Origin of the sequence: Rathayibacter sp. AY1F4 (assembly GCF_002931775.1) — a bacterium.
Taxonomy (GTDB): Bacteria; Actinomycetota; Actinomycetes; order Actinomycetales; family Microbacteriaceae; genus Rathayibacter.
The window spans coordinates 1-112,165 of the sequence record NZ_PSVE01000005.1 but is presented as its reverse complement, the minus strand read 5'-3'; the positions used below and the strand labels follow the sequence as shown (position 1 = coordinate 112,165).

Genomic DNA, 112,165 nt, shown 5'->3' with positions numbered 1-112,165 from the left:
ACGTGCAGCTCGCCGCCCTGCCACGCCCCGATGCGGCAGTCGATGAGGGGATGCCGCTCCCCCGCCACGGCCAGCGCGCCGCGGTCGGGCCCCTGGTCGGGCCAGGTCGGGTCGACGGGGTGAGCGGAGGTCGCATCGAGGACGACCGCCCAGCGGCCGTCCTCCAGCCGGCCCACGTGCTGCACGCGCCCGGAGGAGCGCACGGCGCCGCCGGGATAGGCGATGCGGGTGTCGGAGTCGATGCTCATCGGGCGGCGCCGGACCGGATCAGCGGCGACGTCGACGGCGACGGGTCGTCGGGGCGGGGGCGGGCTCGGGCTCGACGTCGTCGGAGTCCTCGTCGTCGGAGTCGTCGTCCGGGTCGTCGTCGGAGTCGTCCGAGTCCTCGTCGTCCGGGTCGTCGTCGTCGGAATCGTCGTCCGAGTCGTCGTCGTCCGAGTCGTCGTCGTCGTCCGAGTCGCCCTCGTCCTCGTCCTCGTCGGAGTCGTCGTCCGACTCGTCGTCGAGGTCGTCTTCCTCGGCGTCCTCGAGCTCGTCGTCGTCCGCGTCCTCGACCTCCTCGCCGAGCGCGTCCTGCGCGGTCTGGTAGTCGGCCAGACGCACGGACCACGGCACCCAGTCCGGAGCGAGGACCGCGCCCTCCCCCGGCAGCAGCTCGACCTCCAGGACGTTCACGTCCTCGTTCTCGTCGATCCGGGAGAGCGTCGCCGTCCACAGCCAACCCGGGTACCCGCGCATGAGGTTCGCGAACTGCAGCGACACGACGTGCTCGCCCTGCGCCAGAGTCGTGACCAGCTCGCCGATCGTCCCCTCGGGGGCGATCTCGGCGAGCGCGGCGCGAGCGACATCGAGAGACCCCGCGAGCACGGCGTCCGCCTCGTAGACGGGCTCGGGATCCTCGTCCGCGGCGGCCTCGTCCGCCTCCCCCGGGGAGGCGTAGTCGTCGGCCTCGGATCGGTCGTCGGCGACGGGGCCGGAATCCTCAGCAGAAGTCGCATCCTCAGCAGGAGCCCCGTCCTCAGCAGGAGCCGCATCCTCAGCAGGAGCCGCATCCTCAGCAGGAGCCGCATCCTCAGCAGGAGCCGCATCCTCAGCAGGAGCCGCATCCTCAGCAGGAGCCGAGTCGTCAGCAGGAGCCATGTCCTGAGCAGGAGCCGAGTCCTCAGGTGTTCCCGCATCGTCAGCAGTTCCCGCATCAGCAGGAGTCGGCACTGCAGCAGAAGCCGTGTCCGCGCCGGGAGCCCCCGCCTCAGCGGCGACATCGTCGTCCCGAGGAGTCTCCTCCGCAGAGGCGGAGTCCTCGCCAGGAGCCCCGGGTACAGGGAGGGCGGCGTCGCTCTCACCCTCGCCGGAGGGAGCCTCGTCGACAGGAGCCGCCTCGTCAGCCGCGATCTCCTCGTCGGCTCCGCTCGCGTCCTCGGCGGAGGAGTCCTCCTCGGCGGGAGTCGTGTCCGTCTCGGCGCCGGGGTCGCCCTCTCCCGTGGACTGCTCCACGGAAGCGTTTTCCGCGGTCGGAGCGCCGACGGTCTCCTCGACCGGGCCCTGCTCGTCGGTCGTGCCGTCGGCGTCAGGCATCCAGCTCGTCCGCAACCCGGCGCAGGAGCGCCGCGATCGTGCGCCCGTGCGCCTTGTCGGGGTAGCGGCCGCGCTTGAGCCCGGCGCCGATCCCGTCGAGCAGCTTGACCGTGTCCTCCACGATCACGGACATGTCGTCCGCGGACTTCCGGTTGAGCTTCACCAGGCTCGGCGGGGCGTCGAGGACGCGCGCCGAGAGCGCCTGCGCCCCGCGCTTGCCGTCGGCGATGCCGAACTCGAGGCGGGTGCCGGCCTTGACCGCGGTCCCGGAGGGCAGCGCGGAAGCGTGCAGGAAGACCTCCTGGCCGTCATCAGTGCTGATGAAGCCGAAGCCCTTCTCCTCGTCGTAGAACTTGACCTTGCCGGTAGGCATGCAGACCCCTCCTGGAAATGAAGCAGCCATCAGTTTAGTCGACCGGGGCCGCCCTATCCTTGACGGGTGAAGCCACAGGAGCCGGCGGGCGTCGGACGCGCGGAGCGCACGCTCGCCTACATGTTCATCGCGATCATCGTCGTGACGGTCCTCGCGTTCCTCGCGATCCTGGTCGCCCCCGCGCTCGGGATCCGCGAGTACGCCGGCCCGTTCTGGCAGTTCGTCTTCGCGGTGCCGCTGGTGGGCCTGCCCATCGCGTTCCTCATGATGATCGCGATGCTCATCGTGGGGGTCCGGCGCCGCCGCGCGCAGTCCTGATCGGACGCGCTCTCCTCCTGCCGCACCGCCTCCGATCCGGCGTTCCCCGCCGCCGAGCCTGCACCGAGCGCCCGGACAACCGACTCCCAGACTCCGTACAGCCGACGGCCAGATACTGTCCTGCATGGACGGACCCCGCATTCTCATCGTCGACGACGAGCCCAACATCAGAGACCTGCTCACCACGAGCCTCCGCTTCGCCGGCTTCGCCGTGCGTGCGGTCGGCAACGGGGCCCAGGCGATCTCGGCGGTCCTCGAGGAGGAGCCGGACCTGATCATCCTCGACGTGATGCTCCCGGACATGAACGGATTCGGTGTGACCAAGCGCCTCCGCTCGGCCGGGTACACCTCCCCCATCCTCTTCCTCACGGCGAAGGACGACACCGAGGACAAGATCACGGGCCTCACCGTCGGCGGTGACGACTACGTCACGAAGCCGTTCAGCCTCGACGAGATCGTCGCGCGCATCAAGGCGATCCTCCGCCGCACCATGCACGCCGAGGAGGACGCGGTCATCCGGGCCGGCGAGCTGACGATGGACCAGGACACGCACGAGGTCCTCGTCGGCGACGAGCCGGTGGAGCTCAGCCCCACCGAGTTCAAGCTGCTCCGCTACCTGATGCTCAACCCGAACCGGGTGCTCAGCAAGGCGCAGATCCTCGACCACGTCTGGGAGTACGACTTCAACGGCGATGCGGGCATCGTCGAGTCCTACATCTCGTACCTGCGACGTAAGCTCGACACGCATTCGGAGGAATCGCTCATCCAGACCAAGCGAGGATTCGGATACATGCTGAAGGTCGCGAAGGCCTAGCCTCCGCCACCTCGGCGCCACCTCCCGCCGGAGGCGCGGCGCCCGCCGATCCCGAGGGAGTTCCACCGCCATGCACCAGGGTCTGGCCGAGCGGTGGAACTCCATCTCGTTGCGCACGAAGATCACCGCGGTCACGGTCCTCCTGCTCACGCTGGGACTCCTCGTCTCCGGGATCGGGACGATGACGATGCTGAAGCCGCAGCTCGTCGCCCAGCTCGACGCGCAGCTGGCCGACCAGGTCCAGCGGACGGCGAGCGACCTCTCCGTCAACGACCTCGCCGCGATCGACGAGTCCAAGGCCGATTTCGGCGCCGTCTACGACCAGTACGGCACGCTCGACAACACGAACGCGTCCGGCGCGGCCGACCCCGCCTTCCCGCAGACCTTCACCCTCGAGCAGGCGCTGCAGGGCGGCGACAAGCCGATGGAGATCTGGAGCTCCAACGGCAAGGTCGAGTACCACGTCATGTCGACGGTGTTCACGAGGGGCACCGAGTACCAGACGCTCCTGCTCGCGGTGTCGACCCGCAGCGTCGACGTCATCATGACGACGTACCTCACGATCTTCCTGGGCTTCGGAGTCGCGATCGTCGTGATCGGCGCACTCCTCACCCGCCTGCTGGTCACCACCACCTTCGCCCCGCTGCGCGAGGTCGAGCAGACCGCTGCCGCCATCGCGGACGGCGACTTCAGCCAGCGTCTGGACGGCACGACGCCCAACACCGAGGTCGGGCGCCTCAACCGCTCCCTGAACGCGATGCTCGGGCGGATCGACTCCGCCTTCCGCGACCGCGCCCGCACGATCGACCAGATGCGCCGCTTCGTCGGCGACGCCAGCCACGAGCTGCGCACGCCGCTGGTCTCCGTCCGCGGCTACGCCGAGCTGTACCGGATGGGCGCTCTGCAGACGCCCGAGGCCGTCGGCCAGGCGATGGAGCGGATCGAGAAGGAGGCGATCCGGATGGGCGGCCTGGTCGAGGACCTCCTCGAGCTCGCCCGTCTCGACGAGACGAAGCCTCTCGCACTCGCGCCCGTCGATCTGATGCCGCTCGCCCGCGACGCCGCGATGGACGCGATGGCCTCCTGGCCCGACCGCGACTTCGGCGTCGAGACCCGCGACGACACCCCCGTGGAGACGCCCGCGCTCGAGCCCGACGAGGCCGGCGCCTCCGCCACGCAGACCATGGAGCTGACGAACCCCGGGCTCACCGGCCCGATCGCCGCTGCAGGAGCGAGGCTCGCCCGATTCCGCCGGCGTCCGCGCCGGGTCAACGCCGAGGAGATCGCCGCCGGCACCGCCACCGCCCCCGAGGAGCCGGGCGTGCCCGCGATGGTGATGGCGGAGGAGAACAAGATCCGCCAGGTCCTGACGAACCTGATCGGCAACGCCGTCCGCTACACGCCCGAGGACACTCCGATCGAGATCGGCGTCGCCGTCGACCGCTCCCGCCGCCTCGCCCTGCTGGAGGTCATCGACCACGGCGAGGGCATCCCGCCGCAGATCCGCGAGAAGATCTTCCAGCGCTTCTGGCGCGCGGACACGTCGCGGACCCGCGAGACCGGCGGCAGCGGCCTCGGACTGGCGATCGTGTCCTCGATCGTCGCCGCGCACAAGGGCCGCGTGGACGTCGTCGAGACGCCGGGCGGAGGCGCGACCTTCCGCGTCGCGCTGCCGCTGCTCACGGTCGGCCAGAACGGCGAGACCTCCCCCGCCTCGGTCTGATCCGCACCGCGGTCTGTCTTACCTCGGGGGCCCCTTCGGTCCGAGCTCTCCCGTCGATGTCCGCGAGCGGCACGGATCGATCCGCCCGGGGCGACCGTGACCTCGCGCACCCGGCGCGCACGGCTTACTCTCTCCTCTTGGGGACCACCGGGCAGCGAGCCCGCCCGGACCGCTGGAGATGAGACCCGACGCTCGACGGATGCCGCGTCGCCGGATCCTGCGGAGTCGCCGTCCGCATCCGTTCGGCCGAAGACATCTCCGCCTTGACCCGGACGTCGCGACCCGCACCGACGCCTTCCACGCGCTTCTGGTGCCGGTGTCCGCTGAGGAGACCGAGGCGGCGCGGAGGGCGGTGCCACCGCAGGAGGACCGCCGTCGCAGTCGCGGAGCGGATCCAGGACCACCTGCCGGTTCGGTCGCCTGCTGCTCGCTCAGATGCCTCCGCAAACGCCGAAGGCGGCTCCCCCGGAGGGGAACCGCCTTCTGCGTGGTGGGGGGCCGGACTAGAAGTCCATGCCTCCGGTGGGGTCGCCGCCAGCGGCGACCGGGTTCTTCTCGGGCTTGTCGGCGACGACGGCCTCCGTGGTGAGGAAGAGACCGGCGATCGACGCCGCGTTCTGCAGAGCGGAGCGCGTGACCTTGACCGGGTCGATGATGCCCGCGGCGATGAGGTCGACGTACTCGCCGGTCGCGGCGTTGAGGCCGTGTCCGGCGGGCAGCTCGCGGACCTTCGCAGCGACGACGCCGGGCTCCATGCCCGCGTTGAGGGCGATCTGCTTGAGCGGGGCGTCGATGGCGACCTTGACGATGTTCGCGCCGGTCGCCTCGTCTCCGACGAGCTCGAGCTTCTCGAAGGCGAGCTTGCCGGCCTGGATGAGGGCGACGCCACCACCGGCGACGATGCCCTCCTCGACGGCGGCCTTCGCGTTGCGGACGGCGTCCTCGATGCGGTGCTTGCGCTCCTTGAGCTCGACCTCGGTCGCCGCTCCGGCCTTGATGACCGCGACGCCGCCGGCGAGCTTCGCGAGGCGCTCCTGGAGCTTCTCGCGGTCGTAGTCGCTGTCGGTGTTCTCGATCTCGCCGCGGATCTGCGCGACGCGGCCGGCGATGGCCTCGGCGTCGCCGGCACCCTCGACGATCGTGGTCTCGTCCTTGGTGATGACGACCTTGCGGGCCGAGCCGAGCAGGTCGAGGGTGACGTTCTCGAGCTTGAGGCCGACCTCCTCGGAGATGACCTGGCCGCCGGTGAGGATCGCGATGTCCTGGAGCTGCGCCTTGCGACGGTCGCCGAAGCCGGGGGCCTTGACGGCGACCGACTTGAAGATGCCGCGGATCTTGTTGACGACCAGGGTCGCCAGCGCCTCGCCGTCGACGTCCTCGGCGATGATCAGCAGCTGCTTGCCCGCCTGGATCACCTTGTCGACGACCGGGAGCAGGTCCTTGATGTTCGAGACCTTGGAGTTGACGATGAGGATGTAGGGGTCCTCGAACACCGCCTCCTGGCGGTCGGGGTCGGTCACGAAGTACTGCGACAGGTAGCCCTTGTCGAAGCGCATGCCCTCGGTGAGCTCGAGCTCGGTGCCGAAGGTGTTCGACTCCTCGACGGTGACGACGCCCTCCTTGCCGACCTTGTCGATCGCCTCGGCGATGATCGCGCCGATCTCGGGGTCCGCGGCGGAGATGGAGGCGGTCGCCGCGATCTCCTCCTTGGTCTCGATCGCCTTCGCGCCGGCGATGAGCTCGGCGGTGACGGCCTTGACGGCCTTCTCGATGCCCTTCTTGAGGCTGATCGGGTCGGCGCCGGCCGCGACGTTGCGCAGGCCCTCGCGGACGAGCGCCTGAGCGAGGACGGTCGCGGTGGTGGTTCCGTCGCCGGCGACGTCGTCGGTCTTCTTGGCGACCTCCTTGACGAGCTCGGCGCCGATCTTCTCGTACGGCTCGTCGAGCTCGATCTCCTTGGCGATGGAGACGCCGTCGTTCGTGATGGTGGGAGCGCCCCACTTCTTCTCGAGGACGACGTTGCGGCCGCGCGGGCCGAGGGTCACCTTGACCGCGTCGGCCAGAGTGTTGAGTCCACGCTCGAGGCCGCGGCGGGCTTCTTCGTCAAAAGCAATGATCTTGGCCATGTGTGTTTCTCGTCCCTCCCGGACGTCGTGAAATGTCTGTGCTGGCACTCGACCGGAGCGAGTGCCAAGGTCGATTCTGGCACTCGCGGTGGACGAGTGCAAGCGACCGGCACGCGCTCCGACACGAAGGAGCCGCCGCCCGCACGAGGCGGACGACGGCTCCCGGGAGGCTCGGCGGTCAGGCCGGGCGGACCGATTCGGCCTGGGGGCCCTTCGACCCCGTGCCGACCTCGAACGCGACCTGCTGCCCCTCCTCGAGGACCTTGTACCCCGACATGTCGATCGCGGAGTAGTGGACGAAGACGTCCTGTCCGCCGCCGTCGACCGTGATGAAGCCGTAGCCCTTCTCAGCGTTGAACCACTTGACGGTTCCGTTCGCCATCTCTGTACTCCCCAGTGCTGTGATGCCCGCGGCACGAGCGATGTGCTGGTGCCTGGTCAGGAATACTAATCCGGCTATCGGCCCCGGGAGGGGCTGGAAAGGGCCTCGCGGGGAAGAGTTGCCCGGGATTCAACACGGAGGAAACGTGCCCGTAACAGAGGGCCCCGATCAGCCCTGCTCGGAGGCGTAATCGGCCCCCAGGACCACGACGACGGAGCCCGTCTCGACGAAGTCCTGCGAGAGCAGGACGGTCCCCGTTCCGAGCGAGTCGACGAGACCGAGCGCCGCTCCCTCGAGCGCCGGGTCGGTGTAGTAGACGGTCGTGGCGGCGATGTCCTCGGTGTTCGCGTTCGCGACGGTCGGGACGCTCCATCCGGCCGTCGTCAGGGCGTCGCCGGCGCTGGCGGCGAGTCCGACGGTGGCGGTGCCGTTGAGGACGGCGACGGCGAGCTCGGGATCGAGCGTCGCGGCGGCGGTCGGGGTCGCCTCCGCGGTCGCGGTCGGCGGAGTGAAGACGTCCGTGAACTGCACCCGGTCGTCGATGACCAGCAGCCCGATGAAGCCGAGCAGGACGATGACTCCGGTGGCGAGCGCGGCCCAGGCGAGGGCGACCGCGCGGGCGTGAGGGGCCGGCGGCCGGCGGTGGGCGCCGACGCGCGCCTCCGTCGCCGGGACCTCGTCGAAGCGGTCTCTCGGGTGCGTGTTCGACATCGGGGGTACGGCCGGCCTTCCGTTGGTGGACTCGAGCAGCTCGTCTACTCGAGGCGCCCGAGGCGTCGCGAGGCGCGGGCGCCGGCGCGCTGGTCGCGGATGCGCTGCAGCCGCGTGACGAGCATCGGGTCGTGCGCGAGGGCGGCCGGAGAGGCGAGCACCGCGCTGAGCACCTGATAGTAGCGGGCGGCCGACAGTCCGAACTGGGAGCGGATCGCGTCGTCCTTGTCCCCGGAGCGGGCCGTCCACTCGCGCTCGAAGGCGAGCACCCGCAGCTCGCGCTCGGACAGACCGGTGCCCGGTCTCGGGTCCGTCGTCCTGCTCATCCCTCCAGGGTAGGCAGGCCCACGGCCGCCGCCGGGGAGGCGCTCCGAACACCTCGTGACCGTGTCGCGGCATGGAGGCGGGGAGTCTCCTCCACAACCCGCGGAGGCGGAATGGAGCCGTCGCCCCGGGGGTTGGACCAGGTGGAGGGGCGCGACCGCCCCCGTACACTGACGAGGATTCCGAGGGAGACCCATGTCGTCGTATTCCGTGAACAAGTCCGACGCCGAGTGGCGCGAGGAGCTCGACCGCGACCAGTACGCGGTCCTGCGCGAAGCGGCCACCGAGCGCCCGTGGACCGGCGAGCTGCTCGACGAGCACCGCTCCGGCCTCTACACCTGTGCCGCCTGCAGCGCCGAGCTCTTCAAGAGCGGCACCAAGTTCGACTCCGGCTGCGGCTGGCCGAGCTTCTACGAGTCCGTGAACCCGGACGCGGTCCAGCTGATCGAGGACAGCACCCTCGGCATGGTCCGCACCGAGGTCCGCTGCGCGAACTGCGGATCCCACCTGGGACACGTCTTCCCCGACGGCTTCGGCACGCCCACCGGCGACCGCTACTGCATGAACTCGATCGCCCTGAACTTCCAGGCCGAGGGCGAGTGACCGTGTCCTCCTCCCCCGTGCTCGAGGCCGTCCTCGCGCGCCGATCGCGCTCGAAGGTGACGCCGGAGGCTCCGGGGCACGACGAGATCGCGGCGTTCGTCTCGGCGGCGTCGCGTCTCGCCGATCACAGCTCGCTGCGCCCGTGGCGGGTCATCGAGATCCGCGGCGCCGCCCGCGACCGGGTCGGCCGCAGCTTCGCCGTCGCCTCGGGGGCGAAGAAGGACCCGCGGAAGTACATCGAGAAGACGCACCGCGCCTCCCTGCTGCTGGCCGTCGTGGTCAGCGTCAAGAAGTCGAAGGTGCCGGCCTGGGAGCAGGAGGCCGTCGCCTCGGGCGTCGCCCACCTCCTGAGCCTGCTGCTCGACGAGGCGGGCTGGGGCGTCTTCTGGCGCACCGGCTCCTACACGCGCGACAAGGCCGTGCGGAAGGCGCATCGCCTCGAGAAGGGCGAGGAGCTGCTCGGCTGGCTCTACGTCGGCCGTCCCGACGGGAAGATCGGCGGCCCCAAGCGTCCCGCTCCCGCCGAGCGGCACCTCAGCATCCTCGAACCGTGAGACGCGGCGGGCCCCGATCCGGGCGGATCCGGGGCCCGCGATAGGGTGGCCGGGCGCGCGAGCGCACCTGCCGACGTGGCGCAATTGGTAGCGCACCCGACTTGTAATCGGGCGGTTACGGGTTCAAGTCCCGTCGTCGGCTCAGGAGAGAAGAAGGCCCCGACCACTATGTGCGGTCGGGGCCTTCTGTATGCGCGGGGCTCGTGCGCGTCCGGGGCTCAGCCCGCGGCGGCCGGAGTCGGCTCGGAGGAGGCCGGAGCCTCGGTGGAGACCGGGGCGTCGCCGGGAGCCGGGGTCTCGGTCGACGCGGGGGCCTCGGTCGAGGCGGACGTGTCACTCGGCGCCGGGGTCTCGGAAGAGGTGGGCGCGGGAGTCGCCGACGAGTAGGAGTCGGCGGCGGCCGAGAGCACGAAGGAGCTGAAGGCGTCCGGGTCGGTCAGCGAGCCCGAGTACGCCTCGCCGTTGACCAGGACGGTCGGGGTGCCCGTGACAGCGGGCACGTCCGTGCCGGGCAGCGGACCCGAGGTGGCGCGCTCGGTCGCGGCGCGGACCCAGCTCACGAAGCTCTGGTCGTCGATGCAGGTGTTCACGGCCGCCGTGTCCTCGACGCCGGCCTGCGAGGCGTAGTCCTTCAACTGGTCGTCCGAGAGTCCGTCGGTCCCCTCCGCCGGCTGGTTGGCGAACAGCAGGGAGTTGAAGTCGAAGAAGGAGTCGGGCGAGCGGTCCGCGACGCACGCGGCGGCGTTGGCCGAGCGCTCCGAGTACTTGGTTCCGTTGGAGCGGGTCGTGAGGATGGCGATCGGGTGGATCTCGACCGTCGCGGCACCGCTGGTCACCCACTCCTTGATCTGGTCGCCGTTGGTCTTCTCGAACTGGCCGCAGTAGGGGCAGAGGTAGTCGAGGTAGACCCGGATGTCGACCGTGCCGGCAGAGGTGTCGAGCGCGCTGGGGGTGGGCGTCCCGTCGGCGGCGACGGCGCCGCTCGTCTGCGCGACCATGTTCTCGCCGATGACGACACCGTCGCTCGCCATGTTCGCCGGGCCCGGACCCGCGGGGCGGATGCTCGAGGTGACGGCGAAGACCACGATCACGACGACCGCGATCACGACGGCGGCGAGCCCGCCCTGCAGGGCGAAGCGGCTCACGCGGTCGCGGCGCTTCTGCTGCTCGCGCAGGCGGCGCGCCTTCTCTCGGGCGGCCTCTCGTCGCTGGTTCTTCGAGAGACGGTCGTTGGCTCCGCCGGTGGTCATGACAAGAACGCTCCGAATGAGAGAGGGGGAAGTAGGGGGTCGCCGGGCGCGACTCGCCGGAATCCTACGCGCGAGCCCTGGGAAACCTCCAAACGACGGATACGCGGTGCCCGACCGACGACTGTCGGTCCCGTGGCATACTGTGACGGTTGGTCGGAGTCGCCCACGCGGTGATGACCATCACTTCCATTCACTCGGATCGTCCGGCACGTACCTGCCGGTGAAGGAGCAAGAACAATGGCGTCCGTAACTTTCGACCACGCGTCCCGCGTCTACCCCGGGGCCACTCGCGCCTCCGTCGACAAGCTCAACCTCGAGGTGGGCGACGGCGAGTTCCTCGTCCTCGTCGGCCCCTCCGGCTGCGGCAAGTCCACCTCCCTGCGCATGCTCGCCGGCCTCGAAGAGGTCAACGAGGGCCGCATCCTCATCGGCGACCGCAACGTCACGGACGTTCCGCCGAAGGACCGCGACATCGCGATGGTCTTCCAGAACTACGCGCTGTACCCGCACATGTCGGTCGCCGAGAACATGGGCTTCGCGCTCAAGATCGCCGGCGTCAACAAGGACGAGCGCGCCGCGCGGGTCCTCGAGGCCGCGAAGATGCTCGACCTCGAGCCCTACCTGAACCGCAAGCCGAAGGCGCTCTCCGGTGGCCAGCGCCAGCGCGTCGCGATGGGCCGCGCCATCGTCCGCAAGCCCCAGGTCTTCCTCATGGACGAGCCGCTGTCGAACCTCGACGCCAAGCTCCGCGTGTCCACCCGCACCCAGATCGGCACGCTGCAGCGCCGCCTGGGCATCACCACGGTCTACGTCACCCACGACCAGACCGAGGCGCTCACCATGGGCGACCGCATCGCGGTCCTCAAGGACGGCCTCCTCCAGCAGGTCGGCTCGCCCCGCGACCTGTACGAGAACCCGAACAACGTCTTCGTGGCCGGATTCATCGGCTCGCCCGCGATGAACCTGTTCCACGCGGACGTCACCGACGGCGGCGTCAAGTTCGGCGACACCGTCCTCCCGATCGCCCGCGAGGCGCTCGCGAAGACGAGCCAGAAGGTCGTCACGCTCGGCGTGCGCCCCGAGGACGTCACCGTCTCGACCCAGCCCGGCGGACTGCCGATCGAGGTCGACCTCATCGAGGAGCTCGGCTCGGACGGCTACCTCTACGGCCACACCGAGGTCGAGGGCCGCCGCACCGACATCGTCGCGCGCGTCGACGGCCGCGTGCACCCGACCGCGGGCGACCGCGTGTACGTGACCGCGAACCACCGCGTGCACATCTTCGACGCGGAGTCGGGCGAGCGCCTCTCCTGAGCCTCCTCCTGCACCGCACGCTGCCGCCGTCCCCTCCAGGGCGGCGGCAGCGTCGTCTGCGGCTCCCCCACCGTCCGACACGCGACACGAACGGCGCACCATGTCCGGCTCCCTGAACATCACCTCGGCCACCGTCGACCCGGCCCTGCTCGACCTGCCGTGGAACCTGCGGCTCGACGACTGGCCCGACGAGTACATCGCCGCCCTGCCGAAGGGCATCTCGCGGCACACGGTCCGCTTCGCCCACCTCTCCGGTCACGTCGTCGCCGTCAAGGAGACGACCGCCGAGATGTCGCGACGCGAGTACGAGATGCTGAAGACGCTGCAGCGACTCGACGTGCCGTGCGTGGTGCCGGGCGCCGTGATCACGAACCGCACCGACGACGAGGGCGAGGCCCTGCCCGCGGTGCTGGTCACCCGTCACCTCAAGTTCTCGCTCCCCTACCGGGCGCTCTTCTCGCAGACGCTGCGGCCGGACACGGCGACCCGTCTGGTCGACGCGCTGGCGCTCCTCCTGGTCCGCCTGCACGTGATCGGCTTCTTCTGGGGCGACGTCTCGCTCTCGAACACTCTCTTCCGGCGCGATGCCGGCGCCTTCGCCGCCTACCTGGTCGATGCGGAGACCGGGCAGCTCTACTCGGGCGGCCTCTCGAACGGCCAGCGCGAGAACGACCTGGAGATCGCCCGCGTCAACATCGCCGGCGAGCTACTCGACCTCGAGGCCGGCGGTCGCGTCGACGACGACCTCGACCCGATCACGGTCTCCGACGGCATCGTCGCGGCGTACCGCAGCCTCTGGAAGGAGCTGACCGGTGCCGAGTCGTTCGCGACCTCGGAGCGCTGGCGGATCAACGACCGCGTGAACCGGCTGAACGAGCTGGGCTTCGACATCGAGGAGCTCGCGATCAAGACCGACGAGGCCGGGTCCACGGTGCGGATCCAGCCGAAGGTGGTCGACGCCGGCCACCATCAGCGGCGGCTGCTCCGTCTCACCGGGCTGGACGCGCAGGAGAACCAGGCACGGCGCCTGCTCAACGACCTCGACTCGTACACGGCGACCTACGACAAGCAAGGCCTGGACGAGGAGATGGTGGCGCACGAGTGGCTGGCGCAGGTGTTCGAGCCGGTCATCCGCTCGATTCCCCGTGATCTCAAGGGTCGACTGGAGCCGGCCGAGATGTTCCACCAGCTGCTCGAGCACCGCTGGTTCATGTCGCAGCAGCAGGCGCGCGACGTCCCCTTGGCGGAGGCGGTCACCGCCTACGTGAACGACATCCTGCGTCACCGCCGCGACGAGGCGACGGTCATCGCTCCTCCCACCGAGGCGCTGACCCTCCCGAATCTCGTCCTCGACGAGTCCGGCGACGCCGAGCTCACCGACGAGGACGCCGACGTCGACTGGACGAAGAACGTCTGACCCCCCCCACCACCGCAAGAGGGCCCGCGCTGTCAGCACGGGCCCTCTTCGCATTCCCCCGGCTCGCTCGCCGCAGGCGGCGCCCTCGGTCCGCTCGCCGCAGGCGGCGCCCCTCGATCCGCTCGCCGCAGGCGGCGCCTCTGACATCCAGACCTGGAGCGCGGGTGCCGGCGCGGGGAGCTGCAAGGCGGAGGAGGAAGCGATACCTGCGGTATCGCGCCCGACGACAACGCCGCAGATCACCGTGCCGGCGCCCGCGCTGTGAGCTGCAAGGCGGAGGAGGAAGCGATACCGGCGGTATCGCGCCCGACGACAACGCCGCAGATCGCCGTGCCGGCGCCCGCGCTACTCGGAGGCGGAGCGGAGTTTGGAGATCTCGTAGAGCGCGACCGACGCCGCGATCCCGGCGTTGAGGGATTCGGTGGCGGAGCTGATCGGGATGGAGACGACGGCGTCGCACTGCTCGGTGACGAGGCGGGAGAGGCCCTTGCCCTCGCTGCCGACGACGACGAGGAGCGGCCGGTCGGCGAGTTCGAGGCCGGGCAGCATCACGTCGCCGTCGCCGTCGAGTCCGATGACGAAGACGCCCGCGCGCTTGAAGTCCTTGATCATGGCGGTGAGGTTGGACGCCATCGCGACGGGGATGCGTGCGGCGGCTCCGGCGGAGGTCTTCCAGGCGGCGGAGTTGAGGCCCACGGAGCGGCGCTGCGGGACGATGACGCCCTGTCCGCCGAACGCGGCGACGGAGCGGATGATCGCTCCGAGGTTGCGCGGGTCGGTGATGCCGTCGAGGGCGACGAGGAGGGGGACCGCTCCGCGGGAGACGCTGCGCTCGAGCAGGTCGCTCGGGTGGGCGTACTCGTAGGGCGGCACCTTCAGCACGAGGCCCTGGTGCACGGAGTCGGGGCCCGCGAGGCGGTCGAGCTCCGGGCGCATGACCTCGAGCACGGGAAGGCCGCGGGCGGTGGCGATCTTGAGCGCCTCCTTGACCCGGTCGTCCATCTCGATGCGGGTCGCCAGGTAGAGGGTGGTGGCCGGGATGCTGGCGCGCAGCGCCTCGAGGACCGAGTTCCGGCCCGTCACCATCTCGAAGTCGTCGCCGCTCTTGGGCTTGCGCGACGGGGCAGGGCGCCCCTGTCCGCGGGCGGCCGCGGAGAGGGCTCCGCCGGGACGGCCCTTTCCGCCGGCCGCGACGAAACGCTCGCGCGCGAGCTTCGCCTTGCCTGCGGGGTGGTAGGGCCGGTCCTCGGCCTTGGGCGTGGGCTTCTTGCCCTCGAGGGCCTGACGGCCCTGACCGCCGGAACCGACGGCCTTGCCCTTGCTCTTCTTTCGGACCGCTCCGGGGCGGCCGGGCTTATTCGCCATCGAGACTCCAATGCGCACCCGTCTGGGTGTCTTCGATCGTGATTCCCGCCGCGGCGAGATCGGTTCGGATGCGGTCGGCGCTCGCCCAGTCGCGCTGCTCGCGCGCGGTCTGGCGTTCGGCGACCAGGCGGTCGACCAGCACGCTGAGCGCGCGGTACGAGGGTTCGTCGTCGGAGCGCGCCCACTCGGGCGCCTCCGGGTCGATGCCGAGCACGGCCGCCATCGCGAGCACCTGGGTGCGCAGTGCCGAGACCGAGCCGAGGTCCTCGGCGTCGAGGGCGGCGTTGCCGGCGCGCACGGTCTCGTGCAGGACGCCGATGGCCTGCGGGACGGACAGGTCGTCGTCCATCGCCTCGGCGAACTCCTCCGGGACCACCGGCTCGCCGAGCGCGGCGAACCGCGTGCCGTCGAGGCGGCGGCGGGAGCGCTCGAGGAAGCCCTCGATCCGCTCCAGCGCCGCTTCGGCCTCCTCGAGGGCTCCGTCGTGGAACTCGAGGGTGGAGCGGTAGTGGGCCGAGCCGAGGTAGTAGCGGACGACGAGCGGGCGGGCCGCTTCGAGCAGCTCGGAGGCGAACACCGAGTTGCCGAGCGACTTGCTCATCTTCTGGCCGGTGACGGACACGAGGCCGTTGTGCAGCCAGTAGCTGGCGAAGGCGTGGCCGGCGGCGCTGGACTGGGCGAGCTCGTTCTCGTGGTGGGGGAAGCGCAGGTCGAGCCCGCCGCCGTGGATGTCGAACCGGGTGCCGAGGTACTTCGTCGACATCGCGGAGCACTCGATGTGCCAGCCGGGGCGGCCGGCGCCCCACGGCGAGGCCCAGGCGGCCGACTCGGGCTCCTCCGGCTTGGCGCCCTTCCAGAGCGCGAAGTCGTGCGGGTCGCGCTTGCCGCGCGGGTCGGCGTCGGTCGCCGCCTCCATGCTCTCGAGGCGCTGGTGGGTGAGCGAGCCGTAGTCCGGCCAGGACCGCGTGTCGAAGTAGACGTCGCCGGAGTCGTCGGGCGCCGGGTAGGCGTGACCGCGCTCGATCAGGGTCTGGATGAGCGTGATCATCTCGGCGATGCTCGCGGTCGCGCGCGGCTCGTAGGTCGGCGGGAGGATGCCGAGGGCCCCGTACGCGGCGGTGAACTCGAGCTCGACGCGGTAGGCGAGCGCCCACCACTGCTCGACCGGCGCGCCCTCGGGCGCCCGACGCCGCGCGTCCTCGGCGATGGCGAGGATCTTGTCGTCGATGTCGGTGACGTTGCGCACCAGGGTGACCTGGAAGCCGCGGTACGCCAGCCAGCGGCGCAGCTGGTCGTAGGCGAGGGCGGAGCGCAGGTGCCCGATGTGGGGCGAGGACTGCACGGTGGGTCCGCAGACGTACATCCCGACCTCGTTCTCGCGGAGGGGGACGAAATCGACGAGGGCCTGGGCCTTCGAGTCATGCAGTCGCAGAGTCACGCGGGCGAGTTTACCGGGCGGACCGCTCCCAGCCGGGTCGGCGGCTCCGCCCGGGGACTACCGGGTGACAGCGAGGGTGGGGAGGACGAGTGCCGTCGCGGTCGCGGCGACCCCTTCGCCCCGGCCGGTGAAGCCCAGCGCGTCCGAGGTGGTGGCGGCGACGCTGACCGGTGCGCCGAGCAGCTCCGAGAGCAGCCTCTGCGCCTCCTCGCGCCGCGGCGAGAACTTCGGGCGGTTGCCGATGAGCTGCACCGAGACGTTGCCGATGGCGAAGCCGGCGGCCTCCACCAGCTCGCGGGTCGCGCGGAGGAAGACCTCGCCGTGGGCGTCCGCGAAGCGCGGGTCGGCCGTGCCGAAGCGGGAGCCGATGTCGCCGAGACCCGCCGCCGCCAGGAGCGCGTCGCAGATCGCGTGGGCGACCGGGTCGCCGTCGCTGTGCCCGGACAGGCCCCGCTCCCCCGGCCAGTGCAGCCCGGCGAGCCAGAGCGGCGACGCGTCGTCGAACGCGTGCACGTCCGTGCCGATGCCGACGCGCGGCACGACGACGGCGGGCGGCGGTGCGAGCACCTGCTCGGCGCGGGCCAGGTCCCAGGGGGTGGTGATCTTGAAGGCGAGCGGGTCGCCCGTGACGACGACCGAGGGACCGCCGCGCGAGGCGAGGAGCGCCGCGTCGTCGGTGAAGTCCTCCTCCGCCGAGGCGTAGGCCTCGTCGAGGAGCGAACGCGGGAAGCCCTGCGGCGTCTGCACCGCGGCGAGCTCGGAGCGGTCCACCGTGCCGAGGATCCCGCCGTCGGCGCGGATGCGCTTGATCGTGTCGGTGACCGGCAGACCCGGGATCACTCCACCGCGCGTCTCCCGGACCGCCGCGATCACCCGCTCGAACTGGTCGACGGGCGTGAGGGCGCGGGCGGCGTCGTGCACGAGCACCGTCTCGACGGCCGGGCCGAGCGCCCGGAGCCCCCGAGCGACCGACTCCTGGCGGCTGGCGCCTCCGGCGACGACGCTGACGGCGCCGTCCGGGGCGCCGGCGGCGTGAGCGAGAGCGGCCGTCTCCTCGAGGAGGGCGGCGGGAGCCACGACGACGATCTGGACCGGCTCCGCGAGCAGCAGCACCGTGCGCAGGCTGCGCTCCAGGATCGTCCTCCCCGCGCAGTCGACGTAGGCCTTGGGGCGCTCGCGACCGAGCCTCGTGCCGCTGCCGGCGGCGACGACGACGACGGCCGCGGTCGGTGCGCCGGCCGGACCGTTCAGGATGCGAGGACCTCGTCGAGGAGCACGGAGGCGGCGTCCTCGTCGGTCTTCTCGGCCAGGGCGAGCTCGGAGACGAGGATCTGGCGGGCCTTGGCGAGCATGCTCTTCTCCCCCGCCGAGAGGCCGCGGTCGCGGTCGCGGCGGGTGAGGTCGCGGACGACCTCGGAGACCTTGACGACGTCTCCGGACCCGAGCTTCTCGAGGTTGGCCTTGTAGCGGCGCGACCAGTTGGTCGGCTCCTCGACGACCTCGGCGCGCAGGACCTCGAACACGCGCTCGACGCCCTCGCGGCCGATGACGTCGCGGACGCCGACCAGGTCGATGTTGTCGGCGGGCACCTCGATGACGAGGTCGCCCTGCGCGACGCGGAGCTTCAGGTACGTCTTCTCCTGGCCCTTGATCGTCCGGGTCTTCACCTCGGCGATCGTGGCGGCTCCGTGATGGGGGTAGACGACCGTCTCTCCGACCTCGAACTGCATGCGACGTCCTTTCAGCGGCGGACAGATTACCATGCGCGCCGAGCGGGACGGGAGTCCGGACGGGCGGAGCCGCGGTGCTCGCTACGCTAGCCTGGTGTCGGCTCGTGCACAGTGAAGTCGCCCTGTCCGGGGCGAGCGGGGCCGACGATCTGGAGGTTCCTGTGAAGGCGCGTATCGCTGCATCCGTCGTTCTCGCGGTCGGCGTCGCCCTCGCTACCGCCGGCTGCAACCTCGTCGCCCCGCAGGCGACGCGCAAGATCTACGACCCGAGCGACGGAGTCGGCGCGACGATCGGCGATCTCGCCATCCGCAACGCGATGATCGTCTCGGACGACGGCGAGGCCGGCACCCTGATCGTGACGCTCGTGAACTCCACCGATGAGGCGCTGAGCGTCGAGGTGCAGTACGAGGGCTCAGCGGGCCGCACCAGCGACACCGTCGACGCCGTCCCCGGCCGCACCGAGGTCCGCCCCGACAGCACCGAGGCCGTCCAGATGGACGACATCGACACCATTCCCGGCGGCCTCCTCCCCGTCTACTTCCAGTACGGCTCCGAGCAGGGCAAGGAGCTCCTCGTCCCCGTCCTGACGAACGCCCTCGAGGCCTACTCGACGCTGACTCCCGCGCCCTCCGCGACGCCGACCGTCACCCCGACGGCCGACCCCGCCCGGACCGCGCTCCCCACTCCCACCGCCGAGCCCGGCGTCGACGCTCCCACCGCGGAGTAGCCCCCTCCGCCCTCGAGGGCCGTCCACCCCGGTGGGCGGCCCTTCGTCGTCCCCGCAGTTCACGATCCGCCGACTCCGTCGGCCACCGGACCACCATTCGGGCGACGTCCGGCTGCGCGGGTCTCGATACGCCGACTACTCGACCACCACGCCCTGAGCGACGCCCCTGCCCGGCTCGTCGCGCAGCGACGGCCCACCCCACGGCTCGTCGCACAGCGACGGCCTCGTCCCTCACCCCTCCAGCACAGGGTTGATCGCGGGTCCTGGCGGGGTGAGCTGCAAGGCGGAGGAGGGCGCGATACCAGCGGTATCGCAACCGACGACAACGCCGCAGATCGCCCCGCCAGGGCCCGCGATCAAGCGTCGAAACGGTAGCCGAGGCCGCGGACAGTAACCAGGAGCACCGGCTCCTTCGGCGTCTTCTCGATCTTGGAGCGGATGCGCTTGACGTGGACGTCGAGGGTCTTCGTGTCGCCGAAGTAGTCGCTGCCCCAGACGCGGTCGATGAGCTGGCCGCGGGTGAGGACGCGGCCCGCGTTGCGGAGGAGCATCTCGAGGAGCTCGAACTCCTTGAGGGGCATCGGGGTCTCGACGCCGTCGACTTCGACCGTGTGGCGTTCGATGTCCATGCGGACGGGGCCGGCGACGACGATCCGCTCCTCGCCGGGCTCCTCGGTGCGGCGTCGGAGGACGGCGCGGATGCGGGCGAGCAGTTCGCGGGTGGAGTAGGGCTTGGTGACGTAGTCGTCCGCGCCGAGCTCCAGGCCGACGACGATGTCCACTTCGGAGTCCTTGGCGGTGACCATGATGATCGGGACGGAGGAGCGGGTGCGGATCTCTCGGCAGACCTCGGTGCCGGGCATGCCGGGCAGCATGAGGTCGAGGAGGATCAGGTCGTAGTCGCCCTCGTCGAAGGCGGCGACGGCGCGGTTGCCGTCCTCGGCGACGGTGACGTCGTAGCCCTCGCGTTCGAGCAGGTAGCTGAGGGGCTCGCTGAGGGCGCTCTCGTCCTCGACGAGCAGGATGCTGGTCACGCGTGTTCTCCTATCGGGGCGGTCGCCGCGAAGGGCGTCCGGGCGGGGTCGGCTTCGGGGAGCCGGATGGTGAAGGTGGAGCCGCGGCCGGGCTTGGACCAGACGCGGACGTCGCCGCCGTGGTTCTGCACGGCGTGCTTGACGATGCTGAGGCCGAGGCCGGTGCCGCCGGTGTGGCGGGAGCGGGCCTGGTCGACGCGGTAGAAGCGCTCGAACACCCGGTCGAGGTCCTCTTCCGGGATGCCGATGCCCTGGTCGGTGACGGCGATCTCGACGACGCCGCCGGTGGAGCGGACGCCGATGCCCACGCGGGAGCCGGCGGGCGAGTACTGGATGGCGTTGGCGAGGAGGTTGTGCAGCGCCGAGACGAGCATCTTCTCCTGCCCCACGACGTAGGCCTTCTTCATCCCGCCCTTGACCAGAGTGACGTCGTGCGACTCCGCCATGACGTGGGTGGTCTCGAGCGCCGCCGTGACGACGTCGTCGACGCGGATGATCTCGGCGGAGCCGGCGACGTCGGCGGCCTGGAGGCGGGAGAGCTCGATGATCTCGCGGGTGATCTTCGCTAGGCGGTGCGACTCCTGGGTCAGCCTGTGCGCGAAGCGGCGCACCTGTTGGGGGTCGTCGGCGGCGGAGTCGAGGGCCTCGGCGAGCAGGCCGACGGCGCCGATCGGGGTCTTCAGCTCGTGGGAGATGTTGGCGACGAAGTCCCGGCGGACGGCCTCGAGCCGGCGCGCCTCGGTGTGGTCCTCGGCGATGACGAGGACGTAGCGGGAGCCGAGGCGGGTCGCGTGGACGACGAGCGTCACGGCGGCGTCGGAGAGCGGGCTGGTCGCGAGCTCGAGGTCCTGGACGATGTCGTCGCCGAAGCGGCGGACGCGGTCGACGATGGCGGCGAGGTCGGGGTGGAGCAGCGTGTCCTGCGAGACCAGGCCGAGCGCGACGGCGCGGGTGGACGCCTTTAGCACGTTGTGCGACGGGTCGGTCACGAAGGCGGGCGAGCCGACGGCGTCGATGATCGCCTCGATCCCCTCGGGGAGCCCGACCGAGATCACGTCCTGCGCGATGCGGCCCTGGCGGGCGGCGAGCGTGAGCACGGTCGTCAGAAGGATCCCGATCGCGACACCGAGAACGAGCGACAGAACCACGATCAAGCCCGAATCCACGGACCCAGGCTAACCATCCACCGGGCGTCCCCCTACCGGACGCCCGTCGATCCTCCGGGGGTCGAGTACTGTTCAAACGCCCGGCACCGTCCGTTAACCTGCCGTGGTCATCATGACTGCGCCTGCGCCCACGGAGTGCAGTCGCAGCGGCGTGCGAGGTGCTCGCCGCAGATCCGGCGCCGTCGTCCGCGCGCGCCGTAGAGAGGGTCGAACACAGATGCGCGAAGTTTTCCAGCAGGAGCTGGCCGAGGTCCAGGAACGACTCGTCGAGATCTCCGGACTCGTCGAGATCGCCATCGAGAAGGCGACCCAGGCGTTCAACCACTCCGACGTCACCCTCGCGGAGGAGGTCATCGCGAGCGACGCGCGCATCGACGAGCTGGCCATCAGCCTCGACGAGCTCGCCATCGACATCCTCGCCCGGCAGAACCCGGTCGCCCGCGACCTGCGGATCGTCGTCTCGGCGCTGCGCATCAGCGCGTCGCTCGAGCGGATGGGCGACATCGCCGAGCACATCGCCCAGCTCTCGCGCTACCGCTTCCCCGACAAGGTGGTCCCCAAGAGCCTGCGTCCGACGTTCGTCGAGATGGGCCGCCTCGACGTGGTCGTCGCGCACAAGCTGACCGACCTGCTCCGCTCGCAGGACCCGCGCATCGCCGAGGAGATCCGCGACGAGGACGACAAGATCGACGAGCTGCACGTCAGCGTCTTCGACAAGGTGCTCAGCGAGGCGTGGAAGGGCCAGGCCGCCGACACCGTCGACGCGACCCTCGCCAGCCGCTACCACGAGCGCTTCGCGGACCACGCCGTGTCGATCGCCAAGAAGGTCCAGTACCTGATCTCGGGCGACTACTCCTAGTCGACACCTCGGGCTCCGGCCCGTCTCACCGTCCGGCCCGCAGGAACGATCGTCTCCTGCGGGCCGGACGTGTCCGTGCGCTCCGCCTCCGGGGCTACGTGAACGGCCCGCCGGAGTCGAGGACTCGGGCGGGCCGTTCGCGTGTGCGGGGCGGTGCTACTTCTTGGCGCCCTGGGCGGCGACGGCGGCGGCACCGGCGGCCGCGGCCTCGGGGTCGAGGTAGCGCGCCTCCCCGATCGGCTCGAAGTCCTCGTTCAGCTCGTAGACGAGCGGGATCCCGGTCGGGATGTTGAGCTCCGCGATGTCCGAGTCCGAGATGCCGTCGAGCGTCTTCACCAGCGCGCGGAGGGAGTTGCCGTGCGCGGTGATCATGACGGTCTTGCCCGAGGCGAGGTCCGGCTTGATGTCGGACTCCCAGTAGGGCAGCATCCGCTCGATCACGAGCTTCAGCGACTCGGTGCGGGGCAGGGCGTCGCCGAGGTCGGCGTAGCGCTCGTCGTGCGCCTGCGAGTACTGGTCGTCGTCGTCGAGCGGGGGCGGCGGCACGTCGAAGGAGCGGCGCCAGGTCTGGAACTGCTCGGGGCCGTACTCGGCGAGGGTCTGCGCCTTGTCCTTGCCCTGCAGGGCGCCGTAGTGGCGCTCGTTGAGGCGCCAGGAGCGCTTGACGTCGATCCACAGGCGGTCGGCGACCTCGAGGGCGATGTTGGCGGTCTGGATCGCCCGGGTCTGGCGCGACGTGTAGACGATGTCGGGGTGCAGGCCCGCCTCGGTCAGCAGCTCGCCGGCGCGCGTGGCCTCTGCGACTCCCTGCTCGGTCAGGCGCACGTCGACCCAGCCGGTGAAGAGGTTCTTCTGGTTCCACTCGCTGTTGCCGTGGCGCACGAGGATGAGGGTGTAGGTCTCGGACATGCGTCCAGCTTAGAGGCGGCCCCCTCGCCCGCGGATACGCTGGAGAGCATGCCCATCGGAGCCGTCACCCGCGGAACGACGGGCACGAACCGCCTCCGCCGGGTCGACCGCCGGCTCGCCGAGCTGCCCGTCCTGCGCAGCACCGCCTCCCCGCTCGTCGTCGATCTCGGCTTCGGGGCGAGCGCGGTCACCACGCTCGAGCTGCACCGCCGGCTCGTCCGGGCCGCGCCCGACGTCGAGGTGCTCGGCCTCGAGATCGAGCCCGCCCGGGTCGACACCGCTCGACGCCAGCTCGCCCGGGTGAGGGAGGGCGGCACGCCGTTCCCCGCGGACGCGCGCGTGCGCTTCGAGCGCGGCGGCTTCGAGGTTCCCCTGCCCGCGGGGCGGCGGGCGGGCGTCATCCGCGCCTTCAACGTGCTCCGCCAGTACGACGAGGACGCGGTGCAGGGAGCCTGGGCGACGATGACGGACCGCCTGCAGCCCGACGGCGTCCTGGTCGAGGGGACCTGCGACGAGATCGGCCGCATCTGCACCTGGATCGAGGTCGGCCGGGAGGGCCCGCGCTCGCTGACCCTCTCGCTCCGGCTCGCGGCGATCCCCTCGCCGATGACGGCGGCCGAGCGCCTGCCGAAGGCCCTCATCCACCGCAACGTGCCCGGCGAGGGCGTGCACGCCTTCCTCTCCGCCCTCGAGCGGGCGTGGACGCTGAACGCCCCTCTCGCCGTCTACGGTCCGGGTCAGCGGTGGATCGCGGCGGTCCGGGACCTCCGGCCGGAGTGGCCGGTCCTCGGCGGGCCGCGGCGCTGGCGCCTGGGCGAGGTGACGGTCGAGTGGGAGGCGGTCGCCCCCTCCTCCTGAGCGCCGGGCCTGAGCCCTGGGCCCCCTGAGCGCTAGGCGAGCGGGGGCAGGGCGGCCCGAGCCTCGGCGGGAGCGGCGCCGGTCGCCGTGAGCAGGTCGACGACGAGCGGGCGGAGCAGGACGAGCACCGTCTTCTCGGCGAGGCGCGCCTCCGGGATCAGCCGCTGGGGGTCGAGCGTGGTCGCGAGCAGCACGAGGTCCTGACGCGCCAGGGCGAGCACCGACGGATCGGCGACCGCGCGGCCGAGCAGCGCGATGCCCGGGCCGAGGGCGGCGACCGCTCCGGCGAGCGCCGGCCGCGGGGCGCCGTCCCCGACGAGGAAGTCGGTGCGGCGCGCGACGATGCGCAGATTCCGGGTCGCGAGGTCCAGCGCGGACAGCATCACGGCCTGGCGGGAGAGCTCGCCGCGGTGCCGACGGACGAACGGCGAGATCCGGGCGACGCCGGTCGCGGAGTCGAGCGCCGCGGTCCAGCCGTCGATGACCGGCTGCGTCCCGCGGATCCGCTCGAGGGCTGCGGTGGACGCCGAGGAGTCGCCCCGGCGGAGCGCCTCGGCCAGCTCCTCCACGGTCCGGCTGAGCGCGGTGAGGAGCCGATGCGCCTCGGCCCGCGCCGTGCGCAGCGGCGGGCGGGGCACGATCGCCGTGCAGAGCAGCGCCGCGAGCCCGCCGATCAGGCCGTCGACGCTCCGGGTGAAGACGCCTCCGTCCGGCGCAGGGAGGACCATCACCAGCATCGCCTGGGTCCCGGCGGCCACGGCGAACCCCGGCGAGGGCGAGAGGGCCCGGCCGAGCGTGAAGACGATCGCGAGGACGACGGCGAGCTGCCAGACGCCGCTCCCCCACAGCAGGAGCAGGACCTCGCTGGCCGTGATGCCGATGAGCATCCCCGTCGCTGTCTCGGCCACCTGCTTGGGGCGGGTGTCGCGCGCGATGCCGAGGCTCGAGATCGTGGCCGTCAGCGCCAGCACCGGCGCGGGGTGCCCGAGGACGAAGTGCGCGACGGAGTAGGCGAGGGTCGCCGCGAGCACGATCTGCAGCACTGCCGGGAGCGACGCCCCCGCGCGGGCGAGGGCGCGCGCGGGACTCAGCTCGGGGGTCCGGACGAGACCGCGCAGCCGCTCGGCCGCCCGGCCCCGCTCGGCGGGACGTGCGGCCACCACGGCGTGGCCTACCTGGTCGTCGCCCCGAGGCGGGGCAGGCGGGGCACTCCCGCCTCCGCTCCGGCTCCGGGCGGGACCACGACCTCCTGGGCCGCGGCCACGCGCAAATCGCCGGCCAGCACGGTCAGCTCGAGGTCCACCGGGACGCTCCGCTTGACGACCGCGAGGGCGACCGGTCCGTCCTCGTAGTGCCAGGCGCTGGAGGTGACCGTGCCGACCTCGACCGGCTCGCCGCCCTTGAGCGCCGTGACGACGTCGCCGTGGGCGGGGAGGACCGAGTCGGAGCCGTCGAGCTGCAGCAGGACCAGGCGCCGCGGCGGGTGCCCGAGGTTGTGCACCTTCGCCACCGTCTCCTGGCCCCGGTAGCAGCCCTTGGCGAGATGCACGCTCGAGCGGAGCAGGTCGAGCTCGTGCGGGATGGACCGCTCGTCGACCTCGGTCGCGTGGCGCGGGCGCCAGGCGGCGATGCGCAGGGCCTCGAGTGCGTCGACCCCGGCGAGGGCCACTCCCCTCCCGACGGCCGTCTCCGCGAGGGCCTCGAGGGCCGCTCGCGGGACCAGGACCTCGCGGAGCTCCCAGGAGGCCCCGGGGTGCTCTGTGGTCAGCGCGTACTGCCAGCCGCCCGGCTGGACCTGCGACCACGGGTCGCTCCAGACGACGGGCTCCTCGGCCAGGGACAGAGCGAGCGTCAGGGCCGGCCCGTCGCCGAGGGCGGCGAGGGTCGCGAAGTCGTCGGTGCGGTCGGCGACCTCGACGCGGAGCATGAAGCGCATCCGGTCGAGCCAGGCGGCCAGGCCGGCCGTCTCGTCGCGGTCGAGCAGGAGCCAGGCGGTCTCGCCGTCGTCGACGAGGCGGATGACGTGCTCGATCCGGCCGGTCGGGTCGAGCAGGAGCGTCTCGGCCGACGCGCCGGGAGCGAGGCGCGAGACGGCCTGGCTGGTGAGCGAGTCGATCCAGGTGAGACGGTCCGGCCCCGTGACGGTCACGACGCCGCGGCCGGAGAGGTCGACGAGCGCGGTGCCCGCGGCGAGAGCGCGCTGCTCGCGGAAGGGCTCGCCGTAGTGGGCGGCGACGCCGGGCTCGGCGGCGCTCGTCGTCGCGACCGCGCCCGGGGCTGCCAGGAGCGGGGAGAGCGCGTCAGTCGACACGGGCGAGCCGTCCGGAGGAGTGGGTCCGCAGGCCCTGGCCGAGCGCGGCGATGTCCCACGCCCAGAGCAGGTGGTCGTCGACCAGGCCGTAGAGGCGCGTGGCGGCGGCGTAGTCCTTCGCCGCGGCGGTGCGCATCACCGCGTCGGTCGCGAGGTCGATCCGCGGCCCCTTGACCTGGCCGAGGTAGAGCTCGCTGACCCCGTCCGGGTGCACGAGCGAGACCTCGATGTCGAACCCGCCGGCGGCGTTGCGCAGCGTCTCGACGGACTCCGCGTCGGGGAAGGCGGGTGCGCCGCGGCCGGGCAGCATTCCCGGGCCGGCGTCGGAGTCGGTCAGAGCGCGGCTGAGGCGCCAGTAGCCGGTCTCGGTGACCAGCGGCCGGGGCGCCTCCTCGGCGCCCTCCTCGATCAGCCACGTGTAGGAGTTGTAGTTGAGGTACGGGAGGCCGTCGTAGCTGAAGCTGATGCGATGGCCGAACTCGGCCTGGACGGAGTCGTCGCCGATCGTGTAGTCGATGACGCCCGAGCCCTCCCAGACGCCGAGCAGCCAGGACAGGGGGACGAGCTCGGGCGGCAGGCCCGACGGAAGCGAGATCACTCGGGCTCCGGCGGCGGCTAGCGCTGGCCGCGGTAGAGCTTGTAGACGACCACGCCGGAGACCCACGCGATGGCGAGGGAGGCGAGCCCGAGCAGACCGAGGTAGAAGAGTTCCAGGGCGAGAAGCATGCGCTCATCCTACCCGCCGCCTCCGACGCAGGGGCGGGGCGGACGCGACCGCTCAGGCGGTGCGGATCCGGGCGCTCGGGACGGGAGGGCGCGACTGCTCAGGCGGGGAGCAGGAGGGCGATCCCGCTCGCGACCGCGACCACGGCCATCGCTCCGACGATGCTCGTCATCGCGCGGAGGAGGTACCCCTCGGCGCGGGCCACGGCGAGCTGCACCGCGAAGGTCGCGAGCACGCAGCCGCCGAACGTCAGCGCGAGCCAGAGCTGCCGGGACTCCGGAGCGGCGATCGCCAGCGTCAGCACGGAGCCCGCGAGTGCGAGCGCCCAGATGACTCCGATGCCCACCCGATCCCTGCCCATCCGACAATTGTGCCCCAGGCGGACGCCCCTCCCGGCCCGCCGCTAGTATTGCGGGCAGACCAGTTCTGGAGGATCCGTGGCGCAGTTGTTGATACTGACCTCGGCGGGAGGCGCCGAGGTGCTCCCCGCACTGGGGCTCCTCAGCCACCGGACCCGGCAGATCCCCGCGGAGCCCGCCCAGCTCGTGAATGCCCCGAGCTGCGATCTGATCCTGGTCGACGCGCGGCAGGACCTCGCCAGCGCCAAGTCGCTCTGCAAGATCCTGACGACCACGGGCATCAACGTCCCCCTCATCCTCATCCTCACGGAGGGCGGGCTCACGGCCGTCTCGGCCGACTGGGGCGTCAACGACGTCATCCTCGACTCGGCCGGCCCCGCCGAGGTCGACGCCCGCATCCGCCTGGTGATCGGCCGGCTGGCGCAGGAGCAGTCGACCTCGCGCATCCAGGCCTCGGGCGTCGTGATCGACGAGGCCAGCTACTCCGCCAAGGTTCACGGGCGCCCGCTCGACCTCACCTTCAAGGAGTTCGAGCTCCTCCGCTTCTTCGCCACGCACCCCTCGCGCGTCTTCACCCGCGAGCAGCTGCTGAGCGAGGTGTGGGGCTACGACTACTTCGGCGGCACCCGCACGGTCGACGTGCACGTGCGGCGCCTCCGCGCGAAGCTCGGCGACCTGGAGTCGCTGATCGGCACGGTCCGCAACGTCGGATACCGCTTCAACGTGTACGAAGAGGACAATGAGCGAGTCGCTCAACCTGTCCGTTGAGGACCTGGCCGATCCCGCGGTGGCGGCCGGCCTCGAGCACCTGATCGGGCGCGCCGCCTGGTTCGACCACCAGCCCCCCTTCAGCGACCAGACCCTCGTCGACGCCCGGGCCGGCTCGCGCACCCTCCTCGTGGGGCTGCGCGCCGACGTGGTCGTGGCGGCGGCGATCCTCGGGCAGGGCGAGCTGGAGTTCGTCGTCGATCCGGAGTGGCGCGGGGTCGGCTTCGGCACCGCGACCCTGGAGCAGGTCCTCGCGAGCGGCCGGACGGGCCTGCTCGCCTGGGCGCACGGCGACCACCCCGCCGCCCGGGCCCTCGCGGCCTCCCACGGCTTCGCCCCGGTGCGCACCCTCCTGCACCTCGAGCTCGAGCCGCTCGCCGCCCCCGAGGTCCGCGTCCCCGAGGGCGTCGTCCTCTCGGACGCCCGCGACCTCGCTCCGGCCGAGTGGATCGCCCTGAACGCGCGGGTCTTCGCCGCGCACCCCGAGCAGGGGCGGATGACGGAGGAGGACCTGGCGGCCCGCCGCGCCGAGCCGTGGTTCGACGAGGGCGACTTCCTCCTGCTCCGCGACGCCGACGGCACGCTCCTCGGCTACGACTGGCTCAAGATCGAGCCCGGATCGACGACCGGCGAGATCTACGTCCTCGGGGTCGCCCCCGAGGCGGCCGGACGGGGACTCGGCCGCACCCTGCTGAACGCCGGGCTCGCGCGGATGCTCGAGCGCGGCTGCACCACGGCCGACCTCTACGTCGAGGCCGAGAACCGGTCGGCGGTGGCGCTCTACCGCTCGCTCGGGTTCACGGACGCCTCCGTCGACGTGCAGTACCTGCAGCGCGCCGCGCCGCTGCGCTGAGCCGGCACTCCTCCACAGGGCCTCCCCCGGCCCCGTTCATCCGGCATTCACGAGCGGCGGCGCGGAGCGGACGGACGCGGTGCCAGGATGGTCGCATGGACGGCGACAACCTGCTTCTCGAAGACGGTCTCAGCGATGACCTCGACGACGACTTCGACGACGAGGAGGAGCACTCGGACCCGCTCCTCCCCGACAACCGCTACCTCGACCGGGAGCTGAGCTGGCTCGCGTTCAACCAGCGCGTGCTCGAGCTCGCGGAGGATCCGCTGGTTCCGGCGCTCGAGCGGGCGAACTTCCTCGCGATCTTCTCGTCCAACCTCGACGAGTTCTTCATGGTCCGGGTCGCCGGCCTCAAGCGCCGCATCCTCACGGGGCTCGCCCTGCCGACGAACATCGGCCGCGTGCCGGTCGACGTGCTGACCGACATCTCGGAGAAGGCGCACCTGCTGCAGCAGCGCCACTCCCGAGCGTTCAAGGAGCTCGTCGAGCCCGCCCTGCGCGACGGCGGCATCGACCTCGTCCGCTGGGACGAGCTGAGCGACGCCGAGCGCACCGTGCTGGACGACTACTTCTCGGCCCAGGTGTTCCCGGTGCTGATGCCGCTCGCGGTCGACCCGGCGCACCCGTTCCCCTACATCTCCGGCCTCTCGCTCAACCTCTCGGTGCGGGTGCGGAACCCGAAGACGCAGAAGGTCGAGTTCGCGCGCCTCAAGGTGCCGCAGATGCTCCCCCGCTTCGTGCGGATCGCCGGCGTCGCGGCGCCGGGCGAGCCGATGCGGTTCATCTCGCTCGAGGACCTGATCGCCAACCAGCTGGACGACCTGTTCCCCGGCATGGAGATCCTCGACCACCACGTTTTCCGGGTGACGCGCAACGAGGATGTCGAGGTCGACGAGGACGAGACCGAGAACCTGATCAAGGCCCTCGAGAAGGAGCTGCTGCGCCGCCGGTTCGGCCCGCCCATCCGCCTCGAGGTCACCGACGACATGGACGACGAGACGCTGGGCCTGCTGGTCCGCGAGCTCGACATCACGACGCAGGAGGTCTACAAGCTCCCGGCCCCGCTCGACCTCAGCGGGCTCTTCAGCCTGCAGAAGATCGACCGCCCGGACCTGAAGTACCCCAACCACGTCCCGACGACGGCGGTGCAGCTCTCGCCCAGCGAGCCCAACCAGCGGCAGGACGTCTTCAAGGCGGTCTCCCGCGGCGACGTGCTCCTGCACCACCCCTACGAGTCCTTCGCGACGAGCGTGCAGTCGTTCCTCGAGCAGGCGGCGGCCGATCCGGACGTGCTCGCGATCAAGCAGACGCTCTACCGCACCTCCGGCGACTCCCCCATCGTCGAGGCGCTCATCGACGCGGCCGAGTCGGGGAAGCAGGTGCTCGCCCTGGTCGAGATCAAGGCGCGCTTCGACGAGCAGGCGAACATCTCGTGGGCGCGCAAGCTCGAGAAGGCGGGCGTGCACGTGGTCTACGGGCTCGTCGGGCTGAAGACCCACTGCAAGCTCGCGCTCGTCATCCGCCAGGAGAAGGGCGGAGTGCTCCGCCACTACTCCCACATCGGCACCGGCAACTACAACCCGAAGACCTCGCGCATCTACGAGGACCTCGGACTCCTGACGGCCGACCCCGAGGTCGGCAAGGACCTCACGCGCCTGTTCAACGAGCTCTCGGGCTACGCGATCGAGAAGAAGTTCAAGCGCCTGCTCGTCGCACCGCGCCACCTCCGGAAGGGCCTGCTCAAGCGGATCGCCGCCGAGACCGAGAACGCCCGCGCGGGGCGGCCCTCGGGCATCCGGATCAAGGTGAACTCGATCGTCGACGAGTCCGTGATCGACGCGCTCTACCGCGCCAGCCAGGCCGGCGTGCCGGTCGACGTCTGGGTGCGCGGCATCTGCGGGCTGAAGCCCGGCCAGGAGGGGCTCTCCGAGACCATCCGCGTGCGCTCGATCCTCGGCCGCTACCTCGAGCACTCCCGCATCTTCAGCTTCGTCAACGGCGGCGAGCCGGACGTCTTCATCGGCAGCGCCGACATGATGCACCGCAACCTCGACCGCCGCGTCGAGGCTCTGGTGCGGATCGTCGAGCCGGCGCACCTCAGCGAGATCGACGACATGTTCGAGCGGGCGATGGACGAGCGGACCGCCTCCTGGTGGCTCGGCCCGGACGGCGACTGGACGCGGCACCACCTCGATGAGGAGGGCGCTCCGCTCGCCGACCTGCAGAACCAGCTGATGCAGCACATCACCCATCGCAAGCGCGCGGCGACACGGTCCGCCAACCGGGCCTCCAGCCGCTGACGCCCGTGACGGGCACCGTCTACGCAGCAGGAGCGGTGTGCTGGCGGATCATCGAGGGCCGCCCGCACATCCTCGTGATCCACCGGCCGCACCGCCGGGACGTCAGCCTGCCCAAGGGCAAGGTCGACGCGGGCGAGTCCCTCCCGGAGACCGCGGTCCGCGAGATCCGCGAGGAGACCGGGCTCTCGGTGGCGCTCGGGGTGCCGCTGGGGTGCACCGAGTACACGCTGCCGAGCGGGCGCCCGAAGGCCGTCTACTACTGGGCGGCGCAGGTGACCGAGAAGGCCGTCCTGGCGTCCGACTTCCTCCCGAACGACGAGGTCGAGGCGCTCGAGTGGGTGACGCTGAAGCGGGCCCGGAGCTACCTGACCTATTCGCACGACGTGACGATCGTCGACGAGTTCGCCCGGATCGCCGCACGCGGTGCGCTCGAGACCTTCGCGATCGTGGTCCTGCGGCACGCGAAGGCGGTGCCCGCCTCCTCCTGGGACGGCCGCGACTCCACCCGCCGCCTCACCGGGCGCGGCCGGGTCGAGGCCGCTGCCGCCGCTCAGGCCGTGGCCGCCTGGCGCCCGCGCCGCCTCGTCTCGAGCACCGCCAAGCGCTGCCGGTCGACCATCGCCCCGCTGTCCGGTCTGGTCAGGAAGCCGGTCAAGCTGCGCGACGACCTCAGCCAGGAGGCGCACGAGCAGGGCACCGCCGACGTCCGCGCCCTGGTCGGCAAGCGGGTCCGCGCCCGCCGCACCGCCGTCCTCTGCAGTCACCGGCCGGTGATCCCCGAGATCCTGCGCGAGATCGCCCTCGCCACGGCGACTCCTCTCGGCGCCTACCTCGACGAGGCGGCAGCGCTCCCGACCGGGGGCTTCGCCGTGGTGCACCTCTCCACCGGCCACCCCGGCTCCGGCATCGTCGCGATCGAGACGCACACGCCGCTGGCCTGACCGCCCGGGCGCGCTGCGCGACCGGCTCGACGGGTCCGTCCGCACCGGGCCGGTCGCGCAGCCGGGACGCGCCCGTCGCACCGCGCCTTCCCCGCGGCCCCGTCGCTCCGCAATCCCCGAGGCGGACCCGTTCACCGCGCGTTCACCGAGCGGTCGGTGCCAGGACACGACCCCTCCGTACTCTCGCTCGCGGGCTGCACCAGGCCCTGTTCTGTTTTCCACGCTTTCCTACCCGAAAGGGATACTTGTGAGATTCTCGCGTCTCGGCCAGGCGGCCGTCGTCGCCGCCGTCGCAGCGATCACGCTGACCTCCTGCGCTGCCAACGAGGCACCGGCCGCAGGCGGCAGCTCCGGCTCCGCCACCACCTCCACGCTCTCCGGCACCATCACCGGGATCGGCTCGTCCGCTCAGGGCACCGCGCAGACCACCTGGGCCGCCGCGTTCCAGACCGCGAACCCCGAGGTCACGGTCAACTACGACCCGCAGGGCTCCGGCGCCGGCCGCACCAACTTCATCGACGGCGCCGCCGACTACGCCGGCTCCGACTCCGCGCTCAAGGACGAGGAGCTCGCGGGCACCTTCGCCGCGTGCGCCCCCGACACCAAGGCGATCGACCTCCCGGTCTACATCTCGCCGATCGCGGTCATCTTCAACGTGGAGGGCGTCGACGAGCTCAAGCTCGACGCGGCCACCATCGCGGGCATCTTCAAGGGCACCATCACCTCCTGGGACGCCCCGGAGATCAAGGCCCTGAACCCCGACGCGACCCTCCCGTCGGCGAACATCACCTCCGTGCACCGCTCGGACGACTCGGGCACCACGCAGAACTTCACCGACTACCTCGCGGCCACCGCGAGCGACGTCTGGGACGCTCCCGCCGCGCAGACCTTCCCGTACCAGAGCGGTGACGGCGCCAAGGGCACCTCGGGTGTCGTCGACGCGGTCAAGAACGGCACCAACACGATCGGCTACGCCGACGAGTCCGGCGCCCAGGGCATGGACATGGCGCAGCTGAAGGTCGGCGACGCGTTCTCGACCATCTCGGCCGACGGAGCCGCGGCGGTCGTCGCCGCCTCGCCCATCGCCGACGGCCGCGAGGACAACGACCTCGCGATCAAGATCGACCGCACCGGCACCGAGGCGGACGCCTGGCCGATGGTCCTGGTCAGCTACCTCATCGTGTGCCAGGAGTACGCGGACGCCGACAAGGGCGAGGTCGTCAAGTCCTTCGCCTCCTACGTCGCGAGCGAGGAGGGCCAGGAGGCCGCCGCCGCTCAGGCCGGCTCCGCTCCCCTGAGCTCCGAGCTCGCCTCGACCGTCGCCACGGCGATCGAGTCGATCAAGTAGTCCCACCGGCAGGGCCCGTCTCGCAGCACGATCCGCGGGACGGGCCCCGCCTGTGCCGGGCTCGACCCACCGGACGCCCCCTCCGAGCCCTAGCATCTCCCTGTGCGCCCCGCCGAAAACCTCGTCTGAAGAGAGTCCCCTGGAATGGCAACTGAGACCGTCGTCCGCCCGAAGGCGAAGGTGCGTGTCGGAGATCGGGTCTTCTCGATCTCGACCGTCGCCGCCGGTTCCCTCATCCTCCTCGTCCTCGCCGCCGTCGCGATCTTCCTCATCGCGCAGTCGATCCCCGCGTTCACCGCGCCGGCCGGCAGCCTCCCCGGCGACGCGACGAGCTTCTGGGCCTACGTCGGCCCCCTGGTCTTCGGCACGGTCTGGTCGGCGGTGATCGCCCTGGTGATCGCCCTGCCGCTCTCGATCGCGATCGCCCTCTTCATCTCGCACTACGCGCCGCGCCGCATCGCGATGGCCCTCGGCTACGTGGTCGACCTTCTCGCCGCCGTCCCCTCGGTGGTCTTCGGCCTCTGGGGCGCGACCGTGCTGGCGCCGATGGTGCAGCCCTTCTACCTCTTCCTCAACGTGAACATCGGCTGGTTCCCGCTCTTCGGCGGCCAGGCGTCGGGCACCGGCAAGACGATCCTCACCGCCTCGGTGGTGCTGGCCGTCATGGTCATCCCGATCATCACCGCGGTCTGCCGCGAGATCTTCCTCCAGGCCCCGCGCCTGCACGAGGAGGCGGCGCTCGCGCTCGGCGCGACCCGCTGGGAGATGATCCGCATGGCCGTCCTGCCCTTCGGCGCTCCGGGCATCGTCTCGGCCGCCATGCTCGGCCTCGGCCGGGCCCTCGGCGAGACGCTCGCCGTCGCGATGGTGCTCTCGCCCGCGACGGTCGTCTCCTTCCTCCTGCTCACCTCGCAGAACTCGAACACCATCGCCGCGAACATCGCGCTGCAGTTCCCGGAGGCGAGCGGAGTCGGCGTCAACGTCCTCGTCGCCTCGGGCCTCATCCTCTTCGTCATCACCCTCGTCGTGAACTCGGTCGCGCGGTTCATCGTCAACCGCCGCAAGGCCTTCTCGGGAGCCAATTGATGTCCGCCGCCACCTCGTCGATGCCCTTCTCGCTGCAGGCGGGCAAGCTGCCCAAGGGCACCCCCTGGATGCTGCTCGTCGGCAGCTGGGTCGTGTTCGCCGCCGTCTTCCTGATCCTCCAGGCGGCCGGCATGATGAACGACTTCAGCCTCGTCGGCGCGATCTTCTGGGGCACCGTCCTCTTCGACGTCGCGATCTACGTGGTCTCGCGCCTGGTGGAGGGCGGCCGCAAGGCCGTCGACCGCCTCGTGACCTCTCTGGTCGCGACCGCGTTCATCATCGCGCTGCTCCCGCTGATCTCCCTGCTCTACACGGTCGTCTCCAACGGAGTCGCGCGGTTCGATCCGCTCTTCTTCTCCTCGTCGATGCGCAACGTCATCGACGCGGGCGGCGGCGCGCTCCACGCGATCATCGGCACGCTCGAGATCACGGCCATGGCCGCGCTGATCTCGGTGCCGATCGGCCTGCTCACCTCGATCTACCTCGTCGAGTACGGCCGCGGCCACCTCGCCCGGGCGATCACCTTCTTCGTCGACGTGATGACGGGCATCCCCTCCATCGTCGCGGGCCTGTTCGCCTACGCGCTCTTCGCGCTGCTCCTCGGCCCCGGCGTCCGGATGGGCTTCGCCGGCTCGATCGCCCTCGCCGTGCTGATGATCCCCGTTGTCGTCCGCTCGTCGGAGGAGATGCTGAAGCTGGTCCCGAACGAGCTGCGCGAGGCGTCCTACGCCCTCGGCGTGCCGAAGTGGCTGACCATCGTCAAGATCGTGCTGCCGACCTCCATCGCCGGCATCACGACGGGCATCACCCTCGCGATCGCCCGCGTCATCGGCGAGACCGCCCCGCTGCTCATCGTCGCCGGCTTCACCGCGTCGATGAACTACGACCTCTTCAGCGAGCGGATGATGACCCTCCCGGTCTTCGTCTACACGCAGTACGCGAACCAGGGCCCCGACGCCGAGGCGTTCCTCAACCGGGCCTGGACCGGCGCGCTGGCCCTCATCCTGATCGTCATGGCGCTGAACCTGGTCGCCCGCCTGATCGCGAAGATCTTCGCCCCCAAGCTCGGCCGCTGACACCCACCACTCGGCTCCGGCCGGAATCCCCGAAGGAAGCAATGTCCAAGCGCATCGAGGTCAACGACCTCAACGTCTACTACAGCCAGTTCCTCGCGGTGGAGGGCGTCTCGCTCGCCATCGAGCCCCGCACGGTCACCGCCTTCATCGGCCCGTCCGGCTGCGGCAAGTCGACCTTCCTCCGCACGCTCAACCGCATGCACGAGGTCATCCCCGGCGCACACGTCGAGGGCGAGGTCCTGATCGACGGCAACAACCTGTACGGCCCGGGCGTCGACCCGGTGCAGGTCCGCCGGCAGGTGGGCATGGTCTTCCAGCGCCCCAACCCGTTCCCGACGATGTCCATCCGGGACAACGTGCTGGCCGGCGTCAAGCTCAACAACCGCCGCATCTCGAAGTCGGACGCGGACGCGCTCGTCGAGCGCTCGCTCCAGGGCGCGAACCTCTGGAACGAGGTGAAGGACCGCCTCGACAAGCCGGGCTCCGGTCTCTCCGGCGGCCAGCAGCAGCGTCTGTGCATCGCCCGCGCGATCGCCGTCTCCCCCGACGTCCTCCTGATGGACGAGCCCTGCTCGGCCCTCGACCCGATCTCGACTCTCGCGATCGAGGACCTCATCGAGGAGCTCAAGAACGACTACACGATCGTCATCGTGACCCACAACATGCAGCAGGCCTCGCGCGTCTCGGACCGCACCGCGTTCTTCAACATCGCGGGCACCGGCAAGCCGGGCAAGCTCATCGAGTACGACGACACCGCGACGATGTTCTCGCGGCCGTCCGTCCAGGCGACCGAGGACTACGTCTCGGGCCGCTTCGGCTGATCCGCCGCAGACGAGAGCGAGCCGCGTCCCTCCGGGGTCGCGGCTCGCTCTCGTTCCACCGCGTTCCCTCCGGGAACGAGAAGAGCCGCACTCCGTCAGGGGAGTGCGGCTCTTCTCGTGTTCGGGCCGTCAGGCGATGTCGATCGCCAGTATCGGATCGGTGGTCGGAGTCGGCGAGCCGCCGGCGTCCTCGACCGTCACGGCGACGACTCCGCCCTCGGTCAGGCTCCCCTCGAGCGGGGCCACGGTGCTGCCCTCTCCCCCGTCGAACGTCCCTGCGGCGACCGGACCGGATGAGCCGATGTACCAGAGCTCGTAGGTCTTGTCCTCCGGCAGCGGCGCCAGGTCGTCCACCACGAGGGCGGAGCGGCCGAGCGAGCTCGACCAGACCAGCGTCGCCTGCTCGCCGGTGGCGACCGTGCCGGTCGTCTCCTGCGCGTCGGGGGCGCTGCGGATCTGCTCCAGAGCCGTCTGCTGCTGCGTCTGGCCGGGGCCGGACGAGAGCAGCGGCGGAAGGGTCACTCCGCCGACCACGATCACCGCGGCGGCCGCGGCCGCCGAGAGGTAGACCGCGGGGCGGGCGAACCATCGGCTCCGGGCGCGGTTCGCGGCGCTGCCGCCACCGTCCCGGCGAGCCGTCGGACCGCTCCGCTCGCCCTCGGAGGCGACGGGGACCAGACGGGGCGCGGCGGGCGCCTCGTGGTCCTCGTCGGGCTCCTCCAGCGGCAGCTGCGGAGTGGTGGCGATGAGCGCCATCAGGTCGGCCTTGAAGCCCGGCGAGGGCTCCACGGCGGGTGCGTCGGCGACCAGCGCCTCCGCCACCTCGGCGAACGCGTCGGCCTCGCCGCGCGCCTCCGGGTGCTCGGAGAGGAAGCGCTCGTAGCGCTCCTGCTCCTCGGGCGTCAGGATGCCCAGTGCGTGACCCGCCGCGAGATCGCGCGGGTCGTCCATCCCGTCGGGGAGTCGCACATCGTTCACAGGGCCACCCCCATCTCTTCTCGAAGTCTGATCATTCCGTCACGCAGGCGTGTCTTGACGGTTCCCACGGGGCACTGCAGGATCCCCGCGATCTCGCTGTGCGAGTATCCGCCGTAGTAAGCGAGCTGCAGCGCCTGCCGCTGCAGTTCCGTCAGGCGGCCCATGGCGGCCGCGACCTTCTCGTGCTCGAGGGACACCTCCGCCTGCTCGGAGACCTGGTCGTAGTCGCGTCCGAGGTCTCGGATTCCGATGCGCATGTCCCGATCACGGCCGGCTTGAGCCGCGCGGACCCTGTCGATGGCCCTGCGGTGTGCCATCGTGAGGATCCAGGTCGTCGCGCTCCCTTTATTCGGAGCGAAACGCCCAGCGGTTTGCCAGATCTCGAGGAAGACCTCCTGGGCCACCTCCTCGGACTGGGAGCGGTCGACGAGGACGCGGATGATCAGGCCGAGGACCCGGCCGGCCATCTGGTCGTAGAGCGCGGCGAACGCGGCCTGCTCTCCCCCGGCGATGCGCTCGAGGAGGACAGCCGCCTCCGCTGTGGTGTCGTCCGTCATCAGCCCCGCCTCGCCCGCGCCCGGGCTGAAAGATTCCGCGTCATCCAGAAGGCTGTCACGGCCAGGCCTGCAACGACGACCGACACCTCGATCGGATGCGTCACGAATCGGACATCCAGCGCCAACGTGCCGATCGGCACGAGCGCAGGGTCGCCCAGCCGGGGGGCCAGCCAGAGCGAGATCACGGCCACCGCCGCAGCGGTGATGCCCGGATAGCTGCGCGGGCGGATGAGGACCCAGAGCCCGGCGAGCACGTCGAGGACCGCGAGGACGCGCATCACCGTGCCCTGCGAGAGCGAGACCCCCGCGGCGAACTGGGCGCCCTCCGCGTCGTCGACGCTCGGCGCGGCGAGGAGGTAGAGGGCGGCGACGACCAGCAGCCCCGCCCCTGCCCAGACGCGCGCGCCGATCCGGAGAGCTCTGCTGTTCTTCATTCCGCTGGCGCCTGTCTGTGGGGACTCGGGCGAGGATCGACTCCTCCTGGGCCCTCGCCTCGCGCACCGTGGCGGCGATGCGAGCAGAGAAGGGGCCGGACCGCAGGAACGCCTCTCGGCGCGAGGCCGCTCGAAGCGGCTATAAGTGGAGCCCGGGGTTACTGCGATCCGGCTTCCGCCAGTCTACCAAAGGCCTCCGCGGTGGCGGCGAGCGGCGTTCGCAGTGGGTGAACGCGGGTTGCGCGTCACTCCAGGGAGTCGCTCCGCCACAGCCGCGCGCAGCTCACGAGCTCGGCCGCGGTGGTCGAGAGGCGCAGGGCGCGGGTGGTCAGCTCGCTCGCCCGGGCGGGGTTCACCGGCTCCACGTCGTCGGCGACCGAGACGGCTCCGGAGGCGCTCACGCGGCAGAACGCCGCGGCGCGGTCCAGTGCCACCGCGAAGTCGCCGTCGAAGACGCCGCGGAGGATCCGGTCGGCCAGCTCGGTGATCTCGGCCGGCCCCGTGGGAGTGCTGGCTCCGGCGACCACCGGGTCGATCGTGGCGGACAGCTCGACTCCGCGCTGGTAGAGGAAGCTCGTGCTCTCCGGGTCCTGCCGGATGACCAGCCGCAGCAGGTAGATCCGCCAGAGGGCGCCCGGCAGGCTCGCCGCGCTGGAGCGCGCCCAGAGCTCGGCGAGCGCGTCGATGCCGTTGTGGTCGGTGTACTCGACCAGGCGGTCGATGACCACCGGGTCGGGGTCGTTCCGGACACGGCTCAGCAGCGCGATCGCGGTCTCGTGGGCGACACGGCTGATCTGCGCCGGGTCCTCTCCTCCCTGGAACGCCTCGAAGACGTGGGAGGGGAACTTGGTCGGCTTGTGGAAGCCGTCTGTCATGGGGCCGCCTTCCGCGGTCGTGCGCGCGGACGCTCTCGCGCTCGCGCTCCGTAGGGGGTTCGAGGAGGGTAACGCCCACGGCTGGACGGGTATGCCCGCGCGGAGGACGCGGTCCGCTCCGGGATCGTCCGCGGTCCGGGCCGCACCTGCTCCGGGCCGCACCTGCTCCGGGGGCGTCGACGGCCCGCTACCCTGGAGCGCGCGGGCCTCTAGCTCAGTTGGCAGAGCAGCGGACTTTTAATCCGCGGGTCGTCGGTTCGAGCCCGACGGGGCCCACCACTAACGGCGCGGAAGTAGTGCTCTTTCAGCGGCCCGGTCAGGCAGCAACCCCTCCCAAAACCCTCGAGATGCGTGCGTCGCTGTACAATCCGGCGTCCCTGTACGATCTGACTGTTTGGAATGCCCAACAGAGGAGCGCGGCGCGTGCCTGAGCTACGAATTAAGAACCTTGGTCCCGTGCGGAAAGCTCTCGCGAAGGCGGCGCGAACCGACGAAGCCACAGCAGCAACTGTCGTGGATAGGTACGTTGAGCTGCGGCCTGGGCTGCAGGACAAGCTCGAGGCCGAGCGTCACCATCTGCTCACCGGGCGCCGAGGGACCGGTAAGTCCACATTGCTCTTCGTGTTGCGTCATCACCTGAAAGAGCAGGGTGTGTCGGTTTTGACCATTGACATGGAAAAATTCAATGGTCGAAAGTATCCCGACGTGCTGATTGAGGTACTCATCGAGCTTCTCAGCTCTATTCGCCCGAGGTGGAATCCCTGGTTTCTAGGACCAAAATACAAACTCCGCCGCAGAAGCCGTCGACTCGAGCGCGTCCTCCAGACAATGCTGAGCGATCCGCAGGCACTTACACACACGCTGTCCCGGCAACAGTCGAGATCTCGAGGGGCTTCAATGGATGTTGCGATCAACGCAGTCTACGAGGAACAGCGAGCGAAGTTATCGGCTAAAGGCTTGAAGGAGAGAACCGAAGGTCGAAGCGAGTCTGCTCAATATGAGGTGTTGAAGATTGATCGCCTCAAATCGTTGGCGAACGATACTTCGAAGCTCATAGGTCAGATCATCCAGAAGTCAAGCAATGGAAGCGCAGTAGTCTTTCTGGATGATTACTATTTCGTTCCGTATGATGACCAGCCGTTCGTCCTTTCGTACCTTCACCAAGTCTGCAAAGGGACCGGGATTTGGCTGAAGGTCGGAGGAGTAGGTTCACGTCTGAAGCCATATGTCGACGGTAATCCGCCGGTTGGAATGGAGCCTAGCCAGGACATCAGCGAAGTCGCGCTTGATGTCACATTGGCAGAGTTCAATACAGCTCAACGGTTTCTCGAGGCGATGCTAGACGGCGTGATCCACCCACATGTGAGTACGAAGGATCTCTTCACCGAAGATGCCCGAGCGCGGATGATCCTGGCCTGTGGAGGGGCGGTGGCGCGAGACTACATCACATTGACAGAGGGAGCCCTTGACGAGGCCGTCGAGCGAATGAGCAAGGGTGGTGACTACACCGACGAGAGTATCGTCAAGATCTGGGCGGTTGACATCCAGAGCGCCGTCAAGAAACAAATGAACATCAAGGAAAAGGAAGCCTTCCAGCGCGACGCAGGATCAGACGCATCAGCGCTGAGCAATCGATGGAACGACATATGTGATTTCGTCCGGTCAACAGATGACCTCTTCATCCTCGTGCCTCAGGCAGACCTAGAACGCGAGCCTTGGGGAAAAGAAGTACAACAACTGGAAAACCTTCGACTGATCCATCGAATCAAAGATACAATTCCTAATGCTAAGAGCTGGCAGGGCGTTAAGACAATGGTCTTCATGATCGACCTTGGCCAGTTGCCCAATGTGAGACTGAGCAAAAAGATTCCCCAATTTTGGTCCAGCGTGGCAGATTTCAACAGCTTAAGGCGGGCAGCGTGGGTCTACACCCCTGACTGGAGGCAGGATCCGACGACGGCGCTGGCACCCACGGCGAATATCGCCTCTCCGCCCTCGGTCGCCACAAGTCCTGCGTTCGAGCCAAATGATTCGAAGACTACCGAGCAGTAAAGGCGTCGAACTTGGCGATGTGTAAGGTGTAGTCGGTTGCGTAGAGGTGGGCATAGATTGTGTCCGTCGTGGTCACGCTCGAGTGCCCGAGCCACCGGCTCACCTCGTACGGCTGAAACCCGGCCGCTAGCCATAGCGACGCGGCGGTGTGGCGGAGGTCATGGACGCGCATGTCCGGCAGCTTCGCGGCGGCGAGCGCGGGCGGAAGTAGTTCCGCCGGAAGCTCGCGTTGTCCATCACCCGCGAGTAGTCCGGCGCGTGCTTCCCGCCGACCGCCCGGCCCGGCCTGAACAACGCCGACGGGTCGCCGGAGTGCGGGTGCTGAAGAAGGTACCGGCGGAGGTCCCGGATGAGTCCGCTGTGCATGAGCCGGACGTCGCGGGTCGAGCGCTTCGATTTGGGCGTGCCGGCCACGCACTCCCCCGCGACGTGCTGCATCGTCTGAGGGACTTGTACGTGGCCTTGGGTGACGTCGACGCCCTGGACGCGGAGCCCGGCTAGCTTGCCTGCACGGAGGCCCGTGTACGCGGCGGAGCGGACCAGCAGATCGTACGGCCCCGAATCGGAGAGCTTTCCGGCGAGCGCTTCGACCTGAGCCGTCGTGAGTAAGGTCGGCGCGACCTGACCAGCGTCGTGATTCTTCGGCAGCTTCACCCCGTCGCGGGGGTTGTAGGAGATGAGCCGGTCGTGGAGGGCGTGCCTACAGACCTTCCGGAGCGCGACGTAGCAGTGGTGAACCGTCATCGGCGCCAGGCCTTCGGCGTGCAACTCCCCGATCCACGTCTGGACTTCGGCTCGCGTGAGGGTCGCTATCCGTCGTTTCCCAAACCGCGGCAGCACCCGGCCCGAGTAGAGCAACTCCGCCGACCGGTAGGTGCGAGGCTTGAGCTCCGGCTTACTCGCTGCGAGCGAAGCCGTCACGACCTCCGCGACGGTCTTCGAGTTCTTCACGAGCGGCTCGGTACTCGCTCCTTTTTCCAACTCCGACTCGACTTTCAAGGCGAACCGTTCGGCCTCGCGCTTCGAGAGGAAGGTGCGCTGCTTGCACCCGCCGTTCCCGTCGCGCCACCGGCACTCGTACGCGGTCCCGCCCTTCCGCTCGACCGCTCGGACGTTCGCCATCAGATTGCCCTTCGGAGTTCGTGGTCGTGAGCGAAGGTGCCGAGCGGCCGCTCCTTCTCGGTAGGGTGCTGCCAGACGTATCGGCAGAAGATCGTTCGGGTCGCGCGACGGTAGATGTTCGCGCGAGAGATGCGGGTGACGACGGCCGGGTGGTCGCGGCTCTCGATGATGACGTCGCCGACCTTTAAGCGGGAGGCGGCTACGTATCGGATGTGCGGCCGGTACTCGATCCGCATGTCGGGGTTAGGAGGTGGCGGCGCGACGTAGAGGCCCGCTGCGAGCGGCGGCGGGCGAGAACTTCACGCGGACACCTCCGCCTTCGTCGCCCAGCGCCGGACAACCCCGCCGATCAAGGAGTGTGTCCATCGAGCGGCTCCGCTCGACGTGGGGACGTCGTCCGCGTTCAGGCTGCGGGCGATCGCCGACAGCGACGCACCGGCGGCCTTCCGCTTGAGGATGAACGCTTGGAAATCTGCGCGTATGGTCGAGGGCTTCCCGAGCTGGATGCCGCGGGCGCGCTTCAAGACCAGCGCCGCCTTCGTCCGCTCCCCAATCATCTCCCGCTCCCACTGCGCTATCTGCACGACCATCCGGGCGATCGGGCGCCCGGTCGCGGTGCTGGTGTCGAGGTCGAAGTCGAGGACGGCGATCGACCAGCGCTGACGCCGCGAGACGGCGAGCAGCTCCCCAAAGTCCATGACCGGCCGCGAGAGCCGGTCGAGCTTCGCCGACATTAGCCCGTCGGCGATCCGATCCTGTCCCGTCCGAAGCGCCGAGAGAGAGGATTGCAGCCCGGGGCGGTCGGTGGACTTTCCGGAGATACCGTCGTCCTCGTACAACCCGACCATCTCCCACCCGTTTCGCTCTTCGACGAGAAGGATCGCGGCGCCCGTTCCAGCGCCCTTCGTCCACGGCGGCGTCGAACGCGACCGAGCACGGCGGTACGGACGACGGCTCGAACCCGCTCTCGAGCGCGTGGCACTCGATGTCGGCCGCAGAGCAACGCCCGAGATCGTCCGGCAGCGCGGCGACCGCTCTCCCTCGAGCGAGACCGCGGCGGACCGAGTCCGCCGCACGCAGGCGGGCGGATATATTGGCCAAAGCGCACGCTGAGCACCCAGCCCGGGCCGCTCCTAGTCATGTGCGGAGTAGCCTTACTCCACCAGGCGGCTGGCCGTTCTCTCCCTCCCATACATCGGCCGTGTCGAGAACGGCAAGTGAAACGTCACTTTCGGCTCCAGCCTTGGTCAGTCCGAAGTGCTAAAGATCGCGTCCGAGCTTCTCCTCGGCGCTTCGCCACCACTGATCAGGTAACGGAGATTCGGCAAGCCGGAAATGATGGCACGACGGGCAGTACCAACCGATCTGATGGCCAATCGGAGCCAGCCGCGCAGAATCACCGCAGTTCGGGCAAGGCCTCGGCTCGTCGTACTTTGAGAAGTCCAAAGCGTAACCACTGTCGACTCGGTCCGTTGTCTGAGAGAGCTCCTCCCAGCGACGCCTCTTAGCCTTGGCGCTCCTCGAATCTCCTCTCACCCAGTCGACGTTCTTTTGGCGCCTGACGTGGCCGGACGCCAGGAGTAGGTCGGCTGCGGTCGAGGGATCAATCCGAAGTCGTCGCGCGACCTCCGATTGGGGCCAGACGGCCTTCGTGTCCAGAAATTCGGTAAGCGCCCAGGGTGCGTCCATCCCAGTATCTGAAAGCTGACGGACGGCCAGTCGCGCGGCCCGTTCTAGCGTCGCCCTTGTGATTTTTTTGGCGGCGACATCTCGTCCGATATCGATGCCCAGCCCCGCTGCAAGGTCGGGCAGCAAAACCACCCCCTGGTCCAGGAGCCACTTCACGATGTCGACGACGACCCAGCCGCGGCCAAGCCCTTCGTTAAATTCCAGGTTGACTACCTGGACGGAACCCTGGACGTATCCGGCTTCACTGGCGCGACGAAGGTCACCGTACGTGACGTCGCCCATCGCGAGGTCGGTCTTGAAGACTTCGCCCCCACCCCCCACCCCGCACCCCGAACGCAGGCCACTGCGACGTCCCTTCGCTGTCTTCAAGGCTGCTCACGAGATATGCAAGCCTGTTCAACTCACGAGTCTCAGACCTGTACCCTGCGATTTGAACTGATCTCATAGTCAAGGATTGAATCGGCTCATTGTCCTCGACCGTTAAAGACACAACAAGAAACTTAGACCCGGCCTCACTCTCGGTCCAGCCGTCAGCGGGGTGCCGCCATATTCTGATCTTATCCATCGTCTGCATAGGTGAAGGATAGAGGTTATGTGACGGGTAGACCACTGCCCAAACCCGCGAACTTCTATGGCCACCAATTGCACTGCACCGTGCTGATCCGAGCCGCGCAGAGGTCCGCCGCGGCTACCTCGCCGCACGGCACCTAACCCAGCATTTGCACGAATGGCGACCTGCGGTGCGTCCGGCTGGTGTTGGATTACCAGCGGGCGAGCGGGGAGACCGTCCCTCGAGCCGCGGGTCGTCGGTTCGAGCCCGACGGGGCCCACCACTCGACCGCCTGGTCGCGCTTTCCGGACAGTGCCAGGGCCCAGCCAGGTCGCCGCACTACCGTGCAGAGGTGCTGACCGTCCTCCGCGTCCTCCTGCGCCGGCCTCGGCTGTGCGAGGCGTGCCGCGTCCGGCCGGCCCGCCGCCGTGACCCGTTCTGCTCGACGGACTGCGCGAAGACGTACTACCTCTACCTCTGACGCCTCGTCCGGGCCGCGGTGCTCCGCGACGGCGTCACTCGTGGCAGAGCGACCACACCTCGTCCGGGTAGTCGCGGACCTTCTCGCCGACGAGCAGGCGCCAGCGGCCGTCATGGTGCTCGAGCAGGCGGCCGGTGACGACCTCCGAGAGCCAGTCGGAGTCGATCCGGTACCAGCGGACGAGGCGGACGGTCGTCGCGGTGTGCGAGACGCGAGTCGTCATCGCGGGAGTCCCTTCTCGAGGAGGGAGCGGGGTGCTGGAACCAGCGCGGCGTTCGACGCGCGAGCGGGGGGATGACCCGCACCGGGACGACTCCGTTGTCGACCGGCCGGGAGACTGCGGCGGGCATCCGGCGGACCGGATGCCAGGAACTCTAGACGACCGCGCGGACGGTGTCTGTCCCGTCGCCGGTCACAGCGGAGCGGCTCCGTTCAGCGGACTCAGGGCTGGACGGTGCAGCCGGCCGGGCGCGTCTGCCGGAACGCGGTCGCTTCGCGGGTGCGGGAGCGGAGCCTCCTCGCGCGGCGGCGGAGGAGTCGCTCGCTCGGGCCGAAGGCGCCGGATTCGAGGAGCTGGCGGAGGGACAGGGTCACCTGCCGGGCCAGACGGGGATCGATGCGGCCGGGGATCCGGATCGCGTCGATGAGGTCGAGGGCGTTGCGCGTGGTGCGGGAGATCGCCATGACGGAACCCTAGGGACGCCGGGGCGCGGTGTGCGCGCCCCGGACGGGGGCGCCGACGGGGACTGATGCTCAGCCCCGGGGCGCCCCGGCGGGATCAGTCGTGCCCGTTGCTCCCGTCGCCACGGCCCGTGGAGGACTGCAGGCGGTCGATGTGCTCGGAGGCCTGGGCCTTGGTGAGGTCGGCGGGCAGGGTCTCGCCCGCCTCGCGCGCGAGGGTGTCGAGGTAGCTGCGCTGCGGGCCGGTCATCGGCTCGTCGCCGGTGACCCAGTCGGACGGGTCCTTGCTGGCGCTGGTGTCGCTGCCGTCGTCGGCACGGGCGCCGAGGACGTCGCCCTCGGTCTTGACATCGGGATCGGTGGTGTTGTCATCGCTCATGGTGCGACCGTACGCCCGACCACCGACGCCGACGAGGGCTTGCGGAGCGGGCCCGGGCGCCCCGCTTCACGAGCCGAGCAGCGCGTGCGCGACGGTGAAGATGACCAGCCCGGCCAGGGAGCCCACGACGGTGCCGTTGATCCGGATGAACTGGAGGTCCTTCCCGACCTGCAGCTCGAGCTTCTCGGACGTCTCGCGCGGGTCCCAGCGGTGGATGGTGTCGCCGATGATGCTGGCGATGTCGGTGCGGTAGCGGTCGACCAGGTTGGCCGCGACCGATCCGATCCAGGAGTCGACGGTCGCCGCCAGACCTGCGTCGGTCGAGAGCCGGCGGCCCAGATCGACCACGATCGACTCGATGCTGCCGCGGAGGGGGCTCGACGGGTCGTCCATCGCGCCGAGGAGGGAGGCCTTCGTCGCCTCCCAGGCGTCCCCGGCGAGCTCGCGGACGCGCGGGCTGTCGAAGGCGCGGTTCTTGATCTCCTCGACCCGGGCGATCAGGTCGGGGTCGGTGCCCAGATCCTGCGCGAGCGTGGCGAGGTAGCCGTCGATCGCGATCCGGAACGGGTGAACCTGGTCCTCGCGCACCGCGGCGACGAAGACGAGAGCCTCGCGGTACAACCGCTCGTCCACCGCTCGGCTGACCGCGGAGGGCAGCCAGCTCGGCAGGCGGCCGCTGACCATGCGGGTGAAGCTCTGCGGGTTCGCGGTCAGCCACGCCTCCGCCTGCTCCACCAGCGTGTCCACGAGGCGCCGGTGGTGGCCGGCCTCGACCACGGTGCCCACCAGCGAGCCCAGCGGCGGGCCCCACTGCGGGTCGAGGAGGTGGCGCCGCGCCAGCGCCTCGATCACGCGCTGCACATCGGAATCGTCCAGCAGGGCGATCGCCGAGCGGACGGCCGCCGCGCTCTCGCCGCCGACGCGGTGCGCGTTCTCCGGCTCGGCGAGCCAGAGCCCCGCCCGCCGGGCGATCCCGAAGGAGTCGAGCTTCTCGCGCACGATGGCGCCGCGGAGGAAGTTCTCCTCGACGAACTGCGCGAGGCTCGCGCCGATCTCGTCCTTCTTGGTCGGGATGATCGCGGTGTGCGGGATCGGCAGGCCCAGCGGCCGCCGGAACAGCGCGGTCACGGCGAACCAGTCGGCGAGCGCGCCGACCATCCCGCCCTCGCTCGCGGCCCGGACCCACTGCAGCCACGGGTAGCGCTCCTGCAGGGCGAACGACACGGCGAAGACGACGGCCATCACCACGAGCAGGCCCGTGGCGAGCCGTTTCATCCGGACGAGGGCGACGCGCTTGGCCTCGTCGTCGCGCCCCACCGCCGCGAGGGTGGTCATGACGCGGCGGGGAACCCCTCGTGGCGGATGCCCCACGCGACGGTCCACTCCTCGCCCGGCTCGAGCCAGCGCAGGCCCTGCCCGCTGTTGAACGCCTCTGCAGGAGCGGTCATCGGCTCCACGGCGATCGCGGTCTTCACGTCGTCGCCGTCGGGGAAGATCCGGGTGATGAAGACCTGGATGAAGTTGTGGGACGCGTCGGCCCAGAGGAGCACGCGGCGCCCGTCGGCGGCGCGGAGGCCGTGCACGCTCTCGCCGTCGACCATCCGGACGTCGGCCCAGGCGTCGTCGAGCTCGAGGTCGCCGATGCGGCGGCCGGAGCGGAGGTCCCACTCGGTGCCCTCGACCGGGTTCTGCACGGTGGGGTTGAGGCGCTCGTCGACCTCGATGTGCACCGCCGCGTCGACGGTGATCTCGAGCTCGTCGGTCGGGACGTCCCCGATGGCGAGGAAGGGGTGCGTGCCGATGGCGACGGGTGCCTCGTCGGCTCCGACGTTGACGACGCGGTGGACGACCTTCAGCCCGTCGGCCTGCAGCTCGTAGCGGACCGAGGTCTCGAGGTGGAACGGGTAGCCCGCCTGCGGCACGACCGGCGCGGCCAGCTCGACGAAGGAGGGGCCCTGGTCGACGAGGCGGTACGGGGTGCTCACCAGGAGGCCGTGGATGGCGTTGTGGTACTTCGGCTCGGTGATCGCGAGCTGGAGCGTCTCGCCGCGGTGGTGCCAGCGCCCGTCCTTCACGCGGTTGGGCCAGGGCATCAGGACGATGCCCGAGCCGAACGGCGGGACGGTGCTCTCCGGGTAGGAGGCGGTGATCTCCACTCCGTCGACCGAGAGGTGGCGCAGCGCTGCGGCCACCTCCGTCACGACGGCGTGCAGGGTGCGTCCCTCGGCGGTGAGGTCGAGGGAGAACTGGCGCCCGGTGGCGGGGGCGGGGGTGAAGTCGGCCATTCCTCGATCCTACGGACTGACGCGCTCGCCGAGCGTCCGGCAGCGGGTGACCGCGAGCCCCGCCTCCTCCAGAGCGGCGACGAGTCCGTCGGCGGCCCCCGCCCCCGTGAGCAGACGGTCGAACTCGTCGGGAGCGGCGACCCGGCCGAGGTCGACCACTCCGAGCTTCGAGGAGTCCGCGACCACGACCCGGCGGGTCGCCGCCTGCAGCATCCGGCGCTTCAGGGTCGCCTCCGGGAGGTTGACGTTGGTGACGCCGGCCTCGGGGTGCACGCCGGTGCAGCCGATGAAGGCGATGTCGGCGCGGATCCGCTCGAGCAGCTCGGACGCCAGCGGCTCGACCAGCGAGTGCTGCAGCGGCCGCAGAGTGCCCCCGGTGACGACGACCGTGAAGCGCGGGATGGCCGGCTCGAGCGCCAGCGCCGTGGAGAGGCCGTTCGTGATCACCGTGACGTCGCGCAGCTCCTCCCGCGCTACGAGCGCGCGCGCGATGGCGAGCGGGGTGGTGCCTACGTCGAGCACGATGCTCTGCCCGGAGGAGACGGAGGCGGCGGCCTCCTCGCCGATCGCGGCCTTCTCGTCGGAGGCGGCGCTCAGGCCCTCCTCGAGCGAGCGCTCGCCGGTGGGCCTCGGCGCCGGGATCGCCCCTCCGCGCACCCGCTGGAGGACGCCCTCGCTCGCGAGCAGGGCGAGATCGGAGCGGACCGTGACGACCGAGACCCCGAGCATGTCGGCCATCGGGGCGACCCCGACGAAGCCCGAGCTCTCGGCGGCCAGACGCAGCCGCAGCCGGCGCTCGATCGCCGACGTGGACTCCTGCTCGCCGTCCGTCCTCATCCGCCCATCGTGCCCGCGGGCCGGTGGACTTGTCAAAGGGAAAACGAGCTTTCCTTTTCGAAGGTGCGGCCCTAGTCTGACTCCTGCCATGAACGAAGCGATCACACTCTCCGCCGGCGTCGTCAAGCGCCCGCACACGCTGGCCGACGGCCGCGAGCTCCTCTACTTCGACGACGCCGACACGACCCTCCCCCCGGAGCGCGCCGCCGACGCCCGCCACCTCGACCCCCGCCCCGCCACCGCGCGGATGCGCCAGGACGTGCTGACCGGCGAGTGGGTCTCCATCGCCGCGTCGCGCCAGAACCGCGTGTTCCTGCCGCCGGCCGAGCTCGATCCGCTCGCCCCGGCGTCGCCGACGAACCCGTCGGAGGTGCCCAGCCGCTACGACGTCGCCGTCTTCGAGAACCGCTCCCCCTCCTTCGGCCCGCTCCTCGAGGACGCGGACGCGCCCGCCTCCCTGGAGGACCTGCGCACCCTCGGGCTCGGCCGGACGCTGACCAGCGTCGGCCGCTGCGAGGTCGTCTGCTTCAGCCCCGAGCACGAGGGCTCGTTCGCCACGCTCAGCGCCTCCCGCGCCCGGACAGTGGTCGAGGCCTGGGCCGACCGCGTGGGCGCCCTCTCGGCCCTTCCCGGCGTGCAGCAGGTCTTCCCGTTCGAGAACCGCGGCGAGGCGATCGGAGTCACGCTGCACCACCCCCACGGGCAGATCTACTCCTACCCCTACGTCACACCGCGCACGACCCGTCTGCTCGCCTCGCTCGACAGCTACGGGCCGTCGATGTTCGCCGACGTCCTCGCCTTCGAGCAGGCCGGCGAGCGCGTCCTCCTCCGCGGCGAGCACTTCACCGCGTTCGTGCCGTTCGCCGCGCGCTGGCCCGTCGAGGTGCACCTCCTGCCGCACCGCCACGTCCCCGACCTGGCGGCGACCACCCCGGAGGAGCGCGACGAGCTCGCTGTGATGTACCAGCGCCTGCTCCGCGGCATCGACGCCCTCTACGACACCCCGACGCCCTACATCGCCGCCTGGCACCAGGCCCCGGTGCACGAGCGCCGCGACGAGGTGCGCCTGATGCTCCAGATCACCTCGCCCCGCCGCGCCGAGACGAAGCTCAAGTACCTCGCGGGGAGCGAGGCCGCGATGGGCGCCTGGATCGGCGACATCGCCCCGGAGACGAGCGCAGCGGCCCTGCGCGCGGCCATCGAACGGGCCGACGCGGCCGTGCTCGAGGCCGGGATCGCCCAGCGCCCCGACGCGGCCCTGCCGGTCGCCGCGCACAGCGACGACTCGCTGCCCGGCGGCGCCGCCACTCCCGCAACGACCGCCGCCGACATCGCCGAGGAGAACCGATGACCGCCGCTCCCGCCTCCCTGACCGCCGTCGCCGAGAGCGCGGCCGACGCCTTCGAGCGCACCTTCGACCGGCCCGCCGCGGGCGTCTGGGCCGGCCCCGGCCGCGTGAACCTGATCGGCGAGCACACCGACTACAACGACGGCTTCGTCTTCCCCTTCGCGATCGACCGCGCCACGGCGATGGCCGTCGCTCCACGCGAGGACCGCCTGATCCGGATCAGCAGCGCCTTCTCGCCCGAGGTGGTCGAGGTCGCCCTCGACGAGCTCGGCCCCGGGGCCGTGACCGGCTGGTCGGCCTACCCGCTCGGCGTGGTCTGGGCGCTCACGGAGTACGGCGTCGACCTGGGCTCCCGCTCGGGCTTCGACGCGTACGTCGACTCCGACGTGCCGGTGGGCGCGGGGCTCTCGAGCTCAGCGGCGCTGATGTGCGCGATGGCCGTCGCCCTCGACGAGCTCTGGCACCTCGGTTTCGACCGCGCGACGATGGCCCGCGTCGGCCGTCGCGCCGAGAACGTCGCGGTCGGCGCCCCCACCGGGATCATGGACGAGTCCGCCTCCCTCTTCGGGAAGCGCGACGCCGCGGTGTTCCTGGACTGCCGCAGCCTCGACACCGAGGTCGTCCCCCTCGGCTTCGAGGAGGCCGGCCTCGTCCTGCTCGTCGTCGACACGCGCGTCGAGCACGCGCACGCCACCGGCGGCTACGCCGAGCGGCGCGCCTCCTGCGAGCTCGGCGCCGCGATCCTCGGCGTGCCGTCGCTCCGCGAGCTGACGGTCGACGACCTGCCGCGCGCCCAGGAGCTCCTCGACGACGTCACCTACCGGCGCGTGAAGCACGTCGTGACCGAGGACGTCCGCGTGCTCGAGACCGTCCGCACCCTGCGCGAGCACGGTCCCCGGGCGATCGGCGATCTGCTCGACGCCGGCCACGTCTCCCTCCGCGACGACTTCGAGATCTCGGTGCCCGAGCTCGACACCGCCGTCGAGGCGGCGCGCGGCGCCGGAGCGATCGGCGCCCGGATGACCGGCGGCGGCTTCGGCGGCTCCGCGATCGCCCTCACCCCGGTGGAGAAGGAGGAGGAGGTCCGCGCCGCGGTCCTCGCCGCCTTCGCCGAGAAGGGCTTCACGACTCCGGAGCTCTTCCTGGTCACGGCCGCCGACGGCGCGGGTCGGGTGCTCTGACCTCTGCTTCCGTCGACGCCCCCTGCGACCTCGCGTCGCAGGGGGCGTTCCTCGTCCAGCCGCTACGGCGCTGGATCCGGCGGAACGACGGCGCGCGCTTCTCCCCCGGTGACCCGAACCAGCTCGGCGAAGCTCGTCGGGTAGACGGTGTGCGCGTGCCCGGCCGCAGCCCAGACCACGTCGTAGGCGGCGAGGGCCGTGTCGACCACGGTGCGCAGCGGCGCGGGATGGCCCACCGGCGCGATCCCGCCGATCGTCTGGCCCGTCGCGGACTTCACCTGCGCGGCCGGCGCCCGGGTGATCGATCCGCCCAGCTGCACGCCCAGCCAGGCGGTGTCGACGCGGTGGCCGCCGCTGGTCAGGACCAGCAGCGGCGCACCGTCGATCAGGAACACGAGCGAGTTGGCGATCTGGCCGACGTCGACGCCCAGCGCCTCGGCCGCCAGTGCCGCCGTCGACGCGGCCGAATCGAGCCAGCGCACGGTCGGGTGCACGCCGTGCCGGTCGAGGTCGGCGAGGACGCGGTCGACGGCCGGGTGCCTCCGTTCGCTCATGCCGCCGAGGCTAGCGCCCCGGCCGCCCTCACTTCTCGAACGTGGAGGCGTCGATCACGAAGCGGTAGCGGACGTCCGAGGCGAGGACGCGCTCGTAGGCCTCGTTGATCTGCGAGGCCGAGACGACCTCGACCTCGCTCGCGATGCCCTTCTCGGCACAGAAGTCGAGCATCTCCTGGGTCTCGCGGATGCCGCCGATGCCCGAGCCCGCGAAGGAGCGACGGGCGCCGAAGAGCGTGAAGACGTGCAGCGGCAGCGCCTCGGCCGGAGCGCCCACGTTCACCATCGTGCCGTTGCGGCGCAGGAGCCCCAGGTAGGCGTCGAGGTCGAGGGGCGCGCTGACCGTGTTGACGATCAGGTCGAAGGTGTTCGCGAGATCGGTGAAGGTCGCCTCGTCGCGCGTCGCGTAGTAGTGGTCGGCGCCCAGGCGGAGGCCGTCCTCCTTCTTGCTGAGGGTCTGCGAGAGCACGGTGACCTCGGCGCCCATCGCGTGCGCGAACTTGACGGCCATGTGGCCGAGCCCGCCGAGGCCGACGACGGCCACGCGCTTGCCGGGGCCCGCCTCCCAGTGCGAGAGCGGCGAGTAGGTCGTGATGCCCGCGCACAGCAGCGGAGCGGCGGCCTCGTAGGGGATCGACTCCGGAACGCGGAGCACGAAGTCCTCGACGACGACGACGTGCGTGGAGTAGCCGCCCTGGGTGATGGTGCCGTCGCGGTCGACGGAGGCGTAGGTGCCGGTGTTGCCCTTCAGGCAGTACTGCTCCTCGCCCGCGAGGCAGTTCTCGCACTCGCGGCAGGAGTTCACCATGCAGCCGACGCCGACGCGGTCGCCGACGGAGTGCTTGGTGACCTCGGAGCCGACCTCGGCGACGACGCCGACGATCTCGTGGCCGACGGTCAGCGGGTACGCCACCGGTCCCCAGTCGCCGCGGACGGTGTGGATGTCGGAGTGGCAGATGCCGGAGTAGGCGATCTCGATGAGCACGTCGTGCGGTCCGACGTCGCGGCGCTCGATGGTCGTGGGGACGAGCGGCTCGGTCGCGGAGGGGGCGGCGTAGGCGGTGACGGTGAGCATGGGTTCTCCTCGTGGGGCGGGGCGCGCTCCGAGGACGTGTCCGACGGGGTGGGGGACGCGAGAGCGCCGGGCCACGCTACCGGCAGGCGGCTGGGCGTCGCCCCCGAGCGCGGTCCGGCGCGGGTCCCGTGGCGCGGGACCGGTCAGCGCAGGGCGCGCTCGGCCGCCGTCACCACGTTGTGGATGAGCATCGCGCGCGTCATCGGGCCGACGCCGCCGGGCACGGGCGAGAGCCAGCCCGCGACCTCCGCCACCTCCGGCGCGACGTCGCCGGTCAGCTTCGCGCGGCCCGTCTCCGGGTTCTCGACCCGCGTGATGCCCACGTCGAGCACGGCGGCGCCGGGCTTCACCCAGTCGGCGCGGATGAGCCCGGGCACGCCCACGGCGGCCACCACGATGTCGGCGCGGCGCACCTCCGCGGCGAGATCGGCCGTGCGGGAGTGGGTGAGGGTCACGGTGGCGTCGAGGCCCTTCCGCGTGAGCAGGAGCCCGAGCGGACGGCCGACGGTGAGCCCGCGGCCCACGACGACGACGTGCCGGCCCGAGGTCGGGATGCCGTGGCGCTGCAGCATCTCGACGATCCCGTTCGGCGTGCAGGGCAGCGGGCTGTCCAGCTCGCCCTCGACGCCGAGAACCAGGCGGCCGAGGTTGGTGGGGTGCAGGCCGTCGGCGTCCTTGTCCGGATCCATGAGCTCGAGCATCGCGTTCTCGTCGATGCCCTTCGGCAGCGGGAGCTGGATGATGTACCCGGTCACGGCCTCCGAGTCGTTGAGCTGCCGGATGGCGGCGCGGATGTCGTCCGCCGACGCGGTCGCGGGGAGGTCCACGCGGATCGACTCGATCCCGACCTCCGCGCAGTCGCGGTGCTTGCCCGCGACGTACGAGCGGGAGGCGGGATCGTCCCCCACCAGCAGCGTTCCGAGCCCGGGCACGACGCCCCGCTCGCGCAGAGCGGCGACCCGCTCCGCGATCTCCGTCTTGACCGCCGTCGCCGTCGCGACGCCGTCGAGTACCTGTGCCGTCATCTCGGGCTCCTCGGTCGTGGCGCGGCGGAGGGGGACGGTGCCCCGGCCTCCGCCGCGCGGGTGGTGCAGCGGATCGACTACAGCCCGGGGTAGAGCGGGAAGTCGTCGGTGAGGCGGGCGACACGGCCGCGCAGCGCCTCGAGGTCGGCCGAGGGCTTGAGCGCCTCGGCGATGACGTCGGCGACCTCGGTGAACTCCGTGTCGCCGAAGCCGCGGGTCGCGAGCGCCGGCGTGCCGATGCGCAGGCCCGAGGTGACCATCGGCGGGCGGGGGTCGAACGGCACGGCGTTGCGGTTGACCGTGATGCCGACCTCGTGGAGGCGGTCCTCGGCCTGCTTGCCGTCCAGCGGCGAGTCGCGCAGGTCGGCGAGGACGAGGTGGACGTCCGTGCCGCCGGTCAGGACGTCGATGCCCTCGGCCTTCGAGTCGGCCGCCGTGAGGCGCTCGGCGAGGATCTGCGCGCCGCGGATGGTGCGTGCCTGGCGATCGGCGAACTCGGGCTCGCCGGCGAGCTTGAACGCGGTCGCCTTCGCGGCGATCACGTGCATGAGCGGGCCGCCCTGCTGGCCGGGGAAGACGGCCGAGTTCAGCTTCTTGGCATACTCCTGCTTCGCGAGGATGAGCCCCGAGCGCGGGCCGGCCAGCGTCTTGTGGACGGTGGTGGTCACGACGTCGGCGTAGGGCACCGGCGACGGGTGCAGCCCCGCCGCCACGAGGCCTGCGAAGTGGGCCATGTCGACCCAGAGCTTCGCGCCGACCTCGTCGGCGATGGCGCGGAACGCCTCGAAGTCGAGCTGACGGGGGTAGGCGGACCAGCCGGCGATGAGCACCTGCGGGCGGACCTCGAGGGCCTTCTCGCGGACCGCGTCCATGTCGATGCGGAAGGTCTGCGGGTCGACGCCGTACGCGGTCGCGTTGTAGAGCTTGCCCGAGAAGTTCAGCTTCATGCCGTGGGTCAGGTGGCCGCCGTGCGCGAGCTCGAGGCCGAGGATGGTGTCTCCGGGCTGCACGAGCGCGGCGAGCGCCGCGGCGTTGGCGGAGGCTCCGGAGTGCGGCTGGACATTGGCGAACTCGGCGCCGAAGAGGGCCTTGGCGCGGTCGATCGCGAGCTGCTCGGCGATGTCGACGTACTCGCAGCCGCCGTAGTAGCGGCGGCCGGGGTAGCCCTCGGCGTACTTGTTGGTCAGGACGGAGCCCTGCGACTCGAGGATCGCGCGCGGCACGAAGTTCTCGCTCGCGATCATCTCGAGGTAGCCGCGCTGGCGGTCGAGCTCCTGCTGGAGCACGGCGGCGATCTCGGGGTCGACCACCGACACGGGCTGGTCGAACGAGGCGGCGACGCCGGGGCTGGCGGGGGAAGAGGACACGGACGCTCCTTGGCTGGGAAACGGAAGGGGCCCGGCAGGTCGCTGCGGCGCGACACGGCTCGTTCGGGCGACCCGATCTACGGTATCCGTTCCAGCCCAGGCGTGCGGCGGGAAAAGTGTCCGGGGCGCTGCCCCGGAGGAGGTGCCGCTCCCTGATGGTCACCCATCCGAACGCCAGTCGCGGCGGGCTCACTCTAGCAAGCGGGCCGGGTGGCGCGGGAGTCGTGCCAGTCGGGGGCGGGCACGCGCGATCGTGCGACGATCCCTCGGGCGGTCCCGGCGCGGGACCGGGAGGGAGGGCGTCGCCGTGGGTCCTCGACGCCGCTCCGAGCGCGTCGACGACCGCAGCGACGACGAGCTCGTCGCGCTGGTCCGGGAGGGCCGCACCGACGCCGTCTCCGAGCTCTGGCGCCGCCACTCCTCGGCCGGGCGCACCGTGGCCCGGGCGTGGGCGAGCAGCTCCGACCCCGACGACCTGGTCTCGGAGGCGTTCCTCCGCGTCCTGCGGGCGATCGAGCGCGGAGGCGGACCCGAGGGCGCCTTCCGCCCCTACTTCTTCACCGCCGTCCGCAACGTCGCTGGGTCCTGGGCCCGGCGGGACCGGCACGAGCGGCCGTTCGACGAGGCCGACCGCGCCCTCCCCTCTGCCGGCCCCGATCCCGAGGCGCACGCCCTCGCCGCCCTCGAGCGCGAACTGGGCGCTCGCGCGTTCCGGGCGCTGCCGCCGCGCTGGCAGGAGGTGCTCTGGTACACGGAGGTGGAGGGTCTGTCCCCCGCCGCCGCCGCGCCGCTGATGGGCCTGCGGCCCAACGCGGTCGCAGCGCTCGGGGTGCGGGCGCGGGAGGGGCTGCGCTCCGCGTGGATCCGCGAGCACGTGGCGGACGCCTCGGCGACGGGCGAGTGCGAGTGGGTGCTGGAGCGGGCGGGGACGTATGCGCGAGGACGGGTCCCCGTCCGGGACAGGCGCCGCATCGACCGGCACCTGGACGGGTGCCTCTCGTGCCGGGAGGCGCTGGCGGAGGCCGAGAGCACTGCGCGCCGCCTCGCGTCGGTGCTGCTGCCGCTGACCGCCGGGGTGAGCGGCGCAGCCGCCTGGGCGGCGGACGGGGGCTCCGGCGCGGCCTCCGGTCCGCTGCCGAGCGCGGTCCGGGCGTCGAGCGCGGTCCGCGCATCGGCGGTCCGATCGTCGAGAGCGGGCAGCGGAACAGGAGTGGCCGTCGCCGCGTCCGCTGCGGCGGCACTCGCGGTCGCGGGAGTCGTCGGGGCGGCGGTGCTGCTGTCCGGGAACGGGGGCGGCGCGCTCGTGGCGGCGGAGGACGCCTCCGCGCGGGTGGACGAGCGCGCAACGGCCGAGGCGGCTGCGCCGACGTCGAGCGGAGGAGCGACGGCGAGCGCCGACCGGCCGGAGACGGACCCGGAGGCCGCGGACCGGACGAGTACAGCGGACAGCGATCCGGCGGGGCGGTCCAGCGGTTCCGGCGCCGCTCCGAGGAGCACGGTGCCGGCCGTGGCCGGACGGGCTGCGTCGGACGATGCCGGAGCGACGCGCGCGACCCCCGGGAGGACGGGACGCCCGCCGCAGCGGGAGTCGACGCCCGATCCGGTCGGCTCACCGGCGCCGAGAGGGATCGAGGCGACCGCCTCCCCGACTCCTGCCGCCGAGCCCGCCCCGTCCCGCCCCGCCGTGACCGGCAGCCCCGCACCGGCGCCCTCCCCTGCCGTCACCGAGGCTCCGGCCCACTCCAGGCCGCCGGGGGCCACGACGGGGAGCTCCGCGCCGGGCCCGATCGGCAGCGGCCCGGCCCTGCCCTCCGCCCCGGTCCCCACACCGAGCACTCCGGTCCCGGTTCCTGTTCCGATCGTGACTCCCCCACCGGACACTCCGGCTCCGGCAGCGACGCACGTACCGAGCACTCCGACGCCGGTCCCGACAGAGGCGCCGATCACCTCCGCTCCGGTCTCGACTCCCGCACCGGTCACGAGCCCCACTCCTGCCGCACCCCCCGCTCCGGCCGCACCGACCCTCGCGCTCGACACCGACGGCCGGCTGCTGCCCGATGCCCGGGGCACCGCCGCGCCCGGCGCCGAGGTGCTCCTCGAGGACGCCTCCGACGGACGCCGCGTGGGCTCCGCCACCGCCGACGCCGACGGCTCCTGGACCGCGCCGGCGCTCCCCCTCCCCGCGGGCACGACCACGGTGCTGGCGCGCACCGCCGCAGGAGTCAGCGCCTTCGAGACGGTCGACCTGCGCGCTCCGGTGCTCCTCGCCCGGGCCGCGTCGAGCGGGGGCGCGGTCGGCGTGCTCGTGCTCGCCGACCCCGACGCGGACGGCCTCGACCTCCTGGTCGACGGCGAGCAGGTGCGATCCCTCGCTCCCGGAGCCCCCGTCCTCGCCGCGACCCTGGAGGTCGGTCCCGGGAGGCACACGATCGGCGTCCGCTACTCCTCCCCGGACGGGCGGACGGGACCCGTCGCCGCCGTGTCCGTCGATGCGGGCTGAGGCGCGCGGACCGCCCCGTGCCCCACCGTTATCCTGGGCGGATGCAGCCCGAACCCGCCGCGTCCGCGACTCCCCGGCCCGCCCCCGCGAGCACCCGTCCGACGGGCAGCGACGCCGCGTGGTCCGGCGCCCGGCCCGCGGGAAACCACTGGACCCTGACCTTCGCCTGCCCCGACCAGCCGGGCATCGTGCACGCCGTGTCCGGTGCCGTCGTCCAGGCCCGCGGCAACATCACCGAGAGCCAGCAGTTCTCGAGCGCCGACACCGGCCGCTTCTTCATGCGCCTGCAGGTGGAGTCGCCGATCAGCCGCGAGGAGTTCGCCGCCGCCCTGCTGCCGATCACCGAGCACTACGGGATGACCTGGCGCCTCGACGTCGTCGGCCGGCCGCTGCGCACCCTCGTCCTCGCCTCCACCGCCGCGCACTGCGTCAACGACCTGCTCTTCCGCCAGCGCGCCGGGCAGCTCGCGGTGGACATCCCGATGATCCTGTCCAACCACGGCAGCCTGCGCGACCTCGCCGAGTTCTACGGCGTGCCCTTCGAGTCGCGCCCCGTGGTCTCGCCGGAGTCGAAGCGCGGGTTCGAGGAGCGCGTGCTGGAGGTCGTCGAGGAGCACGACGTCGAGCTCGTGGTCCTGGCGCGCTACATGCAGATCCTCTCCCCCGAGCTCTGCGCGCGACTGGCCGGTCGCGCCATCAACATCCACCACTCCTTCCTGCCGGGCTTCAAGGGCGCCAACCCCTACAAGCAGGCGCACGCCCGCGGCGTCAAGCTGATCGGGGCGACCGCGCACTTCGTCACCAGCGACCTCGACGAGGGGCCGATCATCGAGCAGAACGTCGTCCGCGTGGACCACTCGCACTCGGTCGCTCAGCTCGTGGCGATCGGGCAGGACGAGGAGAGCCGCACGCTCACGCAGGCGGTCAAGTGGTTCGCGGAGGACCGGGTGCTCCTCGACGGGGCCCGCACCATCATCTTCCGCTGACCTCCGGCGGCTAGCATGGTCGGCGTGAATCGAGCAGGAGCGGACACCGCGGGCACCGACATCAGGATCGGCCCGAACGCGATCCTCCGGTTCCTCCTGGAGCTCGTCGCGCTGGCGACCTTCGCCCTCTGGGGCTTCGCGTCGTGGGACCTCCCGTGGAACATCGTCCTCGGCATCGGCGCTCCGGTGGTCGCCGCGCTGATCTGGGCGCTCTTCCTGTCGCCGCGCGCGGTCCTCGCGATCGACGTCTACGGCCGCTCGCTGATCGAGCTGCTCGTGATGGGCGCCGCCGCGCTGGCGTGGCTGGACCTTGGCCAGCCGGTCGTCGCGATCGTCTTCGGCGTCCTCGCCGTCGTCTCCGGCGTCATCGCGGGTCGCCGCTCCCTCTGATCCGGACGGCGGCCGCACAGGCCGAGGGGGCGCTCGCTCGGAGCCGTCCACCGCTGTCCCTGAGCGGGCACCGCTGTCCACGAGCGGCCACCGCTGTCCCCGAGGGTGCACCGTGGTCCCCGTGCGCTCGCCGCCGCTCGGAGCGGGACCGAACGCGTCGTCCCGGCTCGCAGCGGCAGGTCGCCACGGCGCTCTCCCGTCGATGCACCTCCGGGGATGCGCCACCGCAGCGGGACCCCGGGCCGATCGCGCCGCCCGGCCCCCAGTCGGAGGTGCTCCGCCCCGCCTGATCGTCGATCTCTCCCCGACCCGCTCCCGCCTCCCCTCTCGAGTCGTTCCCCCACGCAGCCCGGCCGATCCTGCTCCCTGCCCGCACCACGAGCCGCACCGTTTCCGCCTCCCCCGACCGGGACGGCGAACGGCCGCCCCCGCCGCTCCGGGAGGAGCAGGGGGACGGCCGTTCGCGGCGGTCGCGGAGGACTACTCCGCGGCGCCCGCCTCACGCTGCGCCAGGGCGCGGCGTCGGAGGCCGGTGATCACAGCACCTGCACCGAGGAGGGCGAGGGCGGCGGCTCCGAGGAGACCGCCGTCGAAGCCCGTCGACGGGAGGCCGCCGGCGCCGTGGCCGGGCGCGCCCGGTCCGGCGGTCGGCGTGGAGGTGGGCTCCCCCGGTCCGGCGGTGGGGCCGGCCGTCGGCGTCGCGGTCGGCTCCGGGGTGCCCGTGGGCTCCGGAGTCGCGGTCGGCGTCGGGGTGGGGGTGACCGCCTCGGTGACGTCGACGCTCACGAGCGTCGCGAGTCCCGAGTCGGTGTAGGCGACACGGCCGAGGTAGCGGGCCGGGCCCGCCAGGTTCGACCAGGAGACCGCGTACGCGATCGGCTCGCCCTGCACGGCGTCGACCACGGCGGGGTCGGTGCTCAGCGAGCCGAGACCGTTCTCCGGAGTGATGACGAAGCTGCGGAAGTCGAACGTGACGGTCGAGGATCCCGGAGCGGTCGAGTAGACATCGGCCTGGACCGTGTACTCGCCCGGGGCGGGGTCGGCGATGTCGACGCGCTCGTCGGCCGAGCCGGTCGCCGAGGTGAAGACCTTGTCGGTGCTCTCGCTGGTGACGGTGAGGTCGAGGTCGGCCGCGTCGTCGAGCGAGTCGAGGTCGAAGCGGGCGAACTCGGCGCCCTCCGGCACCACGACGGTGGTCGTGAGCGACTTCCCCGTGGGGAGCGTCGCCGAGTGGCCGTCGGCGGCGGTGGCGTCCTCGGCGAGAACGCCCTGGGCGAGACCGCTCGCGGTGAGCGGCAGCGCGCCGGTGATGCCGGGCGTGACCGTCACTGTGCCGGTGCCGGTCGAGCCGGTCCCGGAGACCTCGTAGGGCGCGTCCAGCAGGACCGGGCGCACCGCGATCGGGCTGCGGACGTCGTGCTCCGCGCTCGCCCAGGTCAGGTAGCCGGAGGCGAACTGGTTGAGCGCCGCCGAGCCGGTGGTGAAGGAGACCGTGTACTCGGCCGTCTGGCCCGCACCCGTGAAGGAGAGGGTCGAGGGCGAGACGACGGTGTCGATCCCGGCGAGGCCGTCGACCGAGGCGGTGTAGGTGCCCGCGCCGGTCGAGGTGACCGTGCGGGTCACGGTCTGCGTGCCCGCGAGGGCGCCGATCGCGATCGAGGCCTGGTTGAGGTCGGACGGGTCGATCGCGGCGATCGGGTCGATCACCGGGTTCGAGGTGAAGACGTAGCCCGCACCCTTGAGGAACGCGATCCAGTCCTCCGTGCCGCTCTGGTAGAGCAGTCCGGGATCGAGGAACGCGGCCGGGTCGACGTGTCCCGCGCCCTGGGCGAAGACGTCCTCGGACGCGGCGCCCGACTGGTCGACGCTGTCGTAGGCGGAGGTCATCATGGCCGACTTCACCGCGGACGGCGAGGCCTTCGGGGTCGCGCCGAGGATCAGCGCGCCGAGGCCCGCCACGTGCGGCGACGACATCGAGGTGCCGGACTCGAACGCGAAGGCGGGGTCGTCGCCCTCGGCGTTGAAGCTGTCGGCGAGGATCGCGACGCCGGGCGCCGTGAGGTCGGGCTTCAGCACGTCGGCGCCGTCCGCCTCAGCGGGTCCGCGCGACGAGAAGCCGGCGACCTGCGGGACGGGGATGGAGGCTCCGGACGAGTTGCCCTCGGAGAGGGTCACGGTCGCACCGGCGGTGCCGGCGTAGGTCGTGATCGCCTGGTAGGCCTGCGAGTCGATCTGGATGCTCGGGACCGAGTGGTCGTCGACGTGCAGGGCGTTCGGGGTCGGGTTGAGCAGCAGCATGCCGATGCCGCCGGCCCGCTCGACCTCGGCCGACTTGGAGACGCGCGCGGTGACGCCCGCGGTGCAGGCGACGATCGTGCCCTTCACCTTGTCGGGGTCGAGGGTGCCGGTCTCGCAGATGGCGGGGTTCTCGGCGCCCGCGCGGACGACGTCGGCGCTGTTCACCAGCGGTCCGGTGACGTCCTCGTGGACCGAGATGGATCCGCCGACGAACTTCTGGCCGTCACCGAGGGTGGCGGTCGCGGTGTAGGTCGGGATGGAGGACGCGGCGACCGTGGTGTACCAGGGCGACGCGTGGTCGAGCGTGGAGGCGCCCGCACCCGAGTTGCCGGCCGAGGCCGCGACGAAGACGCCGGCGGCGGCGGCGTTGAGGAACGCCTCGTCGATCGCGGTCAGGGTCGAGGTGGCCGAGCCGCCGCCGATCGAGAAGTTGATGACGTCGACGCCGTCCTTGGTCGCGGCGTCGATGGCCGCGAGGATGCCCGCTCCGGAGCAGAAGTCGTCGTCGTCGGTGCCCTCGTCGGGTCCGTTCCAGCAGACCTTGTACGCGGCGACCTTGGCGGCCGGGGCGACTCCGGAGATCTTCCCGTAGTCGTAGCCGTCGACGCTCGCCTCGACGCCGTTGTTGCCGGCTGCCGTGCTCGCGGTGTGCGAGCCGTGTCCGTCGGCGTCGCGCGGGGAGCGGTACTCGGGGTTGTCCGTTGAGCCGACCTCCTCGTCCGCGAGGAACCAGCGTGCGCCGATGAGCTTCTGGTTGCACTCGTCGCCGTCCCACTGCTCGGAGGCGGGGAGCCCCGGCGAGCAGGAGCCGACGAAGGTGCCGCCGTCCGACTTCACGAAGGAGGTGGTGGTGCCGTCCGTGTAGGGGGCCGCTCCGGGCGAGGTCGCCAGGGGCGCGCCCGCGAAGGAGGGGTTCTCGGGCGCGATGCCGGAGTCGATGACGCCGACGACGACGCCCTCGCCCGCCTTGTCGATGCCGCCCAGCTTCTGCCAGACGCCGTCCTGGCCCTCGAGGCCGAGGAAGTCGGTGGAGCGCTGCTGTCCGGTGTCGGGCACCGGGATGTCGGCGGCGGCCGCGGCGAGCGGCGAGGCCTGCGCGGCGCGGTCGACCTTCAGGTTCTCGACCTTGCGGACCTGGGCGACGTCGCGGCGGCTCGCGAGCTCGCCCGCCTGCTCGCCCGAGAGAGTCGCGGAGAAGCCGTTGAGGGCGACGGTGTAGTGGTAGCCGATGGCGGCGTCGACCGCGGAGGCGACGTCCTCCTGGCGCTGCTCGAGGTGGGCGGAGTAGTCCTCCACCGGAGCCGACGCGGCCTGCAGCTGCGCACCGTCGACGGGCGCGGTGCGGGCGAAGCGGGCATCGCTGCCCTGGTAGGTGGCCGCGGAGGGCTCGACGAGGGTGACGACGTAGTCGCCGTCGTCGAAGCTCTGGCCGACGGAGAGCCCGCCGACGAGCGAGGCGCTGCCGGCGAGAGGGGCGGCACTGGCGCCGGTGGTGGCGAAGGCCGCGGTCGCGGCGACTCCGAGGACGGCGAGGCCCGCGAGGATGCGCCTCTCAGCGCGGCGGACGGGTGGTCGGTGGGACAGGTGGATCGGCAATCGATGTCCTTACTCACATTCGCTGGGAACCGGATCGGTTTCCACACTGAAACGACCCTACGAACTCGATTGCCCAGCTTTATTACGAACGGGTAACGAAGTTGACGCTGAAGGGGGCCGATCCGTTGGCACTCTCCCTCTGTGAGTGCTAATTTCTTCGCGCTGAGCCGGGTCGGCTCAACTCTTGGAACTCTTCGTTGCACGACTGAATGGAGTGATCTCATGGCTGCCACCTACGACCCCGTCCGCGAGCTGGACCGCCTCACCACCGCCCTCCTCGGCTCCGGTCAGGGGCCCCGCCGGATGCCGATCGACCTGTACCGGGACGGCGACCACTACGTCCTCACCGCCGACCTCCCCGGCATCGACCCGGGGTCCGTCGACGTCGACGTGGACGGGCAGCTCCTCACCATCCGCGCCCAGCGCACCGTCGCGGGCGGCGACGATGTCACCTGGATCACCCAGGAGCGCCAGTCGGCGACCTTCGTCCGCCAGCTGAGCCTCGGCCAGGGCGTCGACACCGAGCGCATCGTCGCGTCCTCCGACGACGGCGTGCTCTCGGTGACCATCCCGGTCAGCGAGAAGGCGCGTCCCCGCCGTATCGAGGTCGTCTCGTCCGCCCGCCCCGAGCAGGTGCGGATCGGCGAGGCGGCCGCCGAGTAGGACGACGACCGATGGCCCGTCCGCGATCGTGCGGGCGGGCCCTTCGCGTGTCCGCACGCCCTACGCTGGCCGGATGCGCGCCTCCTCCTCCGATACCGCTGTCGGCGTCCTGCTCCCCCGCGATCTCCCCGCCTCCGAGGTGCTCGGCTACGCCCGCCGCGCCGAGGAGCTCGGCTTCGACGAGCTCTGGGTGGTCGAGGACCTCGGCTTCCGCGGCGGCATCGCCCAGGCCGGCGCGGTACTCGCCGCCACCGAGCGGATCGTCGTCGGCATCGGCATCCTGCCCGCCGCCGTCCGCACGGCGGCCTTCACCGCGATGGAGCTCGGCACTCTCGCCGAACTGTTCCCCGGCCGCGTCCACGCCGGCATCGGGCACGGGATGCCGCACTGGATGCGCGGCCTCGGCGTCTGGCCGCGCAGCCCGCTCACCCTGCTCGAGGAGCAGTTCGACGCGATCCGCTCGCTGCTCTCCGGCGAGCGCACCGACCGCTCCGGCCGCTACGTGCACGCGGACGGCCTCGTCCTGGAGTCGCCGCCCGCCGTCGTGCCGCCGCTGCTGGCCGGCGTCCGTGGACCGAAGTCGCTGGCGCTCGCGGGCCGGATCGCCGACGGGGTCGTCCTGGCCGAGCCCGTCACTCCGGAGTACCTCGCGGCGGCCCGCGGCCACCTCGGCGGCACCGGGCGGATCGTCGCCTACAACGTGGCCGCCGTGGACGACGACGCGGCCGCCGCGCGCGACGCGGTCCGGCCGGGACTCGAGTGGATCGGCGAGCCGGACTGGGCGCCGCACATCGAGCCGCTCCCCTTCGCCGGGGACTTCGCCCGCCTGCGGGCCGAGAGCGCCGACCGCGCCGCCTTCGTCCGCGACCTGCCCGACGCCTGGGTCGACCAGCTGGCCGTCGTGGGCACCCCCGAGGACGCTCGTCGGCGCATCGGCCTGCTGCACGAGGCCGGTGCGTCGAGCGTCGTGCTGATGCCGTCGGGGCCCGATCCGCTCCACGCGATGGAGGACCTCGCCCGGGCGCTCTGAGGCGCTCGGCCCGGCCACGTCTCACCGAGCCCTCAGACGCGTCCGGCCCGCAGGATCCGAGGATCGTGCGGGCCGGACGCGTCTGCTGAAGCCGGAAATCAGGCCGACATGCGGGCCTTCAGGTTCTCGTCGAGGGTCGCGAGGAACTCCTCGGTCGTCTGCCAGCCCTGCTCGGGGCCGACGAGCAGGGCGAGGTCCTTCGTCATCTTCCCGGACTCGACCGTCTTGATGACCACGTCCTCCAGCGTGAGCGAGAAGTCGATGAGCTCCTGGTTGCCGTCGAGCTTGCCGCGGTGCGCGAGGCCGCGCGTCCAGGCGTAGATCGAGGCGATCGGGTTCGTCGAGGTGGGCTTGCCGGCCTGGTGCTGGCGGTAGTGGCGCGTGACGGTGCCGTGCGCCGCCTCCGCCTCGACGACGCTGCCGTCGGGCGTGGAGAGCACGGAGGTCATCAGGCCCAGCGAGCCGAAGCCCTGCGCGACGGTGTCGGACTGGACGTCGCCGTCGTAGTTCTTGCAGGCCCAGACGTAGCCGCCCTCCCACTTCATGGCCGAGGCGACCATGTCGTCGATGAGGCGGTGCTCGTAGGTGAGGCCCGCGGCGTCGAAGCGCTCCTTGAACTCGGTCTCGAAGATCTCCTCGAAGATGTCCTTGAAGCGGCCGTCGTAGGCCTTGAGGATCGTGTTCTTGGTGGAGAGGTACACCGGGTAGTTGCGCGAGAGGCCGTAGTTCAGCGACGAGCGGGCGAAGTCGCGGATCGACGCGTCCTGGTTGTACTGGACCTGCGCGATGCCGTCGTCCGGGGCCTTGTAGACCTCGAACCTCATCGGCTCGGAGCCGTCCTCGGGCGTGAACTCGACGGTCAGCGTGCCCTTGCCCTTGAAGACGAAGTCGGTGGCGCGGTACTGGTCGCCGAACGCGTGGCGGCCGATGATGATCGGCTTGTTCCAGCCGGGGACCAGGCGCGGGATGTTCGAGATGATGATCGGCTCGCGGAAGATCACGCCGCCGAGGATGTTGCGGATCGTGCCGTTGGGCGACTTCCACATCTTCTTGAGGCCGAACTCCTCGACGCGGGCCTCGTCGGGGGTGATGGTCGCGCACTTCACGCCGACGCCGTGCTTCTGGATGGCGTGCGCCGCGTCGATCGTGACCTGGTCGTCCGTCTCGTCGCGGTACTCGATGCCGAGGTCGTAGTACTCGAGGTTCACGTCGAGGTACGGGTGGATGAGGGTGTCCTTGATCTTCTGCCAGATGATGCGCGTCATCTCGTCGCCGTCGAGCTCGACGACCGTTCCCTCAACCTTGATCTTGGACATTGCTCTCCCATGGTGTCGATGACCCCGCACCTGTGCGGGACGGGCGGCTCTGCACCGCTCCGGATGGCCTCCGCCAGCCTACCCGAGGCCCGAACTGTCTCGATGTCGAGACAGTTCTCGATCGTCCGCGCCGGGGCCGGCGCACGTCGCCCGACAGGAGGATGCCCGCCGTCCTGCGCCGCCGGTACAGTGACGGCATGAGTGACCTCCGCCTGGAAGAGCTGTCCGCCTCGAACATCTCCGCCGTGAACGGTCTGAGCCTCAAACCCGGCCAGGAGCAGTTCATCGCGCCGGTCTCCTACTCCGCCGCCGCCGCGGTGATCGACCCGGGCGCCTCCTGGCAGCGGGCCGTGATGGACGGCGACGAGCTGGTCGGCTTCATCCACGCGCACTTCGACCCGGAGGCGGCGGAGGAGTTCCGCAGCTGCATCTGGCGCATCAACATCGACGCGGCGAAGCAGGGCCGCGGCGTGGGCACCTTCGCCGTCCGCGCCACCGCCGACGAGGCGCGCGCCCGCGGCTTCGACACCCTCACGGTGATCTGGGAGTCCGGCGAGGACGGCCCGGAGCAGTTCTTCCGCTGGATCGGCTTCGAGGTCGTCGGCGAGACGCAGTACGGCGAGAACATCGGGGCGCTGACGCTCTGAGCGCGGCGCCGGAGGCAGCGGAGCCGGCCGACTTCGTCTCCGCCGTCCTCGAGGTGGTCGCCTCGATCCCGCCCGGCCGCGTGATGGCCTACGGCGAGATCGCCGCGGTCCTCGGCACTCGTGCGGCACGCGCGGTCGGTACGGTGATGGCCCGTTACGGCTCCGACACCGCCTGGTGGCGCGTCGTCCGCGCGGGAGGAGCGCCCCCGGTCGGCCACGAGGAGCGCGCCCGCCGGGAGTACGAGCGAGAGGGCACGCCCCTCGTCGTCACGCCGGGCGGCTGGCGCGTCGACGTGCGCAGCGCCCGCTGGCGCCCCTGAGCCGGGAGCGGCTCCGGGAGGTGGGTCGCGAGCAGCAGCCGATCAGACGAGCGAGTCCCGCCAGGCCGCGTGCAGGGTGGCGAAGCGGCCCTTGCCGGCGATGAGCGCCTCCGGGGTGCCGTCCTCGACGATGCGGCCGTGCTCCATCACCAGCACCCGGTCGGCGATCGCGACCGTCGAGAGGCGGTGCGCGATGATGACCGCCGTGCGGTCCGCCAGGAGCGTCTGCAGGCCCTGCTGCACCAGGCGCTCGCTCGGGATGTCGAGGGAGGAGGTCGCCTCGTCCAGGATCAGCACCGCCGGGTCGGCCAGGAACGCGCGGGCGAACGAGATCAGCTGGCGCTGACCGGCCGAGACGCGACCGCCGCGCTTGTTCACGTCGGTGTCGTAGCCGTCCGGCAGCGCCTGGATGAACTCGTGCGCGCCGACCGCCTGCGCGGCCCGGACGATCTCGTCGTAGGACGCGGTCGGCCGCCCGATCGCGATGTTGTCGGCGACGGATCCGGAGAAGAGGTACGCCTCCTGGGTGACCATCACGATCGCGCGCCGCAGGTCCTTCGGGTGCAGCTGCCGCAGGTCCACGCCGTCGAGGGCCACCACGCCGTCGCTCGGGTCGTAGAAGCGCGAGATCAGCTTGGCGAGCGTCGTCTTGCCGGCGCCCGTGGACCCGACGAGGGCGATGGTCTGCCCGGCGGGGATGTCGAGGTCGAAGCGCGGCAGCACCTCGCGGTCGGCGGTGTAGGCGAAGCGGACGCCCTCGAAGCCGAGGCGGCCCCGCGCCTGGCGCAGGTCGACCGGGCGGGCCGGATCCGGGACGCTCGGCTCCTCGGCCAGCACGCCCGAGATCTTCTCGAGCGCGGCGGCCGCCGACTGGTAGGAGTTGTAGAACATCGCCATCTCCTGCACCGGGTCGAAGAAGCGCCGGGTGTAGAGCAGGACCGCCAGCAGCGCGCCGATCTCGAGCCCGCCGTCGAGGACGCGGACGCCGCCGATGAACAGCACCACGGCGACGGTGACGTTGCCGATCAGCACGAGCCCGGGGTCGAAGGTGCCGAACACCCCGAAGACGCGCTTGTAGGCGAGCCGGTACTGCTCGACGACCCCGCCGAACACGGACTCGTTGCGCTTCTGCGTGCGGAAGGTCTGCACGGCGCGGATGCCGGTCATCGACTCCACGAACTGCACGATCAGCCGCGACGAGGCGACGCGGGTGCCGCGGAACAGCGCCTGCGACCGTTTCTGGAACCAGCGGGTGAGCAGCGCGAGCGGCACCAGGGCGCAGGCGAGCACGATGCCGCTCACGCCGTCAAGGGAGACGAGGGCGATCGCGACGAAGCCCATGTAGAGCGCACCCTGCACCAGCTGGTTGATGCCGGAGTCGAGCAGCTCGCGGATGGAGTCGAGATCGCTGGTCTGGCGCGAGATGATCCGGCCGGAGGTGTAGTTCTCGTGGAACTCCAGGCTCAGCTTCTGGGTGTGCAGGAAGACCCGCTTGCGCAGGTCGATCAGGATCGCCTGGCTCACCCGCGCGGAGAGCACGGTGTACCAGGCGACCAGGAGCGCGCCGACGAGCCCGGTGAGGATGTAGGCGCCGACGGTGACCGCCAGCGGGACCGCGTTCCCCGAGAGGACCGCGGGCAGGCCGTTGTCGATGCCCGCCGCGATCAGCGCCGGTCCCGCGACCTGGGCAGCGGTCGCGACGACGACCACGACCGCGGTGAGCACCAGCCGCAGCCGGAGCGGCCGCAGCAGGGACCCGAGCAGCCGCAGCGAGCGCCGACGCAGAGCCGCCGACTCCGCTCTGCTGAGGTCGTCGCGCTCCTCGGAGGAACCGAGCGTGCTCATGATCGCGTCTCCTGGTGGGTCGTCGTGGGGCGGGAGCCGATGCGCTCGGTCCCGGCGGGCCGGGTCAGCTCGTCCTCCTCGAGGCTCGAGATGACGAAGCGGTAGTGCGGGCTGCTCGCGAGCAGCTCGCTGTGGGTGCCGACCGCGGTGATGCGGCCCTCCTCCATCAGTGCCACGCGATCGGCGAGCGCCACCGTCGAGGGGCGGTGGGCGACGATGATCGCCGTGGTGTCGCCGAGCACGCGGCGCAGCCCCGCCTCGACGCGCGCCTCCGTGTCGACGTCGAGCGCCGAGAGCGGGTCGTCGAGGACGAGCACCGACGGACGCGCGGCCACCGCGCGGGCGAGGGCCAGGCGCTGGCGCTGGCCGCCGGAGAGGCTCATCCCCTCCTCGCCCACCTTGGTGTCCAGGCCCTCGGGAAGGCGGTGGACGAAGTCGGCCTGCGCGATCTCGAGGGCCTCGAGCAGCTCCTCCTCGGTCGCGTCGGGTCGGCCGAGGAGGACGTTCTCGCGCACGCTGGTGGAGAAGAGCGTCGCGTCCTCGAACGCCATGCCGATGTGCGTGCGCAGCTCGTCGCGGCGGAGCCGGCGGATGTCGACGCCGTCGAGCTCGATGGCTCCGCCGGTCACGTCGTAGAGGCGCGGGAGCAGCGCGGTGAGCGTCGTCTTCCCGGAGCCGGTGATGCCGACCAGCGCCATCGTCTCGCCCGGCTCGACCTCGAGGTCGACGCCGTCGAGGAGGTCGCGGTAGCGCTCGGGTGCGTCCTGGTAGCGGAAGTGGACGTCGCGGAAGCGCACCCGGCCGCGCGGCTCGAGGATCGTCTCGGGGTCCTCCGGGTCGGTGATGGTGTTCCGGCTGTCCATCACCTCGAAGTAGCGGTCGACCGCCGTGCGGGTGTCGAAGGTCATCGAGAGGAGGAAGCCGATCGACTCGACCGGCCAGCGCAGCACGGTCGCGGTGGCGAAGAAGGCGAACAGCTCGCCGACGCTCAGCTGACCGGCCGCGGCGAGCCAGACCCCGCCGAGCAGGCAGAGCGCGAACGCGATGTCCGGCACCAGCAGCAGGACGAGCCAGATCCCGGCGATGGCACGGGCCTTGTCGATCTCGGTGCCGCGGAGCTTCTCGGCCTGGCCGGCGAAGTTCTCCAGCGCGTGCTGGTGGCGGCCGAAGGCCTTGAGGACGCGGATGCCGTGCACCGACTGCTCGACGGTCGTGGCGAGGTCGCCCGCCTGGTCCTGGCTGCGGCGCGCGATGCTCGAGTAGCGCTTCTCGAACGCGAACCCGTAGATCCAGACCGGGATCGAGCACACGACGAAGAGCACGCCGAGGATCGGGTTCCAGTAGACGAGGACGCCGAAGCCGACGACGATCGTCAGCGCATTGACCACGAGCAGGACGAAGCCGAAGGCGATCCAGCGGCGGATGAGGCTGAGGTCGCTCATCGCCCGCGACAGGAGCTGCCCGCTCTGCCAGCGGTCGTGGAACGAGACGGGGAGGTCCTGCAGGCGGCTGTAGAGCGCCGAGCGCATGCGCGCCTCGATCCGCGTGCTGGGGGTGAGGACCATCCGGCGGCGCAGCGCGATGGCACCGGCCTCGACGACGCCGAGCACGAGGATGACGGCGACCGGGCCGATCAGCGGCCCGAGGTCGCCGGAGCCGGCGGAGGCCGCTCCGTCCCCGAGCGGCCCGTCGACGAGCTGCTGCAGGACGATCGGGATGACCAGCGACACCAGGCTCGCCACGAGCGCGACCGCGATGCCGCCGACCAGCCGGGGCAGGGAGTCGCCGACGAAGGGGACGAGGCGCAGCAGCGTCTGCAGCGTGCTCGGGCGCTTCTGCGCGGGGGCGCCGGGAGACGGGAGGGCGGGAGCGGACACGGCGGAGGGCTTTCGCGACGAGGGCGGAGCCTCCCCTGCCGGGTGGGCGGGGAGGCGGGAGGTGCCACCGGGCCGGAGAGCTCCGGGCAGCCTTGAAGGCTATACCCCGGCTATGTGCTCCGTCCAGCGGCCGCCGCGATCCGGCGGTTCCCCCGCCTCCGCCGTCAGCGGACGCGGACCGAGAGGCAGGTGACGCAGCCCTCGAGCTTCTCGAACTCCGAGACGTCCACGGTGAGGACGCGGTAGCCCAGACTCCGCAGCAGCTCGGCGCTCCGGGGAGCGGAGGCGGCCATCAGGAGGGTGTCGTCGTCGAGGACGACCACGTGGGCGCCCGGCTCCTCGGGCATCGGCAGGAAGGAGGGGAACAGGCGCGGCTCGTCGACGACCGGCTCCCAGCCGATGACCGTGCCGTCGGGCAGCGCGGTCACGGCGCTCTTGAGGTGCAGCACCCTCGTCAGCGGGACCGCGACGACGTCGTACCCGCGGGGGCGGAGGATCGCGCGCAGCTGGGCGACCCCCGCCGCGTCGGTCCGGCCTCCGCGGCCGACGTAGACCGTCGATCCCACCTTGAGGACGTCGCCGCCGTCGAGCGTGCCCGGCTCCTCGATGCGGTCGACCGTCAGGCCGAGGGCGCGGACGGCCTCCTCGGCGCCCGCCGTCTCTCCGCGGCGGGACTCCGCTCCGGACCGGGCGATCACGGCGTGGTCGCCGAAGACGACGACCGCGTCCTCGAGGAAGACGGAGTCGGCGAGTCCGGGCGCCGGTGCGGCCTCGACCGTCTCCCAGCCGGCCCGCTCGAGCAGGTCGACGTACGCCTCCCACTGCTGCTGGGCGCGCTGCTGGTCGACGGGGACGCGCTCGAGATGGGTGAGCTCGCCCGCCGAGAGGTCGGCGGCCGGGGCCCGGACGATCGCGATGCGGCGGTCGGTGACGACGGCGGCCGGAGCGCCCGTGGTGCGGAGGCGGTTCCACAGCGTGCGGCCGACGCTCGCCGCCGAGACGGTGAACGCGAGCAGGAAGACGAGGTTGAGTCCGGCGAAGGTCTGGAAAATGGAGGCCCAGACGGCGCCCGTGACGGCCTCGCCGGTGGCGCTGGCCTGGACCAGCGTGCCGAACACGGCTCCGACCACGCCCGCGACGAGTCCCGCGAGGGCGGCGCTCCAGGTGCGTCCGAGCATCCCCGCGACGGCGAGGACGAGGACGACCACGAAGCCGAGCACGCTCGAGAGCAGGAAGTAGGCGTTGACCTGCGGGATGGAACCGGGCTGCAGCTGGTTGCCGATGAAGAAGGCCAGCAGGTTGGCGAGGTGCGCCACGAGCGCGGTCGCCGCGGCGGCGAGCAGCGCGACGAGGATCCGGCGGCCCGTCCCGGGCGCGCGGCCCCGGTTCGAGGCGATCGTGGAAGCGGCGGTCGGGGTGTCGGGAGTGGACGCGGGCGTCGAGTCGGAAGGCACCCGGCGACCCTACGCGCCCCCGCCCGCGCCCCGCCTGTCGATCCCCTAGCAGCCCCCTAAGAGCCGCCCGCCGCAGGGCAGAGCGGTTTCAGCGGCGTCCCGTGCCCAACGATTCCCGCGATCCACGACGCCCCCGCTCCCTGTAACGCCTCACATCGCGAAGCCGACCGCGCCCCGCCGCGCGAGCAGCGGCCGGGAAGACGCCCGCCGCAAGGCAGAGCCGACTCAGCGGGAATCGCGTGCCAAGCGATTCACGCGGTCGGCGACGCTACCCGCTCCGCGGAACGCTCCGTGTCGCGAAGCCGACCGCGCCCCGCCGCGCGGGGAGCGGCGGGGAAGACGAACACGCCAAGGCAGAGCCGGTTCAGCGGGAATCGCGTGCCCAGCGATTCCCGCGACCGGCGACGCGACCCGCTCTACGGAACGCACCCCGTCGCCGAGCCGACCGCGCCCCGCCGCGCAAGGAGCGGCGGGGAAGACAAGCACCTGAGTGGCGGGCGCTCCGCGCCCGTCACTCAGTGGAAGAAGTGCCGCTCCCCCGTCGTGTACATCGTGACGCCGGCGCGGGCGGCCGCGTCGATGACCTCGGCGTCGCGGACGGAGCCGCCGGGCTGGACGACGGCCTTCACGCCGGCGGCGAGGAGCACCTCGAGGCCGTCCGCGAAGGGGAAGAACGCGTCGGAGGCGGCGACGGAGCCGGGGGCGCGGTCGCCGGCGCGGGTGACGGCGAGGTGGCAGGAGTCGACGCGGTTGACCTGGCCCATGCCGACGCCGACGGAGGCGCCGCCCTTGGCGAGGAGGATCGCGTTCGACTTGACGGCGCGGCAGGCCTTCCACGCGAACTCGAGGTCGAGCATCGTGTCGGCGTCGGCGGGCTCGCCGGCGACGAGCTGCCAGCCGGAGCTGACCTCGCCGGGGCCGCCGATGAAGCGGTCCGGCTCCTGCAGCAGCAGGCCGCCGGAGATCTGCTTGAACTCGCGCTCGACGGGGGCGTAGAAGTCGGGGAGCTGCAGCAGGCGCAGGTTCTTCTTGGTCTTCAGCACCTCGAGCGCCTCGGGCTCGAAGCCGGGGGCGACGAGCACCTCGGTGAAGATCTCCTTCACCGTCTCGGCCATGGCGAGGGTGACGGGCCGGTTCGCGGCGATGACGCCGCCGAAGGCCGACACCGGGTCGCACTCGTGTGCGCGGCGGTGGGCGGAGGCGATGGGGTCGATCGCCTTCGAGCTCGCGATCGCGATGCCGCACGGGTTCGCGTGCTTGATGATCGCGACGGCGGGCAGTACGAAGTCGTACGCCGCGCGGACGGCGGCGTCGGCGTCGACGTAGTTGTTGTAGGACATCTCCTTGCCGTGCAGCTGTGTCGCCTGCGCGATGCCGGTGCCGTCGGGAGAGACGTAGAGGGCCGCCTTCTGGTGCGAGTTCTCGCCGTAGCGGAGGACCTGCTGCAGGGTCCCGCGGATCTCGACCGAGCCCTCGACGCCCTCGGCCGCCTCCTGCCCGGCGAACCAGGCGGCGACGGCGGAGTCGTAGGAGGCGGTGTGCGCGAAGGCGCGGGCCGCCAGGGTGCGGCGCGCGGCGAGCGTCGTGCCGCCGTCGGCGAGGGCGGTCGCGATCCCGGAGTAGTCGGCCGGGTCGACGACGATCGCGACGTTCGCGTGGTTCTTCGCGGAGGCGCGGACGAGGGCCGGGCCCCCGATGTCGATGTTCTCGACCACGGTCGCCGCGTCGGCGCCGCCGGCGACGGTCTCGCGGAACGGGTACAGGTTCACCACGACCAGCTCGAACGCGGCGATGTCGAGCTGCTCCAGCTGCTCGCGGTGCGAGGCGAGCCTCAGATCGGCGAGGATGCCCGCGTGCACGGCCGGGTGCAGCGTCTTCACGCGGCCGTCGAGCGACTCCGGGAACCCGGTGACGGCCGAGACGTCGGTGACCTCGTGGCCGGCGCCGCGGAGGGTCGCTGCGGTCGAGCCGGTGGAGACGAGCTCGACGCCGGCCGCGGCGAGCGCCGCTCCGAGCTCGAGCAGGCCGGTCTTGTCGCTGACCGAGATCAGCGCCCGGCGGACGGGGACCCGGTCGCGGTCGTCGTAGCTGCTGGGGTCGTGGGCGGTGATGCTCATGCGCGGGCGAGCTCCTCGAGGTCGACGGTTCCGTGGGCGATGTCGAGCACCGTCTGCACCAGCAGGCGACGCTCGATGGTCTTGATGCGCTCGTGCAGCGCGTCCTCGCTCTCGCCGGGGAGCACGGCGAGGCTCTCCTGGGCGATGACGGGTCCCGTGTCGACACCGGTGTCGATCACGTGCACGGTGACGCCGGTCTCGGTCGCGCCGGCGGCGAGGGCGTCGCGGACGGCGTGGGCGCCGGGGAAGAGGGGCAGCAGGGCGGGATGCGTGTTGATCATCCGCGGGCTGAGCGCGTCCACCACCACGGGCGGCAGGATGCGCATGAAGCCCGCGCAGACGACGAGGTCGGGCTCCCACTCCCGGATGCGCCCGAGCAGGGCGGCGCCCCACTCGTCGCGGGAGGAGAAGTCGCGCGGCGCGACCGTGAAGGCGGGGACTCCGCGCTCCTCGGCGTGGCGGAAGCCCTCGGCGTCGGTGTCGCTGCCGACCGCGACGATGCGGGCGGGGAAGCCCTCGTCGCCGGTGGCGTCCAGCAGGGCGCGGAGGTTCGATCCGCCGCCGGAGAGGAGCACGACCAACTTCAGCACTGCGCAAGTCTAGGGGGACGCCTCCGCCGGCGTCAGCCGCGTCGGCTGCGGCCCGCGGCGAGGCCCAGGCCCGCGGCCAGCGCGAGCTCGAGGGCGGCGACCGCCCCGACGACGAGCGGGTCCGGGCCCACCTGGGCGAGCCGCCCGGGCCCGGCGGCGCCCGCCGAGAACCAGGCGAGGAGCCCGAGCAGCAGGCCGCCGACCACGCCGATCCCGCCGGCCGCGGCGGCGCCCCAGCGCAGCAGCGAGCGTCCGTCGAGCGCCTCGATCACGCCGCGCCGCAGCCGCCATCCCGCGGCGAACCCGGCGAGCAGCGGCACGAGCAGTCCGAGGAATCCGAAGGCCGAGTCCCCTGCGGGCAGTGCGGCGAGGACCGGGATCGACGGGATCGGTCCGAGCAGCGTCCCGGCCGCGCTCACGGAGGAGCCGGTGCCGAGGGCGAAGCCCGGGCCGATCAGCCAGCTCGCCGCCCAGATCACCAGGTTCGGGAGGAACGCCAGCTGCCCGAGAGTGAGGGCCAGGCCGCCGAGCGCCTCGGCGCCCAGGCTCTCGTAGAGCGCGACGACCGAGGTGTAGTGCACGACCAGCAGCACGGCGACGAGCACCGCCGCGACGCCGACCACGCCGGCGGCGGCGAGCGCTCCCCCGCGCAGCGACGCGAGGACGAGCCCGGGCCCCGGCGCGGGGACGCGGTCGAGCGCGGAGGCGGCCAGCTCGCCGAGGGGGTCGGCCTCGTCGCTGCGGGCGGAGTGGAGCGCTGCTCCGACGAGCACCCCCAGCGCGAAGACGAGCGGCGGCAGCAGCGTCCCCTGCAGGGGATCGACGGTGGCGGCCGGGTCCGGGGATCCCAGCGAGACCAGGAGCGCGATCGCCAGGTAGGTCGCGATCGCGACGAGGACGCCGATGGCCCGGAACGGCGACTCCTGGGCGCGGCGGCCGGTGCGCGCGCCGAGCAGCACGGTGAGGAGCGCGAAGGCCAGCGGAGCGATCGTCACCGGGAAGGCGTCCGCGCCTCCGGGCAGCGCGACGGCGAGGGCGGAGTCGGGGGCCAGCGCCGCCTGCAGGTCGGCCCCGTGGCCGAGCAGCCAGGCGTCGGCGGCGACCCGCCAGAACACGCCGAAGTCGACCGTCGTGTCGTACTGCACGGCCCAGAGGACGGTCAGCGGGACGAGCGGGATCGCGATCCCGATCAGCGCCGACAGCGCGGCGTCGAAGGCGGCGAGGAGGGCGACGGTGATCCGGTTCATGGGCCTGACGAGCCTAGCGGCGGCGCGCTCGGAGGCGGGTCAGGGGCGCGCCGCCCGGCCCTCTAGTGTCGGAGCCATGACGGGGACCTCGGACGCACGGACGGAGCGCGGCCTGGACCGCCTCGTGAACTTCTCCGACGCCGTCGTCGCCATCGCCATCACGTTCCTCGTCCTCCCCCTGGTCGACGTGGTCGAGGAGGGCCGCGCGGCCGATCTGGGGTCCCTCCTCACAGGTCACTACGGCACCCTCTCCGCCTTCTTCATCACGTTCGCCGTGATCGGGCGGCTCTGGGCGGTCCACCACTCCGTCTTCGAGGGCGTGGCCCGGTACTCGCCCGCGCTCGTCGTCGCGAACTTCGTCTGGCTGGCCGCGGTCGTCCTGCTCCCCTTCGCGGCGAACCTGATCTCGAACGTGCTCGACACCGACGGCAGCGTCATCGCGCTCTACATCGGCACGATGATCGCGGCGAGCGCGGCGACCCTCGCGATGCAGCTCATCGTGCGCCGCGATCCGGATCTCCTGGCCCCGGGGGCGGAGCCGCGGCGCTCCCTCTCGAGGTCGCTGATCGTGATCGGCGTCCTCCTCGCGGCCCTCGTGCTCGCCGTCGCGGTGCCGGCCGTCAACATGTTCGCGCTCCTGCTGCTCCTGCTCTCGGGTCCGATCGAGCGCCTGGTGCACCGCGGGCGCCCCGGGGGACGCGCGGCCCACCGCCGGACGGAGCGCGGGCTCGACCGGCTCGTCAACTTCTCGGACGCGACCGCCGCCATCGCCATCACCGTCCTCGTCCTGCCGCTGGTGCAGCTGGCTCCCGAGGTCGCCCGGGAGGGCGGCGGAGTCCCGGCGCTGCTCGCGGAGCACCTGGACTCGGTCCTCGCCTTCGCGCTCTCCTTCGCGGTCATCGCCGTCTTCTGGATCCCCCACCACCGCGTCTTCGAGTCCGCCGGGGACTACGACGGCGCCCTGGTGTGGCTGGACCTGCTCTGGCTGGCCGCGCTGGCGTTCTTCCCGTTCTCGACGAGCGCGCTGGCGCTGTTCCCGGACTCCAGGGCGACGATCGGGCTCTACATCGGCACGATGGCCGCGATGAGCGGGGCGCTGGTCCTGATCGAGCTGCGCCTCTCCCGGCACCCGGAGCTCAGGCGGCCCGGCGCAGGGCCCCTGCCGCTCGCGCCCGCCCTGCTGCCCTTCGCGCTGCTCCTCGTCGCACTGGCGCTGGCGCTGCTGGTCCCGTCGGTCGGGCTCTGGTGGCTGCTCCTGCTCCTGCTGCAGCGGCCCGTCCGGGCACTGCTCGCGCGGCGCTGATCCTCAGGCGCCGGGCGTCCAGCCCAGCTGCGGGGCGATGCGCTCGGCGACGGCGCGCAGGATGCGCCGGTGCGACTCCACCCCGCCGACCGCCGGGAGCGTCACCGTGAGCGCGTCCGCCTCCGCGAGCGCCGGATCCGCGGCGAGCGACGCGACGATCCGCTCCGGGCTCCCGACGTGGAGGGGGCTGAAGCGCATCGGGGCGGCGATGATCGACCGGTCGGCCGTGCGGGGGCGGCCCTCGTCGTCCATCCGCGCGAGGTAGCCCTCGATGAAGGGGCGGTGCGCCTCCTCGTCGGCGGCGTCGAGCAGCGGCAGCACGATGCGGCCCGCCGTCACCCTCGACGTGCGCCCCGGGTGCGCGGCGGCGAAGGCCTCGCGGTAGGCGCGGATCTGCACCGCCTGCTGCTCGGCGAACGGCAGGCCCGTCTCCTCCGTGTTGAGCGTGGACACCTGCAGGTGCATGCCCTGCTCGCCCGCCCGGACCGCGGAGGACACCGTTCCCGCCCCGTACCAGAGCCGGTCGGCGAGGCCGGGCGCGTGCGGCTGCTGAACCAGCGGAGCGCCGACCGGGACCGACATCAGGGCCGACTCCGCGACGCCGAGCACGGCGCCCGAGAGCGCCTCGCGGAGTCGCGCGATGCGCTCCTGCGCCTCCTCGCGGAAGTCGCGCTCGGCCTGCCCGAACACCCCGTCGAAGACGGAGGAGAGATGCGCGAAGCCGCTGCTGACGCCGAGGTCGAGGCGTCCGCCCGAGAGCAGGTCCACGGTCGCGGCGTCCTCGGCGAGACGGACGGGCGACTCGTAGCGGGCGCCGATGACCGCGGTCCCGAAGCGGAGGCGGCGGGTCCGCTGGGAGGCGGCCGCGAAGAAGGTCATCGGAGACGCGAGGTAGCGCTCGAAGTGCCGCACGCGGACCCAGCCGGTGCCGTAGCCGAGATCCTCGGCGAGCTCGAGCAGGGCCAGCCCGTCCTCGAGGCTCCGCGCGGCGTCGCCGGGCTGCTCGGGGCCCTCCGGGTACGGCACGAAGGTCAGCAGGTCGAGTCCGAGGCGGCGGGTCACGCTGCGACGCTACTCCGGCCGGACCCGCCCCGACGACGGAACGGACGGCGCCGCCCGCCGGAGCAGGGGCACCGTCCGTTCCGACGGTGGTGCGGGGAGGACGGGCGCTAGAGCGCCGCGTAGACCTCGCGGAGCAGGGCGGCCGTCTCGGACGGCGTCTTGCCGACCTTCACGCCCGCGGCCTCGAGGGCCTCCTTCTTGGCCTGCGCGGTGCCGGCCGAGCCGGAGACGATGGCGCCGGCGTGGCCCATCGTCTTGCCCTCGGGGGCGGTGAAGCCCGCGACGTAGCCGACGACGGGCTTCGTGACGTTCGCCTTGATGAAGTCCGCGGCGCGCTCCTCGGCGTCGCCGCCGATCTCGCCGATCATCACGATCGCCTTCGTCTCGGGGTCGGCCTCGAACGCGGCGAGCGCGTCGATGTGCGTCGTGCCGATGATCGGGTCGCCGCCGATGCCGATCGCGGTCGAGAAGCCCAGGTCGCGCAGCTCGTACATCATCTGGTAGGTCAGGGTGCCCGACTTCGAGACGAGGCCGATCGGGCCCTTGCCGGTGATCGTCGCGGGGGTGATGCCCACGAGCGACTCGCCCGGCGTGATGATGCCGGGGCAGTTCGGGCCGATGATCCGGGTCTTGTTCCCCTTCTCCTGCGCGTACGCCCAGAACTCCGCGGAGTCCTGCACCGGGATGCCCTCGGTGATGACGACGAGGAGGCCGATCTCGGCGTCGATCGCCTCGATGACGGCGTCCTTCGAGAAGGCGGGCGGCACGAACGCGATGGACACGTCGGCGCCGGTGGCCTCCATCGCCTCCTTCACGGTGCCGAAGACGGGGAGCTCGACGTCGCCGTGGGTGACGGTCGTGCCGGCCTTGCGGGCGTTGACGCCGCCGACCACGTTCGTGCCGGCCTTGAGCATCAGCGCGGTGTGCTTGGTGCCCTCGCCGCCGGTGATGCCCTGGACGATGACCTTGGAGTCCTTGGTGAGGAAGATCGACATGCTTGTTCTCTGATTCCTTGAGTCGTCGGGTCCGTTACGCGGCGGCGAGTTCGGCGGCCTTGTCGGCGCCCTCGTCCATGGTCGCGGCGAGCGTGATGAGCGGGTTGGCGGCGGCCTGGAGGATCGCGCGGCCCTCCTCGACCTTGTTGCCGTCGAGGCGGACGACGAGCGGCTTCGTGGCCGAGTCGCCGAGGATCTCGAGCGCCTGGAGGATGCCGTTGGCGACCGCGTCGCACGCGGTGATGCCGCCGAAGACGTTGACGAAGACGCTCTTGACCTGCTCGTCGCCGAGGATCACGTCGAGGCCGTTCGCCATCACCTGGGCGGAGGCTCCGCCGCCGATGTCGAGGAAGTTGGCCGGCTTCACGCCGTTGTGCCTCTCTCCGGCGTAGGCGACGACGTCGAGGGTCGACATGACCAGGCCGGCGCCGTTGCCGATGATGCCGACCTCGCCGTCGAGCTTCACGTAGTTGAGGTCGTTCTCCTTGGCCTTCGCCTCGAGCGGGTCGGCGGCGTCCTTGTCCTCGAGCGCGGCGTGGTCCGCGTGGCGGAAGCCGGCGTTCTCGTCGAGCGAGACCTTGCCGTCGAGCGCGACGATGTCGCCCTCCTCGGTGAGCACGAGCGGGTTCACCTCGACGAGCGTGGCGTCCTCGCCGGTGTAGACGTCGTACAGCTTCACCAGGACGGGCGCGACCTTGGCGATCAGCTCCTCCGGGAACTTCGCCGCGCGCGCGATCTCCTCGGCCTTGGCCTGGTCGATGCCCTGGCCGGGGACGACCTCGACGCGCGCGAGGGCGTCGGGGCGCTCGACGGCGAGCTGCTCGATCTCCATGCCGCCCTCGTAGGAGGTGAGCGAGAGGTAGGAGCGGTTGGCCCGGTCCAGCAGCACCGAGAAGTAGAACTCGCGGTCGATGCGCGCACCGCCGGCGACCATGACGCGCTTGACGACGTGGCCCTTGATGTCGAGGCCGAGGATCGACTGCGCCGCGGCGAACGCGTCCTCGGGGGTCTTCGCGACCTTCACGCCGCCCGCCTTGCCGCGGCCGCCGATCTTGACCTGCGCCTTGACGACGGTGACGCCGCCGAGCTTCTCCGCCGCGGCGCGCACCTCCTCCGGCGTGTCGGCGACGATGCCCGGGAGCACGGGGACGCCGTACTTCTCGAACAGATCACGGGCCTGGTATTCGAAGAGATCCACGCTGCATTCCCATTCCGCGCCGAGCGCGCTTGCGTTTCGAGTTCGAGGTGGCCCGGACGACGCCGGAGTCTCGGCACTGTCCCTGGGCCGCGCTGAGTCTACTCCGCACCCGCCGCGGGCTTCCCGTGCGGTCGCTCCGCGCCCGCCGGACGCCCGCCGGGGACACCGACTCCTCCTCCGCCCGCCGCTCCCGCGTAGCGTGGAGCCATGTCGTCGGCCACCCCCACCCCGGACGTCTTCCGCGAGGGCGTGTTCCTGCTGGCGGGCGCGCGCGCGATCCTCCTCCAGATCGCGCACCCGGCGGTCGGGCAGGGCGTCGCCGACCACTCCGACTTCGTGCACCGGGCCGTGAACCGCCTGCACGGGACGCTCTCCTACCTCTACGTCCTGCACTACGGCACTCCCGAGGACGTCCGCGCCGTCCGCCGCCGGGTGAACAGGGCGCACGTGCCCGTGCGCGGCCCCGGCTACACGGCCTTCGACCCGGAGCTGCAGCGCTGGGTCGCAGCGACGCTCACCCAGTCGATGCTGCAGCTCTACGAGGGCGCCTTCGGCGCGCTGAGCGAGGAGGAGGCGGACGACATCGTGCGCCGCTCCGTCGTCGTCGGTGCGGCCCTGCAGATGCCCGCGGACCTCTGGCCCGACTCCCGCACCGCGTTCGACGCCTACTGGGAGCGGGAGCTGCAGCGCCTGGAGGTGACGCCCGCGGCCCGCCGCGTCGCCCACGACCTGCTGGGCCCGAGCATCGCCGCCTGGTACCTGCGCCCGCTCGGCCCCTACCTCCGCCTGATCACCGCCGGCCTGCTCCCGGCGGCGCTCCGCGAGCCCTTCGGCTTCTACTGGACCGCACGGCAGGAGGCGCGGTTCGAGCGGGCGCTCTCGCGCACCTTCGCCGTCTACCGCCTGCTGCCCGCGATCGTGAGGACGGCGCCCAGCCGCTACTACCTCGCCCGGGTCCGACGCGACGCTCAGAAGCCGGCCACGACCTCCCAGCCCGCGTAGGCGGCGAGCTCCAACCCGAGCGCCTGCGCGGCCGCGCGCGCCTCGTCGATCCCGCGCTCGTCGCGCACGTCGACGGTGACCGGCACACTGTCGCCGAACCCCGCGATCTCGACCCGCGCGCTCGTCGGACCGCTGTAGAGCGGAACGTGCGCGTCCGCGGTCCGCGCGCCGACCACTCGCGAGCCGGTCGCCTCCGCGATCACCGCGAGGGCGAACGGAGCCGTCACCACTGCGTCCGTGTAGAGCGTCGCCTCGCCGCGCATCGCGCCTCCCGTCGTCCGACCCGCGAACCGGGCCGCAGCAGTCCGACTGTAGGCAGCCGCCCGCGCCTCTCGCACCCCCCTTCCGCTCGGCGCCGGGATGCGCACTCCCCGCCCGTCCGTGCTGAACATCCGGTGCGGATCGCTCGACGCGGCCGCCCGGCGGATCTACGGTGAATCACCCGGCATCCGCCGCGGCGGTCAACGACGACTGGAGCCTTGATGAGCATCACCGAACCCCGCACGGCCGAGGCCCCCGCCGCTCCCCCGCCCGCCGCCGGCTTCGGCACCCTCTCCGTCGCGGCCATCCTGGCGGAGGCGGCGCGGCGCACCCCTGACACGATCGCCATCCGCGTCGGCGAGCAGGCCGTCGACTACGCGACCCTCTGGCGGCAGACCCGTGCCTACGCCGGAGCCCTGCGCGCCCAGGGGATCGGACCGGGCGACCGCGTGGCCCTGCTCGTCCCGAACGTCCCCGACTTCCCCCGCGGCTACTTCGCCGTCCTCGCGCTCGGCGCCGTGGTGGTCCCCGTGCACGCCCTGCTCAAGCACGACGAGATCGCCTACGTCCTGCGCGACTCCGGAGCCGTCGCGCTCGTGTGCGCCGCTCCGCTGCTCGCCGAGGGGGCCGCCGGAGCGGACCTCGCCGACGTTCCCGTGCTGAGCGTGATGGTGCCCGACGGCACCGCCTCGCCCCTACCGCGCCTGGAGGACCTCGCCGCGGAGGCGACCCCGATCGACGGCTACGTGCCCCGCTCCCCCTCCGACACGGCGACGATCCTCTACACCAGCGGCACCACCGGCCGCCCGAAGGGGGCGGAGGGGACGCACTTCGCGATCGTCTCGCAGTCGGACGTGCTGCTGATGAACACGTTCGACCTGCACCGCGGCGACGTGGTGCTCGGGGCGCTGCCGCTCTTCCACACCTTCGGGCAGGTCTGCGCGATGAACACGGCCTTCCGCACCGCCGCGACGGTCGTCCTGGTGCCGAAGTTCGACGGCGACGCCGCGCTCGAGGCGATGATCGCCCACGGCTGCACGGTCTTCGAGGGCGTGCCCACGATGTACGTCGCCCTGCTCGATGCCGCGACCCGGCGCGAGGACCGGCCGCCGCTGCGCTACGCGGTCTCGGGAGGCGCCGCCCTGCCCGTCGCCGTGATCGAGCGCTTCCGCGAGGTGTTCGGCGTCGAGATCTACGAGGGCTACGGGCTCACCGAGACCTCCCCGGTCGCCACCTTCAACCACGTCGGAGTCCCGCCGCGGCCGGGCACGGTCGGCACGCCGATCTGGGGCGTCGAGGTCGAGGTCGCCCGCCCCGACGTGACCGACCGCGTCGAGCTGCTCCCCCGGGGCGAGCTCGGCGAGATCGTGGTGCGCGGGCACAACCTGATGAAGGGGTACCTCGGCAACCCGGCGGCGACCGCGGAGGCGGTGATCGACGGCTGGTTCCGCACCGGCGACCTGGGCACGAAGGACGAGGAGGACTACATCCGCATCCTCGACCGCACGAAGGACATGATCATCCGCAACGGCTACAACGTGTACCCGCGCGAGGTCGAGGAGGTGCTGATCGGGCACCCGGCCGTACAGAACGCGGCGGTCTTCGGGATTCCGGACGACCGCCACGGCCAGGAGGTGATGGCCGCGGTGATCCTCGCCCCGTCGGCGACCGCCACCGCGGAGGAGCTGATCGCCTACGCGAACGAGCATCTCGCCGCCTTCAAGTTCCCCCGCCGCGTCGAGTTCGTCGACGCCCTCCCGCTCGGGCCCAGCGGCAAGATCCTCAAGCGGGAGCTCGTCGCGCGCTACGCCGGCTGACCCCTTCCGCGAGATGCAGCTCGGGTGAGCCCGCCACGGCGTACCGCGCACCGGAGCGGCATCTCGCGGACGGCGACCAGAGGGCACACGGGAAGGGACGGACGTCAGCCGAGCAGGGACCAGACGGTCCCGGCGAGGACGGTGCCGACCGCGGCGCCCGCGAGGACCTGGGCGGGGGTGTGCGCGCCGAGGCGCACCCGCGACCAGAGGACCCAGAGGACGATGGGCACGCTGATCAGCAGGGAGAGCGGTCCGTAGGCGATCAGCACGACGACGGCGCAGGTGGCGACCACCGCCGCGTGCCCGGACAGCTTCCAGACCAGGTTGACCACGCCGACGGCGAGCACCACGGCCACCGTCACCACGCCGAACGTGGTCACCGCGGCAGGAGCGCCGAGCGCGGCGAGAAGCACCAGTCCGGCCGCGATCGACACCAGCGCCAGCGCGATCGGCAGCGCCCGCTCGCGCCGGTCGGGCACGTGATGATCGCCGTGGATTTGGCCGGTGCGCATCAGCAGACGGATGACGAGGTAGGGCACCACGCCGACGAAGAGCGCCGCGAGCGCTCCCCAGGCGACGCCGAGCAGGGCCGGATCCGCGACGCGCGCGCCGACCACGACCGGCACGAGCACCGCGAGGACCGCCGGGGAGAACACCTCCGTCGCGAGCCGCGCGGCCGCCGATCCGGCCGCCACCGGACTAGATCTTCTCGATCGGCGCGACCTTGATCAGCAGCTTCTTCGCGCCCACCTGGTCGAAGAGCACGTGCGCCACGCGCTTCGAGCCCTCGCCCGTCACCGCGTTCACACGCCCCTCGCCGAAGTCGGTGTGCCGGATGCGGTCGCCCGCGATCAGCTCGAGGTCGCCGTTGTCGCGCACCATGCCGGTGATCCGGTTCGGGAACTCGCCCTTGGCCTTCGGCGCCGCGGCGAGCGCCTCCCGGAACTCGGTGTTCGATCGCGACCGGCCGAAGCCGGGCCGCTGAGCGTTCAGAGCCCGGGGCTGCGTGCCGCCGCGCGAGGTCGCCGCGCCGGGCGACTGGCGCCACTGGATCAGCTCTCCTGGGATCTCCTGCAGGAACCGGCTCGGCATCGCGACCGATGTCTCGCCGTACTGCGCGCGGGTCATCGCGAGCGAGAGGTAGAGGCGCTTGCGGGCCCGGGTGATCCCCACGTAGAACAGCCGCCGCTCCTCAGCCGGGCCGCCGGGCTCGTTCGCCGAGATGCGGTGCGGGAGCAGGTCCTCCTCGATGCCGGTGAGGAACACGGCGTCGTACTCGAGGCCCTTCGCCGTGTGCAGCGTCATCAGCGAGACGGTGCCGGAGTCGTCGTCGAGGTCGTCGGCCGCGGCGACCAGCGAGACCTCGGTGAGGAAGTCGACGAGCCCGCCGTCCGGGTTGTTGCGCGCGAACTCCTTGGTGACGGCGATGAGCTCGTCGACGTTCTCGGCGCGGGCCTCGTCCTGCGGGTCGCGGCTGGCGCGGAGCATGTCGAGGTAGCCGCTGCGGGTGAGGAGCGCCGTCAGCACCTCGTGCACCTTCGCCTCGCCGCCCTCCCGTGCGGGGTCGAGCATCAGCGCGCACTCGTCGAGGAGGGTCGCGAGGTCGACGATCGCCTTCGTCACCTTCGGGCCCATCCCGAGCGAGCCGGCGTTGCGCATCGCCTCGCGCAGGGTCACCGCGTTGGTGTCGGCGAACGACTGCAGCTGCGCCTCCGTCGCGGGGCCGATGCCGCGCTTCGGAGTGTTCATGATGCGCCGCAGCGCCAGCACGTCGGCCGGGTTCGCCACCGTGATCAGGTACGCCAGGGCGTCCTTGATCTCGGCGCGCTCGTAGAACTTCGTGCCGCCCAGGATCCGGTAGGGCAGCGCGGAGCGGATGAAGATCTCCTCCAGCGCGCGGGTCTGCGCGTTGGTGCGGTAGAAGACCGCGATCTCGTCGTAGCCCGTGCCGGCCGCGTGCAGGCGGGCGATCTCGTCGACCACGAACTGCGCCTCGTCGTGACCCGAGTACCCGGTGTAGCCGACGATCTTCTCCCCGTCGCCGCTGGAGGACCAGAGGTTCTTCGCGCGACGGTCGAAGTTGTTGGAGATGACGGCGTTGGCCGCCGAGAGGATGTTCTGCGTCGAGCGGTAGTTCTGCTCGAGCAGGATCACGCGGCAGCCCGGGAAGTCGCGCTCGAACTCGACGATGTTGCGGATGTCGGCGCCGCGGAACGCGTAGATGGACTGGTCCGAGTCGCCGACGACGGTGAGCGAGGCCCCCGGGATGGAGCCGTCGGCCGTGACCGGTCCGCGGTAGGGGCGGTCGAACTGCGCCGCCGCCATCGTCGCCGGCGGCACGGGCCGGGTCAGCTCGTGGATCAGCGAGTACTGGGCGTGGTTCGTGTCCTGGTACTCGTCGACCAGCACGTGGCGGAAGCGCCGCTGGTACTTCGCGGCGACGTGCGGGAAGGCGCGGAAGAGGTAGACGGTCTGCGCGATCAGGTCGTCGAAGTCGAACGCGTTCGCCCCCTCGAGCGCCCGCGAGTAGGCCCGGAAGACCTGGAGGAACATCTCCTCGTTCGGGTCGCTGAGGTTCGCGGTGCGGGCGTAGGAGTCGACGTCGGCGAGCTCGTTCTTGAGCTTGGAGATCTTCGCGGAGGCGCTCGCGACGGTGATCCCGAGCGAGTCGGCCTCGAGGTCCTTCACGATGCGCTTGAGCAGGGCGCGCTGATCGCCCGAGTCGTAGATCGTGAACGACCTGGTCATGCCGAAGTTCTCGGCCTCGCGGCGCAGGATCCGCACGCACGCGGAGTGGAAGGTCGAGATCCACATCCCCTCGGCGCTCTGCCCCACCAGCTTCTCGACGCGCTCGCGCATCTCGGCCGCGGCCTTGTTGGTGAACGTGATCGCGAGGATCTGGCTCGGCCAGGCCTCGCCGTTGCCCAGGAGGCTCGCGATGCGCCGGGTGAGGACGCTGGTCTTGCCCGAGCCCGCACCCGCGACGATGAGCAGCGCGTCTCCGCGGTACTCGACCGCCTCGCGCTGCTGGGGGTTCAGCCCCGCGACGAGCTGCTCGTGCGCCGGGTCGGTGCGGGGCGCGTCCCCGGAGCCGCCGGGGGGACCGACGATGACCGGGGTGGCGCGGGAGTCGCTCGGATCGAAGAGGAAGCTCATGTCCCTCCGAGTGTAGATCGCCCCTCCGACACCGGGAGCGGTCAGGCGGTCCGCTGACGCGGCGCGGGAGACGTGAGCGCCCCGCCGACGTCCAGTCCGCGCCACGCGAGGGAGAAGCCGAGCACGGCGAGCGCCGACGTCGACACCGCCAGGAGCTGCAGGAGCGCGAAGGCGGTGAGGTCCTTCGTGTCGTCGGGGTAGTACTGGATGCCCTGGACGGCGAGCGCCGCGAGCAGCACCACCACGATCACCGAGCACACCAGGAGCAGCCGGTTCACCCCGCGCCGCGCGGGCCTCTTCGGCGCTCGGCCCACCTGGGCCCTGGTGGTCAGCCACGCGCAGGCGGCGGAGGCGGAGGCGAGCGCGACGAGGTCGGCCCCGAGGACGTCGCTCGCCCGGTGCCAGGACGCGGCCATCGTCAGGTTGCCGACCAGCACCACGACCGCGCCGCCTAGCGCGAGCACGACGGTCCGCGCCCGCCCGGGCACGACCATCGCCAGGGCGAAGACCACCGAGACGGCCGCCGCGGTGTGCCCGCTCGGGAAGCTGCCGCCGGTGTACCAGGAGTCGGTGTCGACCAGCTCGGGCCGCTCGAGGACCACGTTCTTGAGCAGCTGGGTGAGCCCGGCCGTGACGACGATCGAGCCGACGGAGGCGACGGCGAGCGCCGGGCGCCTCCGGATCAGCGCGATCGCCGCGACGAGCAGGGCGCCGACGACCATGGAGAGCGGGGTGACGTCCGCGAGCGCCCCCGCGGCGGCGCCGGTGGCGCGGCCGAAGACGAGGTCGGCGCCCCGGAGCCCCGAGTTCTCGACGCCCTGGCCCTGAGGCGTGAGCACGGCGAGCCAGTACACGACGGCGACGCCGATCACGGCGAGGACGGCGGTGGTGATCCAGCGGCGGGTGATGCGCTCTCGGGTGGACACGGGGCCTCCTCTCGAGGGTCGGGCGGGCGGTGGTGAGCCGATGATGCCAGCGCAGCCTCCGCGTCCGCTCGGCACGCGCCGGAGGAGCGCCCGATCACGATCCGGGTTCAGCCGCGGAGCAGACGCTCCTGCTCGGCTGTCCGCGCCTCGATCGCCAGATCGGGCTGGTCGGCGAAGACGCCGTCCACTCCCGAGCGGAGGATCATCGCGAACTCCTCCTGCCAGCCGCCGTACTCCGCCGGGTCCTTCCCGCGGCGGTGCACCTTCTCGAGGAACCGGTTCTCGGCGCGCAGCGTCCAGCAGTAGACCTCGAGCCCGGCCGCGTGGGCGTCCTCGACGAGCGGACCGGTCCCCGTCGCCCGGCCGGCCGCGTCCCGCGAGAAGAGCATGCTCTTGTCGACGCTGATCCCGTCGACCACTCCGGCGAGGTTCCGCAGTCCCGCCGGCGTGGTGAAGGCGGAGTAGGGGGCCGCGTCGGCGCCGTGGGCGGCCACGAGGTCGGGCGGGGCGCCGCGCGACTCGAGCAGGTAGATCCGGCGGGTGCCGACTCCGCTCACTGCGAGCCGCTCCAGAACGGTCTTCTCGAAGCTCTCGATCGTGAGCCGCGGGTCGCGCGGACCCCAGCCCGCGGCGGCGAGCTCCTCGCGCAGCAGCACGTCCAGCGGCAGCCCGATCCCGGCGAAGTACGTCGCGTGCTTGATCTCGGCGACGAGCCCCGGCGGAGCGAGCGGATCGTCCTCCGCCGCCCGGTCCAGCAGCGCCAGCAGCTCGCTGAAGCGCAGCAGCGGGAACTGCCCGTCGAACGTGGCGCTGGAGCCGCGCACCGCCGGCAGCCGCTCGCGGGCCCGCAGCTCCGACAGCTCGTCCCAGGTGAAGTCCTCGGTGAACCAGCCGGTGATCTCGCGGCCGTCGATCCGCTTGGTGGTGCGGCGCGCGGCGAACTCCGGGCGCTTCTCGACGTCCGTCGTGCCGGAGATCTCGTTCTCGTGGCGGAGGACGAGCACGCCGTCGCGGGTCGCCACCAGATCGGGCTCGAGCGCATCGGCGCCCAGCGCGATCGTCAGCTCGTAGGCGGAGCGGGTGTGCTCCGGTCGGTAGCCGCTCGCTCCGCGGTGGCCGATGACGAGCGGTGACTGACGCGCGGGCATGCCGCGATCCTACGGGCGGCACTGCGCGGCTCGCAGCGGAGTCGAGGTCCGCTCGAAGAGAACAGCCAGACTCTGAGAGGTGCTCTCAGATATGGTGGTGTCCATCGTCGCAGTCCTCTTGGATCCGCGGCGCACCCCGCACCCACAGCGACTCAGATCCGCGAGTTCCCTCGGAGACCAGCGCACCTGAGAGAAGAGGAACCATGGCAAGCAACAATCCGGCCTTCGGACGCCCGGAGTTCAGCAACCGCGGCTACGCCGGCCGCGTGCAGGACCTCCCGGACGTCTCCCCCGGCACGCTCGACCAGATGTACTCCCGTCCGGCCGCCGGATCCGTCGAGACCGACCGGATGACCGTCGAGGACACCCTCGCCAAGACCGCCCTCGCCTTCGTCGTGCTCCTCGCGGGTGCGGCCGTCGGCTGGTTCGTCCCGGGCCTGATGCTCCCCGCCGTGCTCGTCGCGCTGGTGCTGGGCATCGTCAACGCCTTCAAGAAGCAGCCGTCGCCGGCCCTGATCCTCGGCTACGCCGCGACCCAGGGCATCGCGGTCGGTGCGATCTCGAAGTTCTTCGAGAGTGCGTACGCCGGAGCGGTCGTCCAGGCCCTCATGGCGACCGTCATCGTGATCGGCGTCACCCTGGCGCTGTTCATGAACGGCAAGATCCGCACCTCGCCGAAGCTCAACAAGATCTTCTTCATCGGCATGATCAGCTACGCGGTGTTCTCGCTGGTGAACCTGGGCCTCGGCCTCTTCGGCGTCGGCGGCGGCTTCGGTCTCCGCACCGGCTTCATCGGCATCGTGATCGGCCTCATCGCCGTCGCGCTCGCCACGTACTCGCTCGTGATGGACTTCGAGTTCATCCAGCAGGGCGTGCGCAACCGCCTCCCCCGCATCTACGGCTGGACCGGCGCCTACGGCATCCTGGTCACCGTCGTCTGGATGTACCTGGAGATCCTGCGCCTCGTCGCGATCTTCCGCGAGTAGCACGGCGCACCACGTCCGACGGGCGCTCGACCTCCGGGTCGGGCGCCCGTCGTCGTTCACGGCCCCAGCGCCGTTCCCGGTGCACTGCCGGGAGCGCCTGGCACGATGGAGGGATGAGCGCCGCAGACTCCCGGATCGTCGGCCTCGACGTCGCACGCGGCCTGGCCGTCCTCGGCATGTTCGCCGCCCACCTCGCCCCCGTCGAGAGCGAGATGCTCTGGAACGGCCGCAGCTCCGTCCTCTTCGCCGTGCTGGCGGGAGTGTCGATCGGGCTGATGACGGGCGGCGCACAGCGCTCCTCGCGGCCCTGGCACGACACGGGATCGATCCTGCTCCGCGGGCTGTACCTGCTCGTCATCGGCGTCGCCCTCACCCTGCTCGGGACGCCGATCGCGGTGATCCTGCCGCACTACGGGGTGATGTTCCTCGTCGCGGCGCTGCTGCTCTTCCTGCCGCGGGCGGTCCTCGCCGTGCTGGTCGCGGTCGCGGCGATCGCCGGGCCCCTCGCGGTCGACGCGCTGACGAGCGCCGGCGGCTCCTGGCTCTCGACCCTGTCGCCCGACGAGGCGCTCCTGGCCGCGCAGCCCCTCACCTGGCTCACCCAGTACTACCCGGTGCCGTCGTGGCTGGCGTACGTGGTGCTCGGCCTCCTGATCGCGCGCTGCGACGTCCGGTCCGCGACCACCCAGCGCTGGGTCGTCGTCGGCGGCGCCGTCTCGGCCGTGCTCGGCTACGGCGGCGGGCTGCTGCTCGGGGGTCCGGAGGCGGTGGAGGCGCACGCCAGCACCACCGCCGAGCTGCTCGGGGCGGGCGGGGTCGCCTGCGTCGTCCTCGGCGCGCTGACGGCTCTTCTGCAGCGGCTGCCGCTCCTGGCGCGGGCGGCGACTCCGATCGCGGCCGTCGGTGCGATGCCGCTGACGATCTACTCGCTGCAGCTCGTGGCGCTGGCGGTGTACCTGGTCCCGTACGAGCCGTTCGACTTCGAGGCGTGGCGCAGCTGGGCGCTGCTCGGCGTCTTCGTGGTCGGCTCGATCGTCGCCGCTCTCCTCTGGAGGCGGCTCGTGGGGCAGGGCCCGCTGGAGTGGCTCCTCGCGCGCGCGTCGCTGCGGCCTCGAGGTCCGCGTGCGGCGCTGGGTTAGGGTGGCCGGATGATCACGCGTCGCGAGGCCGCTCAGCGCCTCGACATCCCCCTCGAGATGGCGACGCGGCACGGCATCCCCACCCGTCTGTCGGAGGAGGAGCTCGCCGCCCTCGAGCAGGATCCGCCCGCCTGGCTCGTCCAGTCGCGCGCGAACCGCACCGGCAGGCGTCCCGTGTGGGTGACCCTCGACTGCGCCGTCTGCGGCCGCTCCGAGGCCGCCCGCCCGAAGAAGTGGTGGCCCGAGTTCACGTTCCTCGTCTGCGAGGACCACTCCCCCGCCTCCTGGCCGCACCACCCCGAGGGCCACCGCCGCGACGAGTACGACGGCATCGGCACCCGCTTCATCGGCGTGCTCGACACCCCCGCCTGACCCGCGCTCGCGCGCCTGCCGCCTCCGCCTGCACCACGGCCCCCGGACCAGCGCCGACCCGCGTTCCCCGACCACCCGGCAGGAGCTCGCCTCTCGACCGGCACCTTTGCAATGTCCCTGCACGGCCTCGTTCCCCTGACCGCCACTCGGCGAGCCTCGCCAGGCACCGGTCACCCCTGACCGATCCTCCGTCCGCATTGCGGCCACTCGTTCCCCGAACAGCCACCGGAGCTCGTGCCCCGACCTGCACCCGGAACGGCCCCGCAGGGGCTCGTTCCTCTCTACCTGCGCCCGGAACGGCCCCGCAGGGGCTCGTTCCCCTCTACCTGCACCCGGAACGGCCCCGCAGGGGCCCGTTCCCCTCTGCCTGCACCCGGGAACGGCCCCGCAGGGGCTCGTTCCCCCACCCGTTCCCCTCAACAAGAAACGGCCCCCTTCGAAGGGAGCCGTTCCTGACGTTCCGCGGGTCTCCGCGCGGTCAGCTGCAAGGCGGAGACGGGCGCGATACCGGAGGTATCGCAACCGTCGACAACGCCGCAGATGACCGTGCGGAGACCCGCGGAATCACTCCCACTCGATGGTGCCGGGGGGCTTGGACGTCACATCCAGCACCACCCGGTTCACGCCGCTCACCTCGTTGGTGATGCGGTTGGAGATTCTGGCGAGGAGGTCGTAGGGCAGGCGGGTCCAGTCGGCGGTCATCGCGTCCTCGGAGGAGACGGGGCGCAGGACGATGGGGTGGCCGTAGGTGCGGCCGTCGCCCTGGACTCCGACGGAGCGGACGTCGGCGAGGAGGACGACGGGGCACTGCCAGATCTCGCTGTCGAGGCCGGCGGCGGTGAGCTCGGCGCGGACGATGGCGTCGGCGTCCTGGAGGAGGTCGAGCCGCTCCTGGGTGACCTCACCGACGATGCGGATGCCGAGGCCGGGTCCGGGGAAGGGCTGGCGGCCGACGATGACCTCGGGGAGGCCGAGCTCGCGGCCGATCGCGCGGACCTCGTCCTTGAAGAGGGTGCGGAGCGGCTCGACGAGCGCGAACTGCAGGTCCTCGGGGAGTCCGCCGACGTTGTGGTGGGACTTGATGTTGGCGGTGCCGGTGCCGCCGCCGGATTCGACGACGTCGGGGTAGAGCGTGCCCTGGACGAGGAAGTCGATCGTCTCGCCCTCGCCCTGCGCTTCGAGCACGAGCGCTTCGGCGGCGGCCTCGAAGGTGCGGATGAACTCGCGGCCGATGATCTTGCGCTTCTGCTCCGGGTCGCTGACGCCGGCGAGCGCGTCGAGGAACTGCTCGCGCGCGTCGACGGTGACCAGGCGGACGCCGGTCGCGGCGACGTAGTCCTCCTCGACCTGGCGGCGCTCGTCCTTGCGGAGGAGTCCGTGGTCGACGAAGACGCAGGTGAGCTGGTCGCCGATGGCACGGTGCACGATCGCAGCGGCGACGGCGGAGTCGACTCCGCCGGACAGGCCGCAGATGACGCGTCCGGTGCCGACCTGCTCGCGGATCACGGCGACCTGGTCGTCGATCACGTTGGAGGAGTTCCAGTCGGCCGGGATGCCCGCGGCGCGGTGGAGGAAGTTCTCGATGACGGCCTGGCCGTAGGCGGAGTGCTTGACCTCGGGGTGCCACTGCACGCCGTAGAGACGGCGCTCGTCGTTGCCGAAGGCGGCGACCGGGGTGGAGCTCGTGGAGGCGAGGACCTCGAAGCCCTCGGGCGCCTGTGCGACCGAGTCGCCGTGGCTCATCCACACCGTCTGGTCGGCGGGCTGCTCGCCGAGGAGCACGCCACCGTCGGTCGAGAGGGCGGCGTCCGTCGCTCCGTACTCGCGCAGCCCCGTGTTGGCGACCTCGCCGCCGAGCGTCTTCGCCATCACCTGGAAGCCGTAGCAGATGCCCAGGACCGGGACCCCGAGGTCGAAGATCGCGGGGTCGAGCTGCGGGGCGCCCTCCTCGTACACGCTGGAGGGGCCGCCCGAGAGGATGATGCCGACGGGCGACTTCGCGGCGATCTCGGCGGCCGTGGCGTTGGAGGGCACGATCTCGGAGTAGACGTTCGCCTCGCGGACCCGGCGGGCGATCAGCTGCGCGTACTGCGCGCCGAAGTCGACGACGAGGACGGGCTGCGCGGCCAGGTGCGGCTGGGGAGCGGTGGGCTGCTCGCTAATGGGGGGCCTCCACGGAGTCGGTCGGGGTCTTCGGGTCGGTGCCGGCGGTCCGGCGCTCGAGGTACTGCTCGACCTCGCGGGCGATGCGGGTCTCGACGAAGAAGGAGAGGGTGGGCACCACGCCGCCGAGCGCGATGAGCACGAAGCGCGTGAACGGCCAGCGCATGAGGCTCCACAGGCGGAAGTCGGCGAAGAGGTAGACGACGTAGAACCAGCCGTGCGCGATCAGGATGCCGGTGGACAGGTTCGCGCCGGTGCCGCTCGACGTGAACTCGCCTCCGGGCACCTCGTACATCGGGGCGAAGTGCAGGACGCCCTGCTGGCCGAAGGCGAACAGCTCGAGGTGGAAGACGTACTTGAGGAGCATCTCCGCGCAGAGCAGGAGCAGCATCACGCCGGTGATGATCGAGGTCACCCGGTAGAAGCGCAGCGCGCTCCGGATCGCAGGGAACTGCGCGGGCTTGGGCTCGAGGGGCATGACGACCAGTTTACGGTGCGGGGGCGGGGGCCTCGGCCCGGTCGCCCAGGTCGGCGCGGGCGCGCTCCTCGGCGTCGAGCGCCTCCTCGGCCTCGCGCTCCCACGCGTCCTTGACGAGGCGGAACCAGAGGTAGAGGGCGAAGCCGGCGAAGACGACCCACTCGATCGCGTAGAAGACGTTGAGCCAGTTCAGCGAGACGTCGCTCACGCGCGCCGGGGAGTCGATGGCCCCGAGTCCGGCGACCGGCTCGTCGACGACGACGTAGCCCTGGTAGACGTCCTGCGGCGGGTCCGGCCAGCGGTTGATCAGCGCGGGGACGGAGAGCGCGGTGAGGGTGGCGGGGTCCAGGCCCTCCGCCGGCGCCTCCGCGGCCTCGTTGGCCACGAGGCGGCCGGTGAAGGAGGAGGGCGCCTGCTCGCTCCCGCTGTTGAGCGCGTCCGCGACGGACTGCGCCTGCGTTTCGTCCTGCGTCCAGCCGTAGGCGAGCACCAGGTCGGCGTCGGCGGTGCGGGTACGGGCGATGACCCACCAGCCCGGCTGCTCGCCGTTCAGGCGGCCGCCGAGGATCTCGGCACCGCCCGGCACGAAGACGGACGAGCCCTCCACGCGCTGTCCGTCGGCGGTCGCCGTGATCGAGCGGGAGGGGGTCGCGACCTCGGCGAGCGGGAGCGTCGTCTCCGACACTCCGGAGTCGGGCGCGGCGGCTTCGACCGCGCGGCCGACCTGCCACTGCCCGAGCGCGGCGAAGAGCCCGGCGATCAGGAGCGCGAGCGCCAGCGCGGCGATCCAGCGCGGGCGCCGGGCCACCTGCCCGACCGTGCTCTGCGTCATTCGTCCCTCGTCCGCCCTCGATCCGTGCGGTGTCCCGCGGGCGGGATCGAGCCTAACCCGTGAGTGTGGGAGCTCCGTGGGATCAGTAGTCGGGCTCCCTCGGGCGGCGGGGCCGGGCGTCGTCGGCCCCGTCGGACTGCTGCATCGCCTGGTCGATGAGCGCCTGCCGCATCGGATCGGGGAACTCGTCGTCGAGCTCGTCCGGCTCCGCGGGGCGCCTCGGAGGAGCGGGGGCCTCCTCCGCGGCGACGGTGGGCGCGGCCATCGCCGCCTCCACGAGCGCGAAGTCCTCCTCGTCCATGGCCGTGGCCGCTGCGGGTGCCGGGCGGTGCCGCCGCCGCGAGAGGAACGCGCCGATGCTCTCGGAGCGCGAGGCGAGGATCGGCCCGACGATCGCCATGATCAGCACGTAGAGGCCGGCGAAGGGCTGGATCCGCTCGTCGAGCCCCGCCGAGAGCGAGAGCGTCGCCAGGATGAGCGCGAACTCGCCGCGGTTGTGCAGGATGAACGCCGCGTTCAGGCCCGCGCGCGGTCCGAGCTTGTTGAGCCACGCGACGAACTGCCCCGCGCCGAGGTTGAGGACGATGGTCATCACCGCGGCGATCAGCACCGGGACCACGACGCTCGGGAACGCGCCGGGATCCAGCCCGAGGCCGAAGTTGACGAAGAAGAAGGCTCCGAACACGTCGCGCAGCGGGATCGCGATGTGCTCGACCCTCGACCGGAACCGCGTCGCTCCGATGACCAGTCCGATCAGGAACGCACCGATCGCGTCCGTCACTCCGAGGACCTCGCCGATGCCGCCGAACAGGATGGCGAGACCGAAGAACAGGATCGTGAACAGCTCGTCGTCGCGGGTGCGGAAGAAGCGAGAGACGACCTTCCCGCCCCAGCGGGCGATCGCGAACATCACCACGAGGAACGCGAACGCGATGACGAGCTTGAGCACCACCGGCCACGGCTCCGTCTCGCCCGAGAGCACCACGGACACGATCGCCAGGTAGACCGCGATGAAGATGTCCTCGACGACCGTGACGCCCAGGATCATCGGCGTCTCGGGGTTCGCCAGGCGCTTGAGCTCGATCAGCAGCTTGGTGACGATCGCGCTCGAGCTCGTCGCCGTGATGCCGGCGATGATCAGCGCCTCGCGGCTCCCCCAGCCCAGCGCGAAGCCGAAGCCGAGGCCGACGGCCATGTTGACCGCGATATAGGAGCCGCCGGAGAGGATCAGACGGCCGGCGTTCCCGAAGAACTCGTCCTGGTCGAACTCCAGGCCGAGATTGAACAGCAGCAGGATCAGCCCGAAGACCGCGGTCAGCTCGATGTAGCTCGACTCGAAGTCGAGTGGGAAGAGGTGGAAGTTCGGGCTCGCGAGGAGCCCGACGACCATGTAGATCGGGATGGCCGGGAGCCCGATCGTCCTCCCCAGCCGGCCGAGGACGTAGGCGACGACGAACAGGACGCCGAGGACGATGAGGTCTTCGCCGTGGTGCATCCTCAGGCTCCGGGCGGGGCGTCGACCGTCTTGGCGAAGCTGCCGGTGCGGAAGAACGCGAACGCCTTGGCGACCTTCTCGGGGCTACCGGCGACCACGAGGGTGTCGCCGGGGAAGACGCGGAAGTCGGGGGCCGGCGCCGGATTGGCGGCGTCGCCCCGGACCACGGCGACGACGGTCAGCCCGACGATCCCTCGGTCGGCGGGCTTGCCGAGCTGCTGTCCGGCGATGTGGTCGTCGTAGTCGACGGTGAACCAGTCGATCGAGAGGCCCGGGATCTGGTCGAGCGCGGTCAGCGACTCCGTGATCTGCGTGCCGCCGAGCAGCTCGGCGAGCGTGTGCGCCTCGTCGTCGCTCAGGCGGAGCGACACCTTGGCGCCGTCCTGGTCGCCCTCGGCGAACGTGATCAGGTCGCTGTGGCCGGAGCGGTGGGCGATGACCCCGACCTTGCCGCCGTCGGCCGTCAGGAACGTGTGCAGAACGCCGACACCGGGCAGTTTGACCCTGCGGACCTCGACCATGCGTGCTCCCTCCGCGCCGTGCGGCGCTCCCACTCGGGACTTCCAGCTTAGGCGCGTGCGGAGCCCTCCTGCCGAGGGAACCCCGACCCGTCGAGGGATCCCGCAGTTTCCCGGCGGCCTCGACGGTCCGGGCTCCACCGCTGTCCGCAGTGAGTGGAGGGGAGGCTCCACAGAGGGAGCGGAGGGAGGGAATGGTGGACGGAAGCGTGCAGTGGGGATCTGTCGAGACGGGGCGTGCCGCCGGTCGGACGAGTTCATGCGGTTGCGCCGCGGTACGCGCGGACCGGCGAGTGGGCGGGGGCCTCCGAGGACGAGCGGCAGCGGGCGCGGATCGACGCCGTGGCCGCGACCTGGACCACGCCCTTCTTCCTCCGGAGTCGGCGGCGGTCCGCGGACTCCCCTCGGTCGAGCCGCTCGCGCAGACCGTGCATGTCGAGGGGCGACGGACCTGGGCAGCCGGACGTGGAACGGCGTCGCGGAGCGCGCGTCCGCCCTCACCCGCACTGATCGACGGACTCGCCGTCTCGGATCTCGCGCAGACCGCCGTCGACCTGGACCGACCCGGCGTTCCTCCGAGACCGCTCGCCCGAGCACGTGCTTCTCGCCGAGACGCGCCGGGAGGACCGGCTCCGCGCGCGGGTCCGCAGCGTCGTCCGCTGGGCTGGCGCGAGGCCTACGACGCCGGCCCCCTGCTCATCCGTCCGGCCCGCTCCGGCGTCCGCCGCGTCGAGGGACGCCCGGGCCGTCCAGAGAGCCCGCTGTTCGCGACGGCCTCAACGGTCCGGATCGCCTCGGTCGGTGAGCGTCAGCTGGGCTGGTACGGCGCGACGACGACCTCGACCCGCTGGAACTCCTTGAGGTCGGAGTAGCCGGTCGTCGCCATCGAGCGGCGCAGGGCGCCGATGAGGTTCGCCGTGCCGTCGGCGCCGGTCGCCGGGCCGTAGAGGACCTGCTCGAGGGTGCCGACGGTGCCGACCTCGACGCGGCGGCCTCGCGGCAGCTGCGGGTGGTGCGCCTCCGCGCCCCAGTGCCAGCCGCCGCCCGGAGCGTCGGTCGCGCGGGCCAGCGCCGAGCCGAGCATCACGGCGTCCGCGCCCACCGCGACGGCCTTCACGATGTCGCCGGAGGTGCCGAGGCCGCCGTCCGCGATGACGTGCACGTAGCGTCCGCCCGACTCGTCGAGGTAGTCGCGGCGAGCGCCGGCGACATCGGCGACCGCGGTCGCCATCGGAGCCTGGATGCCGAGCGTCGTGCGAGTGGTGGAGGCGGCACCGCCGCCGAACCCGACGAGGACGCCCGCGGCGCCCGTGCGCATGAGGTGCAGGGCCGCGGTGTAGGTGGAGGCGCCGCCGACGATGACGGGCACGTCGAGCTCGTAGATGAACTTCTTGAGGTTCAGCGGCTCGGTGTCGCGCGAGACGTGCTCGGCCGAGACGGTCGTGCCGCGGATGACGAACACGTCGACCCCGGCGTCGACGACGGTCTGGTACAGCTCCGCGGTCCGCTGGGGCGAGAGGGCCCCGGCGACGGTGACGCCCGCGGCGCGGATCTCGGCCAGGCGCGCGGTCACCAGCTCGGGGCGGATCGGAGCGGAGTAGATCTCCTGCATCCGCTGCGTCGCGGTCTCGGCCGGAAGCCTGCGGATCTCCTCGAGCAGCGGCTCCGGGTCCTCGTACCGCGTCCACAGGCCCTCGAGGTCCAGGACGCCCAGCGCCCCCAGATGCCCGAGCCGGATCGCCGTCGCTGGCGACACCACCGAGTCCATCGGCGCGGCGAGGATCGGCGTCGCGAACTGGTACGCGTCGATCGACCACTTCACCGACACGACCTCGGGGTCGCGCGTCCGGCGGCTCGGGACGACGGCGATGTCGTCGAAGGCGTACGCGCGGCGGGCGCGCTTGGCGCGACCGATCTCGATCTCCATGACGCAGAGTTTACTGTGGCTCGCTCCTCGCTCCGCTCGTCGCTCGCCCGCGGTCGGCCCGAGCGGGCGGTCGCGTTCCGCAGAGCGTCCCGCGTCCGCGCTACACCGATCCGCTCGCACGCGGACCGCCGGCTACCGCTGAGCGGTGTCAGCCGTGGCTCGCTCCTCGCTCCGCTCGCCGCTCGCCCGCGGTCGGCCCGAGCGGGCGGTCGCGTTCCGCAGAGCGTCCCGCGTCCGCGCTACGCCGATCCGCTCGCACGCGGATCGACGGCTACCGCTGAGCGGTATCAGCTGTGGCTCGCTCGCCGCTCGCCCGCGGTCGGCCCGAGCGGGCGGTCGCGTTCCGCAGAGCGTCCCGCGTCCGCGCTACGCCGATCCGCTAGAACGCGGATCGACGGTTATCTCTCCCACCTTGCACGGGAGGCCCTGATCGCTTGCCCGCGGTCGGCCCGGGCAGGTGGCCACGTTCCGCAGAGGCGTACGCCCGCGCCTCGACGATCCGGCGGAACGATCGTCGGCTACCGCTCCCACCGGGCTCCGCACCAGTCCGTGATCGACGCGAGCAGTCGCACACCACCAGCAGGTGAAGCCTGCGCGGCCGCGACGACGACTTGCTGGGACACGGGACGCCAGTCCCCACTCCGTCGCGCTCACGCGGTGAGGCACGACCACTCCCCCGCATGCGGAAAGGCGGAAGCCTCCCCCCGCAGTCGCGGCGGCGCCTCGCGCCGCTCGCGCTGCGTCCCCCGCCCCTCAGCCGAGAATCGGTGCTCGTCTCCCGGAGGGAGGCGGCGGATCGGGATCGCGGCCCCTCCGGCGTGGTGGGCGTATGGGCCGCAGGCCCATCGGGCAGAGGGGCCGCGATCCCGATCCGCCGCCGGCCCCACCAGCCCCCCTCAGCGCCGGTAGTTCGGAGCCTCCACCACCATCTGCACATCGTGCGGGTGCGACTCCTTCAGCCCGGCCGCCGTGATGCGCACGAACTTCCCGCGCTCCTTCAGCTCGGGGATGGTGCGCGCTCCGACGTAGAACATCGACTGGCGGAGCCCGCCGGCGAGCTGGTACGCCACGTTCGCGAGCGGGCCGCGGTAGGGCACCTGGCCCTCGATGCCCTCGGCGATCAGCTTGTCGTCGGTGGGCACGTCGGACTGGAAGTAGCGGTCCTTCGAGTAGGAGGTCCGCTCGCCGCGGGTCTGCAGGGCGCCGAGGGAGCCCATCCCGCGGTAGGTCTTGAACTGCTTGCCGTTCTGGAACACGAGGTCGCCGGGGCTCTCCTCGCAGCCCGCGAGGAGCGAGCCGAGCATGACGGTGTCGGCGCCGGCGACGAGCGCCTTGGCGATGTCGCCGGAGTACTGGAGGCCGCCGTCGGCGATCACGGGTACGCCGGACTCGCGCGCGGCGAGGGACGCCTCGTAGACCGCCGTGACCTGCGGGACTCCGACGCCGGCGACGACGCGGGTGGTGCAGATCGAGCCGGGGCCGACGCCGACCTTGATGGCGTCGGCGCCCGCATCGACGAGGGCCTGCGCCCCGGAGCGGGTCGCGACGTTGCCGCCGATGACGTCGACGCCGGCGAACGCGGAGTCGGACTTCAGGCGGCGGATGATGTCGAGCACGCCGGCGGAGTCGCCGTTGGCGGTGTCGACGACGATCACGTCGACGCCCGCGTCGAGCAGGGCGGTGGCGCGCTGCCAGGCGTCGCCGAAGAAGCCGATCGCGGCGCCGACCCGCAGGCGGCCCTCGTCGTCCTTCGTGGCGTTGGGGTACTGCTCCGACTTGTCGAAGTCCTTGACCGTGATGAGGCCGGCGAGCTTGCCCTGTGCGTCGACGAGGGGCAGCTTCTCGATCTTGTGCTGCGCGAAGAGGGCGATGACCTCGCTGTCCGGGATGCCGACGCGGCCCGTGATGAGGCCGGTGCTGGTCATCACGTCGCGGACGAGCGTGGTCGCCTTCTCGAACGGCGAGACGAAGCGCATGTCGCGGTTGGTGATGATGCCCACGAGCACGCCGGTGGAGTCGACGACGGGGAGGCCGCTGATCCGGTACTGGCCGCAGAGGTCGTCGACCTGGGCGACGGTGGCGTCCGGGGTGGTGGTGACGGGGTTCGAGACCATGCCCGACTCGCTCCGCTTCACCCGGTCGACCTGGTCGGCCTGGTCGGCGATGGAGAGGTTGCGGTGCAGGACGCCGAGGCCGCCCTGGCGGGCCATCGCGATCGCCATGCGCGCCTCGGTGACGGTGTCCATCGCCGCGGAGAGCAGCGGGGTCGCCACGCTGATGCGCTTGGTGAGACGGGAGGCCGTGTCGGCCTCGCTCGGGATGACGTCGGTGTGCCCCGGGAGGAGCATGACGTCGTCGTAGGTGAGTCCGAGGAATCCGAAGGGATCCGGCTGGTCCATCAATGCCCCTTAGCAGGTCGAGTGCGGGAGCCCGGAGAGGACGGGAGGAGTCCGCTCACGAGCGCCACGGTTGTTCGATCTTAAGCGCCGTGAGGCTCGCGGTATTCCTCGACTGCGCGGCCGCCGGGCCGCGGATGGGCGCTGGAGCGCTCTCCTCTCCCTCATAATGTCGTCACGCGTAAGTGCGGACGGTGAAACACCGCCGACACATGCGGAACGTATGGTCAACCAACGTTGTTTGACGACGGCGATTCGGGCGTGCCCGGAGACCCCATCCGTCTGTGCACCCTGACGAGAGGTAGACGTCTTGCTCACAGCCAGCCGTTCGATGCGCCGCCAGCGCTCGACGACCCTGCATCCGACGGACCGGGAGGCGCCCCGTGGATAGGAGACGCCCGAGGCTCCGAGACCGGCTCCTGGCCCTGGGTCTGCTCGCCGCGACCCTCACCGGGATCGCCGCGGCGGCCCCTGCCGCACTCGCCGCCACCACCGCCGACCAGTCGATCATCGCCTGGGTCCGCGTGCAGGGGACGAACGAGAACCTGACGGGGGTGACCGTCGAGATCGGCGGCGACGCCTCCGCGACCGTGACCACCGGCGAGGACGGCCGGGCCGCGTTCCCCCTCGACGCCGCGGGCACCTACACGGTGACCGTCGACGAGGAGTCCCTGCCCGCCGACAAGGGCTACCCCGCCGCGGGTCAGAACCCGAAGCAGGTGAAGATCGTCGCCTCGCAGAACCAGATCGTCAACTTCATCGTCTCGACGGCCAACCCGAAGGGCTCCGGAGCGACCGTCCCGGTCCCGACGGACTCCGCGGCTCCGACGAGCCCCGCGACCGAGGGCACGACCGGCAACGACGCGACGAACCCCGACGGGACGTCCAACGCGGTGAACCAGCCGGTATCGGCCGACACGTTCTGGATCATCTTCTGGCCGAAGGTCGTCACCGGACTGATCTTCGGGCTCCTGATCGCCCTCGCGGCGATCGGCGCCTCGCTGATCTACGGCGTGACCGGCCTGAACAACTTCGCCCACGGCGAGCTGGTCACGTTCGGCGCACTGATGGCGTACCTCTTCTCCGGGGTCTTCGGACTCCCGGCGCTGCTGGCCATCCCGATCGCGGTGATCCTCGGCGGGGCCTTCGGCTTCGTCCAGGACGGACTGCTCTGGAAGCCGCTGCGGAAGAAGGGCATCCAGCTCATCCCGCTGATGATCGTGACGATCGGCCTCTCGCTGGCCCTGCGCTACGTGTTCGTCTTCTTCTTCGGAGCCGACCGCCTCTCGCTCCCCAACAGCACCGCTCCGTTCTTCACGGTGCCGGAGCTCGGGATCAGCCTGAAGTTCACCGACATCGTCGGCGCCGTCGTCGGCGTCGTCTGCATCGTCGCCGTGGCCTACGTCCTCACGAAGACGAAGATCGGCAAGGCGATGCGGGCGGTCTCGGACAATCGGGCCCTCGCCTCCGCCTCGGGCATCAACGTCGAGCGCGTCATCCGCGTCGTCTGGGTGATGTCGGGCGCTCTCGCCGCACTGGCGGGCGTCTACATCGGCTACTACCAGTCGCTGCGCTGGGACACGGGAGCGTCGATCCTGCTGCTGATCTTCGCGGCGATCACCCTCGGCGGACTCGGCTCCGCCTACGGCGCGCTGGTCGGCTCGCTCATCATCGGACTGATGATGAACATCTCGACGATCTGGATCCCGGAGAACCTCAAGTACGTGGCTCCGCTCGTTCTCATGATCATCATCCTCCTGGTCAGGCCGCAGGGAATCCTGGGCCGCAAGGAACGGATCGGCTAGGACACCATGAACCTCAACTTCATCTGGCTGGCGATCGGGCAGATCGTCGATCCCACTGTCGCCGCGTACGCGCTGGCGACCATCGGCCTGGTCATCCACTTCGGATTCACGGGGCTGCTCAACTTCGGACAGGCCGGCTTCATGGCGGTGGGCGGCTACGCCTTCGCCATCACCTCGGTCAAGTTCGAGTGGCCCGTCTGGGGCTCCTTCCTCGCGACGATCGTCGCGGCGACCGTCTTCGCGCTCATCCTGGGCATCCCGACGCTCCGGCTGCGGGCCGACTACCTCTCGATCGTCACGATCGCGGCGGCGGAGATCATCCGGCTCTCGGTCAAGACCCCCGAGTTCTCGGCGATCACCGGCGGCTCGGAGGGCATCAACGGCGCGGCGAAGGCGTTCAACGACCTCAACCCGCTCCCCGAGGGCCGCTGGGGCATCGGCGTCCTCACCTACAGCCAGGACCAGTGGTGGGTGCGGATCGTCGGCTGGGGCCTCGTGCTCCTGGCCTGCCTCCTGGTGTTCCTCCTGATGCGCAGCCCCTGGGGCCGCGTCATCAAGGGCATCCGCGAGGACGAGGACGCCGTGCGCTCGCTCGGCAAGAACGTCTTCTCGTACAAGATCCAGGCGCTCATCCTGGGCGGCGTGCTCGGTGGCCTCGCAGGCGCGCTGTTCATCCTCCCCCGCTCGCTCCAGCCCGACAACTACGGCACCCAGCTCACGTTCTTCCTGTACACGATCATGCTGCTGGGCGGCGCCGCGACGGTCTTCGGACCCGTCGTCGGCTCGATCATCTTCTGGGTCGTCCTCGGTCTGACCGACGGGCTGCTCACGCTCGGGATCGACACCGGGGTCCTCAACAACGACCTCATCCGCCTCACCACCGTGCAGACCGGACCCATCCGGTTCATCGTGGTGGGGGTAGCCCTCATGCTCCTGGTGATCTTCAGACCCCAGGGGATCTTCGGCAAGAAGAAGGATCTGCACTTTGCCTAAGACGCCGGTCTCGGACATCACCGAGGAAGCAATCGTCCCCGGGGTCAGGAAGAAGGACCCCATCGTCGTCGCCGACAACGTCAGCCGCCGCTTCGGCGGCCTGACCGCGGTCGACGTCGAGCACCTCGAGATCCCCCGCGGATCCATCACCGCCCTGATCGGCCCGAACGGAGCCGGCAAGACCACGTTCTTCAACCTGCTGACGGGCTTCGACAAGCCCAACACCGGCAAGTGGAACTTCAAGGGCAAGAACCTCGCCAACGTCCCGGCCTACCGGGTGTCGCGGATGGGCATGGTGCGCACGTTCCAGCTCACCAAGGCGCTCGGCGGCATGACGGTGCTCGAGAACATGCTGCTCGGCGCGAAGGGGCAGAAGGGCGAGAACATCTTCACCTCGCTCATCCGCCCGCTGTGGTCGAAGGAGGAGGACTCGATCGAGCAGCGCGCGATCCGCCTGCTCGAGAAGTTCAAGCTGGACACCAAGCGGGACGACTACGCGTCGAGCCTGTCGGGCGGCCAGAAGAAGCTGCTCGAGATGGCGCGGGCGCTGATGTCGGAGCCCGAGCTCGTCATGCTCGACGAGCCGATGGCCGGGGTGAACCCGGCGCTGACGCAGTCGCTCCTGGGTCACATCGTGAACCTGAAGGACGAGGGCATGACCGTGCTCTTCGTCGAGCACGACATGCACATGGTCAACACGATCGCCGACTGGGTGATCGTGATGGCCGAGGGCAAGGTCGTCGCCGAGGGCCCGCCCTCGACCGTGATGAACGACCCGGCCGTCATCGACGCGTACCTGGGCGCGCACCACGACACCGACCTGGGCACGATCGAGGGCCAGCTCGAGATCGCCGAGGAGATGGACTCCGACCTCGTCCGCGAGGACGTGGAGCGGCAGGCGGAGCAGGCCGGCGTCCCGACGCCCGGCCACGACGCTCCGGCCGCCGGAACGGCGTCCCCGTCGGCCTCCGCGCCGACGAGCGTCGCCCCGACGACCGACGCCCCGGCCGTCGAATTCGAGAAGGACGAGAGATGACCGCCGACACGACGACTCCGAACACCCTCGAGACGCACGATCTGCACGCGGGCTACGTGCCGGGGGTCAACATCCTCAACGGCTCGAACGTCTACGTGAAGCGCGGCGAGCTCGTCGGGATCATCGGCCCGAACGGCGCCGGCAAGTCGACGCTGCTGAAGGCGATGTTCGGCCTGGTCAACATCCGCCAGGGCACCGTCCTCTTGAACGGCGAGGACATCACCGGCCTCAAGGCCGACAAGCTGGTGTCCAAGGGCGTGGGCTTCGTGCCGCAGAACAACAACGTCTTCCCGTCGCTCACCATCGAGGAGAACCTCGAGATGGGCATGTACCAGAAGCCGAAGCTGTACAGGGAGCGGCTCGAGTTCGTCACCGAGCTCTTCCCGGAGCTCAGCAAGCGGCTCAAGCAGCGCTCGGGGTCGCTCTCGGGCGGTGAGCGCCAGATGGTGGCGATGTCGCGGGCTCTGATGATGGACCCGTCGATGCTGCTGCTCGACGAGCCCAGCGCCGGCCTGTCCCCGATGCGGCAGGACGAGACGTTCGTCAACGTGCAGCGGATCAACCGCGCGGGCGTCTCGATCATGATCGTCGAGCAGAACGCGCGGCGGGCGCTGCAGATCTGCGACCGCGGCTACGTCCTCGACCAGGGCCGCGACGCCTACGAGGGCGCGGGCCGGGAGCTGATGAACGACCCCAAGGTCATCGAGCTCTACCTGGGCACGCTCGCGACGACCAACGAGGTCACCACGAGCACCCCGACCGTCGGCGGCTGATCCCCGCTGCGAAGGGCCCGTCGTCTCCGGACGACGGGCCCTTCGTCGTTGCCGGGGCGCGGAGCGGGCGCGAGCGGGGCCGAGGGGCCGGTGCGGCTCCGGGGCGGAGGCGGGGCCGCTCGCCCAGGGCGCCGGGCGGCTCGGAGACCACCCCGAGCAGGGCGGGAAGGCAGGCGGCTCGGTGCCCGGAGACGCGCCGGCACGGGGTGCCGCAGAAGGGAGGCGGGGGGGCCGCTCTCCCGGCGCGGACAGGCCTTCACCGGTCTCTCCGCGATGCCCGCCGAACCCCCCGGAAGTCGGCGGAACGGCGGGCCGGACCTTCGGTCTCCTGTCCGCGGGACGAGGGCAGGACAGCGAGAGTCTCTCCGCTTCGGCGACCCCCACGAGGGGGACAGGATATCGCCCTTCCTGCCGTAGTTTTGGGGACACGGGACAGCCCTGCAGGGGGACGTCCCGCTCCCCTCTCCCCCGGTAGGGACCGCGATCGGTCGCCGATCTCCTCCCCTCCCCGCAGCGCCTCGAGCGCCGCGTCGTCCGCCTCGAAGGAGCCGACCATGAAGAGCTACACCCCCGCCCCTGTGGAACTCGGAGCCGGCTTCGGCACCGGTGCGATCGGCGACTACGAGCGCTGGCGCGTCGTCGGCGTCTACGCCCAGGTCGTCATCGCCGAGACCACCGGCGGCAAGCGCCGCAACTACAGCCGCTCCTTCGTCACGTACCGCCTGGCGCAGGAGGCGGAGCTGCTCCGCGCCTCCTAGGCCCTCCGCACTCCACGAGCGCGCGTCCTCCCCCCGGAGGGCGCGCGCTTCTGCGTTCGACGTCGTCGCTCCCGCCCGCGGTCCGGCAGAGCGCTCCTCGAGGCCGGAGGAGGCGCTCGGAGCCGTTCACAGGCTGTCCGAGCCGCTCCTCCTCCCGAGTGTCTCCTGGACGGGACGCGAGGCCCTGGACGCCGCGGAGCCGTCCGCCCGCACCCGGCAGCGGTCGCCCTCGCGGACGACCGCCGCGCCTCGCTGCGTCCGCGCGACGACGCGTCTCCGGCTCTGCGCTCCGGGAACGGCGAAGGGGCCCGGTCCGAAGACCGAGCCCCTCAGGGATGCGGCAGGAGCCGCGTCACCGCGTCGTCAGTTCAGCGAACCCTCGACGGTCTCCTCGAAGGAAGTGGTGTTGCCCGTGCCGTACTTGTAGATCGAGACCGAGGCCTCGCTGGTGTCGCCGTTCTCGTCGAACGAGATCGGGCCGGAGAGGCCGTCGTAGTCGACGTCCTCGCCGTCGGCGATGAGCTTCGCGCAGTCGGCGAAGGTCGTGCACTTGGTGCCGCCCTCCGAGACCGACATGAGGTTGTCGCGGATGGTCGCACCGTCCGTCGCCTTGCCCTGGAGCGCGGCGAGAGCGGTCAGGACCGTGGCGTCGTACGACTCCGGCGCGTAGCTGAACACGGTCAGCGCGTCGTTGCCCTGCGACTCGACGAGCGACTGCAGCTTGCCCTGGAAGTCCTCGGACGCCTGGACGCCGGGGTTGGTGAACTGCGCGCCGGCGATGTCGACGTTGGTGTCGGACTCGCCGATGACGCCGTAGTTGCCGTCCGTGCCGTAGAGCTTCGAGAAGTCGAAGCCCTTGGCCGAGAGCTGCTCCGCGATGGTCTTGATCTCGTCGAACGAGATGACGACCAGCGCGTCGGGGTTCGGGGCGAGGACCGAGGTCAGCGCCGAGTTGAAGTCGGTCGACGCCGGCTCGAAGATCTCCTCGGCCGCGACGGATGCTCCGCCCGCCTCGAGGGTCTCCTTGATGTTCTTCTCGAGGCCGGTGCCGTACGCGTCGTTCATGTACAGGATCGAGACGTTGGTCTTGCCGTCGCCGAGGATCTTGTTGCCGAGGATGCGGCCCTGGAGCACGTCCGAGGGAGCGGTGCGCCAGTAGTAGCCGTCGTCGTCGTAGGTCGTGAAGTCCGGCGAGGTGTTGGCCGGCGAGATCTGGACGACGCCCGCCTGGGTCACCTGGTCGATGAAGGTCTTCGAGACGCCCGAGGACGCCGCGCCGATGATGGCGGAGACGTTGTCGGCGATGAGGGACGTGGCCGACTGCGTCGCGATGTCGGTCGTGGTGTCGCCCGAGTCCTTCTGCTCCACGTCGATCGTGATGCCGGCCTTGGCGTCGTTGATGTCGACGACCGCCTGGTCGACGCCCGCGATCTCGGGCGGGCCGAGGACGGCGAGGGTGCCGGTCTGCGGGAGGATCGTGCCGATCTTGAGGGACAGGTCGCCCGAGCCGCTGTCGCCGCCCGATCCGCTGTCGCCGCCGCCGGCGCAGCCGGCGAGGACGAGAGCGCTGGCGCCCAGAATGGCGACGCCGCCGAGGGTTGCCCGGAGGGACCGCGCGCGGGCCGAGCCGGCCTTCGCGTAAACGCCCATGTTGCTCCTTGAGAGGTGTGTGTCAGTGGGAGCGGCGCCGGTGGCAACCGCTCGGCCAACCTAACCTCCGAAGCAGCCGTGAACAATACAGGGGTGTTACCAATACGTTTCGCGACCGGATCGTTACCATTCCGCTGTCGCGCCGCGCCAGGACGACGCGTTCCGCAGATCAGACGGAGGATCGGCGCCGTCTGCGCTCCGCGGCGACGAGGTCGCCTGAGAAGATCGCCAGGGCGGCCCACACCAGCGCGAAGCCGATCCAGCGCTCGAGCGGCATCTCCTCGTGCAGGACGAAGGCCCCGACGAGGAACTGCAGGAACGGCGTCAGGTACTGCACGAAGCCGACGATCGACAGCGGGAGGCGCCGGGCGGCGCCCGCGAACAGGAGCAGCGGGACGGCCGTGACGATGCCGGCCGAGGCGAGGATCAGGGCATGCCCCGTCCCCTCCGTCGTCAGGGTCAGCCCCACCGTGGAGCCGACGATCGCCAGCTGCACGACGGCGAGCGGCGTCAGCCAGAGCGTCTCGAGCGTCAGCCCGCCGACCGCGTCCACCGTGCCACCGACGCGGCTCTTCACCAGGCCGTAGAGGCCGAACGAGAAGGCGAGGGCGAGCGAGATCCACGGGAAGGACCCGTAGCCCACCGCGATGACCAGCACCGCGATCGCGCTGACGCCCATCGCGGCCCACTGCAGGGGCCGCAGGCGCTCGCGCAGCACCAGGACGCCCAGCAGCACCGTGACCAGCGGGTTCATGAAGTAGCCCGGGGCCGCCTCGATGACGTGGCCCGTGGTCGTGGCGATCACGTAGACCTGCCAGTTGACGTAGATGAGCACGCCCGCGATCGCCATCACGCCGAGCAGGCGGGGGCGGCGCAGCAGCGCGCCGAAGGAGCGCCAGCCACGGAGGACCGTGAGCAGGATCACGCAGAAGACGAGCGAGAAGAGCACCCGGAACGCGACGATCTCGAACGGCGAGGCCGGCGCCATCGCGATGAAGTAGAGGGGCATCGCACCCCAGAGCAGGTAGGCCGAGAACGCGAACAGCAGCCCCGTGCCGGACATCCCGCCCGGGCGTCCCGCCGCTCCGAGCGCCTCCACTCCTTCGCCGACGGGCACGTCCGAAGGGGACGGCGAGACGGACTCGGCAGGGGTGCGGGAGCTGGTCACTCCCCCGATGCTACGCAGGCGCGGGGTGGGAGGACGGCCCCGCAGCGGGCGGATCAGGCCACTGGTCGCGAGGAGGACCGGGAACGACGGAAGGGCCCGGCGACCGAGGTCGACGGGCCCTTCCGAGGGATGCTGCCTAGCGGACGACGACCGCGAGGACGTCGCGAGCGGAGAGGACCAGCAGGTCCTCGCCACCGAACTTGACCTCGGTTCCGCCGTACTTGGAGTAGATCACCTTGTCGCCGACGGCGACGTCGAGCGGCACGCGGTTGCCGTTGTCGTCGATGCGACCGGGTCCGACGGCGACGACCTCGCCCTCCTGCGGCTTCTCCTTGGCGGTATCGGGGATGACGAGACCGGAAGCGGTCACCTGCTCCGCCTCGACCTGCTTGATGACGATGCGATCTTCGAGCGGCTTGATGGACACCGACACGGTTGACCTCTTTCTTGACGACGATGTGGGCGGAACGCGGTTCTGGCACACACGCTCCGAGAGTGCTAGATCCATCGTAGGGGCTCCGCTGGCACTCGTGCAATCAGAGTGCCAAGCAGGGCGGCGGACCCGCCGGGAGGCCGTGGCCTACCATGGCCGGATGCGACGCGACGAGCTGGTCGAGCTCCTCTCCCCCGAGGGCCTCCGGCTCCTCGACTCCCTCGACGGCTACCGGTCCGACGACCTGGTGCGGGCTGTGGCACGCCTCCGTGCCGCCGGCCACTCCCCCGTCCTCGTCGCCGCGGTGCTCACCCAGGCGAGGCTCCGGCAGAAGGCGGAGGCGAAGTTCGGAGAGTTCGCCCGCTCGATGCTCTTCACGGACGCGGGACTCGAGCAGGCGACGCGGCTGCGCGTCGCCGCCCTGCACGCCGGCCGGTTCGCTGCGGCGGGAGCGGCGCGCGTCGCCGACCTCGGCAGTGGGATCGGCGGCGACGCCCTCGCGATGGCCGCGATCGACCTGGCGGTCACCGCCGTCGAGGCCGACGAGGTCACCGCGACCCTGGCCAGCTTCAACCTCGCCCCGTTCCCCGCGGCGAGCGCCGTGCACTCCACGGCCGAGGCCTTCGACCTCGACGGCTTCGACGCGGTCTACCTGGACCCGGCACGCCGCACGGCCGGCCACCGCGAGACCCGCCGGCTCGACGATCCGGACGACTACTCCCCCTCGCTCGACTTCGCGTTCGGCCTGGCCGAGCACCGTCCCGTGGGCGTGAAGGTGGGTCCCGGCTTCGACCGCGAGCGCCTGCCGCGGGACGCCGAGGCGCAGTGGGTCTCGGTCGACGGGGAGCTGGTCGAGACCGGGCTCTGGTTCGGTTCTCTGGCGCGCCCGGGCGTGCGCCGCTCCGCTCTGCTGCTCGGCGCGGCCGGCTCCTCCGAGCTCACCGCGGCGGGCGACAGCGAGGACGAGGAGGTCGGCCCCCTCGGCGCGTTCGTGCACGAGCCGGACGGCTCCGCGATCCGCGCGCGCCTCCTGGGCGAGCTCGCGCGCTCCAGCGACTCGCGGATGCTCTCGCCCGGCATCGCCTACCTGACCGGCGACCATGCGGCCGCCTCGCCCTTCCTCCGCAGCTTCCGGGTCCTCGCCGAGCTGCCGCTGGACGAGCGCACGCTGGCGAAGGAGCTGCGCACCCGCGGCATCGGCGTGCTCGAGATCAAGAAGCGCGGGGTGGACGTCGATCCCGCCCGCTTCCGCAAGCGGCTGGGCCTCTCCGGCACCGGCAGCGCGGTGCTGATCCTGACGCGGATCGCCGGGCGCCACCGCGCGCTGCTCGCGGAGCGCGTCGAGCGGCCCGCGCCGGCTCAGTAGCCGGAGGTGCCGGCGGCGAGGGCGACCACGACGAAGACGAGGAAGACCGCCAGGTAGATCAGCGAGACGGCGATGCCGGCGAACCCGGTGATGATCGCGGTCAGCGCGAAGCCGCGCGCGGCCGGCTCGCGCCGGCGTCCGAGGAAGCCGAGCACGACGGCCGGAGCCGACAGCAGGAAGCCGAAGCCGGCGGCGAAGAGCGTGATGACCAGGCCGACGATGCCGAGGATCATCCCGACGAGGCTCAGCGTGCGGGGGACGACGGGCGCCGGTGCGGCCGCATAGGCGGCGGGATGGCCGGGCGCGGAGGAGTAGGCAGGCGCCGAGGGGTACGCGGGCGGGGGCGGCGGCGACCCGTAGGCCGGCGGCGCGGAGTCGGCGAGCGGCACCGACGGCTGCGATGCGGCCGAGGGCGGAGCGGGCGGAGCCGGGACCCACCTTCCCGCCCACGGGACGGTGCTCGGCCAGGCCGAACGCGAAGTCGAGCGAGGGGGAGTAGTCGTCC

At 71.5% G+C, this 112,165-nt stretch carries 106 protein-coding genes and 2 tRNA genes (1 of these 108 cut by a window edge); 43 read left to right on the top strand and 65 right to left on the bottom strand.

Translation table 11 applies throughout. The annotated features are described in order from the left end of the window. The 3 genes in view from C5C59_RS04355 to C5C59_RS04345 are tightly spaced (at most 19 nt apart) and all read right to left on the bottom strand, a layout consistent with a single transcriptional unit that may run on beyond the window. Positions 1–248, bottom strand: the 5' portion of a protein-coding gene (locus tag C5C59_RS04355; RefSeq protein ID WP_104239073.1) for a metal-dependent hydrolase. The gene continues 613 nt to the left of window position 1, outside the view; 248 of the gene's 861 nt are visible here — the first part of the coding sequence; the start codon lies at positions 246–248; its stop codon lies beyond the left edge, outside the window. Between the two features lie 19 nt (positions 249–267). Continuing rightward, positions 268–1,575 carry a DUF3027 domain-containing protein gene (locus C5C59_RS04350; protein ID WP_258062571.1) on the bottom strand — a complete coding sequence of 436 codons (1,308 nt, stop codon included), beginning with the start codon at positions 1,573–1,575 and terminating at the stop codon, positions 268–270. Then, the gene (locus C5C59_RS04345; protein WP_104224602.1) at positions 1,568–1,948 is read right to left on the bottom strand and encodes a cold-shock protein; all 381 of its coding nucleotides are present in this window, start codon (positions 1,946–1,948) and stop codon (positions 1,568–1,570) included. Before C5C59_RS04345 ends, C5C59_RS04350 begins: the two co-directional genes overlap by 8 nt. 66 nt (positions 1,949–2,014) lie before the next feature. Here C5C59_RS04345 and C5C59_RS04340 point away from each other — a divergent pair, with 66 nt between their 5' ends. The 3 genes from C5C59_RS04340 to C5C59_RS04330 all read left to right on the top strand — a co-directional run bounded on the left by C5C59_RS04340 (position 2,015) and on the right by C5C59_RS04330 (position 4,803). Next, complete coding sequence (locus C5C59_RS04340; protein ID WP_244229474.1) at positions 2,015–2,266, top strand: hypothetical protein; 252 nt, start codon at positions 2,015–2,017, stop codon at positions 2,264–2,266. A 124-nt stretch (positions 2,267–2,390) separates the two neighbouring features. Next, positions 2,391–3,080, top strand: a complete 690-nt coding sequence (locus tag C5C59_RS04335; RefSeq protein WP_055787731.1) for a response regulator transcription factor — start codon at positions 2,391–2,393, stop codon at positions 3,078–3,080. A 70-nt stretch (positions 3,081–3,150) separates the two neighbouring features. Next, positions 3,151–4,803: a HAMP domain-containing sensor histidine kinase gene (locus C5C59_RS04330; protein ID WP_104224601.1), complete on the top strand. Its 1,653-nt coding sequence runs from the start codon at positions 3,151–3,153 to the stop codon at positions 4,801–4,803. A 503-nt stretch (positions 4,804–5,306) separates the two neighbouring features. Here C5C59_RS04330 and groL read toward each other — a convergent pair. From groL to C5C59_RS04310, 4 genes are all read right to left on the bottom strand, one after another. Next, positions 5,307–6,929: a chaperonin GroEL gene (gene groL / locus C5C59_RS04325; protein ID WP_104239070.1), complete on the bottom strand. Its 1,623-nt coding sequence runs from the start codon at positions 6,927–6,929 to the stop codon at positions 5,307–5,309. 178 nt (positions 6,930–7,107) lie between these two features. Next, a complete protein-coding gene (locus tag C5C59_RS04320) occupies positions 7,108–7,311 on the bottom strand; it encodes a cold-shock protein (protein WP_104224599.1) in 204 nt (67 codons plus the stop codon). A gap of 168 nt (positions 7,312–7,479) precedes the next feature. Further along, on the bottom strand, positions 7,480–8,022 hold the full coding sequence (locus C5C59_RS04315; RefSeq protein WP_104239069.1) for a LytR C-terminal domain-containing protein: 543 nt from the start codon (positions 8,020–8,022) through the stop codon (positions 7,480–7,482). Between the two features lie 44 nt (positions 8,023–8,066). Then, complete coding sequence (locus C5C59_RS04310; protein ID WP_104224597.1) at positions 8,067–8,348, bottom strand: DUF3263 domain-containing protein; 282 nt, start codon at positions 8,346–8,348, stop codon at positions 8,067–8,069. 193 nt (positions 8,349–8,541) lie between these two features. On the opposite strand from C5C59_RS04310, the gene msrB reads away from it, so the two are divergent. The 3 genes from msrB (at position 8,542) to C5C59_RS04295 (ending at position 9,645) form a co-directional block, all read left to right on the top strand. Continuing rightward, positions 8,542–8,949: a peptide-methionine (R)-S-oxide reductase MsrB gene (msrB, locus tag C5C59_RS04305; RefSeq protein WP_104224596.1), complete on the top strand. Its 408-nt coding sequence runs from the start codon at positions 8,542–8,544 to the stop codon at positions 8,947–8,949. Further along, entirely contained in the window at positions 8,946–9,503 is a 558-nt protein-coding gene (locus tag C5C59_RS04300) for a nitroreductase family protein (protein WP_104226480.1), read from the top strand. Before msrB ends, C5C59_RS04300 begins: the two co-directional genes overlap by 4 nt. A 69-nt stretch (positions 9,504–9,572) precedes the next feature. Continuing rightward, a tRNA-Thr gene (locus tag C5C59_RS04295) sits at positions 9,573–9,645 on the top strand. 76 nt (positions 9,646–9,721) lie between these two features. On the opposite strand, the gene C5C59_RS04290 is transcribed toward C5C59_RS04295, so the two are convergent. Then, positions 9,722–10,753, bottom strand: coding sequence for a thioredoxin domain-containing protein (locus C5C59_RS04290; protein ID WP_104239068.1), 1,032 nt, complete (start codon positions 10,751–10,753; stop codon positions 9,722–9,724). Positions 10,754–10,990: 237 nt separating this feature from the next. Between C5C59_RS04290 and C5C59_RS04285 the strand changes: the two genes are divergently transcribed. Together C5C59_RS04285 and C5C59_RS04280 are read left to right on the top strand one after the other, a co-directional pair. After that, positions 10,991–12,067, top strand: coding sequence for an ABC transporter ATP-binding protein (locus tag C5C59_RS04285; protein ID WP_104224593.1), 1,077 nt, complete (start codon positions 10,991–10,993; stop codon positions 12,065–12,067). A gap of 100 nt (positions 12,068–12,167) precedes the next feature. After that, positions 12,168–13,484, top strand: a complete 1,317-nt coding sequence (locus tag C5C59_RS04280; protein WP_104226481.1) for a DUF4032 domain-containing protein — start codon at positions 12,168–12,170, stop codon at positions 13,482–13,484. A gap of 345 nt (positions 13,485–13,829) precedes the next feature. Here the strand turns inward: C5C59_RS04280 and rlmB are convergent, their stop codons facing one another. The 4 genes from rlmB to C5C59_RS04260 are packed head-to-tail and all read right to left on the bottom strand — an operon-like array spanning position 13,830 to position 18,017. Next, positions 13,830–14,849, bottom strand: coding sequence for a 23S rRNA (guanosine(2251)-2'-O)-methyltransferase RlmB (gene rlmB, locus C5C59_RS04275; protein WP_104224591.1), 1,020 nt, complete (start codon positions 14,847–14,849; stop codon positions 13,830–13,832). Beyond that, positions 14,839–16,287: a cysteine--tRNA ligase gene (gene cysS / locus C5C59_RS04270; RefSeq protein ID WP_104239067.1), complete on the bottom strand. Its 1,449-nt coding sequence runs from the start codon at positions 16,285–16,287 to the stop codon at positions 14,839–14,841. The genes rlmB and cysS overlap by 11 nt, the downstream gene beginning before the upstream one ends. Positions 16,288–16,344: 57 nt before the next feature. Then, positions 16,345–17,541 carry a 2-C-methyl-D-erythritol 4-phosphate cytidylyltransferase gene (gene ispD, locus C5C59_RS04265; RefSeq protein WP_181134819.1) on the bottom strand — a complete coding sequence of 399 codons (1,197 nt, stop codon included), beginning with the start codon at positions 17,539–17,541 and terminating at the stop codon, positions 16,345–16,347. After that, positions 17,535–18,017, bottom strand: coding sequence for a CarD family transcriptional regulator (locus C5C59_RS04260; RefSeq protein WP_104239066.1), 483 nt, complete (start codon positions 18,015–18,017; stop codon positions 17,535–17,537). The genes ispD and C5C59_RS04260 overlap by 7 nt, the downstream gene beginning before the upstream one ends. Positions 18,018–18,178: 161 nt before the next feature. On the opposite strand from C5C59_RS04260, the gene C5C59_RS04255 reads away from it, so the two are divergent. Next, on the top strand, positions 18,179–18,745 hold the full coding sequence (locus tag C5C59_RS04255; protein ID WP_104224588.1) for a hypothetical protein: 567 nt from the start codon (positions 18,179–18,181) through the stop codon (positions 18,743–18,745). Between the two features lie 356 nt (positions 18,746–19,101). On the opposite strand, the gene C5C59_RS04250 is transcribed toward C5C59_RS04255, so the two are convergent. After that, the gene (locus tag C5C59_RS04250) at positions 19,102–19,779 is read right to left on the bottom strand and encodes a response regulator transcription factor (RefSeq protein WP_104227263.1); all 678 of its coding nucleotides are present in this window, start codon (positions 19,777–19,779) and stop codon (positions 19,102–19,104) included. Continuing rightward, positions 19,776–20,945 (bottom strand): cell wall metabolism sensor histidine kinase WalK, encoded by a 1,170-nt coding sequence (locus tag C5C59_RS04245; RefSeq protein ID WP_104224692.1) that lies wholly within the window; start codon positions 20,943–20,945, stop codon positions 19,776–19,778. Before C5C59_RS04245 ends, C5C59_RS04250 begins: the two co-directional genes overlap by 4 nt. A 217-nt stretch (positions 20,946–21,162) precedes the next feature. Here C5C59_RS04245 and phoU point away from each other — a divergent pair, with 217 nt between their 5' ends. After that, complete coding sequence (gene phoU, locus C5C59_RS04240) at positions 21,163–21,804, top strand: phosphate signaling complex protein PhoU (RefSeq protein WP_104224693.1); 642 nt, start codon at positions 21,163–21,165, stop codon at positions 21,802–21,804. Between the two features lie 156 nt (positions 21,805–21,960). Here phoU and C5C59_RS04235 read toward each other — a convergent pair whose 3' ends face one another. Then, positions 21,961–22,713 (bottom strand): phosphoglyceromutase, encoded by a 753-nt coding sequence (locus tag C5C59_RS04235; protein WP_104224694.1) that lies wholly within the window; start codon positions 22,711–22,713, stop codon positions 21,961–21,963. A gap of 48 nt (positions 22,714–22,761) precedes the next feature. On the opposite strand from C5C59_RS04235, the gene C5C59_RS04230 reads away from it, so the two are divergent. Continuing rightward, on the top strand, positions 22,762–23,571 hold the full coding sequence (locus tag C5C59_RS04230; protein WP_104238729.1) for a class I SAM-dependent methyltransferase: 810 nt from the start codon (positions 22,762–22,764) through the stop codon (positions 23,569–23,571). A gap of 32 nt (positions 23,572–23,603) precedes the next feature. Here C5C59_RS04230 and C5C59_RS04225 read toward each other — a convergent pair whose 3' ends face one another. The 4 genes from C5C59_RS04225 to C5C59_RS04210 all read right to left on the bottom strand — a co-directional run bounded on the left by C5C59_RS04225 (position 23,604) and on the right by C5C59_RS04210 (position 26,967). Further along, positions 23,604–24,734: an aromatic acid exporter family protein gene (locus C5C59_RS04225; RefSeq protein ID WP_104238730.1), complete on the bottom strand. Its 1,131-nt coding sequence runs from the start codon at positions 24,732–24,734 to the stop codon at positions 23,604–23,606. Positions 24,735–24,742: 8 nt separating this feature from the next. Further along, positions 24,743–25,882, bottom strand: a complete 1,140-nt coding sequence (locus C5C59_RS04220) for a folate-binding protein YgfZ (protein ID WP_104238731.1) — start codon at positions 25,880–25,882, stop codon at positions 24,743–24,745. After that, the gene (locus tag C5C59_RS04215) at positions 25,872–26,480 is read right to left on the bottom strand and encodes an FABP family protein (RefSeq protein ID WP_104224698.1); all 609 of its coding nucleotides are present in this window, start codon (positions 26,478–26,480) and stop codon (positions 25,872–25,874) included. The genes C5C59_RS04220 and C5C59_RS04215 overlap by 11 nt, the downstream gene beginning before the upstream one ends. 226 nt (positions 26,481–26,706) lie before the next feature. Then, positions 26,707–26,967, bottom strand: coding sequence for a hypothetical protein (locus C5C59_RS04210; RefSeq protein WP_146082837.1), 261 nt, complete (start codon positions 26,965–26,967; stop codon positions 26,707–26,709). Between the two features lie 76 nt (positions 26,968–27,043). On the opposite strand from C5C59_RS04210, the gene C5C59_RS04205 reads away from it, so the two are divergent. The 8 genes from C5C59_RS04205 (at position 27,044) to pstB (ending at position 36,158) form a co-directional block, all read left to right on the top strand. Next, entirely contained in the window at positions 27,044–27,733 is a 690-nt protein-coding gene (locus C5C59_RS04205) for a winged helix-turn-helix domain-containing protein (RefSeq protein WP_104224700.1), read from the top strand. Then, positions 27,705–28,586, top strand: coding sequence for a mycothiol synthase (gene mshD / locus C5C59_RS04200; RefSeq protein ID WP_104227268.1), 882 nt, complete (start codon positions 27,705–27,707; stop codon positions 28,584–28,586). Before C5C59_RS04205 ends, mshD begins: the two co-directional genes overlap by 29 nt. A 95-nt stretch (positions 28,587–28,681) precedes the next feature. Beyond that, positions 28,682–30,886 (top strand): RNA degradosome polyphosphate kinase, encoded by a 2,205-nt coding sequence (locus C5C59_RS04195; protein WP_104224702.1) that lies wholly within the window; start codon positions 28,682–28,684, stop codon positions 30,884–30,886. Positions 30,887–30,891: 5 nt separating this feature from the next. Beyond that, positions 30,892–31,827: an NUDIX domain-containing protein gene (locus C5C59_RS04190; RefSeq protein WP_104238733.1), complete on the top strand. Its 936-nt coding sequence runs from the start codon at positions 30,892–30,894 to the stop codon at positions 31,825–31,827. A gap of 247 nt (positions 31,828–32,074) precedes the next feature. Beyond that, positions 32,075–33,175, top strand: coding sequence for a phosphate ABC transporter substrate-binding protein PstS (gene pstS / locus C5C59_RS04185; RefSeq protein ID WP_104224704.1), 1,101 nt, complete (start codon positions 32,075–32,077; stop codon positions 33,173–33,175). 144 nt (positions 33,176–33,319) lie between these two features. Continuing rightward, on the top strand, positions 33,320–34,261 hold the full coding sequence (pstC, locus tag C5C59_RS04180) for a phosphate ABC transporter permease subunit PstC (protein ID WP_104227270.1): 942 nt from the start codon (positions 33,320–33,322) through the stop codon (positions 34,259–34,261). Next, positions 34,261–35,337: a phosphate ABC transporter permease PstA gene (gene pstA / locus C5C59_RS04175; RefSeq protein ID WP_104224706.1), complete on the top strand. Its 1,077-nt coding sequence runs from the start codon at positions 34,261–34,263 to the stop codon at positions 35,335–35,337. Before pstC ends, pstA begins: the two co-directional genes overlap by 1 nt. Before the next feature lie 41 nt (positions 35,338–35,378). Then, positions 35,379–36,158: a phosphate ABC transporter ATP-binding protein PstB gene (pstB, locus tag C5C59_RS04170; protein WP_104224707.1), complete on the top strand. Its 780-nt coding sequence runs from the start codon at positions 35,379–35,381 to the stop codon at positions 36,156–36,158. A gap of 129 nt (positions 36,159–36,287) precedes the next feature. Here pstB and C5C59_RS04165 read toward each other — a convergent pair whose 3' ends face one another. The 4 genes from C5C59_RS04165 to C5C59_RS04150 form a co-directional block, all read right to left on the bottom strand. Beyond that, positions 36,288–37,136 carry an anti-sigma factor domain-containing protein gene (locus C5C59_RS04165; RefSeq protein ID WP_146076502.1) on the bottom strand — a complete coding sequence of 283 codons (849 nt, stop codon included), beginning with the start codon at positions 37,134–37,136 and terminating at the stop codon, positions 36,288–36,290. Then, complete coding sequence (gene sigK, locus C5C59_RS04160; RefSeq protein WP_104224709.1) at positions 37,133–37,693, bottom strand: ECF RNA polymerase sigma factor SigK; 561 nt, start codon at positions 37,691–37,693, stop codon at positions 37,133–37,135. The genes C5C59_RS04165 and sigK overlap by 4 nt, the downstream gene beginning before the upstream one ends. Beyond that, the gene (locus tag C5C59_RS04155; protein WP_104224710.1) at positions 37,693–38,127 is read right to left on the bottom strand and encodes a hypothetical protein; all 435 of its coding nucleotides are present in this window, start codon (positions 38,125–38,127) and stop codon (positions 37,693–37,695) included. Before C5C59_RS04155 ends, sigK begins: the two co-directional genes overlap by 1 nt. Before the next feature lie 245 nt (positions 38,128–38,372). Then, positions 38,373–39,002 carry a DNA-directed RNA polymerase subunit beta gene (locus C5C59_RS04150; RefSeq protein WP_104227273.1) on the bottom strand — a complete coding sequence of 210 codons (630 nt, stop codon included), beginning with the start codon at positions 39,000–39,002 and terminating at the stop codon, positions 38,373–38,375. Between the two features lie 203 nt (positions 39,003–39,205). On the opposite strand from C5C59_RS04150, the gene C5C59_RS04145 reads away from it, so the two are divergent. Both C5C59_RS04145 and C5C59_RS16985 read left to right on the top strand, forming a co-directional pair. Further along, positions 39,206–39,281: transfer RNA gene (locus C5C59_RS04145), tRNA-Lys, on the top strand. A 144-nt stretch (positions 39,282–39,425) separates the two neighbouring features. After that, complete coding sequence (locus C5C59_RS16985) at positions 39,426–41,054, top strand: hypothetical protein (protein ID WP_146082838.1); 1,629 nt, start codon at positions 39,426–39,428, stop codon at positions 41,052–41,054. Here the strand turns inward: C5C59_RS16985 and C5C59_RS17725 are convergent. The 5 genes from C5C59_RS17725 to C5C59_RS16980 form a co-directional block, all read right to left on the bottom strand. Next, positions 41,041–41,226, bottom strand: a complete 186-nt coding sequence (locus C5C59_RS17725; protein ID WP_104238734.1) for a tyrosine-type recombinase/integrase — start codon at positions 41,224–41,226, stop codon at positions 41,041–41,043. The two genes, C5C59_RS16985 and C5C59_RS17725, sit on opposite strands and share 14 nt — an antisense overlap. Then, complete coding sequence (locus tag C5C59_RS04135; RefSeq protein WP_104238735.1) at positions 41,181–42,176, bottom strand: site-specific integrase; 996 nt, start codon at positions 42,174–42,176, stop codon at positions 41,181–41,183. The genes C5C59_RS17725 and C5C59_RS04135 overlap by 46 nt, the downstream gene beginning before the upstream one ends. Continuing rightward, complete coding sequence (locus C5C59_RS04130) at positions 42,176–42,412, bottom strand: hypothetical protein (protein WP_104238736.1); 237 nt, start codon at positions 42,410–42,412, stop codon at positions 42,176–42,178. The genes C5C59_RS04135 and C5C59_RS04130 overlap by 1 nt, the downstream gene beginning before the upstream one ends. Before the next feature lie 63 nt (positions 42,413–42,475). Continuing rightward, entirely contained in the window at positions 42,476–43,252 is a 777-nt protein-coding gene (locus C5C59_RS04125) for a recombinase family protein (RefSeq protein ID WP_258062570.1), read from the bottom strand. A 184-nt stretch (positions 43,253–43,436) separates the two neighbouring features. Then, a complete protein-coding gene (locus C5C59_RS16980; protein ID WP_146082839.1) occupies positions 43,437–44,147 on the bottom strand; it encodes a hypothetical protein in 711 nt (236 codons plus the stop codon). A 620-nt stretch (positions 44,148–44,767) separates the two neighbouring features. Between C5C59_RS16980 and C5C59_RS17535 the strand changes: the two genes are divergently transcribed. Then, positions 44,768–44,896, top strand: a complete 129-nt coding sequence (locus C5C59_RS17535; RefSeq protein ID WP_258059535.1) for a hypothetical protein — start codon at positions 44,768–44,770, stop codon at positions 44,894–44,896. 34 nt (positions 44,897–44,930) lie between these two features. Here C5C59_RS17535 and C5C59_RS04120 read toward each other — a convergent pair whose 3' ends face one another. From C5C59_RS04120 to C5C59_RS04095, 6 genes are all read right to left on the bottom strand, one after another. Further along, complete coding sequence (locus tag C5C59_RS04120; RefSeq protein ID WP_104238738.1) at positions 44,931–45,119, bottom strand: hypothetical protein; 189 nt, start codon at positions 45,117–45,119, stop codon at positions 44,931–44,933. Positions 45,120–45,337: 218 nt separating this feature from the next. Further along, positions 45,338–45,580, bottom strand: coding sequence for a hypothetical protein (locus C5C59_RS04115; RefSeq protein WP_104238739.1), 243 nt, complete (start codon positions 45,578–45,580; stop codon positions 45,338–45,340). A 94-nt stretch (positions 45,581–45,674) separates the two neighbouring features. After that, complete coding sequence (locus C5C59_RS04110) at positions 45,675–45,956, bottom strand: DUF3072 domain-containing protein (RefSeq protein WP_104224714.1); 282 nt, start codon at positions 45,954–45,956, stop codon at positions 45,675–45,677. A gap of 66 nt (positions 45,957–46,022) precedes the next feature. Continuing rightward, positions 46,023–47,291: a DUF445 domain-containing protein gene (locus C5C59_RS04105; protein ID WP_104238740.1), complete on the bottom strand. Its 1,269-nt coding sequence runs from the start codon at positions 47,289–47,291 to the stop codon at positions 46,023–46,025. Continuing rightward, the gene (locus C5C59_RS04100; protein WP_104238741.1) at positions 47,288–48,241 is read right to left on the bottom strand and encodes an aldose 1-epimerase family protein; all 954 of its coding nucleotides are present in this window, start codon (positions 48,239–48,241) and stop codon (positions 47,288–47,290) included. The genes C5C59_RS04105 and C5C59_RS04100 overlap by 4 nt, the downstream gene beginning before the upstream one ends. Before the next feature lie 9 nt (positions 48,242–48,250). Then, positions 48,251–49,078: a DeoR/GlpR family DNA-binding transcription regulator gene (locus C5C59_RS04095; RefSeq protein ID WP_104238742.1), complete on the bottom strand. Its 828-nt coding sequence runs from the start codon at positions 49,076–49,078 to the stop codon at positions 48,251–48,253. A gap of 88 nt (positions 49,079–49,166) precedes the next feature. On the opposite strand from C5C59_RS04095, the gene galT reads away from it, so the two are divergent. Both galT and galK read left to right on the top strand, forming a co-directional pair. Next, complete coding sequence (gene galT, locus C5C59_RS04090; protein WP_104224718.1) at positions 49,167–50,429, top strand: galactose-1-phosphate uridylyltransferase; 1,263 nt, start codon at positions 49,167–49,169, stop codon at positions 50,427–50,429. Continuing rightward, entirely contained in the window at positions 50,426–51,607 is a 1,182-nt protein-coding gene (galK, locus tag C5C59_RS04085; protein WP_104238743.1) for a galactokinase, read from the top strand. The genes galT and galK overlap by 4 nt, the downstream gene beginning before the upstream one ends. A gap of 62 nt (positions 51,608–51,669) precedes the next feature. On the opposite strand, the gene C5C59_RS04080 is transcribed toward galK, so the two are convergent. The 4 genes from C5C59_RS04080 to glyA form a co-directional block, all read right to left on the bottom strand. Beyond that, complete coding sequence (locus C5C59_RS04080; RefSeq protein WP_104238744.1) at positions 51,670–52,161, bottom strand: YbaK/EbsC family protein; 492 nt, start codon at positions 52,159–52,161, stop codon at positions 51,670–51,672. Between the two features lie 28 nt (positions 52,162–52,189). Continuing rightward, on the bottom strand, positions 52,190–53,236 hold the full coding sequence (locus C5C59_RS04075; RefSeq protein ID WP_104233905.1) for an NAD(P)-dependent alcohol dehydrogenase: 1,047 nt from the start codon (positions 53,234–53,236) through the stop codon (positions 52,190–52,192). A 143-nt stretch (positions 53,237–53,379) separates the two neighbouring features. Beyond that, positions 53,380–54,261 carry a bifunctional methylenetetrahydrofolate dehydrogenase/methenyltetrahydrofolate cyclohydrolase gene (locus tag C5C59_RS04070; protein ID WP_104227279.1) on the bottom strand — a complete coding sequence of 294 codons (882 nt, stop codon included), beginning with the start codon at positions 54,259–54,261 and terminating at the stop codon, positions 53,380–53,382. A 77-nt stretch (positions 54,262–54,338) separates the two neighbouring features. Beyond that, entirely contained in the window at positions 54,339–55,628 is a 1,290-nt protein-coding gene (gene glyA, locus C5C59_RS04065) for a serine hydroxymethyltransferase (protein WP_104224723.1), read from the bottom strand. A 307-nt stretch (positions 55,629–55,935) separates the two neighbouring features. On the opposite strand from glyA, the gene C5C59_RS17695 reads away from it, so the two are divergent. Genes C5C59_RS17695 through C5C59_RS04050 form a run of 3 tightly spaced genes read left to right on the top strand, consistent with a single transcriptional unit; the run spans position 55,936 to position 59,504 of the window. Beyond that, positions 55,936–58,128 (top strand): sigma-70 family RNA polymerase sigma factor, encoded by a 2,193-nt coding sequence (locus C5C59_RS17695; RefSeq protein WP_146083118.1) that lies wholly within the window; start codon positions 55,936–55,938, stop codon positions 58,126–58,128. Positions 58,129–58,169: 41 nt separating this feature from the next. Continuing rightward, the gene (gene purU / locus C5C59_RS04055; RefSeq protein WP_104224944.1) at positions 58,170–59,114 is read left to right on the top strand and encodes a formyltetrahydrofolate deformylase; all 945 of its coding nucleotides are present in this window, start codon (positions 58,170–58,172) and stop codon (positions 59,112–59,114) included. Positions 59,115–59,138: 24 nt separating this feature from the next. Continuing rightward, positions 59,139–59,504 (top strand): YrdB family protein, encoded by a 366-nt coding sequence (locus C5C59_RS04050; protein ID WP_104276971.1) that lies wholly within the window; start codon positions 59,139–59,141, stop codon positions 59,502–59,504. Between the two features lie 480 nt (positions 59,505–59,984). Here C5C59_RS04050 and C5C59_RS04045 read toward each other — a convergent pair whose 3' ends face one another. Then, positions 59,985–63,398, bottom strand: coding sequence for a S8 family serine peptidase (locus tag C5C59_RS04045; protein WP_104238478.1), 3,414 nt, complete (start codon positions 63,396–63,398; stop codon positions 59,985–59,987). Positions 63,399–63,620: 222 nt separating this feature from the next. Between C5C59_RS04045 and C5C59_RS04040 the strand changes: the two genes are divergently transcribed. Together C5C59_RS04040 and C5C59_RS04035 are read left to right on the top strand one after the other, a co-directional pair. Then, positions 63,621–64,061: an Hsp20/alpha crystallin family protein gene (locus C5C59_RS04040; RefSeq protein ID WP_104238477.1), complete on the top strand. Its 441-nt coding sequence runs from the start codon at positions 63,621–63,623 to the stop codon at positions 64,059–64,061. Positions 64,062–64,134: 73 nt separating this feature from the next. Then, positions 64,135–65,091, top strand: a complete 957-nt coding sequence (locus C5C59_RS04035; protein ID WP_104238476.1) for an LLM class flavin-dependent oxidoreductase — start codon at positions 64,135–64,137, stop codon at positions 65,089–65,091. 98 nt (positions 65,092–65,189) lie between these two features. On the opposite strand, the gene C5C59_RS04030 is transcribed toward C5C59_RS04035, so the two are convergent. After that, entirely contained in the window at positions 65,190–66,407 is a 1,218-nt protein-coding gene (locus tag C5C59_RS04030) for an NADP-dependent isocitrate dehydrogenase (protein ID WP_104224939.1), read from the bottom strand. 197 nt (positions 66,408–66,604) lie between these two features. Here C5C59_RS04030 and C5C59_RS04025 point away from each other — a divergent pair, with 197 nt between their 5' ends. Then, positions 66,605–67,054, top strand: coding sequence for a GNAT family N-acetyltransferase (locus C5C59_RS04025; protein ID WP_104224946.1), 450 nt, complete (start codon positions 66,605–66,607; stop codon positions 67,052–67,054). Continuing rightward, positions 67,051–67,374, top strand: a complete 324-nt coding sequence (locus tag C5C59_RS04020) for an MGMT family protein (protein ID WP_104238475.1) — start codon at positions 67,051–67,053, stop codon at positions 67,372–67,374. The genes C5C59_RS04025 and C5C59_RS04020 overlap by 4 nt, the downstream gene beginning before the upstream one ends. Positions 67,375–67,416: 42 nt before the next feature. Here the strand turns inward: C5C59_RS04020 and C5C59_RS04015 are convergent, their stop codons facing one another. The 6 genes from C5C59_RS04015 to C5C59_RS03990 form a co-directional block, all read right to left on the bottom strand. Beyond that, positions 67,417–69,219, bottom strand: a complete 1,803-nt coding sequence (locus tag C5C59_RS04015; RefSeq protein WP_104238474.1) for an ABC transporter ATP-binding protein — start codon at positions 69,217–69,219, stop codon at positions 67,417–67,419. Next, a complete protein-coding gene (locus C5C59_RS04010; protein ID WP_104238473.1) occupies positions 69,216–71,096 on the bottom strand; it encodes an ABC transporter ATP-binding protein in 1,881 nt (626 codons plus the stop codon). Before C5C59_RS04010 ends, C5C59_RS04015 begins: the two co-directional genes overlap by 4 nt. A 164-nt stretch (positions 71,097–71,260) precedes the next feature. Then, complete coding sequence (gene ddaH, locus C5C59_RS17690; RefSeq protein ID WP_308470714.1) at positions 71,261–72,550, bottom strand: dimethylargininase; 1,290 nt, start codon at positions 72,548–72,550, stop codon at positions 71,261–71,263. A gap of 515 nt (positions 72,551–73,065) precedes the next feature. Then, on the bottom strand, positions 73,066–74,667 hold the full coding sequence (gene purH, locus C5C59_RS04000; RefSeq protein ID WP_104238472.1) for a bifunctional phosphoribosylaminoimidazolecarboxamide formyltransferase/IMP cyclohydrolase: 1,602 nt from the start codon (positions 74,665–74,667) through the stop codon (positions 73,066–73,068). After that, positions 74,664–75,257, bottom strand: coding sequence for a phosphoribosylglycinamide formyltransferase (gene purN, locus C5C59_RS03995; protein WP_104224933.1), 594 nt, complete (start codon positions 75,255–75,257; stop codon positions 74,664–74,666). Before purN ends, purH begins: the two co-directional genes overlap by 4 nt. Positions 75,258–75,289: 32 nt before the next feature. Further along, entirely contained in the window at positions 75,290–76,504 is a 1,215-nt protein-coding gene (locus C5C59_RS03990) for a DUF6350 family protein (RefSeq protein WP_104238471.1), read from the bottom strand. A 76-nt stretch (positions 76,505–76,580) separates the two neighbouring features. Between C5C59_RS03990 and C5C59_RS03985 the strand changes: the two genes are divergently transcribed. Beyond that, positions 76,581–77,807 carry a TMEM175 family protein gene (locus tag C5C59_RS03985; protein WP_181134815.1) on the top strand — a complete coding sequence of 409 codons (1,227 nt, stop codon included), beginning with the start codon at positions 76,581–76,583 and terminating at the stop codon, positions 77,805–77,807. 3 nt (positions 77,808–77,810) lie between these two features. On the opposite strand, the gene C5C59_RS03980 is transcribed toward C5C59_RS03985, so the two are convergent. The 3 genes from C5C59_RS03980 to sucC all read right to left on the bottom strand — a co-directional run bounded on the left by C5C59_RS03980 (position 77,811) and on the right by sucC (position 81,062). Continuing rightward, positions 77,811–78,869, bottom strand: a complete 1,059-nt coding sequence (locus C5C59_RS03980) for an LLM class flavin-dependent oxidoreductase (protein WP_104238469.1) — start codon at positions 78,867–78,869, stop codon at positions 77,811–77,813. Between the two features lie 107 nt (positions 78,870–78,976). After that, positions 78,977–79,864: a succinate--CoA ligase subunit alpha gene (gene sucD / locus C5C59_RS03975; RefSeq protein ID WP_104224929.1), complete on the bottom strand. Its 888-nt coding sequence runs from the start codon at positions 79,862–79,864 to the stop codon at positions 78,977–78,979. Between the two features lie 34 nt (positions 79,865–79,898). Then, positions 79,899–81,062, bottom strand: a complete 1,164-nt coding sequence (sucC, locus tag C5C59_RS03970) for an ADP-forming succinate--CoA ligase subunit beta (RefSeq protein WP_104224928.1) — start codon at positions 81,060–81,062, stop codon at positions 79,899–79,901. 207 nt (positions 81,063–81,269) lie between these two features. On the opposite strand from sucC, the gene C5C59_RS03965 reads away from it, so the two are divergent. Beyond that, the gene (locus C5C59_RS03965; protein ID WP_104238468.1) at positions 81,270–82,064 is read left to right on the top strand and encodes an oxygenase MpaB family protein; all 795 of its coding nucleotides are present in this window, start codon (positions 81,270–81,272) and stop codon (positions 82,062–82,064) included. On the opposite strand, the gene C5C59_RS03960 is transcribed toward C5C59_RS03965, so the two are convergent. Next, entirely contained in the window at positions 82,031–82,327 is a 297-nt protein-coding gene (locus tag C5C59_RS03960) for a hypothetical protein (RefSeq protein ID WP_104224926.1), read from the bottom strand. The two genes, C5C59_RS03965 and C5C59_RS03960, sit on opposite strands and share 34 nt — an antisense overlap. Positions 82,328–82,546: 219 nt before the next feature. Between C5C59_RS03960 and C5C59_RS03955 the strand changes: the two genes are divergently transcribed. Then, a complete protein-coding gene (locus C5C59_RS03955; RefSeq protein ID WP_104238467.1) occupies positions 82,547–84,142 on the top strand; it encodes a long-chain fatty acid--CoA ligase in 1,596 nt (531 codons plus the stop codon). A gap of 104 nt (positions 84,143–84,246) precedes the next feature. Here the strand turns inward: C5C59_RS03955 and C5C59_RS03950 are convergent, their stop codons facing one another. From C5C59_RS03950 to C5C59_RS03935, 4 genes are all read right to left on the bottom strand, one after another. Continuing rightward, positions 84,247–84,837 (bottom strand): phosphatase PAP2 family protein, encoded by a 591-nt coding sequence (locus tag C5C59_RS03950; RefSeq protein ID WP_104238466.1) that lies wholly within the window; start codon positions 84,835–84,837, stop codon positions 84,247–84,249. Between the two features lie 4 nt (positions 84,838–84,841). Next, positions 84,842–87,298 carry an ATP-dependent helicase gene (locus tag C5C59_RS03945; RefSeq protein ID WP_104238465.1) on the bottom strand — a complete coding sequence of 819 codons (2,457 nt, stop codon included), beginning with the start codon at positions 87,296–87,298 and terminating at the stop codon, positions 84,842–84,844. A 41-nt stretch (positions 87,299–87,339) separates the two neighbouring features. Then, a complete protein-coding gene (locus C5C59_RS03940; protein WP_104224743.1) occupies positions 87,340–88,224 on the bottom strand; it encodes a phosphatase PAP2 family protein in 885 nt (294 codons plus the stop codon). A 107-nt stretch (positions 88,225–88,331) separates the two neighbouring features. Next, positions 88,332–89,372: a glycerophosphodiester phosphodiesterase family protein gene (locus C5C59_RS03935; RefSeq protein ID WP_104238464.1), complete on the bottom strand. Its 1,041-nt coding sequence runs from the start codon at positions 89,370–89,372 to the stop codon at positions 88,332–88,334. 203 nt (positions 89,373–89,575) lie between these two features. Here C5C59_RS03935 and C5C59_RS03930 point away from each other — a divergent pair, with 203 nt between their 5' ends. The 3 genes from C5C59_RS03930 to C5C59_RS03920 all read left to right on the top strand — a co-directional run bounded on the left by C5C59_RS03930 (position 89,576) and on the right by C5C59_RS03920 (position 91,869). Beyond that, positions 89,576–90,358, top strand: coding sequence for a Bax inhibitor-1/YccA family protein (locus tag C5C59_RS03930; RefSeq protein WP_104224741.1), 783 nt, complete (start codon positions 89,576–89,578; stop codon positions 90,356–90,358). Between the two features lie 113 nt (positions 90,359–90,471). Beyond that, positions 90,472–91,497 carry a DUF418 domain-containing protein gene (locus C5C59_RS03925; protein WP_104238463.1) on the top strand — a complete coding sequence of 342 codons (1,026 nt, stop codon included), beginning with the start codon at positions 90,472–90,474 and terminating at the stop codon, positions 91,495–91,497. Positions 91,498–91,506: 9 nt separating this feature from the next. Beyond that, positions 91,507–91,869 (top strand): DUF5997 family protein, encoded by a 363-nt coding sequence (locus C5C59_RS03920; RefSeq protein ID WP_104224739.1) that lies wholly within the window; start codon positions 91,507–91,509, stop codon positions 91,867–91,869. Between the two features lie 564 nt (positions 91,870–92,433). Here C5C59_RS03920 and guaA read toward each other — a convergent pair. The 7 genes from guaA to guaB all read right to left on the bottom strand — a co-directional run bounded on the left by guaA (position 92,434) and on the right by guaB (position 101,681). After that, complete coding sequence (guaA, locus tag C5C59_RS03915) at positions 92,434–93,999, bottom strand: glutamine-hydrolyzing GMP synthase (RefSeq protein WP_104238462.1); 1,566 nt, start codon at positions 93,997–93,999, stop codon at positions 92,434–92,436. Positions 94,000–94,027: 28 nt separating this feature from the next. Then, the gene (locus tag C5C59_RS03910) at positions 94,028–94,510 is read right to left on the bottom strand and encodes a DUF3817 domain-containing protein (protein WP_104234169.1); all 483 of its coding nucleotides are present in this window, start codon (positions 94,508–94,510) and stop codon (positions 94,028–94,030) included. A gap of 10 nt (positions 94,511–94,520) precedes the next feature. After that, positions 94,521–95,342, bottom strand: coding sequence for an SURF1 family cytochrome oxidase biogenesis protein (locus tag C5C59_RS03905; protein ID WP_104238461.1), 822 nt, complete (start codon positions 95,340–95,342; stop codon positions 94,521–94,523). An 82-nt stretch (positions 95,343–95,424) separates the two neighbouring features. After that, positions 95,425–96,837: a cation:proton antiporter gene (locus C5C59_RS03900; RefSeq protein ID WP_104238460.1), complete on the bottom strand. Its 1,413-nt coding sequence runs from the start codon at positions 96,835–96,837 to the stop codon at positions 95,425–95,427. Between the two features lie 2 nt (positions 96,838–96,839). Further along, positions 96,840–97,358: a cation:proton antiporter regulatory subunit gene (locus C5C59_RS03895; protein WP_068256939.1), complete on the bottom strand. Its 519-nt coding sequence runs from the start codon at positions 97,356–97,358 to the stop codon at positions 96,840–96,842. Positions 97,359–98,163: 805 nt separating this feature from the next. Continuing rightward, the gene (locus C5C59_RS03890) at positions 98,164–99,282 is read right to left on the bottom strand and encodes a GuaB3 family IMP dehydrogenase-related protein (RefSeq protein ID WP_104224734.1); all 1,119 of its coding nucleotides are present in this window, start codon (positions 99,280–99,282) and stop codon (positions 98,164–98,166) included. Positions 99,283–100,178: 896 nt separating this feature from the next. After that, positions 100,179–101,681, bottom strand: coding sequence for an IMP dehydrogenase (gene guaB, locus C5C59_RS03885; RefSeq protein WP_104224733.1), 1,503 nt, complete (start codon positions 101,679–101,681; stop codon positions 100,179–100,181). Positions 101,682–102,061: 380 nt separating this feature from the next. Between guaB and C5C59_RS03880 the strand changes: the two genes are divergently transcribed. The 5 genes from C5C59_RS03880 (at position 102,062) to C5C59_RS03860 (ending at position 107,043) form a co-directional block, all read left to right on the top strand. After that, positions 102,062–103,483, top strand: coding sequence for a branched-chain amino acid ABC transporter permease (locus tag C5C59_RS03880; RefSeq protein WP_104238459.1), 1,422 nt, complete (start codon positions 102,062–102,064; stop codon positions 103,481–103,483). Positions 103,484–103,489: 6 nt separating this feature from the next. After that, positions 103,490–104,476 carry a branched-chain amino acid ABC transporter permease gene (locus C5C59_RS03875; RefSeq protein ID WP_104224731.1) on the top strand — a complete coding sequence of 329 codons (987 nt, stop codon included), beginning with the start codon at positions 103,490–103,492 and terminating at the stop codon, positions 104,474–104,476. Beyond that, entirely contained in the window at positions 104,469–105,512 is a 1,044-nt protein-coding gene (locus C5C59_RS03870; RefSeq protein WP_104224730.1) for an ABC transporter ATP-binding protein, read from the top strand. The genes C5C59_RS03875 and C5C59_RS03870 overlap by 8 nt, the downstream gene beginning before the upstream one ends. Continuing rightward, positions 105,509–106,285 carry an ABC transporter ATP-binding protein gene (locus C5C59_RS03865; RefSeq protein WP_104238458.1) on the top strand — a complete coding sequence of 259 codons (777 nt, stop codon included), beginning with the start codon at positions 105,509–105,511 and terminating at the stop codon, positions 106,283–106,285. Before C5C59_RS03870 ends, C5C59_RS03865 begins: the two co-directional genes overlap by 4 nt. A 554-nt stretch (positions 106,286–106,839) precedes the next feature. Continuing rightward, the gene (locus C5C59_RS03860) at positions 106,840–107,043 is read left to right on the top strand and encodes a hypothetical protein (RefSeq protein ID WP_104234164.1); all 204 of its coding nucleotides are present in this window, start codon (positions 106,840–106,842) and stop codon (positions 107,041–107,043) included. A gap of 363 nt (positions 107,044–107,406) precedes the next feature. Here C5C59_RS03860 and C5C59_RS03855 read toward each other — a convergent pair whose 3' ends face one another. The 3 genes from C5C59_RS03855 to groES form a co-directional block, all read right to left on the bottom strand. Continuing rightward, positions 107,407–108,693 carry an ABC transporter substrate-binding protein gene (locus tag C5C59_RS03855; RefSeq protein WP_104238457.1) on the bottom strand — a complete coding sequence of 429 codons (1,287 nt, stop codon included), beginning with the start codon at positions 108,691–108,693 and terminating at the stop codon, positions 107,407–107,409. A 169-nt stretch (positions 108,694–108,862) separates the two neighbouring features. Then, complete coding sequence (gene rarD, locus C5C59_RS03850) at positions 108,863–109,756, bottom strand: EamA family transporter RarD (protein ID WP_104238456.1); 894 nt, start codon at positions 109,754–109,756, stop codon at positions 108,863–108,865. 241 nt (positions 109,757–109,997) lie between these two features. Continuing rightward, positions 109,998–110,294: a co-chaperone GroES gene (gene groES, locus C5C59_RS03845; RefSeq protein ID WP_097167691.1), complete on the bottom strand. Its 297-nt coding sequence runs from the start codon at positions 110,292–110,294 to the stop codon at positions 109,998–110,000. Positions 110,295–110,454: 160 nt separating this feature from the next. On the opposite strand from groES, the gene C5C59_RS03840 reads away from it, so the two are divergent. Then, positions 110,455–111,660 carry an SAM-dependent methyltransferase gene (locus C5C59_RS03840; RefSeq protein ID WP_104251222.1) on the top strand — a complete coding sequence of 402 codons (1,206 nt, stop codon included), beginning with the start codon at positions 110,455–110,457 and terminating at the stop codon, positions 111,658–111,660. Here the strand turns inward: C5C59_RS03840 and C5C59_RS16975 are convergent. Then, complete coding sequence (locus C5C59_RS16975; protein WP_104251054.1) at positions 111,654–111,893, bottom strand: hypothetical protein; 240 nt, start codon at positions 111,891–111,893, stop codon at positions 111,654–111,656. The genes C5C59_RS03840 and C5C59_RS16975 overlap by 7 nt on opposite strands. Between the last annotated feature and the right edge of the window lie 272 nt (positions 111,894–112,165).

Coding starts and splice junctions, on each gene's coding strand:
- C5C59_RS04350 (WP_258062571.1), bottom strand. CDS start 1,575: ATGCCTGACGCCGACGGCACGACCGACGAGCAGGGCCCGGTCGAGGAG.
- C5C59_RS04345 (WP_104224602.1), bottom strand. CDS start 1,948: ATGCCTACCGGCAAGGTCAAGTTCTACGACGAGGAGAAGGGCTTCGGC.
- C5C59_RS04335 (WP_055787731.1), top strand. CDS start 2,391: ATGGACGGACCCCGCATTCTCATCGTCGACGACGAGCCCAACATCAGA.
- C5C59_RS04330 (WP_104224601.1), top strand. CDS start 3,151: ATGCACCAGGGTCTGGCCGAGCGGTGGAACTCCATCTCGTTGCGCACG.
- groL (WP_104239070.1), bottom strand. CDS start 6,929: ATGGCCAAGATCATTGCTTTTGACGAAGAAGCCCGCCGCGGCCTCGAG.
- C5C59_RS04320 (WP_104224599.1), bottom strand. CDS start 7,311: ATGGCGAACGGAACCGTCAAGTGGTTCAACGCTGAGAAGGGCTACGGC.
- C5C59_RS04315 (WP_104239069.1), bottom strand. CDS start 8,022: ATGTCGAACACGCACCCGAGAGACCGCTTCGACGAGGTCCCGGCGACG.
- C5C59_RS04310 (WP_104224597.1), bottom strand. CDS start 8,348: ATGAGCAGGACGACGGACCCGAGACCGGGCACCGGTCTGTCCGAGCGC.
- msrB (WP_104224596.1), top strand. CDS start 8,542: ATGTCGTCGTATTCCGTGAACAAGTCCGACGCCGAGTGGCGCGAGGAG.
- C5C59_RS04290 (WP_104239068.1), bottom strand. CDS start 10,753: ATGACCACCGGCGGAGCCAACGACCGTCTCTCGAAGAACCAGCGACGA.
- C5C59_RS04285 (WP_104224593.1), top strand. CDS start 10,991: ATGGCGTCCGTAACTTTCGACCACGCGTCCCGCGTCTACCCCGGGGCC.
- C5C59_RS04280 (WP_104226481.1), top strand. CDS start 12,168: ATGTCCGGCTCCCTGAACATCACCTCGGCCACCGTCGACCCGGCCCTG.
- rlmB (WP_104224591.1), bottom strand. CDS start 14,849: ATGGCGAATAAGCCCGGCCGCCCCGGAGCGGTCCGAAAGAAGAGCAAG.
- C5C59_RS04260 (WP_104239066.1), bottom strand. CDS start 18,017: ATGCAGTTCGAGGTCGGAGAGACGGTCGTCTACCCCCATCACGGAGCC.
- phoU (WP_104224693.1), top strand. CDS start 21,163: ATGCGCGAAGTTTTCCAGCAGGAGCTGGCCGAGGTCCAGGAACGACTC.
- C5C59_RS04235 (WP_104224694.1), bottom strand. CDS start 22,713: ATGTCCGAGACCTACACCCTCATCCTCGTGCGCCACGGCAACAGCGAG.
- C5C59_RS04230 (WP_104238729.1), top strand. CDS start 22,762: ATGCCCATCGGAGCCGTCACCCGCGGAACGACGGGCACGAACCGCCTC.
- C5C59_RS04210 (WP_146082837.1), bottom strand. CDS start 26,967: ATGGGCAGGGATCGGGTGGGCATCGGAGTCATCTGGGCGCTCGCACTC.
- mshD (WP_104227268.1), top strand. CDS start 27,705: ATGAGCGAGTCGCTCAACCTGTCCGTTGAGGACCTGGCCGATCCCGCG.
- C5C59_RS04195 (WP_104224702.1), top strand. CDS start 28,682: ATGGACGGCGACAACCTGCTTCTCGAAGACGGTCTCAGCGATGACCTC.
- pstC (WP_104227270.1), top strand. CDS start 33,320: ATGGCAACTGAGACCGTCGTCCGCCCGAAGGCGAAGGTGCGTGTCGGA.
- pstA (WP_104224706.1), top strand. CDS start 34,261: ATGTCCGCCGCCACCTCGTCGATGCCCTTCTCGCTGCAGGCGGGCAAG.
- pstB (WP_104224707.1), top strand. CDS start 35,379: ATGTCCAAGCGCATCGAGGTCAACGACCTCAACGTCTACTACAGCCAG.
- sigK (WP_104224709.1), bottom strand. CDS start 37,693: ATGACGGACGACACCACAGCGGAGGCGGCTGTCCTCCTCGAGCGCATC.
- C5C59_RS04155 (WP_104224710.1), bottom strand. CDS start 38,127: ATGAAGAACAGCAGAGCTCTCCGGATCGGCGCGCGCGTCTGGGCAGGG.
- C5C59_RS04150 (WP_104227273.1), bottom strand. CDS start 39,002: ATGACAGACGGCTTCCACAAGCCGACCAAGTTCCCCTCCCACGTCTTC.
- C5C59_RS17725 (WP_104238734.1), bottom strand. CDS start 41,226: ATGCGCGTCCATGACCTCCGCCACACCGCCGCGTCGCTATGGCTAGCG.
- C5C59_RS04135 (WP_104238735.1), bottom strand. CDS start 42,176: ATGGCGAACGTCCGAGCGGTCGAGCGGAAGGGCGGGACCGCGTACGAG.
- C5C59_RS04130 (WP_104238736.1), bottom strand. CDS start 42,412: ATGCGGATCGAGTACCGGCCGCACATCCGATACGTAGCCGCCTCCCGC.
- C5C59_RS16980 (WP_146082839.1), bottom strand. CDS start 44,147: ATGGGCGACGTCACGTACGGTGACCTTCGTCGCGCCAGTGAAGCCGGA.
- C5C59_RS04120 (WP_104238738.1), bottom strand. CDS start 45,119: ATGACGACTCGCGTCTCGCACACCGCGACGACCGTCCGCCTCGTCCGC.
- C5C59_RS04115 (WP_104238739.1), bottom strand. CDS start 45,580: ATGGCGATCTCCCGCACCACGCGCAACGCCCTCGACCTCATCGACGCG.
- C5C59_RS04110 (WP_104224714.1), bottom strand. CDS start 45,956: ATGAGCGATGACAACACCACCGATCCCGATGTCAAGACCGAGGGCGAC.
- C5C59_RS04105 (WP_104238740.1), bottom strand. CDS start 47,291: ATGACCACCCTCGCGGCGGTGGGGCGCGACGACGAGGCCAAGCGCGTC.
- C5C59_RS04100 (WP_104238741.1), bottom strand. CDS start 48,241: ATGGCCGACTTCACCCCCGCCCCCGCCACCGGGCGCCAGTTCTCCCTC.
- C5C59_RS04095 (WP_104238742.1), bottom strand. CDS start 49,078: ATGAGGACGGACGGCGAGCAGGAGTCCACGTCGGCGATCGAGCGCCGG.
- galT (WP_104224718.1), top strand. CDS start 49,167: ATGAACGAAGCGATCACACTCTCCGCCGGCGTCGTCAAGCGCCCGCAC.
- galK (WP_104238743.1), top strand. CDS start 50,426: ATGACCGCCGCTCCCGCCTCCCTGACCGCCGTCGCCGAGAGCGCGGCC.
- C5C59_RS04080 (WP_104238744.1), bottom strand. CDS start 52,161: ATGAGCGAACGGAGGCACCCGGCCGTCGACCGCGTCCTCGCCGACCTC.
- C5C59_RS04075 (WP_104233905.1), bottom strand. CDS start 53,236: ATGCTCACCGTCACCGCCTACGCCGCCCCCTCCGCGACCGAGCCGCTC.
- C5C59_RS04070 (WP_104227279.1), bottom strand. CDS start 54,261: ATGACGGCACAGGTACTCGACGGCGTCGCGACGGCGACGGCGGTCAAG.
- purU (WP_104224944.1), top strand. CDS start 58,170: ATGCAGCCCGAACCCGCCGCGTCCGCGACTCCCCGGCCCGCCCCCGCG.
- C5C59_RS04040 (WP_104238477.1), top strand. CDS start 63,621: ATGGCTGCCACCTACGACCCCGTCCGCGAGCTGGACCGCCTCACCACC.
- C5C59_RS04035 (WP_104238476.1), top strand. CDS start 64,135: ATGCGCGCCTCCTCCTCCGATACCGCTGTCGGCGTCCTGCTCCCCCGC.
- C5C59_RS04030 (WP_104224939.1), bottom strand. CDS start 66,407: ATGTCCAAGATCAAGGTTGAGGGAACGGTCGTCGAGCTCGACGGCGAC.
- C5C59_RS04025 (WP_104224946.1), top strand. CDS start 66,605: ATGAGTGACCTCCGCCTGGAAGAGCTGTCCGCCTCGAACATCTCCGCC.
- C5C59_RS04015 (WP_104238474.1), bottom strand. CDS start 69,219: ATGAGCACGCTCGGTTCCTCCGAGGAGCGCGACGACCTCAGCAGAGCG.
- purH (WP_104238472.1), bottom strand. CDS start 74,667: ATGAGCATCACCGCCCACGACCCCAGCAGCTACGACGACCGCGACCGG.
- C5C59_RS03990 (WP_104238471.1), bottom strand. CDS start 76,504: ATGAACCGGATCACCGTCGCCCTCCTCGCCGCCTTCGACGCCGCGCTG.
- C5C59_RS03985 (WP_181134815.1), top strand. CDS start 76,581: ATGACGGGGACCTCGGACGCACGGACGGAGCGCGGCCTGGACCGCCTC.
- sucD (WP_104224929.1), bottom strand. CDS start 79,864: ATGTCGATCTTCCTCACCAAGGACTCCAAGGTCATCGTCCAGGGCATC.
- C5C59_RS03965 (WP_104238468.1), top strand. CDS start 81,270: ATGTCGTCGGCCACCCCCACCCCGGACGTCTTCCGCGAGGGCGTGTTC.
- C5C59_RS03960 (WP_104224926.1), bottom strand. CDS start 82,327: ATGCGCGGCGAGGCGACGCTCTACACGGACGCAGTGGTGACGGCTCCG.
- C5C59_RS03955 (WP_104238467.1), top strand. CDS start 82,547: ATGAGCATCACCGAACCCCGCACGGCCGAGGCCCCCGCCGCTCCCCCG.
- C5C59_RS03945 (WP_104238465.1), bottom strand. CDS start 87,298: ATGAGCTTCCTCTTCGATCCGAGCGACTCCCGCGCCACCCCGGTCATC.
- C5C59_RS03935 (WP_104238464.1), bottom strand. CDS start 89,372: ATGCCCGCGCGTCAGTCACCGCTCGTCATCGGCCACCGCGGAGCGAGC.
- C5C59_RS03930 (WP_104224741.1), top strand. CDS start 89,576: ATGGCAAGCAACAATCCGGCCTTCGGACGCCCGGAGTTCAGCAACCGC.
- C5C59_RS03925 (WP_104238463.1), top strand. CDS start 90,472: ATGAGCGCCGCAGACTCCCGGATCGTCGGCCTCGACGTCGCACGCGGC.
- C5C59_RS03920 (WP_104224739.1), top strand. CDS start 91,507: ATGATCACGCGTCGCGAGGCCGCTCAGCGCCTCGACATCCCCCTCGAG.
- C5C59_RS03910 (WP_104234169.1), bottom strand. CDS start 94,510: ATGCCCCTCGAGCCCAAGCCCGCGCAGTTCCCTGCGATCCGGAGCGCG.
- C5C59_RS03905 (WP_104238461.1), bottom strand. CDS start 95,342: ATGACGCAGAGCACGGTCGGGCAGGTGGCCCGGCGCCCGCGCTGGATC.
- C5C59_RS03900 (WP_104238460.1), bottom strand. CDS start 96,837: ATGCACCACGGCGAAGACCTCATCGTCCTCGGCGTCCTGTTCGTCGTC.
- C5C59_RS03895 (WP_068256939.1), bottom strand. CDS start 97,358: ATGGTCGAGGTCCGCAGGGTCAAACTGCCCGGTGTCGGCGTTCTGCAC.
- C5C59_RS03890 (WP_104224734.1), bottom strand. CDS start 99,282: ATGGAGATCGAGATCGGTCGCGCCAAGCGCGCCCGCCGCGCGTACGCC.
- guaB (WP_104224733.1), bottom strand. CDS start 101,681: ATGGACCAGCCGGATCCCTTCGGATTCCTCGGACTCACCTACGACGAC.
- C5C59_RS03875 (WP_104224731.1), top strand. CDS start 103,490: ATGAACCTCAACTTCATCTGGCTGGCGATCGGGCAGATCGTCGATCCC.
- C5C59_RS03865 (WP_104238458.1), top strand. CDS start 105,509: ATGACCGCCGACACGACGACTCCGAACACCCTCGAGACGCACGATCTG.
- C5C59_RS03860 (WP_104234164.1), top strand. CDS start 106,840: ATGAAGAGCTACACCCCCGCCCCTGTGGAACTCGGAGCCGGCTTCGGC.
- C5C59_RS03855 (WP_104238457.1), bottom strand. CDS start 108,693: ATGGGCGTTTACGCGAAGGCCGGCTCGGCCCGCGCGCGGTCCCTCCGG.
- rarD (WP_104238456.1), bottom strand. CDS start 109,756: ATGTCCGGCACGGGGCTGCTGTTCGCGTTCTCGGCCTACCTGCTCTGG.
- C5C59_RS03840 (WP_104251222.1), top strand. CDS start 110,455: ATGCGACGCGACGAGCTGGTCGAGCTCCTCTCCCCCGAGGGCCTCCGG.
- C5C59_RS16975 (WP_104251054.1), bottom strand. CDS start 111,893: ATGATCCTCGGCATCGTCGGCCTGGTCATCACGCTCTTCGCCGCCGGC.